This is a genomic window from Enterovibrio norvegicus FF-33, assembly GCF_000286835.2.
Classification (GTDB): domain Bacteria; phylum Pseudomonadota; class Gammaproteobacteria; order Enterobacterales; family Vibrionaceae; genus Enterovibrio; species Enterovibrio norvegicus_A.
Genome location: NZ_AJYD02000013.1, coordinates 1 through 115,343, shown reverse-complemented (window position 1 = coordinate 115,343; position 115,343 = coordinate 1). Strand labels below are relative to the sequence as shown.

Annotated in this window: 85 protein-coding genes and 1 other annotated feature (1 of these 86 running past the window's edge); of the genes, 41 read left to right on the top strand and 44 right to left on the bottom strand. The window is 47.8% G+C overall.

The genetic code is table 11. The annotated features are described in order from the left end of the window. The 9 genes from carB to murJ form a co-directional block, all read right to left on the bottom strand. Positions 1-2,640, bottom strand: the 5' portion of a protein-coding gene (gene carB / locus A1OO_RS02860; protein WP_016961673.1) for a carbamoyl-phosphate synthase large subunit. 597 nt of this gene lie to the left of the window's left edge; only the first 2,640 of its 3,237 coding nucleotides appear in the window; the start codon lies at positions 2,638-2,640; its stop codon lies off the left edge, out of view. 16 nt (positions 2,641-2,656) lie between these two features. After that, positions 2,657-3,796, bottom strand: coding sequence for a glutamine-hydrolyzing carbamoyl-phosphate synthase small subunit (gene carA, locus A1OO_RS02855; protein WP_016961674.1), 1,140 nt, complete (start codon positions 3,794-3,796; stop codon positions 2,657-2,659). A 483-nt stretch (positions 3,797-4,279) separates the two neighbouring features. After that, positions 4,280-5,089, bottom strand: a complete 810-nt coding sequence (gene dapB / locus A1OO_RS02850) for a 4-hydroxy-tetrahydrodipicolinate reductase (RefSeq protein ID WP_016961675.1) — start codon at positions 5,087-5,089, stop codon at positions 4,280-4,282. Positions 5,090-5,242: 153 nt separating this feature from the next. Beyond that, the gene (ispH, locus tag A1OO_RS02845) at positions 5,243-6,187 is read right to left on the bottom strand and encodes a 4-hydroxy-3-methylbut-2-enyl diphosphate reductase (RefSeq protein ID WP_016961676.1); all 945 of its coding nucleotides are present in this window, start codon (positions 6,185-6,187) and stop codon (positions 5,243-5,245) included. Between the two features lie 27 nt (positions 6,188-6,214). Continuing rightward, positions 6,215-6,646 carry an FKBP-type peptidyl-prolyl cis-trans isomerase gene (fkpB, locus tag A1OO_RS02840; RefSeq protein WP_016961677.1) on the bottom strand — a complete coding sequence of 144 codons (432 nt, stop codon included), beginning with the start codon at positions 6,644-6,646 and terminating at the stop codon, positions 6,215-6,217. 155 nt (positions 6,647-6,801) lie between these two features. Next, positions 6,802-7,314, bottom strand: coding sequence for a signal peptidase II (gene lspA, locus A1OO_RS02835; protein ID WP_016961679.1), 513 nt, complete (start codon positions 7,312-7,314; stop codon positions 6,802-6,804). Between the two features lie 90 nt (positions 7,315-7,404). Further along, on the bottom strand, positions 7,405-10,233 hold the full coding sequence (gene ileS / locus A1OO_RS02830; RefSeq protein WP_017004587.1) for an isoleucine--tRNA ligase: 2,829 nt from the start codon (positions 10,231-10,233) through the stop codon (positions 7,405-7,407). A gap of 25 nt (positions 10,234-10,258) precedes the next feature. Then, on the bottom strand, positions 10,259-11,200 hold the full coding sequence (gene ribF, locus A1OO_RS02825) for a bifunctional riboflavin kinase/FAD synthetase (protein WP_016961681.1): 942 nt from the start codon (positions 11,198-11,200) through the stop codon (positions 10,259-10,261). A gap of 62 nt (positions 11,201-11,262) precedes the next feature. After that, a complete protein-coding gene (murJ, locus tag A1OO_RS02820; RefSeq protein WP_026024020.1) occupies positions 11,263-12,822 on the bottom strand; it encodes a murein biosynthesis integral membrane protein MurJ in 1,560 nt (519 codons plus the stop codon). Positions 12,823-13,116: 294 nt separating this feature from the next. Between murJ and rpsT the strand changes: the two genes are divergently transcribed. Then, positions 13,117-13,377, top strand: a complete 261-nt coding sequence (rpsT, locus tag A1OO_RS02815) for a 30S ribosomal protein S20 (protein ID WP_016961683.1) — start codon at positions 13,117-13,119, stop codon at positions 13,375-13,377. Between the two features lie 74 nt (positions 13,378-13,451). On the opposite strand, the gene A1OO_RS02810 is transcribed toward rpsT, so the two are convergent. From A1OO_RS02810 to nhaA, 3 genes are all read right to left on the bottom strand, one after another. Further along, a complete protein-coding gene (locus A1OO_RS02810; protein ID WP_017005838.1) occupies positions 13,452-13,751 on the bottom strand; it encodes an ArsR/SmtB family transcription factor in 300 nt (99 codons plus the stop codon). Between the two features lie 113 nt (positions 13,752-13,864). After that, complete coding sequence (gene nhaR / locus A1OO_RS02805) at positions 13,865-14,752, bottom strand: transcriptional activator NhaR (RefSeq protein WP_016961685.1); 888 nt, start codon at positions 14,750-14,752, stop codon at positions 13,865-13,867. Positions 14,753-14,970: 218 nt separating this feature from the next. Further along, the gene (nhaA, locus tag A1OO_RS02800; RefSeq protein ID WP_016961686.1) at positions 14,971-16,161 is read right to left on the bottom strand and encodes a Na+/H+ antiporter NhaA; all 1,191 of its coding nucleotides are present in this window, start codon (positions 16,159-16,161) and stop codon (positions 14,971-14,973) included. 422 nt (positions 16,162-16,583) lie between these two features. Here nhaA and A1OO_RS02795 point away from each other — a divergent pair, with 422 nt between their 5' ends. Beyond that, a complete protein-coding gene (locus A1OO_RS02795) occupies positions 16,584-17,729 on the top strand; it encodes a Na/Pi symporter (protein ID WP_017004586.1) in 1,146 nt (381 codons plus the stop codon). A 243-nt stretch (positions 17,730-17,972) separates the two neighbouring features. Here A1OO_RS02795 and A1OO_RS02790 read toward each other — a convergent pair whose 3' ends face one another. The 5 genes from A1OO_RS02790 to rppH form a co-directional block, all read right to left on the bottom strand. Beyond that, entirely contained in the window at positions 17,973-18,812 is an 840-nt protein-coding gene (locus A1OO_RS02790) for a thymidylate synthase (RefSeq protein WP_017004585.1), read from the bottom strand. Positions 18,813-18,905: 93 nt separating this feature from the next. After that, positions 18,906-19,706, bottom strand: coding sequence for a prolipoprotein diacylglyceryl transferase (gene lgt, locus A1OO_RS02785; protein WP_017004584.1), 801 nt, complete (start codon positions 19,704-19,706; stop codon positions 18,906-18,908). A 13-nt stretch (positions 19,707-19,719) separates the two neighbouring features. After that, the gene (locus A1OO_RS02780; RefSeq protein ID WP_016961690.1) at positions 19,720-20,526 is read right to left on the bottom strand and encodes a sulfite exporter TauE/SafE family protein; all 807 of its coding nucleotides are present in this window, start codon (positions 20,524-20,526) and stop codon (positions 19,720-19,722) included. Positions 20,527-20,536: 10 nt separating this feature from the next. Beyond that, positions 20,537-22,795 carry a phosphoenolpyruvate--protein phosphotransferase gene (gene ptsP / locus A1OO_RS02775; RefSeq protein ID WP_017004583.1) on the bottom strand — a complete coding sequence of 753 codons (2,259 nt, stop codon included), beginning with the start codon at positions 22,793-22,795 and terminating at the stop codon, positions 20,537-20,539. Positions 22,796-22,816: 21 nt separating this feature from the next. Further along, positions 22,817-23,344 (bottom strand): RNA pyrophosphohydrolase, encoded by a 528-nt coding sequence (gene rppH, locus A1OO_RS02770; RefSeq protein WP_026024019.1) that lies wholly within the window; start codon positions 23,342-23,344, stop codon positions 22,817-22,819. A 630-nt stretch (positions 23,345-23,974) separates the two neighbouring features. Here rppH and mutH point away from each other — a divergent pair. Then, a complete protein-coding gene (mutH, locus tag A1OO_RS02765) occupies positions 23,975-24,655 on the top strand; it encodes a DNA mismatch repair endonuclease MutH (RefSeq protein WP_016961694.1) in 681 nt (226 codons plus the stop codon). Positions 24,656-24,700: 45 nt separating this feature from the next. Here mutH and A1OO_RS02760 read toward each other — a convergent pair whose 3' ends face one another. Beyond that, a complete protein-coding gene (locus tag A1OO_RS02760) occupies positions 24,701-25,000 on the bottom strand; it encodes a DUF6482 family protein (RefSeq protein ID WP_016961695.1) in 300 nt (99 codons plus the stop codon). Between the two features lie 279 nt (positions 25,001-25,279). Here A1OO_RS02760 and A1OO_RS02755 point away from each other — a divergent pair, with 279 nt between their 5' ends. Together A1OO_RS02755 and A1OO_RS02750 are read left to right on the top strand one after the other, a co-directional pair. After that, entirely contained in the window at positions 25,280-26,314 is a 1,035-nt protein-coding gene (locus A1OO_RS02755; RefSeq protein WP_017004581.1) for an NADP(H)-dependent aldo-keto reductase, read from the top strand. Positions 26,315-26,512: 198 nt separating this feature from the next. After that, entirely contained in the window at positions 26,513-26,992 is a 480-nt protein-coding gene (locus A1OO_RS02750) for a glycine zipper 2TM domain-containing protein (protein WP_016961698.1), read from the top strand. An 88-nt stretch (positions 26,993-27,080) separates the two neighbouring features. Here the strand turns inward: A1OO_RS02750 and A1OO_RS02745 are convergent, their stop codons facing one another. Beyond that, complete coding sequence (locus A1OO_RS02745; protein WP_016961699.1) at positions 27,081-27,332, bottom strand: hypothetical protein; 252 nt, start codon at positions 27,330-27,332, stop codon at positions 27,081-27,083. A gap of 597 nt (positions 27,333-27,929) precedes the next feature. Here A1OO_RS02745 and A1OO_RS02740 point away from each other — a divergent pair. Further along, positions 27,930-28,358 (top strand): PACE efflux transporter, encoded by a 429-nt coding sequence (locus tag A1OO_RS02740; RefSeq protein ID WP_026024017.1) that lies wholly within the window; start codon positions 27,930-27,932, stop codon positions 28,356-28,358. 74 nt (positions 28,359-28,432) lie between these two features. On the opposite strand, the gene A1OO_RS02735 is transcribed toward A1OO_RS02740, so the two are convergent. The 7 genes from A1OO_RS02735 to xerD form a co-directional block, all read right to left on the bottom strand. Continuing rightward, on the bottom strand, positions 28,433-29,767 hold the full coding sequence (locus A1OO_RS02735; RefSeq protein ID WP_016961701.1) for a sigma-54-dependent transcriptional regulator: 1,335 nt from the start codon (positions 29,765-29,767) through the stop codon (positions 28,433-28,435). Positions 29,768-30,194: 427 nt separating this feature from the next. Beyond that, entirely contained in the window at positions 30,195-31,604 is a 1,410-nt protein-coding gene (locus A1OO_RS02730; RefSeq protein WP_017004579.1) for an amidohydrolase, read from the bottom strand. Positions 31,605-31,809: 205 nt separating this feature from the next. After that, complete coding sequence (gene lysS, locus A1OO_RS02725) at positions 31,810-33,324, bottom strand: lysine--tRNA ligase (protein WP_017004578.1); 1,515 nt, start codon at positions 33,322-33,324, stop codon at positions 31,810-31,812. A 26-nt stretch (positions 33,325-33,350) separates the two neighbouring features. Then, a protein-coding gene (gene prfB, locus A1OO_RS02720) for a peptide chain release factor 2 (protein WP_139128050.1) occupies positions 33,351-34,449 on the bottom strand; the annotation gives its coding sequence in 2 pieces (ribosomal slippage) (positions 33,351-34,373 and positions 34,375-34,449; 1,098 coding nt in all). 206 nt (positions 34,450-34,655) lie between these two features. After that, positions 34,656-36,383, bottom strand: coding sequence for a single-stranded-DNA-specific exonuclease RecJ (gene recJ, locus A1OO_RS02715; protein WP_016961705.1), 1,728 nt, complete (start codon positions 36,381-36,383; stop codon positions 34,656-34,658). 172 nt (positions 36,384-36,555) lie between these two features. After that, on the bottom strand, positions 36,556-37,290 hold the full coding sequence (gene dsbC, locus A1OO_RS02710; RefSeq protein ID WP_016961706.1) for a bifunctional protein-disulfide isomerase/oxidoreductase DsbC: 735 nt from the start codon (positions 37,288-37,290) through the stop codon (positions 36,556-36,558). Between the two features lie 177 nt (positions 37,291-37,467). Further along, positions 37,468-38,364 (bottom strand): site-specific tyrosine recombinase XerD, encoded by an 897-nt coding sequence (gene xerD, locus A1OO_RS02705; RefSeq protein ID WP_017004577.1) that lies wholly within the window; start codon positions 38,362-38,364, stop codon positions 37,468-37,470. A 194-nt stretch (positions 38,365-38,558) separates the two neighbouring features. Here xerD and fldB point away from each other — a divergent pair, with 194 nt between their 5' ends. Next, on the top strand, positions 38,559-39,077 hold the full coding sequence (fldB, locus tag A1OO_RS02700; RefSeq protein ID WP_016961708.1) for a flavodoxin FldB: 519 nt from the start codon (positions 38,559-38,561) through the stop codon (positions 39,075-39,077). 104 nt (positions 39,078-39,181) lie between these two features. On the opposite strand, the gene brnQ is transcribed toward fldB, so the two are convergent. Further along, positions 39,182-40,486 carry a branched-chain amino acid transport system II carrier protein gene (gene brnQ, locus A1OO_RS02695; protein WP_026024014.1) on the bottom strand — a complete coding sequence of 435 codons (1,305 nt, stop codon included), beginning with the start codon at positions 40,484-40,486 and terminating at the stop codon, positions 39,182-39,184. A 363-nt stretch (positions 40,487-40,849) separates the two neighbouring features. Between brnQ and A1OO_RS02690 the strand changes: the two genes are divergently transcribed. From A1OO_RS02690 to A1OO_RS02680, 3 genes are all read left to right on the top strand, one after another. Further along, positions 40,850-41,500 (top strand): tRNA1(Val) (adenine(37)-N6)-methyltransferase, encoded by a 651-nt coding sequence (locus tag A1OO_RS02690; protein ID WP_241819051.1) that lies wholly within the window; start codon positions 40,850-40,852, stop codon positions 41,498-41,500. A gap of 115 nt (positions 41,501-41,615) precedes the next feature. Beyond that, positions 41,616-42,875 (top strand): ATP-dependent RNA helicase SrmB, encoded by a 1,260-nt coding sequence (gene srmB / locus A1OO_RS02685; protein WP_017004574.1) that lies wholly within the window; start codon positions 41,616-41,618, stop codon positions 42,873-42,875. Between the two features lie 240 nt (positions 42,876-43,115). Then, positions 43,116-44,654 carry an alanine/glycine:cation symporter family protein gene (locus tag A1OO_RS02680; protein ID WP_017004573.1) on the top strand — a complete coding sequence of 513 codons (1,539 nt, stop codon included), beginning with the start codon at positions 43,116-43,118 and terminating at the stop codon, positions 44,652-44,654. A gap of 83 nt (positions 44,655-44,737) precedes the next feature. Here A1OO_RS02680 and yaaA read toward each other — a convergent pair whose 3' ends face one another. Then, positions 44,738-45,511: a peroxide stress protein YaaA gene (gene yaaA, locus A1OO_RS02675; protein ID WP_017004572.1), complete on the bottom strand. Its 774-nt coding sequence runs from the start codon at positions 45,509-45,511 to the stop codon at positions 44,738-44,740. Positions 45,512-45,623: 112 nt separating this feature from the next. Next, positions 45,624-47,081, bottom strand: coding sequence for an alanine/glycine:cation symporter family protein (locus tag A1OO_RS02670; protein ID WP_017004571.1), 1,458 nt, complete (start codon positions 47,079-47,081; stop codon positions 45,624-45,626). A gap of 627 nt (positions 47,082-47,708) precedes the next feature. Between A1OO_RS02670 and A1OO_RS02665 the strand changes: the two genes are divergently transcribed. Continuing rightward, a complete protein-coding gene (locus A1OO_RS02665) occupies positions 47,709-47,891 on the top strand; it encodes a DUF3545 family protein (protein ID WP_016961715.1) in 183 nt (60 codons plus the stop codon). Between the two features lie 122 nt (positions 47,892-48,013). On the opposite strand, the gene A1OO_RS02660 is transcribed toward A1OO_RS02665, so the two are convergent. From A1OO_RS02660 to nfo, 3 genes are all read right to left on the bottom strand, one after another. Beyond that, positions 48,014-48,541 (bottom strand): hemerythrin domain-containing protein, encoded by a 528-nt coding sequence (locus A1OO_RS02660; RefSeq protein ID WP_016961717.1) that lies wholly within the window; start codon positions 48,539-48,541, stop codon positions 48,014-48,016. Between the two features lie 181 nt (positions 48,542-48,722). Then, positions 48,723-49,403 (bottom strand): uracil-DNA glycosylase, encoded by a 681-nt coding sequence (gene ung / locus A1OO_RS02655; protein ID WP_016961719.1) that lies wholly within the window; start codon positions 49,401-49,403, stop codon positions 48,723-48,725. A 49-nt stretch (positions 49,404-49,452) separates the two neighbouring features. After that, positions 49,453-50,319, bottom strand: a complete 867-nt coding sequence (gene nfo, locus A1OO_RS02650; RefSeq protein ID WP_017004570.1) for a deoxyribonuclease IV — start codon at positions 50,317-50,319, stop codon at positions 49,453-49,455. A gap of 368 nt (positions 50,320-50,687) precedes the next feature. Here nfo and grcA point away from each other — a divergent pair, with 368 nt between their 5' ends. Then, entirely contained in the window at positions 50,688-51,065 is a 378-nt protein-coding gene (grcA, locus tag A1OO_RS02645; protein ID WP_017004569.1) for an autonomous glycyl radical cofactor GrcA, read from the top strand. A gap of 78 nt (positions 51,066-51,143) precedes the next feature. Here the strand turns inward: grcA and thrC are convergent, their stop codons facing one another. The 3 genes from thrC to thrA are packed head-to-tail and all read right to left on the bottom strand — an operon-like array spanning position 51,144 to position 55,845. Continuing rightward, positions 51,144-52,427 carry a threonine synthase gene (thrC, locus tag A1OO_RS02640; RefSeq protein ID WP_017004568.1) on the bottom strand — a complete coding sequence of 428 codons (1,284 nt, stop codon included), beginning with the start codon at positions 52,425-52,427 and terminating at the stop codon, positions 51,144-51,146. Continuing rightward, positions 52,424-53,383: a homoserine kinase gene (gene thrB / locus A1OO_RS02635; RefSeq protein ID WP_016961724.1), complete on the bottom strand. Its 960-nt coding sequence runs from the start codon at positions 53,381-53,383 to the stop codon at positions 52,424-52,426. Before thrB ends, thrC begins: the two co-directional genes overlap by 4 nt. A 2-nt stretch (positions 53,384-53,385) precedes the next feature. After that, complete coding sequence (gene thrA, locus A1OO_RS02630) at positions 53,386-55,845, bottom strand: bifunctional aspartate kinase/homoserine dehydrogenase I (RefSeq protein ID WP_017004567.1); 2,460 nt, start codon at positions 55,843-55,845, stop codon at positions 53,386-53,388. A 49-nt stretch (positions 55,846-55,894) separates the two neighbouring features. Further along, positions 55,895-56,013 (bottom strand) — a sequence feature (Thr leader region). 242 nt (positions 56,014-56,255) lie between these two features. On the opposite strand from thrA, the gene aceK reads away from it, so the two are divergent. Both aceK and A1OO_RS02620 read left to right on the top strand, forming a co-directional pair. After that, complete coding sequence (gene aceK, locus A1OO_RS02625; RefSeq protein ID WP_017004566.1) at positions 56,256-57,971, top strand: bifunctional isocitrate dehydrogenase kinase/phosphatase; 1,716 nt, start codon at positions 56,256-56,258, stop codon at positions 57,969-57,971. Between the two features lie 222 nt (positions 57,972-58,193). Beyond that, a complete protein-coding gene (locus tag A1OO_RS02620; protein WP_016961727.1) occupies positions 58,194-58,670 on the top strand; it encodes a hypothetical protein in 477 nt (158 codons plus the stop codon). A 20-nt stretch (positions 58,671-58,690) separates the two neighbouring features. Here A1OO_RS02620 and A1OO_RS02615 read toward each other — a convergent pair whose 3' ends face one another. Further along, a complete protein-coding gene (locus A1OO_RS02615) occupies positions 58,691-59,182 on the bottom strand; it encodes a putative 4-hydroxy-4-methyl-2-oxoglutarate aldolase (RefSeq protein ID WP_016961728.1) in 492 nt (163 codons plus the stop codon). 738 nt (positions 59,183-59,920) lie between these two features. Between A1OO_RS02615 and arcA the strand changes: the two genes are divergently transcribed. Beyond that, positions 59,921-60,640, top strand: a complete 720-nt coding sequence (gene arcA / locus A1OO_RS02610; protein WP_016961729.1) for a two-component system response regulator ArcA — start codon at positions 59,921-59,923, stop codon at positions 60,638-60,640. An 86-nt stretch (positions 60,641-60,726) separates the two neighbouring features. Here the strand turns inward: arcA and arcB are convergent, their stop codons facing one another. From arcB to A1OO_RS02595, 3 genes are all read right to left on the bottom strand, one after another. After that, the gene (arcB, locus tag A1OO_RS02605; RefSeq protein ID WP_016961730.1) at positions 60,727-63,075 is read right to left on the bottom strand and encodes an aerobic respiration two-component sensor histidine kinase ArcB; all 2,349 of its coding nucleotides are present in this window, start codon (positions 63,073-63,075) and stop codon (positions 60,727-60,729) included. Between the two features lie 122 nt (positions 63,076-63,197). After that, a complete protein-coding gene (locus A1OO_RS02600) occupies positions 63,198-64,946 on the bottom strand; it encodes a sensor domain-containing diguanylate cyclase (protein ID WP_017004565.1) in 1,749 nt (582 codons plus the stop codon). Positions 64,947-65,081: 135 nt separating this feature from the next. Further along, the gene (locus tag A1OO_RS02595) at positions 65,082-66,008 is read right to left on the bottom strand and encodes a TIGR01212 family radical SAM protein (RefSeq protein WP_016961733.1); all 927 of its coding nucleotides are present in this window, start codon (positions 66,006-66,008) and stop codon (positions 65,082-65,084) included. A 587-nt stretch (positions 66,009-66,595) separates the two neighbouring features. On the opposite strand from A1OO_RS02595, the gene gltB (A1OO_RS02590) reads away from it, so the two are divergent. The 11 genes from gltB (A1OO_RS02590) to A1OO_RS02540 all read left to right on the top strand — a co-directional run bounded on the left by gltB (A1OO_RS02590) (position 66,596) and on the right by A1OO_RS02540 (position 84,377). Then, positions 66,596-71,143, top strand: a complete 4,548-nt coding sequence (gltB, locus tag A1OO_RS02590) for a glutamate synthase large subunit (protein WP_017004564.1) — start codon at positions 66,596-66,598, stop codon at positions 71,141-71,143. Further along, a complete protein-coding gene (locus A1OO_RS02585) occupies positions 71,136-72,605 on the top strand; it encodes a glutamate synthase subunit beta (RefSeq protein ID WP_016961735.1) in 1,470 nt (489 codons plus the stop codon). Before gltB (A1OO_RS02590) ends, A1OO_RS02585 begins: the two co-directional genes overlap by 8 nt. A gap of 396 nt (positions 72,606-73,001) precedes the next feature. After that, complete coding sequence (gene gltB / locus A1OO_RS02580; protein ID WP_017004563.1) at positions 73,002-77,468, top strand: glutamate synthase large subunit; 4,467 nt, start codon at positions 73,002-73,004, stop codon at positions 77,466-77,468. Between the two features lie 11 nt (positions 77,469-77,479). Next, positions 77,480-78,895 carry an FAD-dependent oxidoreductase gene (locus A1OO_RS02575; RefSeq protein WP_016961738.1) on the top strand — a complete coding sequence of 472 codons (1,416 nt, stop codon included), beginning with the start codon at positions 77,480-77,482 and terminating at the stop codon, positions 78,893-78,895. A gap of 114 nt (positions 78,896-79,009) precedes the next feature. After that, positions 79,010-79,711: a 5'-methylthioadenosine/S-adenosylhomocysteine nucleosidase gene (gene mtnN, locus A1OO_RS02570; protein ID WP_017004562.1), complete on the top strand. Its 702-nt coding sequence runs from the start codon at positions 79,010-79,012 to the stop codon at positions 79,709-79,711. Further along, positions 79,711-80,676 (top strand): cobalamin biosynthesis family protein, encoded by a 966-nt coding sequence (locus A1OO_RS02565; protein ID WP_017004561.1) that lies wholly within the window; start codon positions 79,711-79,713, stop codon positions 80,674-80,676. The genes mtnN and A1OO_RS02565 overlap by 1 nt, the downstream gene beginning before the upstream one ends. Next, on the top strand, positions 80,676-81,497 hold the full coding sequence (gene btuF, locus A1OO_RS02560) for a vitamin B12 ABC transporter substrate-binding protein BtuF (RefSeq protein ID WP_016961742.1): 822 nt from the start codon (positions 80,676-80,678) through the stop codon (positions 81,495-81,497). Before A1OO_RS02565 ends, btuF begins: the two co-directional genes overlap by 1 nt. Positions 81,498-81,648: 151 nt before the next feature. Beyond that, the gene (locus tag A1OO_RS02555) at positions 81,649-82,260 is read left to right on the top strand and encodes a TRIC cation channel family protein (RefSeq protein ID WP_016961744.1); all 612 of its coding nucleotides are present in this window, start codon (positions 81,649-81,651) and stop codon (positions 82,258-82,260) included. Positions 82,261-82,414: 154 nt separating this feature from the next. Then, positions 82,415-82,831, top strand: a complete 417-nt coding sequence (locus A1OO_RS02550; RefSeq protein ID WP_016961746.1) for a VOC family protein — start codon at positions 82,415-82,417, stop codon at positions 82,829-82,831. A gap of 23 nt (positions 82,832-82,854) precedes the next feature. Beyond that, positions 82,855-83,826, top strand: a complete 972-nt coding sequence (locus A1OO_RS02545; RefSeq protein WP_017004560.1) for a questin oxidase family protein — start codon at positions 82,855-82,857, stop codon at positions 83,824-83,826. Next, positions 83,826-84,377 carry a flavodoxin family protein gene (locus tag A1OO_RS02540; protein ID WP_017004559.1) on the top strand — a complete coding sequence of 184 codons (552 nt, stop codon included), beginning with the start codon at positions 83,826-83,828 and terminating at the stop codon, positions 84,375-84,377. Before A1OO_RS02545 ends, A1OO_RS02540 begins: the two co-directional genes overlap by 1 nt. A 79-nt stretch (positions 84,378-84,456) precedes the next feature. On the opposite strand, the gene tyrS is transcribed toward A1OO_RS02540, so the two are convergent. Beyond that, positions 84,457-85,644 carry a tyrosine--tRNA ligase gene (tyrS, locus tag A1OO_RS02535; RefSeq protein WP_017004558.1) on the bottom strand — a complete coding sequence of 396 codons (1,188 nt, stop codon included), beginning with the start codon at positions 85,642-85,644 and terminating at the stop codon, positions 84,457-84,459. A 189-nt stretch (positions 85,645-85,833) separates the two neighbouring features. Between tyrS and A1OO_RS02530 the strand changes: the two genes are divergently transcribed. Then, positions 85,834-87,153, top strand: a complete 1,320-nt coding sequence (locus tag A1OO_RS02530) for a peptidoglycan DD-metalloendopeptidase family protein (protein ID WP_016961751.1) — start codon at positions 85,834-85,836, stop codon at positions 87,151-87,153. Positions 87,154-87,228: 75 nt separating this feature from the next. Here A1OO_RS02530 and A1OO_RS02525 read toward each other — a convergent pair whose 3' ends face one another. The 3 genes from A1OO_RS02525 to erpA form a co-directional block, all read right to left on the bottom strand. Further along, the gene (locus tag A1OO_RS02525; protein ID WP_017004557.1) at positions 87,229-90,414 is read right to left on the bottom strand and encodes an efflux RND transporter permease subunit; all 3,186 of its coding nucleotides are present in this window, start codon (positions 90,412-90,414) and stop codon (positions 87,229-87,231) included. 12 nt (positions 90,415-90,426) lie between these two features. Then, on the bottom strand, positions 90,427-91,521 hold the full coding sequence (locus A1OO_RS02520) for an efflux RND transporter periplasmic adaptor subunit (RefSeq protein WP_017004556.1): 1,095 nt from the start codon (positions 91,519-91,521) through the stop codon (positions 90,427-90,429). A 124-nt stretch (positions 91,522-91,645) separates the two neighbouring features. Beyond that, positions 91,646-91,987: an iron-sulfur cluster insertion protein ErpA gene (gene erpA, locus A1OO_RS02515; RefSeq protein WP_016961754.1), complete on the bottom strand. Its 342-nt coding sequence runs from the start codon at positions 91,985-91,987 to the stop codon at positions 91,646-91,648. Between the two features lie 207 nt (positions 91,988-92,194). Between erpA and hemL the strand changes: the two genes are divergently transcribed. The 14 genes from hemL to A1OO_RS02445 all read left to right on the top strand — a co-directional run bounded on the left by hemL (position 92,195) and on the right by A1OO_RS02445 (position 114,716). Further along, positions 92,195-93,484 carry a glutamate-1-semialdehyde 2,1-aminomutase gene (gene hemL, locus A1OO_RS02510; RefSeq protein WP_016961755.1) on the top strand — a complete coding sequence of 430 codons (1,290 nt, stop codon included), beginning with the start codon at positions 92,195-92,197 and terminating at the stop codon, positions 93,482-93,484. Between the two features lie 338 nt (positions 93,485-93,822). Next, positions 93,823-94,908, top strand: a complete 1,086-nt coding sequence (locus A1OO_RS02505; protein ID WP_017004555.1) for an AI-2E family transporter — start codon at positions 93,823-93,825, stop codon at positions 94,906-94,908. An 85-nt stretch (positions 94,909-94,993) separates the two neighbouring features. Further along, positions 94,994-96,019 (top strand): 16S rRNA (guanine(1207)-N(2))-methyltransferase RsmC, encoded by a 1,026-nt coding sequence (gene rsmC / locus A1OO_RS02500; RefSeq protein WP_017004554.1) that lies wholly within the window; start codon positions 94,994-94,996, stop codon positions 96,017-96,019. Between the two features lie 213 nt (positions 96,020-96,232). Then, positions 96,233-99,610: a hybrid sensor histidine kinase/response regulator gene (locus A1OO_RS02495; RefSeq protein ID WP_016961759.1), complete on the top strand. Its 3,378-nt coding sequence runs from the start codon at positions 96,233-96,235 to the stop codon at positions 99,608-99,610. An 861-nt stretch (positions 99,611-100,471) separates the two neighbouring features. Then, the gene (locus A1OO_RS02490) at positions 100,472-102,154 is read left to right on the top strand and encodes an ABC transporter substrate-binding protein (RefSeq protein WP_016961760.1); all 1,683 of its coding nucleotides are present in this window, start codon (positions 100,472-100,474) and stop codon (positions 102,152-102,154) included. Positions 102,155-102,275: 121 nt separating this feature from the next. After that, complete coding sequence (locus A1OO_RS02485; protein ID WP_016961761.1) at positions 102,276-103,262, top strand: ABC transporter permease; 987 nt, start codon at positions 102,276-102,278, stop codon at positions 103,260-103,262. 2 nt (positions 103,263-103,264) lie between these two features. Then, positions 103,265-104,293, top strand: a complete 1,029-nt coding sequence (locus A1OO_RS02480) for an ABC transporter permease (protein WP_016961762.1) — start codon at positions 103,265-103,267, stop codon at positions 104,291-104,293. Beyond that, complete coding sequence (locus tag A1OO_RS02475) at positions 104,293-105,258, top strand: ABC transporter ATP-binding protein (protein ID WP_016961763.1); 966 nt, start codon at positions 104,293-104,295, stop codon at positions 105,256-105,258. Before A1OO_RS02480 ends, A1OO_RS02475 begins: the two co-directional genes overlap by 1 nt. A gap of 30 nt (positions 105,259-105,288) precedes the next feature. Continuing rightward, positions 105,289-106,278 (top strand): ABC transporter ATP-binding protein, encoded by a 990-nt coding sequence (locus tag A1OO_RS02470; protein WP_016961764.1) that lies wholly within the window; start codon positions 105,289-105,291, stop codon positions 106,276-106,278. A 28-nt stretch (positions 106,279-106,306) separates the two neighbouring features. After that, complete coding sequence (locus tag A1OO_RS02465; protein WP_016961765.1) at positions 106,307-108,010, top strand: glycoside hydrolase family 9 protein; 1,704 nt, start codon at positions 106,307-106,309, stop codon at positions 108,008-108,010. Continuing rightward, positions 108,003-108,881, top strand: coding sequence for a BadF/BadG/BcrA/BcrD ATPase family protein (locus tag A1OO_RS02460; RefSeq protein WP_017004553.1), 879 nt, complete (start codon positions 108,003-108,005; stop codon positions 108,879-108,881). Before A1OO_RS02465 ends, A1OO_RS02460 begins: the two co-directional genes overlap by 8 nt. 3 nt (positions 108,882-108,884) lie before the next feature. Beyond that, positions 108,885-110,801: a beta-N-acetylhexosaminidase gene (locus A1OO_RS02455; protein ID WP_016961767.1), complete on the top strand. Its 1,917-nt coding sequence runs from the start codon at positions 108,885-108,887 to the stop codon at positions 110,799-110,801. Positions 110,802-110,840: 39 nt separating this feature from the next. Further along, positions 110,841-113,246 carry a GH36-type glycosyl hydrolase domain-containing protein gene (locus A1OO_RS02450; protein ID WP_017004552.1) on the top strand — a complete coding sequence of 802 codons (2,406 nt, stop codon included), beginning with the start codon at positions 110,841-110,843 and terminating at the stop codon, positions 113,244-113,246. Between the two features lie 57 nt (positions 113,247-113,303). After that, the gene (locus A1OO_RS02445; protein WP_016961769.1) at positions 113,304-114,716 is read left to right on the top strand and encodes a phosphoglucomutase/phosphomannomutase family protein; all 1,413 of its coding nucleotides are present in this window, start codon (positions 113,304-113,306) and stop codon (positions 114,714-114,716) included. 86 nt (positions 114,717-114,802) lie between these two features. Here the strand turns inward: A1OO_RS02445 and A1OO_RS02440 are convergent, their stop codons facing one another. Next, a complete protein-coding gene (locus A1OO_RS02440; RefSeq protein ID WP_016961770.1) occupies positions 114,803-115,093 on the bottom strand; it encodes an MliC family protein in 291 nt (96 codons plus the stop codon). Positions 115,094-115,343 lie beyond the last annotated feature (250 nt).

The following is a 115,343-nucleotide window of genomic DNA, read 5'->3' as shown; positions in this document are numbered from 1 at the left end:
CTGCGTGAAACCTTGTGATTCTAGTGATTGACCAGCCATTACACGTGCGGCAATTTTCGCCAGTGGTGCGCCAGTGGCTTTAGACACAAACGGGACAGTACGTGCAGCACGTGGGTTCACTTCAATCAGGTAGACTTCACCGTCTTTCACCGCAAACTGTGTGTTCATCAAGCCACGAACGCCCAGCTCAAGTGCTAGCTTCTCAACTTGGCGACGCATTTCGTCCTGAATCTCTTGGCTCAGAGTATATGCAGGTAATGAACATGCAGAGTCACCGGAGTGAACGCCCGCTTGCTCAATGTGCTCCATGATACCGCCGATAACCACACGCTCACCGTCGCAAATTGCATCTACATCGACTTCGGTCGCGTCATCCAAGAAACGGTCCAGCAATACAGGGGATTCGTTAGAAACACTCACTGCCTCAGCAAAGTATCGGCGCAGATCGCTCTCGTCATAAACGATTTCCATCGCACGGCCACCCAGCACGTAAGAAGGACGAACAACCAATGGGAAGCCAATCTCTTTTGACTTCTCAATCGCCAGTTCCATCGTAGTAACAGTGGCATTTTGTGGGGTTTTCAAACCAAGACGGTCAACCGCTGCTTGGAAGCGCTCACGGTCTTCTGCACGGTCAATGGCATCAGGACTTGTACCAATGATTGGTACGCCTGCCGCTTCTAGTGCACGCGCCAGTTTCAGAGGTGTTTGACCACCGTACTGAACAATCACGCCTTTTGGTTTTTCAACACGCGCGATGGCCAGTACGTCTTCCAAGGTTACAGGTTCGAAGTACAAGCGATCAGACGTGTCATAATCGGTTGAAACCGTTTCAGGGTTACAGTTAACCATGATGGTTTCGTAGCCATCTTCACGCAGCGCGAGCGACGCATGAACACAACAATAATCGAATTCAATGCCTTGGCCGATACGGTTTGGACCGCCGCCAAGAACCATGATTTTGTCTTTGTCAGTAGGGTTCGCTTCGCATTCTTCGTCATAAGTGCTGTACATGTACGCGGTATCAGACGAGAACTCTGCCGCACAAGTATCAACACGCTTGTAGACAGGGTGAATGTCGAATTGGTCGCGCAGCTTGCGGATTTCGCTCTCGCTAACACCCAACAGCTTGCTCAGGCGAGCATCAGCAAAACCTTTGCGCTTCAGTTTACGAAGCACTTCTTTGTTCAGACCCGCGAAGCCATTCTCTTTCACTTCAGCTTCGATTTTGACGATGTCTTCGATCTGAACCAAGAACCAGCGGTCAACGTTTGTCAGCTTAAACACGCCGTCTACCGACATGCCTGCACGGAATGCATCTGCGATGTACCAGATGCGCTCAGCGCCCGCATCTTTTAGCTCATGACGAATTTTGGTCATGGCATCGGGTTCGTCCAGATCAACCATTTCATCAAAGCCTGTCGCGCCAACTTCTAGGCCGCGCAATGCTTTATGCAGTGATTCTTGTTGATTACGACCAATAGCCATGACTTCACCCACAGATTTCATCTGTGTGGTCAGACGGTCATTTGCGCCCACAAATTTCTCGAAGTTAAAACGAGGAATTTTAGTCACAACATAGTCAATTGTTGGTTCAAATGATGCTGGAGTTGCACCGCCAGTAATGTCATTCATCAGTTCATCAAGCGTGAAACCAACCGCCAGTTTTGCCGCGATTTTTGCAATCGGGAAACCCGTCGCTTTTGACGCCAACGCAGAAGAGCGAGAAACACGTGGGTTCATCTCGATGATAACCATACGGCCATCTTTCGGGTTGATACCAAACTGAACATTCGAACCGCCTGTTTCTACGCCAATTTCGCGCAGAACAGCCAAGGATGCATTACGCATCAATTGGTATTCTTTGTCCGTCAGTGTTTGTGCTGGGGCAACGGTAATGGAGTCACCCGTGTGGATGCCCATCGCATCGAAGTTTTCAATCGCACATACGATGATACAGTTGTCGTTTTTGTCACGAACAACTTCCATCTCGTATTCTTTCCAACCAATCAGAGATTCATCAATGAGAAGCTCGTTGGTAGGAGAAAGATCCAAACCGCGACGACAGATTTCATCGAACTCTTCTTTGTTGTAAGCGATACCACCACCGGTGCCGCCCATGGTGAAAGAAGGACGGATGATGCAAGGAAAACCAACCATATCCAAAACTTTATAAGCTTCTTCCATCGTTTTCGCTGTATCTGCCGTTGGGCATTCCAAACCGATAGACTTCATCGCTTTGTCGAAACGTGAACGGTCTTCTGCTTTATCAATCGCATCAGCCGTTGCACCAATCATTTCCACGCCGAACTCAGCCAGTACGCCGTGTTTTTCCAAATCTAGTGCACAGTTCAGTGCCGTTTGACCACCCATGGTAGGCAGTACAGCATCTGGGCGCTCTTTGGCGATGATGTTACGTACTACTTCCCATTGAATTGGCTCGATGTAGGTCGCATCAGCCATTTCGGGATCAGTCATGATGGTTGCAGGGTTGGAGTTAACCAGAATAACGCGGTAACCCTCTTCACGCAGCGCTTTACACGCCTGCGCACCTGAATAGTCAAACTCACATGCTTGACCGATAACGATTGGGCCTGCACCCAGAATAAGAATACTTTTAATGTCTGTACGTTTTGGCATTCTCTGCTACTCCGGATTACGCGCTGTGTTGCTTGATAAGTTCAATGAAATGGTCGAACAGTGGGGCCGCATCGTGTGGGCCTGGGCTCGCTTCAGGGTGTCCCTGAAAGCTAAATGCTGGTTTATCTGTGCGATGAATACCTTGCAGTGAGCCATCAAACAGAGACTTGTGAGTAGCACGCAAGTTCTCTGGCAGTGTGTCTTCGTCTGCTGCAAAACCGTGGTTTTGGCTGGTGATCATCACCACATCGCGATCCAAGTCTTTCACAGGGTGGTTGGCGCCGTGGTGACCAAATTTCATCTTCACGGTTTTAGCGCCACTTGCCAGTGCCAGAATTTGGTGCCCCAAACAGATACCAAAAATCGGTAGGCCTTTTTCTAAGAATACTTTTGTTGCTTCAATAGCATAAGTACATGGTTCTGGGTCACCAGGACCGTTCGACAAGAACACGCCATCTGGGTTCATTGCCAGTACGTCTTCTGCAGGCGTCTGCGCTGGCACAACCGTCAAGCGGCAACCGCGGTCAACCAACATACGAAGGATGTTGCGCTTCGCACCAAAGTCATATGCCACTACGTGGTATGGCAATTCGCTATCATCTTTCGCTTCTGGCAGGCCACCTTCTAGTGTCCATGAGCCTTGCTTCCACTCATACGCTTCAGCAGTCGTCACTTCTTTTGCCAGATCCATGCCTTTCAAACCTGGGAAATCTTTTGCTTTGGCGAGCGCCAGCGCTTCATCAATACTGTCGGCGGCAACGATACAACCATTCTGTGTCCCTTTTTCGCGCAGCAGACGGGTCAACTTACGCGTGTCGATTTCAGCGATGCCAACGATGTTTTGAGATTTGAGATAATCAGAAAGGGATTGCTGACTGCGGAAGTTTGAAGCCATAAGCGGGAGGTCGCGGATTACCAAGCCTTGAGCGTGGATTTTGGAGGATTCTTCGTCTTCGGTATTCGTACCGGTATTGCCAATGTGGGGATAAGTGAGAGTAACAATTTGCTGGGAATAGGACGGGTCAGTGAGAATTTCTTGGTACCCCGTCATCGAGGTATTAAAAACAACTTCACCAACAGCAGTTCCATCAGCACCGATGGATTCACCGTGGAATACAGTCCCATCTTCCAGGACTAAGAGCGCAAACTTGCTCAAGACAACCTCCAAATCAATAAAAATGCAAAAAAAATAGATAGTTTTGCATCAAGTCATTCCATAGAAATGCCTAGTTCCGAAAAGCGGAATTTAGACAAATTGCGCGCATTTTAGATATTGCGGTCGAAAGTGTCAACAAGGAGTGAAAAAAGAATATGCTTTATAGCCAATAGATGGCAATTAGTGCATCAAGCAGACAAAAGACAGGCTTAACCTCTATAACTCAGCGGTTTTACATCCACGGAGCTAACACTTTTACCTCTTTGTCGACCACGGCGGTAAAAATACAACCAGCTCACTCCGCAACCGTTTACATGTTACCACTAAAGCCAAACTTTTAGCCATCACGGCGAGGTATTATAGCGTAACCCAATAAATGACAGGTCAATGAGAGTGATATTCAGACTAGCGGCAGTCACATACTTGAAGAGTCGTTAGGGACAGGAATATGCAGCAAGTATTCACTTACTGCATATGTAGGCATTATAGCTGATCGAGTTCCAATACATCTTGCATGGTAAAAAAGCCCGTATCTTTAGCTGCAACCCACTTGCCTGCGCGTACAGCGCCATTGGCAAACGTCATGCGGTTTGAGGCCTTATGGGTAATTTCAACACGCTCGCCGATGTCAGCAAACATGGCAGTGTGCTCACCAACGATGTCTCCCGCGCGAATGGTTGCAAAACCAATTTCGTCGCGAGTACGTTCACCCGTTATCCCTTCACGGGCATAAACAGCAACATCGCTCAGTTTGTTGCCCATCGCTCCGGCAATAGCCTCGCCCATGCCGATTGCAGTACCAGATGGCGCATCAACTTTGTGGCGGTGGTGGGCTTCAATGATTTCAATATCGCAGTAGTCGCCCATTACTTTGGCGGCTTTTTCTAACAGCTTAAAAACCAAGTTAACACCGACACTGTAATTAGGTGCCATCACTAACGCGACATCACTTGCTGCGGCATCAATTTCAGCACGCTGCTCTTCAGAAAAGCCCGTTGTGCCGATCACCAGTTTTTTGCCATGCTCTCTGCACAATGCTAAGTTCGCGAGTGTTGCAACTGGCGCAGTAAAATCAATGATGACATCAAAGTCATCAGCAACTTTCGCGAGATTATCGACAATCGCTATATCGCGTTTGCCTATACCAGCAAGTTCGCCTGCATCCGCACCAATTAGGCTTGATTCAGAGCGCTCGCTGGCCGCAGTAAAGACAACGCCTTCCATTGCGTCCGTGGCTTGAATTAGCTGTCGGCCCATTCGACCTGCAGCGCCCGCAATTGCTATGCGAACCATCATTTTCCCCTTGTTAACGTCCTGTTCATGCCGGATCACCGACACCAAATAATAATTTGTTATTCACTCTACCCTTTTCGCCACACGATGTATATTGGTGACGAAATCAAGAAAAAGGGAGCCATTAGCTCCCTTCAAAATGCGTTGCGATGCTTATTGCACCTGCTTGACTTGCAGTTCACGAGGCACTTCAAAGAACATATTTTCTTCACGTCCTTTTAGCTCTTCAACTGACGTTCCACCCAAAGCTTCAATGCGTGCAATGATCAGATTCACCAGTTCTTCCGGCGCAGATGCCCCAGCGGTCACACCAACTTTAGCTTTGCCATCAAACCATTCCGGTATCACGTCTTCAGCACAATCAATCAAGTAACCCGGCGTACCCAGCTTTTCACTCAGCTCGCGCAAACGATTCGAGTTCGAGCTGTTTTTCGAGCCAACAACGACCAATACATCACACTGGGTCGCGAGATCGCGAACGGCATCTTGTCTGTTTTGAGTTGCATAGCAAATGTCATCTTTACGCGGGCCTTGGATATCAGGGAACACTTGACGCAGGGTATCAATGACATCCGCAGTTTCATCCACAGACAACGTTGTTTGGCTAACATAATGAAGATTGGTTGGGTCTTTGACGACGAGCTTGTAGACATCTTCTGGTCGCTCGACCAAATACATACCGCCAGTATCGCTTGCGTACTGACCCATGGTTCCTTCCACTTCAGGATGACCTGCGTGACCAATCAGAACCACTTCCATATCACGGCGGCTTGCGCGTGCGACTTCCATATGGACTTTGGTCACCAACGGACAGGTAGCATCAAACACGGTCAGGCTGCGTGACTTCGCTTCCTGACGAACGGCTTGAGATACACCATGCGCAGAGAAAATCACGATGCTGTCATCGGGAACTTCACTCAGTTCTTCAACAAACACTGCGCCACGTGATTTCAAGCCCTCCACCACAAAGCGGTTGTGTACCACTTCATGACGCACATAAATTGGCGGTTGATAAAGTTCGAGTGCACGTTCAACAATGCTGATAGCACGGTCTACACCGGCACAAAACCCTCTTGGGTTTGCAAGCATGATTTTCATTGGATTGCCTTTTGACCAACTTGTACTTTAACTGACGCTGATGATTTCAACGTCAAAGATAACACGGTGTCCTGCCAATGGATGGTTGAAATCCACGGTAACTGATTCGCCAGCCACTTCGGTGATCACGCCGGGGATCTCTTGGCCACCAGGGCCAGCAAACGCAATAATGGTGCCTTCTTCTGCAGGCGCGTCACCGACAAATAGCGTGCGATCCATATGCTGAACGTTATCTGGGTTAGGCATGCCGAACGCATCGGCAGGTTCAAGTGTAAAACTTCCCGCTTCGCCTTCGCTCAGACCCAGCAAACATTTCTCAAAATTTTCAGTCAGGCTGCCATCGCCCATCACCATCTTAGCGGGCTTACCTGAGGTTTTCGTGCTGTCTGCGACAGAACCATCTTCCATCTTAATAGTGAAATGCATGATCACTTCACTGTTTGCGATAATTTGCGTCATTCACTCAGATCCTTGAATTAGAAGGTGCGCCAAACAAACGTAGAAACACCCAAAACCACAAAATATATTGGGTTTTAAAACACTCATTATAAGAAAGCGCCGCTCGCAATTGCGAGCAGCGCCATCAATGTATTAACAGTCGAAAAGCACGGTGCTTATTCGGCCTCAGCGTGCGGCTTTTTTGATGCTCTCACGCTATCCAACACGATTAACCCTGCACCTACACAGATTGCTGCGTCGGCAAGATTGAATGCTGGCCAATGGCTGTTGCCGATATAGAAATCAAGAAAATCGACAACATATCCATGAACGAGACGATCAAACAAATTACCAATGGCGCCGCCGATCACGAGGGCATAAGCTACGTTCAAAATTCTGTTACTGGCAGGCGTACAACGCATCCAGTAAATCAATAGTCCCGACACGCCAAGTGCAATCGCGGCAAAGAACCAGCGTTGCCAACCGCCTGCATCACTCAAAAAGCTGAACGCTGCGCCATAGTTATGAACATATAACAGGTTAAAGAAAGGCAAAATCTCAATGCGGTTTGCCCAACCATATCCCATGGTATCCATCACGAACAACTTGGTGCCAATATCGAGAACGAACACCAGAAGCGCTAGCCAAAGCCAACGTACCCCTGATTGTTTCGTTGTCAGATCTTTCATCCAACCTTCCTACTATCGTTGAGCAAAAAGCTGGTGAACCAAGTCAGCCAGCTTTTGTCTTTGCTACTGTGTGATTAAACGAACCCGCAATTACGCGAATTGACGTTTTTCGCCTTCACCATCGATGTTGCTCACGCAACGGCCACAAAGTTCTTCGTGCCCTGCAATCGTGCCCACATCAGGCACATGGTGCCAGCAACGTTCACACTTCGCCGCTTCTGATTTCTCAACGACAACCGCCAGCCCATCAACATCAGTGACAACGGCTGATTCAGGTGCGGCATCCGTCGCAACCACAACGGCTTTCGACGTCAACAGAACAAAACGCAGTTCATCACCCATGGCTTGCAATTTAGCAGCGAACTCAGGGTTTGCATAAAGCGTGATTTCCGCTTCAAGTGAGCCACCAATTTTCTTGTCGTTACGTGCTTGCTCCAACACTTTATTGACCGCACCACGTACGCGAAGCAATTCCGCCCAGAACGCGTTGTTCAGTTGCTCGTCATCGCTCAAACCAAACAGACCGTCGTACCATACTTCTGTGAATACGTACTTAGCACGGTTACCTGGCATCTCGTTCCAGATTTCATCCGCTGTGAACGACATGATAGGTGCCATCCAGCGAACCAGAGCTTCCATGATATGGAACAAGGCTGTTTGACAGCTACGGTGTGCGAGACCACCTGCTTTCGCGGTGTACTGACGGTCTTTGATGATGTCCAAATAGAATGAACCCATCTCAACCGAGCAGAATTGCATCAAACGCTGTGTGACTTGGTGGAAGTTACACTCTTCAAATGCTTTCAGCATTTCTTCTTGCGCTTCTAGTGCTTTACCTACCGCCCAGCGATCTGCAATCACCATATCTTGTGCAGCAACCATGTCCGTTTCTGGGTTGAAACCATTAAGGTTCGCCAGAAGGAAACGCGCCGTGTTACGGATACGACGGTAAGCGTCAGCACTACGCTTTAGGATTTCATCAGACACCGTCATTTCACCGGTGTAGTCTGTTGAAGCAACCCACAAACGCAGAATGTCACCACCCAGTTTGTTCATCACTTCTTGTGGTGAAACCACATTACCGATCGACTTCGACATCTTACGGCCCTGACCATCAACGGTGAAACCGTGGGTCAGCACTTGCTTGTAAGGGGCGTGATTTTTAATCGCCACTGACGTTAGCAGTGATGATTGGAACCAACCACGGTGTTGATCAGAACCTTCCAAGTACATGTCCGCTTCGTGACCGTTAAATTCAGGACGCTGATTCACAACCGCATAGTGCGTTGCGCCTGAATCGAACCATACATCCAGCGTATCCAGCACTTTTTCGTAATGCGCTGCATCGTCGCCAAGCAGCTCGTCGATGTTAAGATCCCACCAAGCTTGAATGCCTGATTGTTCAACTTTTTGAGCCACTTGCTCAATCAATTCAACCGTATTCGGGTGCAGCTCTGATGTTTCTTTATGAACAAACAAAGCAATGGGTACGCCCCAAGTGCGTTGACGAGAGATACACCAATCAGGGCGACCATCTACCATCGATTCAATACGGTTTTGACCCCATTCAGGGATCCACTGTACATTTTTGATTTCTTCCAGCGCTTTCGCACGCAGACCCGCTTTCTCCATTGAGATAAACCACTGCGGGGTTGCACGGAAAATGATCGGCGTTTTATGGCGCCAGCAATGCGGGTAGCTGTGCTCAAACGCATGATGATGCAGCAATGCACCGTGCTCTTTCAGCACGTCAATCACGTTGTTGTTAGCTTTTAAAACGTGTTGACCCGCAAACAGCTCAGTGTCTGGCAGGTAAACGCCGTTGCTGCCAACAGGGTTTGCGACTTCTAGTCCGTATTTTTGACCAACAACAAAGTCTTCTTGACCGTGGCCTGGTGCGGTGTGAACCACGCCTGTACCTGATTCAGTCGTTACGTGTTCACCGCAAACAACTGGCACATCAAAGTTGTAGAACGGGTGGTTGAAGCGCAATAACTCCAACGCATCACCATTACAGAAACCCAGATTATGGAAGTGTTCGATACCGACACGATCCATCACTGACTTCACAAGTTCTGCAGCCATGATCAAACGACGTGGTGTTTCACCTTCTACCTGAACCAGCACATATTCCAGTGCACTAGCGACAGCAACCGCACGGTTAGCTGGCAGCGTCCAAGGTGTTGTGGTCCAGATAACGATAGACACATCGCCGTGACCTTCATGACCTTCCGCCAAGTTAAACTTAGACAGCACAGCCGCTTCGTCCGTGGCACGGAACATCACATCAATCGATGGTGACACTTTGTTCTCGTATTCTACTTCTGCTTCTGCCAATGCGGAGCCACAGTCTGTACACCAGTGAACAGGTTTGAAACCTTTGTGTAAGTGACCATTGCCAGCAATTTTGCCCAGTGCACGAATGATGTTGGCTTCGGTACCGAAGTCCATGGTCAAGTAGGGCTTGTCCCACTCGCCCAATACACCTAGACGTTTGAAGTCAGCTTTCTGGCCTTCAACTTGCTTGGCGGCATACTCACGGCATTTTTGACGAAACTCAGCAGCAGACACTTTTTGGCCTGGCTTACCGATTTTCTTCTCAACCATCAGTTCAATTGGCAAACCATGACAATCCCAACCAGGGATGTAAGGCGCGTCAAAATCAGACAGCGTTTTAGACTTAACAATAATGTCTTTAAGAATTTTGTTTACTGAGTGACCAATGTGAATATTGCCATTCGCATACGGAGGGCCGTCATGCAAAATGAAGGATTTCTTACCCTTCTTCGCTTTACGGATCTCGCCGTAAAGATCTTCCTCATACCAACGCTTAAGCATTTGTGGCTCGCGCTGAGCAAGATTACCTCGCATCGGAAACGCGGTTTCCGGCAGGTTTAAGGTATCTTTAAAGTCACTCATTGATTGTTCATTCCGTATATGGACATTATTTATTAGACGGCTCAGACAACCATGCACGCGCTGTCTGAGCATCAAGTTCAATTTGGGCTTTCAACTCGTCAAGCGAGCCGAATTTCATCTCGTCACGCAGCTTATGAAGAAGCTGGACTTCGATATGTCGACCATAGAGATCTTCCTCAAGGTCGAAAAGATGTACTTCAAGTTGTTGACGCACACCGTTAACTGTTGGCCGAGTGCCGACGTTAGCCACACCGCCTAGCCATTGGTTTGTTTCGATACCGCCAACCTTGACCACATAGACACCGGACACGGGTGTCACTCGGCGTTTCAATGGCACATTGGCGGTCGGGAAGCCAATCGTCCTCCCCAATTTTTTACCGTGTGAGACTCGCCCACTGATGCTGTAGGGTCTGCCGAGCATGTCCTCAGTAGCTAACTGATTACCATCCGCCAATTCATTTCGGATAGCGGTGCTACTCACACGCTGCGTAGAAACGGTAAAACTTTGAGTGCTGACCACTTCAAAACCTACACTTCGCGCTTCATCTTGCAGATAACAAAAATCGCCCTGACGCTCAGCGCCAAAGCGAAAGTCATCGCCGACCACGAGAAACTTAACACCCAATTGTTCAGCCAACAAGCGATGAACAAAGTCATACGGTGTCATGGCTGCAAACTTCGCATTGAAATTCACCACCAATAGACGCTCAACGCCCAATTTGGCTAGCTGGGTGTACTTATCACGCAAACGCGTCAGTCTAGCGGGAGCTTGCTCTTGGGAGAACAGTTCTCTTGGTTGAGGTTCAAATACCATCACGGTTGATGGAAGCCCTAGCCCACGTGCTTTTTCAACCACGCGTTTTAGCACTTTTTGATGCCCCAAATGCACACCATCAAAGTTGCCGATAGTCAGTACACATCCACGGTGCCTGTCTCGGATGTTATGAATACCTCGGATCAATTCCATAGTGCTAAAACTGCTTTCCCCTCAAAAAAACCGACGGATTATATACTAATCGCCTCAATCAATCAGCCTTCTATGCGAAGTTGATGGGGTCTTAGACCCAAAACCAGTAATGATACGAGGTAAGTGACTGCACCTGCGCCAATTATTCCTGACAGCATATAAATTCTCTGCCACAAATCCATTGCCAACCAGCGGTCATTTTCTGGCATCAATCCCAAAATCAGGCCCCCCATCAGCACCACCGCGATCATCAAACGTAACGTAAAGATCACCGTCTCTTTGCTAATGCGATAAACCCCCTGCTTGTGCAGTCCGCGATACAACAAACCTGCATTAATCAGCGCTGAGAGTGCCGTTGCCATTGCCAGCCCCACATAGCCATAGAAGTATGCAAATATTAGGTTAAAGACCATATTACTAACCATAGCAATAATGCCGTATCGAACGGGTGTTTTGGTATCTTGACGTGCGTAATATCCAGGGGCGAGTACCTTGATGAGCATAAAATTCAACAAACCTGATGAATAGGCAACCAGCGACAATGACGCGGCGTTGACATCATCCACACCAAATTCACCACGCATGAACAACACCATTAGCATGGGTTTGGCCAATATCATCATGCCAATCATCGCAGGAGCGCCCAAAAGCAGCACCATGCGAATGCCCCAGTCCATGGTGCTAGCAAACTGCCCCGATGTTTGTTCAACGTGCTTTTTGGATAACGCTGGCAAGATCACCGTTGCGATCGCGATGCCGAACAAACCCAGAGGAAACTCCAACAAACGGTCTGAGTAATACAACCAACTGATGGAGCCTGTTGCTAAGAAGCTGGCAATAAATGTATCCAGCAACAAATTAATCTGACTTACCGACACACCAAACAGCGCAGGGATCATCAAGGTGCGAATTTTCACCACGCCGGGATGTTTCCAGCCCCATTTAGGGCGGACAAGCATGCCTTCGCGATAAAGAAATGGGATCTGAAACGCAAACTGAATCAAACCACCCAGAAAAACGCCAATACCCAATCCGACTTCGGGCTGATCCATGCTGGGTGCTATCCAGATCGCGGCTGAAATCATCGCAATATTGAGAAATACTGGCGTAAAGGACGAAACTGCAAAACGGCCAAGGGTGTTCAAAATTGAACCCGCTAACGCCACAAAACTAATAAACCACAGATAGGGAAACGTGATTTTTAGTACCAGTGATGCCAATTCAAATTTATATGCCGACGGGCCATCATTCCACCAATCAACAAACCACCCCATACCAAAAAGTGCGGTAATCACTGGCGATGCGATGACACCAATCACCGTCACAATAGTGACCAATACACCTAATGTGCCTGAAACATAGGCAATTAATTCACGCGTTTTGTTTTTGTCATCACTGGCCTGGTACTCAGCAAGTACAGGCACAAAAGCTTGCGAAAAAGCACCTTCGGCGAATAACCGACGCAAAAAATTAGGGATTTTATTAGCAAAAAAGAAAACATCTGCGGCGGCGCCAGCGCCCATAATGTTCGCAATAACAACATCACGAACCAAACCCATGACACGCGATACCATGGTCATAAAGCTGACAATCATCCCCGATCGAAGCAATCGCTTTGACACCTGTAACCCCTTAATACGAAAAATAAAGTAAGATGCATTCGACCGCTGATGTTAACACGTCTTTTTTTATTGAGTTTTAGACGTTGTGGCAACTGCGAAAAGACAGATAAAAGGCTTACTTCATACTGAGAATGCTGGTAGAATCTGCCGCCATATTAACCGCGATGTTCGTCACATGCCATTGCAATGGCAATGCGGCGGATTATTGCACAAATGAATTGACAACTAGGGTAAAACGGGGCATATTCCTCGGCCTTAAATTGTCACCGAATATAAGATTTGGGAGTTAGACCCTTGGCGAATATCAAATCTGCTAAGAAGCGTGCAATCCAATCTGAGAAGCGCCGTCAGCACAATGCAAGCCGTCGCTCAATGATGCGCACTTATCTGAAAAAAACCATCACCGCTATTGCAGCTGGTGATAAAGAAGCAGCTACTAAAGCATTTGCTGAAGCTCAACCTATTCTTGACCGTATGGCTACTAAAGGCCTTATCCACAAGAACAAGGCCGCTCGTCATAAAGCTAGCCTAGTTGCTCAAATCAAAGCTCTGTAATAAGCGCTAAGATTTGAAATAAAAAAAACCGGCCTAAAGCCGGTTTTTTTTATTTCTATTTTCTACCGCGTTGCTTATTTGTCTTTGCAATAGAGTTGATGCAAGGTCATCATAATGGTCTGTACCTCAATGCTCTTCAATGAGTAGTAAACCGTCTGTGCCTCTTTACGCGTTGCCACTAAGCCATCACGTCGCAACCATGCCAGATGTTGAGATAGAGCCGACTGACTCAGCTCAAGCTTATCACTGAGCGTTCCCACAGACATTTCCCCTTCCAGCAAATAACAAAGTATGAATAGTCTGCGCTCATTTGCCATTGCTTTAAGCAATTGCACTGCCTTGGGCCCAGTTTCCTGCATTTGTTTTAATTCCATACTTACTGCCTATTCACCTACATCTAAAAGGTTGTTCACGTTGATTTAAGTGTATCATTCAACATATGAGCAACAGTGCCTTGCGTTTAAGAAATCCATTTCATAAGGTAAGACTAATGGAACAGTTTGCTAAAGTCAGCCTCACAGATGCGTTTTACCGCAGGATGTTGGATCATCCTTTCCGCAAATATAACGTAATACTCTTCTTTTAATTCCTCTACTTGGGCAATCTCTTGAATGTCCGGCAAGTCGAGTATGTCAGCCGAGTACAACGTTGGTGCAACAAACATTGCCCGATGATTCGCCCCAAAAGCTTTCATTAATGCGGCATCATCAAACTCACCCAGTATCGTTGGTGTTATACCTTGGCTATCAAACCAGTGCATCAGCTTGCGTCCCATCGCTGTCCGACTGCCAGGAATGAGCAACTTATGTTCTTCAATTATGGCAGGGAATCTTTCTTTTGATACAGCACCTGAGCAAAAGAAGCTCATGATGCTTTCGCCTATCTTTACGCTAAACAATCCAGGGCTTTGACTTGAATCCACTGGACAGTCAGACAAAATCATATCCAGCTTATGCTGCCTCAGTTGCTCAAGAAGCAGTTCATGGGTCGATTCATAGCAACGAAGGTGAATACCATCATCGTCGGGAATCGCTTTTAGCAGTACACGACTCACCAGGCTTTTCGACAATGCATCGGCCACGCCAACATCAAATAGCTCATTCTCTCGCTGACTATAGTTAATGATATCTAACATTTCGTAGCTAATACCGAACATCTTGTCAGCGTACTTGTAAACCAACTGACCGAGCTCAGTTGGTTCGACATGCCTACCTGAACGTTTAGTCAGTTTACCGTTCAGACGGTCTTCTAAGGTACGTATTTGGCCAGTTACTGTCTGCGGTGTCAGGAATAATGCTTCAGCCGCTTTTGAGACTGAGCCTTTTTTGCAGACCATCCAGAAATAATAGAGGTGGTTGTAGTTTAAATGCGACATAGCTTCTCAACGTAAAAAGCGCCTCACCACGAGGACGTAGTGATGGCGCTTTTTGATTAGGTCATGATCTGGTTTTCTTCAGTGAGGTTAGAGCCACAATAATGCTGACCTCACATGCTAATCTGCCTCAATGATCATCTTTACTCGATGCGTTTAACACAGCCAGTTTGAGTCAGCACAACCAGTCCTGCTATCAAAGATGCAGTGAAATACACGCTTTAATAATCAATACTCACTTTTTCCCCATCGCCATCTTCTTCCGCCGCTGGTGATTTAGGCAGTACCGCACTCAATAGTGCGTAGCCAGCAAGCGCGGAAACCGTAGACCCAATCAAAATACCCAATCGAGAGAACGTGATGTAGCTTTGGTCCACACCCACAAACGCGAGCGAAGAGATGAATATCGACATCGTAAAGCCGATACCACATAGCAGTGAAACCGCAAAGATTTGCTTAAAGTTGACGTTTTCAGGTAATCGCGCCACACCTGTTTTTACAGCAATCCAGCTGAAGGTAAAAATACCTAACGGCTTACCAATCAGCAGACCCAACGCAATCCCTAGCGGCAGCATGTTAGTCAGGCTTGCCAGTGACACACCTTCCAACGAGACACCCGCATTAGCAAATGCGAACAAAGGAAGAATCAGAAATGCCGCGTAGGGATGAATGGCATGCTCTAGCGTTTTTAGCGGGGATTTTCCGTCTTTGCCACCCGCCAGAGGGATAGCAAAACCAAGCACCACACCCGCCAACGTCGCATGCACGCCGGATTTCAACACACTGAACCAGAGAATCGCGCCAACCAGCAAGTACCATTTCACGCCAGTGACGTTCTTGGTGTTCATTAAGAACAATACGGCGGTAGAAATAAAGGCAACCACTAACGCAGTAATAGAAAGATCGCTGCTATAAAACAGCGCGATCACGACAATGACGCCTAAATCATCAATAATCGCCAGCGCGAGCAAGAAAACTTTCAGAGACAAAGGCACACGCTTACCGAGCAATGCCATCACGCCGAGTGCGAAAGCGATGTCTGTTGCTGCGGGGATAGCCCAACCATTTATGGTCACAGGATCTGAATAGTTAAATGCCAAATAAACCAAAGCAGGTGCCAGCATGCCACCTACGGCAGCAATAGCAGGAAAAATCGCTTTTTCTTTCGTATTAAGGGCACCCTCAATGAGTTCCCTTTTCACTTCGAGTCCGATCAGCATAAAGAAGATAGCCATCAGACCATCATTGATCCAATGCGCGACCGATAAACCAGCTATGTAGCTATGAAGAGCGCCATCATATAGCGGCTGCAAGGGTGAGTTGGCAATCACAATCGCCAATATTGCAGCAATGATCAGCACCAAACCGCCGGCTGATTCCATCTTCATAAACTGACGAATCGCATCAGTCATTTAAAGCACTCCGTTAAAATTAAGTAATCCCTATTAGTCTAGTCACCAATCATCATTAAAGAAAAATCGGTTCTTTGGAGATTAAACCTCGGAATATCCGAAGTTTCCACCAAAAAGTGACACTTTTTTCGTGGTGTGAAACATGACCCTGCCATAAATGCCCCTCAATGTGACATCTTTTACGATAAATATCGCGCGTTTGGGCGCTTTTTAACCACTTGAAAAATACCACACAAAAACAATTAAATCATTGTTTCCATTAATTAAAACACAGGATGAACATGTAGCTTTACACCTATTCTTATCATTGGTCAGCAGTCTGAATTAAAACTGTAATATTAGTGAAATATTTCCTACCTACTATTCGCTCAGATTAATTCATTGACACAAATCTGACATACAACTGTCTCGGAGATTTCCTTATGACATCCCAAGCTTCTACTGCTGCTCCAATTAACAGCTCTAAGAATTGGGTACGTTGGGCCAACCTGGCACTGATGCTTTATATTCTGCTTGTTGCAGTTTCCATGGTTGGTAGTGGTTTTAAATGGGCGGCAGGTGACGAAGCGAGAACCCTGTTTGAATTCGCCTCTCACCCTGTAGCGGGTCTGATGATCGGTATCGTTGCAACCGCACTGATCCAATCTTCAAGCACAGTCACATCGATTATTGTTGGTCTGGTTGCCGGTGGCCTACCAGTCGAAACAGCTATTCCTATGATTATGGGTGCCAACATTGGTACGACCGTAACCAATACCTTGGTGAGCCTAGGCCACGCGCGCTGTAAAGAAGAATTCCGCCGAGCATTCACCTGCGCAACCGTTCATGATTTCTTTAACTTAATGGCTGTCTCCATTTTCCTTCCTTTGGAAATGATGTTTGGTCTGTTAGACAAAATTTCGAGCTGGTTGGTTGCACCTCTAATGTTTGATGGCAACCTGAGCATGAAAGGTCTGGACTTCATGGGTCCATTGACTAAGCCTTTGGTTAACGGCACGAAAGGTCTGTTCTCTTCACTGCCTGGTGACTGGGGTGGCGTAGCGCTTATCTTCCTAGGTATTGCATTGATCTTTGCTGCTATTACCATGATGGGTAAATTGATGCGCAAACTAATGGTTGGTCGTGCAAAAGAGCTTCTTCACAATGCCATCGGTCGTGGCCCTCTGCACGGCATCGCATCAGGCACCTTAGTGACGATTCTGGTTCAGTCTTCTTCAACAACGACAAGCTTGATGGTTCCTTTGGTTGGCACCAATGTTCTCAAGGTACGTGATGTTTATCCCTTCACCCTTGGTGCAAACATCGGTACCTGTATCACTGCGCTACTTGCCGCGACAGCAGTGACGGGTCCTAACGCGGTATTTGCTCTGCAAATCGCGCTGGTACACCTTGTGTTCAACGTACTTGCTACACTGCTTATCTTTGGTACGCCATTCTTGCGCGAAATCCCATTGAAGTGCGCAGAGAAGCTGGGCGAGGTTGCAGCGAAGAACAAGCTGGCTGTGGTTGCGTACCTTGGTTTGGTATTTGTTGCGATTCCATCAATCGTTATGTTAGCGACACAGTAAGTCAAAACACATTCGATAAAACGCCCGCTGATGCGGGCGTTTTTTTTGGGGAAAATAGAGCAGGTCTTGGGTACTGGGTACTGGGTACTGCGATATGTTGATACCTGCATTTTCTACATTAAGCACTTGCTTGTGCTTTTCCTAGGATCTGAGTCCTGCTCCTCCTAGTCTCTGCGCTTTATTTCCCACAAAAAAACCGGGAAATCCCCGGCTTCTGAATACTTGCTGTTCAAACCTGACTGATTAAATCGCGATCGGCGCCTTAATGCTTGGCTGCGCGTCATATCCTTCGATAACAAAGTCTTCCAACGTGTAATCAAAGATTGAGTCAGGCTTACGTGCGATCGTTAGCGTCGGCTTGTTGCCAGGCACACGCTTGAGCTGCTCATAGACGATATCGTCAGTTAAATGGTTATGATAAAGATGCACATCACCGAAGGTATGCACAAAATCTCCCACTTCCAAATCACATTGCTGCGCAATCATATGCGTGAACAAAGCGTAACTGGCGATATTGAATGGCACACCGAGAAAGTAATCTGCACTGCGCTGATATAGCTGGCATGACAGTTTTCCGTCAGCCACATAGAACTGGAATAAACAGTGGCAAGGAGCCAGCGCCATTTTCCCCTGTTCGACATTGGCTTGAGGGCCTATGCTCTCATCCGGCAAATCTGCTGGATTCCATGCGGTGATAATATGACGACGTGAATTAGGTTTGATTTTAATTTGCTCAATGAGCTCGGCAATTTGATCAACAGTAGAGCCATCAGGACACGCCCACGAACGCCATTGAGCGCCATAGACAGGGCCAAGGTCACCGCTTTCTGTCGCCCACTCATCCCAAATACTGACATTGTTGTCCTGTAAATACTTGATGTTGGTGTCACCGTTTAAGAACCAAAGCAACTCTTGAATAATGGCACGCGTATACAGCTTCTTGGTCGTCAGCATCGGGAAACCTTCGCTGAGATCAAAACGCAACTGTCGACCAAAGACAGAGCGCGTACCCACACCCGTGCGATCGCCACGATCGCTGCCGTTATCAATGATATCCTGCATCAAATCAAGATACTGCTTCATGACTATTCCTTACATTACCCATCCACCAGCAGGCTGAATGGCAGATTAAAGACAAAGAAAACCGCAGACAGGCTGCGGCTTAAGAATGCAAAATTAGGCTGAGCGGGTCGCGTTTTTCGCGCGACGATATGCCCAAACCATCATGAGTGCCCCACCAATGATCATCGGTGTCGACAAAATTTGTCCCATGCTTATCCAATCACCAAATAGGCCGAGGTGCGCATCGGGTTCACGGAAGAATTCGACGATAAAACGGAACGAACCATACCCAATCAAGAACAAGCCTGATATTGCACCAGCAGGACGAGGATGACGCGCAAACCAGTTAAGGATCAGGAACAGCACCACACCTTCAAGCGCGAACTCATACAGCTGCGAAGGGTGACGCGCAATCGGACCACCCGTAGGAAATATTACGCCCCACGGTGCATCAGTAGCGCGTCCCCACAATTCACCATTGATGAAGTTACCCAGTCGTCCGGCGCCCAATCCAAATGGTACCAGCGGCGCAATGAAATCAGACACGGTGAAAAAGGTGCGCTTGGTTTTGCGTGCAAACCAAAACATGGCGGTAATAACACCGAGCAAGCCACCATGGAAAGACATACCGCCCGTCCACACTTTGAACAAAAAAATAGGATCAGCAAGGAAAGCATCAAATTGATAGAAGAGCACATAGCCAATGCGCCCGCCTAGCACAACGCCTAAGAATCCCGCAAACAGTAAGTCACTGACCTCATCACGTGTCCAGCCACTACCAGCCTTGTCAGCACGACGATTAGCTAACCAAAGGGCAAACGCAAAGCCCGCTAGATACATTAAACCGTACCAACGAATCGCAAGCGGGCCAATTTCAATCAGGATGGGATCAATTTGGGGAAATGTCAGAGACATAGAGTTGTCTTCCTTAGCTTAAAAACATACTTGCCCCAACCAAGAGCAAGAACACGGCAAAAACACGTTTAATGATTGGCGTCGGCAACCGTGAAGTCAGCCTCGCTCCATATCGCGTTGTAAAAACAGAGGTGACTACAATACCAATCAACGCAGGTAAGTAAACATATCCCACGCTGAACCTTGGTAAGGTTTCAGTTTGTGTCAGCCCAAAAAAGATAAAACCCGCCATACCTGCTAGCGCGAGAAAAACACCACATAAAGAGGCACTGCCGATCGCTTGGCGCATTTCAACGCCATAGTAATTGAGGTAAGGCACAGTCAGCGACCCACCTCCAATACCCGCAAGGCTAGCAATCATGCCTATCAGACCGCCACTGAACACATTTCTTACAGGCGAAGGGAACGGCTTAGCGGGCTTAACGCGTAATGACAGCGCCATTTGAAGCGCCAACAAAAGCACAATAACGCCAAACACACGAGGCAGGTATTCCGCAGGTAATCGATCGGCGATCGCGCTACCCAATAAACCGCCAAGCAATACGCCGGGCAACAGGCTTCGCACAACAGCAGGCAGTACATTGCCTAAACGGTAATGGGTATAAGCGGAAGAAGAAGAAGTAATAACAATGCTGGCCAGCGATGTGGCAAGTGCCATTGGCATAACCAATGAAGGTGTGATGCCCGCCCACGGCAAAAGTACCGATAGCGCAGGCACAACGATCAAGCCACCACCAATGCCAAGCAAACCTGCTAGCAAACCGACGCAGCTGCCGAGTACAAGGCATGCCCCGAACAGCCACAAGGTGGCATCAACCATGAAAATGTTCCTATTTGCCGACTCGGATGAGGCCACCCAAGCTATAACGTTCTAAAAAGTCTTCTGAGGCTTTTCGTATCTCGCCAGTTAAAGACAACTGCTGCATCGCGAGAACATGTTTCTGCAACGCCTCTGACGGGATATGACGAAGTACATATTTGATCTTGGCAACGCTACGCGTATTCATACTGAGCTGTCGATAACCCATACCCACCAGCAATGCAGCGCCTATGGGATCACCTGCGAATTCACCACACACGCTCACAGGTAACTTCAATCGTTGGCTGCTCATCAAGATCTGGTGAAGCACAGCCAGCACTGAAGGATGAAATGTATCATAGACGTCCGCCACACGGGCATTGTTTCGATCTACAGCTAACAGATACTGAGTCAAATCATTGGTACCGACAGACAGAAAATCGATATGCGGAGCAATTGCATCAAACTGGTAAAGCACCGATGGCACTTCAACCATAATACCAAGACGCGGCTTGTTGAGTTTCTTCCCTTGTGACACGGCTATTTCAGACACTTCATTAAATGCCCGATTCACCAGCGTTTTTGCTTCTAGTAGCTCCGAAAGCCCTGAAATCATCGGCAGAAGAATAGCGAGATTGTCTCGCCCAATACTGGCACGCAGCATGGCTCTGACTTGAATAAGGAAGATATCGGGGTGATCGAGCGTGAAACGAATGCCTCGCCAACCCAAAAACGGATTGTCTTCTTCGATTTTCAGATAAGGAAGCGGCTTGTCTCCGCCAATGTCGAGTGTTCGCATCACGACAGATTGCTTTGGGTAGCAATCCAGTATCGACTGGTACTGCTTTACCTGATCCTCTTCTGAAGGAAAGCTGCGTTGCATCAAGAACGGCACTTCCGTTCGGTATAAACCCACGCCGTCAACACCACGGTTAATCGCAATACTCGTATCGGCACTGAGCCCCGCATTGAGGTGGATCTCCACCCTCACGCCATCTGCAGTTTCTGTGCGCCGAGTAAACGCACTGTCCACCTCTTGTTGCAGCTCCAGTTCTTCATCGCGAAGGCGCTTGTACTCTTTAAGAATGTGCGCAGAGGGCTCAACCAGCACGCGACCTTTAAAGCCATCCAGCACCACTTTTTTCTGGTGAATGATTTGTGGGTTAAATTCCACCCCCATCACGGCAGGAATACCTAATGCTCGCGCTAAAATTGCAGCATGCGCATTCACCGCGCCCTCTTCTGCCACCACACCTGCCAAGCAGTCTCGTGGAATGGCAGCCAACATCGCCGCGGTCAGCTCTCGGGCAAACAAAATGACGGGCTCATCAAGGTTCCACTGCTTGGTTTCCTGATTCTCGAGGAAATACAACAAACGCTGACCAAGCTCTTTTACGTCATTAGCACGATCACGAAGATAGGGATCGGACATGTTTTGGAAACGTTCAGCAAAAGAATCAATCGTTTGCTTAACAGCCCACTCCGCGAGATCGCCCTGCTGAATGTGCTCGTTCATGGCTTTGCGAAGCACAGGATCGTTCAGTAAATGGATAAAAAGATCGAAGATCGCCAGCGTGTCTTGATTCAACTCATTGTCAAAACGCTTTCTCAGGCGACGGAAATCAGAAATCGCAGCACTTAACGCACCCTCTAAGCGATCACGCTCTTTTTGGTTATCCAGACAAGAAGCAGGAGAAACAAGATCGAGGCGAGGCTGGGAAACATCACACCACGCTTTTGCAATTGCGACACCGGGAGACGCTGCGGCACCTTCCAATAGCAAAGAGCCTTTGACATCGCTCGGCCACAAGCCTTGCGCTTTAGCATGGGCAAACACCACAGCCAACTGCGCAGCTAAGGTTACAAGAAAAGACTCTTCGCTTTCGTTGAACTGACGGGAATCTCGTTGCTGCACAACCAGCACACCGAGAACCTGACGACGATAAATGATTGGGGTGCCAAGAAACGCATTAAAAACGTCTTCACCGATATCAGGGAAATGTTTAAAGTCGACATGCCCACTGGCAAAGGCAAGATTGATGGGTTCTGCTCGACGGCCAACAAGGCCGATGAGACCTTCGTTGAAAGACAGCGCCACACGACGCGATTTCGCATTGAGGCCTTGGGTGGCCATCAATTCATAGACTTGGCGATCGTGATCGGCGATGTAAACAGAGCAACACTCTGTATCCATCGCAGAGCAGGTCTCACTCACTAAAGTATTGAGCGCTTGCTTAACGTCACTGGATGACGCCACGTTATTAACGATATCTCGCAGTTTCGTCAGCATCGGCGCCCTCTAAGCCTTCCTTTAGTTTTTAGCTGAGCCTCGTTTACCTTTACTGCGCTTCACTTTTCGCTCACGAAAAGGCATCGCAATCGCTGCAAACTCTTTCATTGCGCGTCGGTAAACATCGCGTTTAAACGACACCACCTGCCTGACCGGATACCAGTAGCTGACCCAACGCCAACCATCAAATTCTGGCGTACCACTCCGTTGCATGTTCACTTTTGACTCGTCACATTCCAGCTTGAGCAAAAACCATTTTTGCTTTTGCCCAATACACACTGGTTTTGAATCCCAACGAACCAGACGTTTTGGCAACTTGTATCGCAACCAATGGCGACTTGTCGCCAGGATCTTTACGTCTTTTTTCGAGAGCCCTACTTCCTCGTATAACTCTCGGTACATGGCTTGTTCCGGCGTTTCACCGTCATCAATACCACCTTGGGGGAATTGCCAGGAATGTTGTCCATATCGACGAGCCCAGAGAACCTGACCGTGGCTGTTGCATATTACTATCCCTACATTAGGACGGTAACCATCGCCATCTATCACTGGACGACCTCAAATATAAATCTCTATTAACAGTGATTTTTTCACACTATGTACACAGTGGTAAACAAACATTGTGAATGAAACGCATTTTTTGGGGAGTTCAACCGCCTTTAGGGATAAAACAAGCCCTCACCATAAGTTATAAACAACTTGATGAGACCAAGCGCACATTTATTCACGCTTTCTGTGGATAGATTTGTGAAGAACACCGTTTAAACTGTAATAAAGCATGATGTGATGGCCATACGTGATTTTACGCCCATTTGAGAAACCAAAAATAAACCATTTAATATCAATGCTTTGAATGAGAAAAAAAACAAACCACATTCTATTTCCTCCTTGGAGAATCAATAAGATCTTAAAGTGCTCAAAGATCCACCAAAATGAGAGTTACCCACACCATTCGTACACTTCCTCATCAATAATGGACGATCGCTCTATAATCAACACATTAAAAGCACTGTATATGCATCCATGACACTAGGGAGTCATGATTATCGCTTGATCCTTGTGGATAACATTGGAAAATACTCATTACTGAGTGATCCCATTGTCAGTCCCATACAAACACTGGTGTTTTCAGTGTTTGGCTGATAGCGTTCTGACGATTAACATTGAATGGATAGCCCCATGATCCCCGCGCCAACAACCGAACAAGAATTGCTCGATCGTGCTTATGCTCTGGCAGGATTTACCCTTGGCGAGCTTGCTTCGCAACGAGACATTGCTTGTCCTGCCGATCTTCGTCGTGAAAAAGGCTGGGTCGGTATGTTGTTGGAAAACTGTCTGGGTGCGACAGCTGGGAGCAAGCCAGAGCAAGATTTTCAGGATCTTGGTATTGAGCTGAAATCGATCCCCATTAGCCACAGTGGTAAACCGCTAGAAACCACCTTTGTATGCGTTGCGCCGCTAACTGGTGTTCATGGACTGACATGGGAAAGTAGCCACATCCGCAATAAGTTGTCCAAAGTGTTGTGGGTGCCTGTTGAAGGCGAACGCGAAATCCCGGTGTCAGAACGCCGCGTTGGAATGCCGCTTATCTGGCAACCATCACAAGAGGAAGAGAAACAACTTAAGGCAGATTGGGAAGAATTAATGGAGTTTATTGTGCTAGGCAAGATCCACGAGATTTCAGCAAAACACGGTGAATTTATGCAGCTACGCCCGAAAGCGGCTAACAGCAAAGTGAAGACAGAAGCTTACGGGGCAAATGGTCAACCTATCAAAACGTTACCTAGAGGCTTTTATTTACGAACCCAATTCACCGCAAGGATACTCGCCCGACATTTCTTATTGTCAGATAGCGAGTAACCGAAAGATACAGAGTCTTTTGCAGTTGGCGTATTCGTTGACCCGCTAGAGCGAGATCTCCATGTCTTCTTTGCACGAGGCATCGGCAGGACCAAATTCATCATAAGGGTCAAGTAAGCGCATCGTTACCTTTCTAATACCGAGCTTTTTCAGCTTGGCACTGACTTGCTCCATGTTGTCAAAGTGCATCACTTCATCGGTTTTATCATCTCTCAAAGGTTCTAGTTGATGCCTAACTTCCACTTCCACAATATGTTGTGCCCCACCAGCATGTGCCACCACATAGCAATGCGGCACATTGTCAGGGTGAGCCTGTATCCAATTTTTCAATTGCTTTAATTTCATCTCGCCTCCCGCATTGTTAACCAAATGTTAATCCTAGTATAAAAATGGGGCTGACTGACAGATTATCTTGATGAAATTTCTGTTTATGCTGTGTGATTTTCACTCTTGGTGCATCTTGCTGACTGTCTTTTACTCAACGAGTTGAAGTCGTACAAGCTTTCACTGTTTTTGAAGCTTGTACCTGAGGCAGAATCTCCTAAGATGGAAGTTCAAACCTCTTCTCTCGACAATGAGCCAAATCAACCTCATTGGGCGATAAGCGAAATCCAAGGAGAACGGATGCAATTTCATACTCTTCCTCATACCAGCTTAGACGTCAGTAAAATATGCCTCGGTACCATGACGTTTGGTCAACAAAACTCAGAAGCTGATGCCCATGAACAACTGTCGTTAGCATTGGATCTTGGTGTGAACTTTATTGATACGGCCGAAATGTATGCCGTTCCCCCCACCCAAGAGACTCAAGGGTTAACAGAGAAATACATCGGTAGCTGGCTGCAAAAATCAGGTAAGCGCGACAAAGTGGTCATTGCAACCAAAGTGGCGGGGCCACGTGGTGTTCCTTACATTCGCGATAACATGTCGCTCGATCGCCGCAATGTACGTCAGGCGGTTGATGACAGTCTTGCTCGCCTACAAACTGACTACATCGACTTGTATCAAGTTCACTGGCCACAACGCCATGTGAATAGCTTCGGCCAACTTAACTATACACATCAAGATGAAAACTCAGGTGTCAGTTTGCTCGATACGCTAGATGCGCTATCGGAACTGGTGCGTGAAGGAAAAATTCGCTATATCGGTGTATCGAATGAAACGCCTTGGGGTGTCATGAGCTATCTGCGATTGGCGGAAAAACACAGCCTAACTCGCATTGTTTCAATCCAAAACCCTTACAACTTGCTCAACCGCAGCTTTGAAGTGGGCCTGTCAGAAATCAGCCATCAAGAAGGTGTTGAGTTGCTGGCTTATTCGCCACTGGCGTTTGGTGTACTCACGGGTAAGTATCTGAATGGCGCTCGTCCAGAAGGGGCTCGTTGTACCCGATGGGAACGGTTTGCACGTTATTTCACAGAGCAAGGACAAGCCGCAACAAAAGCCTACGTTGACCTCGCCAACGAGTTTTCGCTCGACCCCGCGCAAATGGCATTAGCGTTTGTGAACAGTCGTTCTTTCGTTGCCAGTAACATCATTGGTGCGACGACACTCGACCAGTTAAAAACCAATATCGAATCTATCGATATTCAATTGCCAGAAGAGCTGTTAATTCGCATCGATGAAGTGAGCGCGAAATACTCAAACCCTTGCCCTTAGTTCGCATCAGCAAGCGACTGCTTGGCTGAGTCATTCAGCACTGAGTCGCGTGGTGCTAATGAGCACAAGACGAGGCATAACTGGTTTGTCTTTAAGATAAGAAAAGCGCCAATTGGCGCTTTTTCTTTCGTCACACGCACATAGACTCAGCCGTCGAACACTATAATTGATGCCGACTTCACACAGGGTGGACAAGGCATGAAAGCAAATCATATCGGTGTATTTTGTATTTCCATATTGGCACTAGGAACAGCAGGTTGCACATCTCCAAACCCCTACGGCGATTCCTACGGCACAACAGATACACGTACCATTCAAGACGTGTATTACGGCACGGTGATTAAGGCAGAGCCAGTGACTCTCGACAGCTCTAGTCAAACCAATCTCATTGGCACCATCGCAGGGGCAGCCATTGGTGGAATACTAGGCTCCAAAGTTGGAGGCGGCACAGGCTCTGAAATCGCAGCGATTGGTGGGGGGTTGCTTGGCGGTTATGCCGGCAGTGAAGCTGCTGCAAAAGCTGGGGAAAGTAACGGGGTGAACCTCACGATTAAACTCGATGACAGTGGAAAGATCATTTCGATCGTTCAGGCGGTCAACCCAGATATGATTTTCCAAGATGGTCAGCAAGTGCAGGTCAATGTGGATGGCGATACAGCGCGGGTGGTTCCGCGCTAGCTATATATATGACTGGCTGCGACTCAGTGTCATTCATCACAGACTAAAAAGGATAGGGAGCCTTCCCAGCAAAGAAGGCTCCCTTTTGCTACGTGGTAGGGTTCAACCTCAACCGGCGACGCATACGTGCCACTTCGCGTTGTGCTTTAAACTGAGGCGCGACAGTGTGACCAATGGAAAAGCCATCTTTCTCGAAACCGATGTCACGCATTAAATGCTCAGACATAGGATCTCCAACGTAGCGGATACGTCGATGTGCTTTTCGCCATTGTGCTTCTTCATGCTTAATATCTAAACGAACGAACATAACGGCTAGACGAAGGTAAAGTGATTGGTTCATTGTGGACTCCATATTGTGTTTAGGAGGCCTTGGATAATCTGCGGGGAAATGAGAGTTGTTGCTTTCACATTTGGCCGCAGAAATATCCGCGGCCCACTTTCGAGGGGTGCGGAATTACTGTACAGGTTTTCGCATATCTGCGCACAAATTGGAGGCGCAGGTCATAACGGTTGTAAAAGTATGATTTTTCATTCGTTGCCTCCTTAAATTCGTTAACCTGAGTGATAACCGCGTTTGTAAATTCACTGTTAATATTAATGACAGAGATCAATATATCAACAAGTTATTTCATATAACGATCAATTTGAAGTCATTGTCTCCATTCAACATTCTGTACAAACTTTCACCATGCCATTCACTTTATTTTGCCTAATAATTGGTACATTTCACTGTTCGAGATTTATTCACTATCATTAGCTGTCTGCATCGTTTTTATTCGCTTTTTACTTCGAAAACATACGTCGATGATTGAATCGCTCATTTCAATGTCTTACTCATTATACTCCCCCTCTCATCAATCCGAATATCGGATAGGTTTTAACTTTTATCAATCTATTAATTGGATATTATGACACCATCTTTTAGGAGGAACGCTCAATGAGAACAATGACAGACCGTATTCGACATGCCATCGCATTTGAAGTGATTGGCTTGATTCTCATCGTCAGCATCCTGTCCCAATTTGGTTTTGATGCCGCCCACACAGGTGTGATGGGCATTGCGTTTTCAGTCATCGCGACAGGATGGAACTACATCTACAACGTGTGGTTTGACAAAGCGATGATGAAGCGGACAGGAACAACCAAGAAAACACAAAAACAGCGTATCTTACATGCCGTACTATTTGAGTTGGGTTTGCTGTGGATAACGCTTCCTGCAATGGCTTGGTGGCTAAACATTGGCTTGTGGCAGGCATTTGTCATGGATATCGGCCTTGTGGCTTTCTATCTGGTTTACGCTTACGTGTTCAACCTCGCTTATGACAAGTTGTTCCCGGTGCAAACAGAAGAACTGACAAATCACTAACAGCGAGCCCTATACTGAACAATAAAAAAAACCGCCTAGGGCGGTTTTTTTATTGCGGTTGAAACATGGGCTAATTAGCGAAAGCTACGAGGCGCAGGGATCAAGCTATGTTTGTTCAGCAGGCGATACATGGTCGCGCGCGATACTCCCAGCTCTTTAGCTGCTGCAGACACTTGACCATTGTTGCTTTCCAGCACGGCCAGCAAGGCATCACGTTCAGACTCTTCACGGATTTTGCGCAGGCTTTGCTTGTAATCCCCCTGACGTGGAAGATCCAAGTGCTCTGCTTCAATCACCAGATTATCTGCCAGCAACACCGCACGTTTTACCTGATTAATCAGTTCACGTACGTTACCTGGCCAGCTGTAGTTGGTCAGGATCTTATTGCCCTCTTCTGAGAAAGTGCGTGCCTGTGTGTTGTACTGGCGAGCAAATTTCAGCAGGAAGTGTTCAGCAAGGTCTGGAATATCAGCACTGCGTTCTTTCAAGGAAGGCACAGAGATGCGCAATACGTTTAGACGGTAGAATAAGTCTTCACGGAATAGACCTTCAGCAACCGCTTTTTCCAAATCCATATGTGTTGCCGCAATCACACGAACATCGATTTCTTTCGCGTATTTGTCATCATGGGATTCCACCGTGCCGTCTTGCAGCAAGTGAAGTAAGTTTGCCTGAAGGTTAAGCGGTAGGTCGCCAATTTCATCAAGGAACAACGTTCCCTGGTGCGCTTGCTGTACCTTCCCTTCGCTCGTACCATCACCAAATAGCTCTGATGAGATCAGCTTTTCTGGCAATGCACTGCATTTGACTGAAACAAACGGGCCTTTTGCGCGGGTAGAGGCATTATGAATTGCCATACCCACTAACTCTTTACCGGTACCGCTTTCCCCATGAATAAGCACGGAGACATCGGTCGGCGCAACACGACGCACTTGGTCACGCAGCTTCTTCATTACTGAGGTTTTGCCAAGCAAGCCCATGTCACTGTGATCGCCCAACTGCGGCCATACATGGCGCTCCAGTTTCAACATACCCAACTGGTGGCCAATGGTGCTCATCAACTGGCTATCTGGAATAGGAGACGTGAAGTAGTCGATGCAGAAGCTCACAATGAACTGACAAATTGCATCATTGTTGAGTTGATCTTCGCGGATAAGCGCCAGCCAACGCACTTGCTTATTACGGTTGACGAGAGACGCCACACCATTGAGACTAAAGTCATCGTGACTGATATCAACAATACCGATACAAGGACCGATATCTTGTAGAAGAGATTGAGCAGCTCTAAGGTCATAACAACGGTGGCAACGCCAACCCGCTTGCTCCAACGTTGCTAACCATGGTTCGTAGGTTCCCCCCACGACAACGAGAGAACTTGGAACTGCCTCAGATCTGAATTGCATACCCATAACGCCTGCCTTTAGTCATCCATTAACGACATGTGTTCAAAATGTTGTGAGTTCATTATATTTTGTAAGACAACTTAGTCTGTCTCAGTATAGATACAACCTAGCTCTCAATTCAGCTAGCATCCTAAAATAGACATTTCAGCTATCGCTAACCCTGACAAACAGACATCAAAAATCGACAACTAACCTTTTTAAATTCATCAGGTTAATTGATTGCACTGAACAATGGCGACTACATATTGAACATGGGATTTTTTGATGATCTCATTTATAAGAAAAAATATTTTCTCTTTTATTTTTCTTAAATCATAGACGATGACCCGCTTTCGTGAGGGTATCTATTGATAGAGAATCAGTGGAAAATCAAAACCGTGCCCCGATGAGACACGGTCTTTTAGTTAAGGCAGGGGAGTAAAGAGTTAAAGTGCTAGCGCACCTCTTCGCCGCTCGCAATGACAGTTTCACGCACTTTGTCTGCAAACAGCAACGCTTCTTCACGAACGGAATCTTCGTCTACGGTCAGTATGTCTCGGTTCTGCATTAAAACCTTACCATCGACAATGGCGTGTTTTACATTTGTCGCATAGGCCGAATACACCAATGCGGAGTAAGGGTTGTACATTGGCACCATATTTGGTGCTTGAGTATCAATGACGATGATATCCGCTAACTTGCCTATCTCCAGCGAACCGATCGTATCTTCCATATGTAGCGCTCGTGCCGCGCCAATGGTCGCCATTTCAATCACCTTAACGGGCGGCATAGCAGCGCGGTCTTGGTTCACCAACTTATGGACCTTTGCAACCTGATTGAATTCATCGATCGTACTCAAAGTATTGCCAGACATTGGCCCGTCGGTTCCTAACCCAATACGAAGACCATCATCAAACATCTTCAATGCCGGAGACACGCCTTTGGCAGATTTGATGTTGGCACTCATATTGTGCGCAATACCCACATCATATTTTTGCAGCAATGCAATATCAGCGTCGTCCACATTGATCACGTGAGCACCGACCAAGTTTGGCGTTAATGCACCAATGTCTGCCATATAGGCAACTGGCGATTTACCACCACTGCGCTCCGCAATCACTTCATTTTCACGGTCTGATTCAGCAAGATGGATCATCACAGGCACATCATGCTCTAGCGATAGCTTGGTGATTTTCTGCAGCACTTCCGTGGTGTTGGTATAGGGTGCATGCGGTGCAAACGCAGGGGTGATGCGTGGGTGATCTTTGTATTGCTCAATAAAATTAAGCGCGTACTGGATCCCTTCTTCTGCATTCGCAGCATCAGCAACCGGATACTTAATCACGGTTTCACCCAGCACAGCACGCATACCGATTTGATCGACGGTTTTTGCCACTTCATCTTCAAAGTAGTACATGTCTGCGTAAGTGGTCACGCCGCCTTTGAGCATTTCAACATTACCCAGTTGCGCACCAATACGCACCATGTCGCGACTCACCAACTTCTTCTCTAATGGGAAGATGTAACGGTGCAAGCGATCAGGCACATCGTCACCCAGCGAACGAAACACGGTCATCGACGCATGGGTATGAGTATTGATTAGGCCGGGCATCACGATGTCACCGTCGACATCTAATACACGTTTCGCTTTGTAGTCATCGGCAAGAGAGGCCTCCCCGACTGCAACGATCTTATTCCCTTTCACAGCAACAACACCTTGCTGATAAACCGTTTTATCGGCATTCATTGTCAGCACAGTCGCATCAGTGATCAGCAAATCAACATTTTCAGCGGCAAAGGCTGTTGTCGACATCATGGTCGCAAGCGCGACACTGGCAGAAAGTAGCGTTTTTTTAAGCATCATTTTCATCATCATTCAGCGGCAAGGGAAAACGCGAGCATCATGGGGGGCGAGGGACAAAAGCGGAACAAAAACGTTATTTGGATCGCAAAAAGTGTGAGCTATGCCAAACGATTGCTTATGGAATTTAGCGCATAAAAAAACACCGGATAAATCCGGTGTTTTGATGTCTCACAGACGTCTTAAATTCGTCTCACAACCAAGGCAATTACGCTTTGTTGGGGTTCTGTGGACGCATCGCAGGGAACAAAATCACGTCACGAATCGTGTGCGTGTTGGTAAACAGCATCGCCAAACGGTCAATACCAATACCTTGACCCGCCGTTGGTGGCAAGCCGTGTTCCAATGCAGTGATGTAGTCAGCGTCGTAGAACATCGCTTCGTCATCACCCGACTCTTTCGCGTCAACCTGTGCTTTAAAGCGCGCATCTTGATCTTCAGCGTCATTCAGCTCAGAGAAGCCATTTGCCACTTCGCGACCGCCGATGAAGAACTCAAAACGATCAGTGAAGAATGGATTGCTATCGCTACGACGCGCCAGCGGAGAAATGTCTGCTGGGTAGCCAGTGATAAAGGTCGGCTGGATCAACTTAGGTTCTGCGGTTTCACCGAAGATTTCTTCAAGCAGCTGACCACATGTCCAGAACTTCTCAACGTAGATTTCCAATGACGTCGCAATAGAAACCATCAGATCACGATTCTGAACACCTTCTTCATCCAATGCTTGGATAGCTTCATGCTCAGGATTGTATTGCTTGATCGCCTCTAGCATGGTCATACGCGCATACTTACCGCCGAACTCAACGGTATGCTCGCCGTAAGGCATGGCAGAATTACCAAGCACCTCGATGGCTACCGTGCGCAGCATGTCTTCAGTCAGATCTATCAGATCGTTGTAATCCGCGTATGCCATGTAGAATTCGATCATGGTGAATTCTGGATTGTGGCGCGGAGACAAACCTTCGTTACGGAAGTTACGGTTGATTTCGAACACACGCTCAAAACCGCCCACAACCAAACGCTTCAGGTATAGCTCAGGCGCAATACGCAGGTACATTTCCTGATCGAGTGCGTTGTGGTGAGTGATGAATGGACGTGCAGACGCACCGCCAGGGATCACTTGCATCATTGGCGTTTCCACTTCCATAAAGTCTTTTGACTCCATGTAGCGGCGAATCGCTGAAATGAGCTTTGAACGTACTTTAAACGCATTACGTGAATCTTCGTTCACGATAAGGTCAACGTAACGCTGACGGTAACGCGTCTCTTGGTCAGTCAAGCCGTGGAACTTTTCAGGAAGAGGACGCAGCGCTTTCGTCAGCAGCTCGAACTCTTCCATGTTCACGTACAGATCGCCCTTGCCTGATTTGTGCAAGGCACCTTTCACACCGATGATATCGCCGATATCCAGACCTTGGTATTTGTCTTTTAGTTCATTTTGAACGTCTTTTGCTGCGTACGCCTGAATGCGACCGCTTACGTCTTGAATCGCTAGGAATGGTCCACGTTTGGCCATCACTCGGCCAGCAATGCTGACTTTATGATCCAGTGTTTCTAGCTCTTCCTTGCTCTTTTCGCCGAATTCAGCCTGAAGGTCTGCAGCTTTGTGCTCACGACGAAAATCATTCGGGTGGCCGTTAGCGCTGCAGTTTTGACGAATGTGGTTCAGCTTGGCACGACGCTCCGCAATCAGCTTGTTTTCGTCTAGTAATTGGTCAGTCATAGTGAACCTTTAATTAACTTAAAAAATTACAAACCAGATTTCAGGCTGGCTTCAATAAATTTGTCGAGATCACCGTCAAGCACCGCTTGAGTATTGCGGTTTTCAATGCCGGTACGCAGATCTTTAATACGCGCGTCATCCAACACGTATGAGCGGATTTGACTGCCCCACCCGATGTCAGATTTCGAATCTTCGTTGGCTTGCTTCTCTGCGTTCTGTTTGTGCATTTCGAGCTCAAACAGTTTTGCGCGAAGCTGCTTCATCGCCTGATCTTTGTTTTTGTGCTGGCTACGGTCATTCTGGCACTGCACCACGGTATTCGTTGGTATGTGCGTAATACGTACCGCAGATTCAGTGGTGTTGACGTGCTGACCGCCTGCGCCCGAAGCACGGTATACGTCAATACGTAGATCAGAAGGATTGATGTCGATTTCAATGTTGTCATCAACTTCTGGGTAAATAAACGCAGAAGCAAACGAGGTATGACGACGACCGCCTGAGTCAAACGGGGATTTGCGCACCAAACGGTGAACACCTGTTTCAGTGCGCAGCCAGCCGTAAGCGTATTCGCCGCTCACGCGAACCGTCGCTGATTTCAATCCAGCCACATCACCTGCTGACACTTCAATCACTTCAGATTTGAAGCCTTTCGAATCTGCCCAGCGCAAGTACATGCGCAATAGCATCGATGTCCAATCTTGCGCTTCTGTGCCGCCCGATCCTGCTTGCAGGTCGATATAGCAATCAGCACCATCATGGTCGCCTGCAAACATACGACGGAATTCAAGCTTTTCTAGCTTGGCTTCTAAGTCGCTCAGTTCAGGTTCAATTTCATCGAAGGTGTCTTGGTCGCTTTCTTCAACGGCCAATTCCAGCAAATCGTTGATGTACCCACCACCCTGGTCTAGCTGATCGATGGTTTCTACCACCGCCTCAAGCGACGCACGCTCTCGACCTAGCGTTTGAGCACGCTCAGGTTCAGCCCAGACGTCAGGTTGTTCAAGTTCAGCATTAACTTCTTCTAGACGTTCTTTCTTGGCGTCATAGTCAAAGATACCCCCTAAGGACATTTGCGCGTTCGGCAATGTCCGCTAGGCGGTTTTTGATTGGATTGATTTCAAACATGGTCACTTATCTAAGTTCAGAATGAGTTTTAACCGCCGAATTCTACAGAATTGCGGACGGAATATACAGAGTGTGATGAGGATCAAAGGTGAATATTTAGATAAAAAGAAGGAAAGAAACAAAAGCAATGCGCGAAAAAGCATAGAGAGAGCACAGGTAATGGAACGTAGGAGCTGCACTTCCTACGTCCTAGAGCCGCTTTTTTATTACACCGCCACCACATGTTCTACCATAAGCTGCACAGTTCGGTTACCGCGAAACTCATTCACATCAAGCCGATAAGCCAACTCGACCTTCTGAACTGATGGGTCAGGCCAGCGACGTAGATCAACGTTAAATGCGATAGCATCCACCATTTGCCCGCCCAATGCCGGTTCTAACATCATTTTCAGGTGTTTTCCGCCCACCAGCTTTTGATGCAGCAATTTGAACGTACCGTCAAACAATGGCTCAGGGAAGCCTTGTCCCCATGGGCCACCTGCGCGCAGTATTTCGGCTACGTCCATGCTGATTTCTTCTGGCAACAGTTCACCATCAGATAACAACACACCTTTAAGCTGATCTTCGCTAATGATGTTTTGTACCGCTTCATCAAACAAACGTGAGAAGCGCTCGTAGTCTGCTTCTGCGATGGTTAAGCCCGCCGCCATGGCGTGCCCACCGAATTTTTTAATCAACCCTGGGTTTTGCGTATCAATTAAGTCCAAGGTATCGCGCATGTGAAGGCCTTGGATAGAACGAGCTGAACCTTTTACCTCACCTTCATCACCGGCGGCAAATGCAATCACAGGGCGATGGAATTTGTCTTTAATGCGCGAAGCGACAATCCCAATCACGCCTTGGTGCCACTCGCGTTGGAACAGCGCGAGGCCACTCGGTAGACGAGTATCTTCACCAAACTGCAATCGCTCACAGATAGCCATGGCTTCTTCTTTCATGCCTTGTTCAATGTCTTTACGGCTTTGGTTCAGCGCGTCCAACTCGCTCGCCATTTGACGTGCAGCAGGTAAACTTTCACTCAATAAAAGCTCAATACCGAAAGACATATCATCCAAACGCCCTGCCGCGTTAATGCGAGGGCCGAGCGCGAAACCAAAATCGCTCGCCACCAACGTTGCCATGTTGCGATTGGCGACTTCAATCAGCGCTTGAATACCCGGTCGGCATTTTCCTGCGCGTATACGCATTAGCCCTTGGTGCACCAAAATACGGTTGTTGGTGTCCAGCGCGACCACATCCGCCACCGTACCCAGCGCGACCAAATCCAGCAGATCGGCCAAATTAGGCTCAGCCATTTGACGCTCGACAAACCAGCCCGTTTCACGAAGGTGCGCCCGAAGGGCGAGCATAAGATAAAACGCCACGCCAACACCCGCGAGCGATTTGGATGGAAAACCACACTCATCAAGATTTGGGTTCACCATGGCATCGGCATCAGGCAACACATTGCCTGGCAAGTGGTGATCAGTCACGACGACCTGAATGCCACGTTCTTTTGCAGCGGCAACGCCTTCAATCGATGACACACCGTTATCCACGGTCATGATAAGTTCCGCGCCTTTTGCCGCCGCTTGCGCGACCACGTCTGGGCTTAGGCCATATCCATCATCAAATCGGTTCGGCACCAAGTAATCAACGTTGTGACAGCCCATCATACGAAACGCGGTCACTGATAGTGCAGAACTCGTGGCACCATCAGCATCAAAATCCCCCACCACAATAATGCGTCGCCCTTGCGCCATCGCATCTGCCAGCAATTGTACGGCTTTCTCAATGCCATACAATTCGCTGAAGCTGTGAAGCCCTTTTGCGCTGCGTTCTAGCTCGCCTTCACTGGTGATCCCGCGGTTGGCGTAAATACGTTGAAGTAAAGGTGGCATTGAGGCAGGAAATTCTGCATCAGGTGTGGATTGGCGACGTTTGATTTCAATCATGGGAACAAGACCTGTCTGTGGCGGTGTATACACCGACGACTGTAAGAATGCGGATTGAGGAACTCATTGTAACGAGATGGGGGTAAAGCGAAAGCCTCACGGGCAGTTTACTCGGGCTTAGAACGCAAAAAGGCGCAGACTGTCGCCTGCGCCTTTTTGGGGAAACGGAGGTTTAGCCTTTTTGCTGAAGCACTTCTAGCAACTTAGGTGCTGGCAAGTAACCTGATAGCATGGTGCCATCTTGCAGCATAATCGCTGGCGTGCCGCTCACACCCATCGAGGTGCCGAGCGCCATGTGACGACGAACCAAATCATTACATGCATCTGTTTCTTTATTAAAATCGCCTGCTTTCGCTGCATTCATTGCGACAGCTCTGTCATCTGCACACCAAATCGCACTCATTTGTTCCATATTTGGTGAACGCTCACCAGAACGAGGAAACGCCAAGTAACGAACAGTAATGCCGAGATCGTTATAGTCTTGCATCTCACGGTGCAGCTTCATGCAATAGCCGCACGTCGTATCGGTATATACATTCACGATATGCTTTTCATTTTTTGCTGGGTACACGATCAACTCTTTCTCAACGCCTGCGGCATCAAACAGTTTTTTGTTGCGTTTAGCCTGAGCAATCTCGGTGAGGTTGATCGATTCTTTTTCGTTGGTGTGGAACAATTGACCGTAAATAAAGTAAGAACCGTCTTTGTTGGCGTAAACCACACCACCATTCGTGATCACTTCAAAAAGCCCCTCAACAGGCGACGCTTCAATGCTTTCAATATTAAGTCGATATTGTGCTAACACATCAGAAATGGCAGCTTTATCCGCCCCTTCTACTGCCTGAGCACCAAAAGAAAACAAGGCTGAAGAGAGCATGACACCCGCAAGCAGTTGTTTGAAATTCATCGTGTTTTTATCCCATTTATCTACAAAGGCCCACAAGACGCAGGCATACCATTACTCTTTCAGACCGGAAAACCAGAAAAAAATCCCTGAATAGGCAAAAATATTTTTTCCACCCACTGTTTTAAAACCGTCCAAGCCATTTTAACAGCCGCCTTATGACCACGGTTAAATATACTATTATGCCCGAGGATGATGCTCTTGGTGCAATTGTTTTAATCGCTCAGTCGCCACATGCGTATAGATCTGAGTGGTCGACAAGTCGCTATGCCCGAGCAACATCTGCACCACTCGTAAATCAGCACCGTGATTGAGTAAATGCGTCGCAAATGCATGGCGTAATACGTGCGGCGATAGCAGTTCGCTATCAATGCTTGCCAACGCGGCATAAAACTTAATACGGTGCCAGAAAGTCTGTCGGGTCATCATTCGCCCGCGACGACTAGGGAAAAACACATCGGACGTTTTCTCTCCCAGCAATCCTTGTCGGGAATGAGCAAGATAGTGTTCTAGCCAATCAATGGCCGATTCCCCCATTGGCACCATGCGCTCCTTGCCACCTTTACCGATCACTCGCACAACGCCTTGTCGCAAGCTGACGTTTTCCGTGGTCAAACTGATCAATTCAGTGACACGTAGTCCCGTCGCATACAGCAGTTCCATCATGGCTTTGTCGCGCAGTTCCAGCATATCGTCCGTATTAGGCGCATCCAGCAAAGCGTCCACCTGTTCTTCGGAGAGATCTTTTGGTAAGCGTTTCGGCAACTTGGGGCTGATCAAGGTGGCGGAGGGATCGTCTTCACGCTGCTTTTCACGATAAAGATATTGGAACAAGCGACGCATGGCGGACAACATACGAGCGCGGCTCGTCTGCTTAAAATCTTGATCAAATAGCCAGTGCTGATAATCCTGCAAAGTGGGGGTCGTGACCGTTGTTAGCTGCACATTATCTTGCGATAACCAATGGCACAGCTTCATTAAATCATTGCGATAGGAAATCAAGGTGTTTTCTGACAGCCCTCGCTCCATCCACATCGCATCTAAAAACTGCTCAACCAAACTGGTATTTTGTTCCACGATTCACTCACTTAACGACGCAATTTTGCTTTCTTCAAACTACCTCAGTTTACTATGAATGCAAGCGTAGCCCGTGTTTTAAGGTGTTTCACGAGTATTTGTTCAGCAAAGATAGCGCGATGAGTAAACTCTGGGGTAGAGAAGCCGCCCCGTGACAGGTAAAATCGCGCCAAGCGCAACAGCAGGAAATAGGCATGAAGATAGGTTTGTTCTACGGCTCGACGACGTGTTACACCGAAATGGCCGCGGAAAAGATCCGTGATATTTTGGGTGACGAGTTAGTGGACGTTCACAACATCAAAGACGCCCCCGTGAGCGATATGAACCAGTACGATCTCCTGTTACTGGGCATTTCCACGTGGGATTTTGGTGAACTGCAAGAAGACTGGGAAGCGGTTTGGGACCAGCTTGAAGGGCTTAAACTTCAAGGAAAAACCGTGGCACTGTTTGGCTTGGGCGACCAAGAAGGCTACGCAGAATGGTACCTTGACGCCATGGGTTTGCTTCACGATCAATTGCTCCCAACCGGACTGAATTTCGTTGGCTACTGGCCTGTTGAAGGCTACACCTTTGACGCATCCAAAGCCCTGACCGAGGATGGAAAGCACTTTGTCGGCCTAGCGCTAGATGAAGACAGTCAATACGAATTAAGTGATGAGCGCATCGCCACTTGGTGTGAACAAGTGCTCACCGAATACCAAGCCTTGCTTTAATTTTAGCGCCCAATCACCGTCCTCTTTTCGGCATAAAAAAACCACCGCATGCGGTGGTTTTTTTGACGCTGAAAACTAACGCTTCAACGTATACATCACATCACTTAGGCGTGAGACGACTCGCCTTTCGGTGCGGGTGCAAAACGAACAGCCACTGTCGCAATCACGGTTGGCAACAGCCATGCCATACCAAAGTTAAACAATGGTAGCGCTTTAAGCAAAGACATATCCATACCCGCCACTTTCGCCGCATCCAACAATGCAAATACCAGTGACACACCCAATACCACTCGGTAAGCCAGTGCAGGATTAGGCATGAAACGGCGCAGGAAGGTCAGCGCAATCAACGCAATCGCAACAGGGTACAGTGCAAACAATACAGGCACTGAAATCGCAATCAATTGGGTCAAACCAACGTTTGCCACAATGGCACACGCCACTGACAAAATCACAACCCATTGACGATAAGAGACTTTCACTAAAGTGCTGAAGTAATCCGCACATGCTGACACCAAACCAATGACCGTGGTTAAACACGCCAGAATGATAATCGCAGACAAAATGATTTGACCGGCAGGGCCAAACAACGCCATCACATACGCCGACAGAATCGCACCGCCATTCGCCGCTCCTGCTGCCACACCCGTTGCTGTCGCGCCGAGATAGAACAGAGAAACATAAACAAACGCCAAGCCTGTCGCGGCAATCACGCCAGCATAAATCAGGTATTTGCAGGTTTTTGTGTCAGACGTGATGCCTTTCTTACGGATCACATCAACAATCAGCATACCGAACATCAGTGCCGCGAAGGTATCCATGGTGTTGTAGCCTTCGAGGAAACCCGTTGCGAATGCTTGATCAACATACGCGCCTTGCGCTGGTGCTATATCGCCCTGCGGATTAACCACAACAGCAATCGCCAGAACCACCAATGCCGCAAACAATGCCGGTGTCAGTAGTTTACCAATGGTATCAATCAGTTTGCCTTGAGACAGAGAGAAGAACATTGCAACGGCGAAGAACACCACAGAGAACAATGATAGTTCCCACTGACCTGCATCGGTCAAAAACGGCTTAAAGCCCATTTCATAGGCAACGAGGCCCGCACGAGGCGCCGCAAATGCAGGACCAATGATGATGAAAATCAGCACAGCCATCAGTGTTGCTACTGACGTTGGAAGATCACGCGTTAAGCCTTTCCAACCACCACCAGCAACAGCGACGGCAATAATACCGATAAGAGGCAAGCCCACTGCCGTGGTCAAAAAGCCCAGCATGGCAGAAAAAGTATGATCACCAGCAAGAAAGCCTGCTTGCGGTGGGAAAATGATATTGCCTGCCCCGAGGAAAAACGCAAAGGTCATAAAACCTAGCGCGAGTATGTCGCTAACCTTTAAACTCTCTTTCACTATTTACTACCTATGTGTGTTTGCAGATGTGTATTTGCCAATACGTGTAATCAATCGGTTAGCCTTTTGGTTTTTTTTACTGAGCTTTACCGTGTAGACAGGATAATGACGAAGTTTCACCATGCAGACAATAGGGCAGTAAAAATCAGGCTATTAATTCAATTTATAATAAAAATTAAGTATTAAATGCCAATAATTGATAATTAATCAAAACTATCAAAAGAATATGGCACACAAAAAAAGCAACAACACAGCAACATTATCATCTATTTTTTGAGCAATTTAAGATAATCACGTGGCGGAGATAAAGTGAGTAAAGGCTTTCAATTCAAACAGTTTTCGATTGATAACGCCGGCTGTGGCATGCCAGTGAGTACTGATGGCGTGCTGCTTGGCGCCTGGGCTGACGCCGAAAATCGCGACAACGTGTTAGATATTGGGACGGGAACAGGTTTACTGTCTTTGATGATGGCGCAACGATTTCCTCACGCCCACATCACCGCCCTCGACATTGATCAACAAGCCGTAGAGAGCGCGCGTCTCAATGCAGAACAATCTGCTTGGAACAAACGCATCATTGTCATGCACCAAGACATTACGCAATGGCAGGACGCGGTCAAATTCGACACCATTATCTGCAATCCGCCCTACTTCAACTCCGGGGAACAAGCGACAGATTCGAAGCGAGCGATGGCGCGTCATACCGACACGCTTTCTCATGACAGCTTATTAAAAGTGATAAAAACGCACCTTTTCCCGAACGGGCATGCGCATTTGATCTTACCCTCAGTGGAAGCCGAACAATTGATCACGAAAGCGATTCATTACGGTCTGTATTGCCAAAGGGTAACGTCGGTAAAGCCCACATCGACTAAACCAGTGAGCCGAAAACTCATCACCTTTTCGCCTATAGAGCAGGAAAAATGCCTGCAAACCACGCTGGTGATCCAAGAGGATGGCGCGTATTCAGACGACTTTGTGGCACTAACAAAAGATTTTTACCTCAAGATGTGATGGCCGCACTTGAAATTATCTTAACTATCTATGTCAGTTAATCTCGTTGAACGATGCATCTTGAGGATGTTTGGGTATATAATCCGCCCCCTAACTTTGAGTGGAGAAACAACGCGTGCGAACTTTTGCAGAACTAGAACTGGATCCTAAACTGCTAATGGCGCTGGATGACATTGGCTTCGAGCGACCAACCGCTATCCAGGCTGACGTGATCCCTCATGGTATGGATGGCCGTGATGTATTGGCGTCTGCGCCAACCGGAACAGGTAAAACCGCAGCATTTGTGCTGCCTTTGTTGCAGCACTTACTGGACTTCCCGCGCCAAGACCCAGGCCCTGCACGCGCACTGATCCTCACTCCAACTCGTGAGTTGGCGATCCAAGTCGCAGACCAAGCACGTGCGCTGGCGAAAAACACAGATTTAAAAATTATCACCATTACGGGTGGTATTTCTTATCAAGAACACGCCGAAATTCTGGGTAAAACACAAGATATCGTGGTGGCAACACCAGGTCGCTTGATGGAATATGTAGAAGGCGAACGCTTTGATTGCCGCGCCATTGAAAGCTTGGTGCTCGATGAAGCCGACCGCATGCTAGACATGGGCTTTGGCCCTGCCGTTGAGCGTCTGTCAAATGAATGTCGCTGGCGTAAGCAAAGTATGCTGTTCTCAGCAACGCTCGAAGGCAAAGGCATTCAGGGCTTTAAAGAGACGCTGCTGACCGATCCTGTCGAAGTGACCGCAGAGCCGCCTCGCCGCGAACGCAAAAAAATCACCCAGTGGTATTACCGCTGTGATGACATGAACCACAAATACGCATTGTTGAAGTCCATTCTGGCAGATCAAGCCAACCGTGCGATCATCTTTGTGAAAACCCGTGAGCGTCTTGCTGCCCTTCGCGAAGAACTGACCAGACAGAAGATAAGCTGTGCGTGGATCCAAGGTGAAATGGCACAAGCCAAACGCACCAATGCGATTGAGCGATTCTCAAGCGGTGAGATCAACTTCCTGCTCGCAACAGATGTTGCCGCGCGCGGTATCGATGTACCAAACATCAGCCACGTCATTAACTTTGATTTACCACGCAAAGCGGATGTGTACTTGCACCGTATCGGTCGTACTGCGCGCGCGGGTAAAAAAGGGAATGCCGTTTCGCTGGTCGAAGCACACGATCAAGCCATGATGGATCGTATTTGTCGTTACATGAATGAAGACGTCAAAGAGCGCCATATCGAAGGTTTGAAGCCGTCGCATAAAAAGCCTGCCTTCAAGAAGAAAAAAGTCAAAGCACCGAAGAAGGTCTTAAAAGCTAAAGCTAAAAAAGTAGCAAAGAAAGTGGCGAAAAAAGCAGCGAAAACAACGGATAAATCGTAAATAAATAGATTTTACATCCTAATAACGTTAAAAAAGGAGGCTGAAAGCCTCCTTTTTTTGTTCCTTGCGATCACTCGCAGCAAAAAATGCTAATCAGCCAAGGGAATACAGGCTGAAGATCGGGCTCACAAAGCGCCACATTATTAACACAAAATGTTAACAATACAGCTCTTTTTGAGATTATCCTGCCTCTGGATAACAATTAACCTGTTCAATATTTTTCATTAAAGGGATCTTATAATGCAATCTGTTGTTGATTTTTTAAACAGCATCATCTGGAGTCCAGTCCTTATATACCTATGTTTAGGTGCAGGTCTGTTTTACTCCATCGCGACGCGTTTTGTGCAAGTTCGTCAATTCAAAGAAATGACCCGCCTACTGTTTTCTGGCAAAAGTTCTGACAAGGGCATTTCATCATTTCAAGCACTCGCCGTTTCACTGTCGGGTCGAGTCGGTACCGGTAACATTGCAGGTGTGGCCGCAGCTATCGGCTTTGGTGGTCCAGGTGCCATCTTCTGGATGTGGGTCGTCGCGTTCCTAGGCGCTGCAACGGCATACACCGAATCAACACTGGCGCAAATCTACAAAGAAGAAGACAACGGAGAGTTCCGTGGTGGTCCGGCTTACTACATAGAAAAAGCCATGGGTCAGAAGTGGTATGCATGGATCTTTGCTATCGCAACTATCTTCGCATGTGGCGTATTGCTGCCAGGCGTTCAATCAAACAGTATCGGTAACGCAATGGAAGCCGCGTTTGGTCCTGGAGAGATGATTGAAACGGCACTGGGCACATTTAGCACAGCCAAAATCATCACAGGTGCCATCATCTCTATCCTGCTTGGTTTCATCATTTTTGGTGGCGTTAAGCGAATTGCAAACTTTACCCAAGTGGTTGTGCCGTTCATGGCACTGGCTTACATCATCATCGCGTTCGTCATCATTTTGCTGAACATCACTGAAATCCCGGGCATCATTGCGATGATCGTGGGTGATGCCTTCACGCCAATGGCAGGCTTTGGTGCAGCCATCGGTTGGGGTGTTAAGCGCGGGGTTTACTCGAACGAAGCAGGTCAAGGCACGGGTCCTCATGCTGCCGCTGCCGCTAACGTGCAACACCCAGCACAACAAGGTTTGGTGCAATCGTTCTCAATTTACATTGATACCCTGCTGGTATGTTCAGCAACGGCGTTTATGATTTTGATCACTGGCGCATACAACGTGCACGGCGCAGGCGAAGCCTTCATCGTTCAGAACATTGCTGCGGATATTGCCGCGAATGGTCCTGTGTACACGCAAATGGCCATTGAAAGCACCATGCCTGACTGGGGCAAACCCTTCATTGCTGTTGCTTTGTTCTTCTTCGCCTTCACCACCATTTTGGCGTACTACTACATTGCAGAAACTAACATCGCGTACATCCGTCGTACCTTCAACGTATCGGGCATGATGTTTGTGCTGAAGTTGGTTCTGATGTCGGCAGTCTTCTATGGCACCGTCAAAACGGCAAACCTTGCTTGGGCAATGGGTGACGTTGGCGTAGGCTTGATGGCATGGCTGAACATCACAGGTCTATTAATTATCTTCTTCCTAGGCAGACCTGCTCTGGTCGCACTTCGCGATTACGAGCGCCAGCAAAAAGACGGGGTGGAAGAGTACACGTTCGATCCTGTTAAGCTGGGTATCAAAAATGCCGATTACTGGGAACAACGTCTGGCACGTCGAACCCAAGATAACGAAGCGGAAAGTGTTTCAGGTAAACCTGTAAATCCCACGGCGTAATCTAGACGTAAAGACAGCAGACAAAACGAAAAAGGTTAGCGAAAGCTAACCTTTTTTATTGCCTCACATCGACATCAAAAGCGCTACTGCTCTTCGCGTTTGAACACCAACTCTTTGTCGTTAGATTCTTCTGCGCTGAACCAGTAACCCGCTATATCGAACGCCTTCAGGCCTTCAACAGAATCAATACGGTTGTCGATGATATAACGCGCCATCATGCCGCGCGCTTTCTTGGCGTAAAAGCTGATCACTTTGTACTGACCGTTTTTACGATCTTTGAAAACAGGTGTAATGATCTGCCCTTTCAACTTGGCAGGCTTCACCGACTTGAAGTATTCGTTCGATGCCAAGTTTACTAATAGAGTATCGTTTTGTGCTGCCAGAGCCCCGTTAAGCTCACCTGTGATGATGTCACCCCAGAACTGATAGAGGTTACTCCCACGCTCGTTCGCAAGCTTAGTGCCCATTTCAAGGCGATAAGGCTGCATCAAGTCCAATGGTCTCAGCAAACCATACAGGCCCGAAAGCATCCGCAGATGATCTTGCGACCAACTAAAGTCTTCGTCACTCAGGGTTTCGGCTTCAAGGCCGGTATACACATCCCCTTTAAACGCCAAAATGGCAGGACGCGCATTGTCTGGGGTGAATGTCGGTGACCATTCTGAAAAGCGCGCGGCATTGAGGCCTGCAATTTTATCGCTCACCTTCATCAAACTGCCGATATCAGCCGGCGTTAGTTGACGACACACTTCAATCAGTTGTTGTGAATGCTCGATCAACGCGGGCTGCGTGAAACGCTCCGTCGCCAGTGGTGATTGGTAATCCAAGGTTTTGGCTGGAGAGACCACAATCAACATAATGTTATTCCCTTCAAACTGTTATTAACGAAAGAGTACCATTAGGCACAAAAAAAGCCACGCGATGCCGCATGGCTTTTTCCAATCATAGTCATTGGTGAAACCGAATCAATCAGCCCTTAGAGGATAGGCTTTCCGATACGTTCTCGTTCGGTTTACCCCACACGCCCGGCTCAATTTGAGTGAGCATTTCTGGGTGATGCCGGCTATTGAAGGTCGGTACTTTTCCACTATCGAGTTGCTGATTATAATCCTTAGCCAATTTCACGACCGTGCCGGACAGCAGCAAAATCGCCACCATGTTGACAATCGCCATTAGCCCCATGGAGGTGTCGGCCATGATCCACACCACAGGCAATTCAGCCATCGCACCAAACATCACCATGCCAAGCACAATCATGCGGAAGACATTCAAGCCCGCCTTGTGGTTGTGCTCCAGAAAAATCAGGTTCGTTTCTGCGTAAGAGTAATTAGCAATAATCGAGGTAAACGCGAAGAAGAAAATGGCGACGGCCACAAAAATCTCTCCCCACGCGCCCACTTCACTCGACAATGCACGCTGCGTCAGTTCAATACCCGTGATCTCACTGCCCGGCATGTATTCGCCTGACATTAAGATAATGGCGACTGTCGCGGTACAAATCACGATGGTATCGACAAACACGCCCAGCATCTGAACATAGCCCTGTGATGCAGGATGAGGAGGATACGGTGTGGCACTGGCCGCAGCATTCGGCGCTGAGCCCATGCCCGCTTCATTTGAGAACAAACCACGTTTAATGCCCTGCACCATGCCTTGCGCAATGGTGTAACCCAATGCGCCTGATGCCGCTTCTTCTAACCCAAATGCACTGCGGAAAATCAACGCGAACACGTCGGGTACTTTCTCTAGGTTGGTCAGCATGATGTAGAAGGCCAACAGCAAGTAGAGCGTCGCCATCACAGGCACAATCAATTCCGCCGTGCGGGCAATTTTGCGAATGCCACCGAAGATGACAAACGCAGACATCAGAACCAGTGCAATCCCTACATAAAGTGGGTCGAAACCAAAGGCAACGTAGGCGGCTTGCGTGATTGAGTTAGCTTGAACAGAGTTAAATACCAGACCAAAAGCCACGATAAGCAAGATGGAGAAGACGACGCCCATCCAACGCATACCCAGCCCTTTTTCCATATAGTAAGCAGGGCCGCCTCGGAAGTTCCCGTCATCATCACGGGTTTTGTAAAGCTGCGCCAACGTACTCTCAGCAAACGCTGTCGCCATGCCCAATATGGCAATTAGCCACATCCAGAAAATAGCACCAGGGCCACCTAGCGTTAGCGCAACAGCCACACCAGCCATGTTACCCGTACCCACACGGGCTGCGAGGCTAGTACAAAGTGCTTGGAAGGAGGAAATACCTTCGCTATCTGACTTGCGGCTATTCTTCATCACCTTAAACATATGGCCAAAATGACGGATCTGGATGAAGCCAAGACGCAATGTAAAAAAGATCCCGCCACCGATAAGTAGATAGATGAGCACCGATCCCCAGATGAGATCGTTCAAAAAATTAATCAGACTTACCACGCCTACCTCTCTTTACGCATAAACATTCTCGCAGCGACTAAGTCTCCGTATTGGAGCGTGCGATTTGAAACAACCAACAAACACTAGAACATGCTCGCGTCGGTCGAAATAGATGAGGAGCTTTTGAACAAGAAAAGGGTTCAAAACTCCAAAAAAGTGTTGTTTGTGTCTTGGTATTGCGGAGGGTTCCCGCTATTTGAGGCGAGATGATGAAGGTTGCCAACCTAAAAATCAATATGAACTCAAACACACATCAGTGTGATATTTATTGCGTCACAAGATGTTGAGAAGTCAATAAATATGCATTCTATCAACATAAACGAAACATTTCCCCAAGAAAATAACGCCTCTGTTTCTCGTGTTCTCACACTGTGACTGTTTTGTCTGTGGTGCAAGTCTGTTGCTATGACAGGACTTTTCGCGCATTCCTCGCAACCGCTTGCAATAACCGATGCCAAAGCACACTAACGCACTGCAACTGCGCGCATTTTGTACAACGCACTTATAATAGTGATTGACCTCTCATGAAAACTTCACCGAGGTGTAACAAATGAGAAACACTTCAATTTTATTTTATGAAAGGTTTGATACTTAATGAGTAACCGCTAGGGATAACGAGGTGAATTTATGGATAGCTTTGCCTTTGACAACATTTTCGAACAAGAACGACCACAACGTGGTGGACGCACTAAACAAGCTAAACGGAAATGGAGAGAGATTGAAGCGCTGAAAGACCAACAGCGCCTGCGTAGAGAGCTTCAAGATATTGATATGCTCGGCGACTTCAGCAGCAGCGAGTTTGAGCTTTAGGCTGAATACCCATTTGGTTTCTAACCCTCCCACGCACAGGATTGTGCGCTAGACGGAATCGTGAAAAAGGCACCCACTCGGTGCCTTTTTATTGTCTTTGAATAACGGTGTTGATGAGATATTTATAGCGCGGCAGCCAACTCTTTAAAGCGCACCGCCACTTGCTCACCAAACAGCGGATCTTGCTCCTCTTCCTCCCATTGCGATTGCAAAGAGTTCCAGTCATCCGTCGTCAGCGTTTTCTCAATGGCTGGCAACACAGAACTTTCTTCCAACTCCAAATGACTGCGCTGCTGCTCAACAAACTTGTTGAGTCTGTCCGCGAACAGATCGAGCGGGATGACGGCATCCATCAATATCATTTCAACCGTGTCAGCGAATTCCGCTGTGAGTACTGCCAATTCCTCGTGCTCAGCATCCAGCTTTGCAACACCTTCGTGATCGTCATAATGCGAGACATAATAGTGGTAGATCAGATCTTCTTTCGGGTGATGGTATTTTTCCGCATACTCCTGCAAATACATTACCGTGTCGCGGATCTGCCCAAAGTTCACAGGCTTCTCATCACGAATAGCTCCCAAGTTTTGGGTAAGTAATCTAAGCAATCGGCTTATGTTACTGTGATCTCTATGAATGCTTGCTACTAACATAGCGCCTCCTTTCTTCATTCACTCGACCCTTTCAGTCTAAACCTCCCGAGTAATGAGAACTTGCGCATGGTCATTTTTTGTTCAGTTAATGTCTGGCGCGGATTGAGCAAAAAAAATAGCCCGCGATCCGTTTCACGAATGCGGGCAATATTGTTGTGCTTTCGCTATCAGCTATCAGTTATCAGTTATCAAGAGAAGGTTGCCAGTTAATCGGAGATTTACCCATCTCTTCCAGTAAAGTGTTGGTGGCAGAAAAATGCTTACAGCCAAAGAATCCACGATAAGCTGACAGTGGTGACGGGTGAGGCCCTTCAAGCACATGGTGACGAGTGCGATCAATCGCTCTCCCTTTTTTGCGTGCATGTGCTCCCCACAACAAGAAGACCACACCCTCTCGATGCTGATTCACAGCATCAATGATGCGATCCGTGAAGGTCTCCCATCCCAAGTGCGCGTGCGAATTCGCATTACCTTGTTCCACCGTGAGCACGGTATTCAAGAGCAGTACCCCTTGATCCGCCCAACTTTTCAAATAGCCGTGATCAGGGACGGTAAAGCCTTCAATATCTTGTTCTAGCTCTTTATACATATTCACCAAAGACGGCGGTGTTTTAATGCCCGGGAGGACAGAAAAGCACAGGCCATGCGCTTGATTAGGCCCGTGATAAGGGTCTTGCCCCAAAATCACCACACTGACATCAGCAAACTCAGTGAAACGAAAAGCATTGAAGACATCTTCTTGGGGTGGGTAAATCACTTTCCCCTGTGCTCGCGCCTGTGCGACCGTATCCAACGTTTGTTTTAGATACTCTTGTTCTTTTTCCTGACCAATAACGTCATCCCAAGTGACTGACTGCGTCATGCTGACCTCGCGTGTGTGAATTTACGAACCTAAGCGTGCTATACCGTCGCTACATAGCAACAGGCGCTGTTGCCGCAGCCTCAAACTGACGTAACAAGCGTATTTCATCTGCCCAACGCTCTGGCTTTATGGTTTCCAAAATAAGCGGTATCCCGTTGAAGCGCTGATCTTGCATGATCACCTCGAAACACGGTAGGCCAATTTCACCATCTCCCAGCGCCTGATGACGATCCACGCGACCACCAAGCGGCGTTTTCGAATCGTTCAAGTGCATTGCACGCAGATAATCAACCCCCACTAAACGATCGAACTCCGCAAATGTCGCCTCGGCAGCACTGTGTGTTCGCAGATCATACCCTGCAGCAAAGGCATGGCAGGTATCGATGCAGACACCCACTCGAGATTTGTCACTCACCTGCGAGATGATCGAAGCGAGTTGCTCAAACGACCAACCCATGTTGGTTCCCTGCCCTGCGGTGTTTTCAATAACAGCAACCACATTTGGCACCGCGTCATGGGCAAGGTTAATGGATTCAGCAATCAACGATAGGCACGCTTCTTCGCTGATTTTTTTCAGATGACTACCCGGATGAAAATTAAGCAAAGGCAGACCGAGGGTTTGGCAGCGTTCCATTTCGTCGATAAAGGCATCGCGAGATTTAATCAGCTTGTCTTCTTCTGGCGCACCCAGATTAATCAAGTACGAGTCATGGGGAAGAATTGCTTCGGGCACAAAGCCCAATGCTTGGCATTTCGCCTTAAACGCTGCGACGGTCGAGGCCTCTAACGGTTTTGCCTGCCATTGACGTTGATTCTTGGTAAACACCGCGAACGCGTTAGCGCCAATTTCAGCAGCATTCATGGGTGCTTTATCTACCCCTCCTGCAGCCGAAACATGCGCTCCAATAAATTTCATAACATTTCTCACTTTGTTTATACCCAAACAAGCATCTTGCGGTTGCTTGGGTATAGTAACTGACAACAGTTTAAGTTACTTAATCCAAGATAAAAGCAGAACATTTACCGCAAACCGCCCATCAAAATGTAGTAATAAAATTACAAATGTAATTTTTGGCCAATCTTTAGCTTGTTACCGAATTGTTTTAAATACAGATAATTAAGTTTTTATTGATTAAGCGCAAGAAATCAAAGGCGACAATTGGGCATATTTTGATTGTATTTTGACTAAAATCAAAATAACCTTACGGATAGTAAGGTATACAAGTACCCAGCTCATCAAATGATGGAAAATTAAAACCACCAAGCCTATCAAGGGGAAAGAATATGATCACTGGTATTCAAATCACGACAGCCGCTAACGACGACCTACTGAATTCTATCTGGCTGCTGAACAGCGAGACCAATGAAGCACGTTGCATCGCTGCTAAAGCAGGCTTCGAAGCAGACCAAGTTATCCCAGCCGCCGATCTGGGTGAGTACGAAAGCCGCGATATCGCGATTGAAGTACCAGCGAAAATTGAAGGTGGCCAACACCTGAACGTTAACGTCCTGAAGCGTGAAACACTGGAAGATGCTGCTAAGCACCCAGAAAAGTACCCACAGTTGACGATTCGTGTATCAGGTTATGCTGTTCGCTTTAACTCGCTGACCACTGAGCAGCAACGCGACGTTATCGCACGTACTTTCACTAGCTCTCTGTAATAGATACTTCTATATACAAATCGCTAGAATGAAAAAACCGGCCAATTGGCCGGTTTTTTATTTTTCAGCAAAGGCTTATCAGCCAGCTACCTTCATCAGGTATGCGCGAAGCTGTGCAAATTCTGCATCTTGCTCCACTGACAACAAATCCATCACGGCATGTTTCGCCAAAGGACCCGGCAACGGAATGTCTAGCCCCAAGATCTCATCCACCGACTCTTTGAATTTCGCAGGGTGTGCCGTACAAAGGAACAGGCCATGCTCGCCATCTTGCAGTTGCTCGTTCAACGCACGGTATGCGATAGCACCATGTGGCTCACACAGATAACCCGCATCAAACATCGCTTTCAACGTTTCTGCCGTTTCTTCATCGGTTACCGCCGCTGAACCCAACTCATTCAAGCCCCAGCCTTGCAACTGACATAGCTCTTCGATACGCGGCCAGTTGTTTGGCTGGCTCACATCCATGGCGTTAGACAACGTGGCGATAGTTGGTGTTGGCGTCCATTCACCCGTTTTTAGGTAACGTGGCACGGTATCATTTACGTTGGTCGCGGCAATAAAGCGTTTAATTGGCAAGCCAATCGCTTTCGCCAGCAAACCTGCAGTGAGGTTACCGAAGTTACCACTTGGTACGGCAACCACGAGGTTCTCGCGCTGCGCTTTCGTCAGCTGTGATGCCGCTTCGAAGTAGTAACAAATCTGTGCCATCAAACGGCTGATATTGATTGAGTTTGCTGAGTTAAGGCCAATAGCAGCGCGAAGCTCTGCATCGTCAAACGCATCTTTTACCATGGCCTGACAATCATCAAACGTGCCGTTGATTGCCACGGTGTGGATATTACCACCTAGGGTACAGAACAGTTTTTCCTGCAGCGGGCTGATCTTGCCTTTCGGGTACAAGATAACCACTTTGATGTTTTCCATGCCAAAAAATGCATGGGCAACTGCCGCTCCTGTGTCACCGGACGTGGCCGTCAGAATAGTCACTTTGCCACCGTCAGAAACAGCCGCGAGTGATTGCGCCATAAAACGGCCGCCAAAGTCTTTGAACGCCAGCGTAGGGCCATGGAACAGCTCCAACGCGCTAACGGTGTCAGTGACTTTTTCAACGGACGCAGGGAACTGAAACGCGTTTTCGACCATGCTGCGCACAGTGTCTGGCGTTAGTTCATCGCCGATAAGCGCTGACAAGATTTCACTGCTACGTGTGACAAAGTCTTTGTCTAGCAGCGCATCAATGTCATCAAATTTTGGTAATTCACTTGGGAAGAACAAGCCTTGATTACGGCCAAGCCCTTGTTTTACAGCCTGTCCGAATGAGACCTGCTCGTCGTTTTCCTTGATATTGTAAAGCTTCATAGTTCACTTCCTGTCACTGTCGATCCCTTCACATCCAATCGACAGATGTGGACAAATCCTTCTTCATTTTGAACATAGTGGTCTTGCAACCACTTGGCGACACGCTCAGCAACCTCTTTGTCATCGGTAATACTGAACAGCGTCGGGCCAGAACCAGAGATGCCGGTTGCTAGCGCGCCAGCTTCTTGTGCATAACGTCTTGCATCCGCAAAACCCGGCAGCAATTTTTCGCGATACGGTTCAGCCACCACATCTTTGATCATACTCGCTGCCAATTGCGGCTGACCAGAGTAACAGCCATGGATAAAGCCTGCCAGATGACGACCGTGATTAATCACATCCTGGCGACGATATTGCGCGGGTAAAATGGCTCGTGCTTCGGCGGTAGGCACTTTAATGCCGGGATACGCCATCACCCAATACCATTCATCAAAGCAAGGCACTTGCTGACTAATGATGCCCATCTGCTCGACCATCAGTTGCAAGCCACCCAAGTAACACGGCGCGACGTTGTCGTAGTGCAAACTGCCTGAAATTGCCGCTTCCATCTCACCCATCAGAGCAAGAAGCGTGGTTTCATCGAGCGCTTCATCATGGAATTTATTGATCGCATCCAATGCCGCCACAATAGAACATGCACTTGAACCCAAACCGGATCCAATCGGCATATTCTTTTCCAGCGTCATGACGATGTTGCGAACAGGCTCGCCACGCTTTTCCATCTCACGACAGAAAACAAGGTAGCTTTGATAAACGATGTTTTCTTCTTGATCCGCTGGCAGCTTATCAACAAAGCTGCCAACACAATGGAGAGTGAATGGCACATTTCCGCCATCCGCGACCATGACACGATCACCGAGTAGAGAGCCATCAATTGGAGAGACTGCTGCCCCTAAAACATCAAACCCAACACTCACGTTGCCGATAGACGCCGGCGCGTAAACAACAACACTCATGATTACACTCCCAGCTTCCAGCCAAGTGTACGCATCAAGTCAGCGAACACACCCGCCGCAGTCACCTGAGTGCCTGCACCGTAACCACGTAATACCAATGGAATTGGTTGGTAATAACGACTGTAGAAAGCCAGTGCGTTTTCACCCTCTTTGATCTTAAACATTGGGTCATCAGCATCGACGGCTTGAATTTTCACCGAGCAATGACCTTTATCAATACAACCGATGTAGCGCAGCACTTTGCCTTCCGCGCGCGCTTCCGCTGCAATCTTATTGAAGTAAACGTCAGCTTCTGGCAGCTTGGCCATGAAGGCATCAACATCGCCAGATGAGTCAAAACCCGGTGGCAATGCAGGCTCAACGTCAACATCTTCAAGTTCAAGGTTCATGCCTGCTTCACGAGCAAGGATCAATAGCTTACGCGCCACATCCATCCCCGAGAGATCGTCACGTGGATCTGGCTCGGTAAAGCCGCTATCACGCGCAACAGAGGTTGCTTCACTAAAGCTTTGACCTTCATCGAGCTTACCGAAGATATGAGACAGTGAACCGGACAGGATACCCATGAACTTCTCAAGCTCATCTCCCGCAGAGATGAGGTTTTGCAGGTTTTCAATAACAGGCAGGCCAGCACCTACTGTGGTGTCGTACATGAACTTACGACGGCTTGCGCGCGCAGATTTACGCAGCTGTTGGTAATAAGCCATGCTCGCGGTGTTGGCTTTTTTGTTCGGTGTGATCACATGGAAACCTGCCGACAAGAAATCTGCATATTGATCAGCAATTGATTGATCAGAGGTACAGTCGATAAACACGGGGTTGATGATGTGGTTTTGCTCCACCAAACTCACCAAGCGAGACAAGTTAAACGGTTCATTGATGTTTGTCAGTTCGTCGCGCCAGTTGTCAAGATCAATACCTTTGCTGTCTAGCAACATCCCGCGGCTGTTTGCTAACCCGCAAACTCGAATGATAATGCCTTGGCTTGCTAATTTGCTCTGCTGACGCTTCACCTGCTCGACCAGCTCACCGCCCACACCGCCAACGCCAACAATAAATACATCAAGGTAGTGATTACTGTTAAATAGGTTCACGTGACACGCTTTCACGGCTTCCGACACACGGTTGTCCGGAATAACCGCCGAAATAGAGCGCTCAGAAGAACCCTGTGCAATCGCGACGATGTTGACGTTCACTTCCGCTAAAGAGGTAAAGAACTGAGATGCCACGCCTTTCGCAGTGCGCATCGCATCACCCACCAATGAGACAATCGCGACGTCATCGACAAAATCGACAGGCTCAAGCAGACCGTCTTTTAGCTCAAGTTCAAAGTTCTCTTGCAGTGCACGCTGTGCCAGTGGCTTGTCTTGCGCTTCAATACAAAAACTGATGCTGTATTCAGACGATGACTGAGTGATCAAGACAACAGAAACGCCCGCTGCTGACATGGCGCCGAATACACGTGCTGCCATGCCTACCATGCCTTTCATGCCAGGGCCAGACACGTTAACCATGCTCAGCTCACTCAAGGTAGTGATGCCTTTTACTGCAAGGTTGTCTTCACCGTTGTCGAAACCAATCAAGGTGCCTGCACCCTGAGGGTTTGCCGTGTTTTTAATCAGGCATGGGATGTGAAAGCGAGCAATAGGAAGAATGGTTTTCGGGTGCAAGACTTTCGCACCGAAGTAAGACAGTTCCATTGCTTCTTGGTAGCTCAATGATTTCAATAGTTGTGCATCTGGTACTAGGCGGGGGTCACAGCTATAAACACCATCCACATCAGTCCAAATTTCACAGCATTCTGCTCGCACACATGCGGCCAAAACGGCTGCCGAGTAATCCGAGCCGTTACGGCCCAAGGTCACCAATTCGCCTTGCTCATTCGACGCCGTAAAGCCCGGCATCAAGCCAATGTGTTTCGCTGGGATAGGTTCTTTGCTGAAGTTGTCAGAAGAAACTTCGATATCCACCATGGCTTCAAGGTAATCACCTTTAGCCTGAAGGTAGTGAACAGGGTCGATCACGAAGGTGTTGTGACCACGTGCTTGTAGCAACGCTGACATGGTGGCAATAGAGAGACGCTCACCTTTACTGATAATGCGTGCATAAATGTTGTCAGGACACAGTCCCAGCAACGCAATGCCGTGAATATATTGCTTAAGCTGATCAACTGAGCGCGCTAATTCAACATACAGCGCTGCTTTGTCAAAATCCGCTTCCATTTCGGCAAGACCGTCAAACAGTGCCGAGAAAATCGACTCAATCAGTGCAACCTGACTGTCTGCTTCGCCATGTTTCACTGTGTGATCAATCACATCAACTAAGGCATTCGTGATTTTTGCCGGCGCAGATAATACCGCTGACACGTCACCCTGACAGGTATTGCTTGTGATGATTTCTGCTGCGCGGCTAAAACGTTCCGCATTGGCTAATGATGTGCCACCAAACTTTAAAACTCGCATCCTTACCTCCAACTCCTTCCTGAACCCGAAAATTCAATAACAAATAAGCGAAAAAAAAGCCCGCACATCTTTTTAGTGCGGGCTTTTTTTTAAATTTCTGTGCATGTCAGCCCGCACCTTCACCCATGGTGATGGTAATAATGGTGATAATGGTTGTAGTGCCGACTGTATGAAGCATCGCTTTGGACCTTCCGTGCTGCGTTTTTATAACCTTTACTCAATGCAGGGTATCAGGTCAACAAAAATTTAAGTTATCTATCAAAAAAACGCCATAATTCGCAAGATTAAATTAACACAATTAAAAGATGAGAAAGCGCAGCATTCCGCCCCTTGATGCTTGCGATTGTGAAAAGAGCACGACATAGTGAATTAAATTGAGCAGAAAAGCAGCAATAACAAAGGAGGGAACCATGGCGGTTGAAATGGAGGAATTGGTTGCGCAGACTATATTACAGGGCTCAGACGCTATGTATGGTCGATTTTTGGATGTGACTGCAGGCGCACAAGAACGTTTTGAGCAGCGCGACTGGAAAAATGTGCAAAGCGCTTTAAAAACCCGCATCAATTTTTATGACCACCATGTGGCACTGGTTAGCCAGCAATTGAAAACCATGTTGGATAAACAACACGCGACTCGATCTTTCCTTATGGCAGTCAAAGAATCCTACAGCCATCTGCTGGATGACTACCCACGCTATGACATTGCAGAAAGCTTCTTTAACTCTGTGTATTGTCGTATGTTCGACCACCGAAATATTCGCCGTGACAAACTGTTTGTGAATAGCTCGCAGGGAGGACGAATTCCTAAGTACCCCACACCTTTGCTAAAACGCTATCCCTCTCAAAAAAACTTGATCCAAACTGTCGAACGCATTCTCGATGACACCCCCTTCACGCTGCCTTGGGTCAATAAAGCACGCGATGTCCATCGTATTGTTGAGGCCATGCAGCAACGTTTAGGACCCCAACTGACCAATGAAGTCACCATCGACATGATCCGTGAGCCTTTTTTCCGCAACAAGGCCGCGTACTTGATTGGTCGCATTGATATGGCGAATCAGACTCGCCCGTTGGTTTTACCCATTCTTGTCAATTCGCAGGGTGAATTGTATGTCGATGCCTGCATCACCGACTCTGATGATGTCAGCGTGATCTTTGGCTTCGCGCGTTCTTATTTTATGGTTTACGCGCCAGCACCTGCCGCATTAGTCGATTTTCTCAATCAGTTGATGCCACACAAAACACCCGCACAACTCTACACAGCGATAGGTTGTCAGAAACACGGTAAAACTGAACTCTATCGCGAGTTTCTACAACATATTGACAGCTCAGATGATCAGTTTGTTGTCGCGCCCGGCATTAAGGGCATGGTGATGTCCGTGTTCACCCTCCCCTCATATGGCTTCGTATTTAAGATCATTAAAGACAAATTCGCCCCGCAAAAAGACGTCACGCATGCCATTGTAAAAGAAAAATATCAGCTGGTTAAAGAACACGACCGCGTGGGTCGCATGGCAGATACTCTCGACTATCGAAACTTCATCTTCCCTCGAGATAGATTTAGCGATGAACTCATTAAAGAGTTGCTAGAGGTTGCTGAATCCAACATCAAACTCACCAGCAAAGAAGTTCACATTCGTCACCTGTACATGGAACGACGAATGATCCCCCTCAATATTTATCTCGAGCAGGCGGATGACGATGAACTTCGTGAGGCGGTTCAAGGGTATGGCGATGCTATTAAACAATTGGCGGCGGCGAACATTTTTGCAGGCGACATGTTGTTTAAAAACTTTGGGGTATCACGCCATAGCCGTGTCATTTTTTATGATTACGATGAAATCTCCTACCTGACAGAAGTGAACTTCCGACACATTCCGCCACCGCGCTTCCCTGAGGACGAAATGGCCGCTGAACCTTGGTACAGCGTGGGAGAATACGATGTTTTCCCAGAAGAATTTCGCACCTTCTTGTTGATCAACCCCAAGATCCGCGCCTTGTTTGATGAGCTGCATTCAGATTTATTTGATGCGGAATATTGGAAAAGCCTTCAGAGCAATATCCAGCAAGGTCAGTTTAATGATGTGTTCCCATACAGCGAGGAGTCACGTTTCTCTAACCTCTGAAAGTGAGACCAAGAACAGCCACTGACAAAAAATTGTCGCTATATGGGCACAAGATTTGCTTTATTTTTAACCACCTTTTAGTGACAGCAACGCAAGGCCGTTGTCATTTCGAGAGGTGAGTTAACAATGGCGAAAAATTCATGGCAGTCCGGTAACAAAATTAAGACGAGTGGACTAGAATGATTACGCTGTCTAATAAAAACGAATCAGGGAGGGTAGTAAATGAATCGAATCTTGCTCGCCATTACCCTGCAATCAGTGGCTTTTTTCACATTCGCGCAGGGTTCGTTACCGCTGTATGAATACATCGAGGAAGATAACCGTGATCCTTGGTTTTCCCACTCAATCTCAACGGGTGGCCAAAGTTTTGACAGTTGGACGATAAGCTCTGGCTATCACTATCCTGTTCTCAAAAAAATCAATGTCTATCTGGCGACAGAAATGACGACTGAGTCCGACTACAACGCTAGTGCCAAAGGGATACTTAGCGGTCTCGAATACAATTTCAACGATGCTTTGAGCTTTGGCAGTACCGTTCAAGCCGAGCGCGTCAACGAAGAGACCATCGGCAGTGTGGGCATGAGCAGTCAATATAAGCTCACTGACAAGCTAAATCTGCAAGCCAAGTTTGACTACAGTGTAAGCCAACAACCTGCCGCATCAGCTAACTATCAACTCGGTGTTGGATACCGCTTCTAGCGTTATTGTTACTGTTACTGTTACTGTTCACCAAACTCAATGGGGTGTTGGCTGACCATCACCCCGTTTAAATCGGCAAACAAATAATCCCCAGGTGAAATCGGCACATCATGAATGCGCAAAGGAACATCTTCATCACCCGCGCCGCGCTTTTCCGTCTTAATCGGACAAACACCAAGCGCTTTAACACCTAATGGCATCTTGCTCAGCGCACTTGCATCTCGCACTGCACCAAAAACCACAATCCCTTCCCAGCCATTGGTAACCGCTCGCTCAGCTAACAAATCGCCCAACAACGCCTTGTTTAAGTTACCGTGCCCATCCACCACCAGTACTCGTCCTTCTCCAGGCTTGCCCAGTATGTCTCTGACTTTTGAGTTGTCTTCAAAGCATCTCAATGTTTCCACACGACCCGAGAATGCAGAACGTCCGCCGAAATCACGCCATTGAACGGGGATCCAATGAACATCGTCACCGTGCGCATCACTAATATCTGGCAATAAATCTTCCATGCTGTTTCCCTCTTGTTGCAGTCCATACCACACTAAAGGTAGCAACCTCGCAGTGTTATGTAAGGTCATTCACCTCAAAATGGAATTTCTTCTGCAGGTCGCAATGTCAACTCAACGCACCATACCCTTCGTCTAACATCACGCTCTAATGCAATACTTTGTTCAAAATCAAAAGCCAATCCATTGATTTTACTCAGTAGTTCTCAGTGCGTGACGATGCACGTTTTCAGGCAATCTAGATGCCCTCATCTACGCTCTCACAGTGAAATGGTTGACCCCCTATAAACAAAATGGTCTGATACCCTTGAGTTGTTACACAATTTTCACACCTGTTGTAATAGTACGAAATAGATTAAACTCACTAGTAATATTTGAGACATTTTTTGGCGCAATATTCCATGATTTGCGACCACAAAGGCTGAGATTGACGTATATCAATAAAGATTAAAAAAAGTTGCGTTGATTTATTACTAAATATTGTTAGCACGCTGTTAAATGAATACAATCAGCCCTATCCAAAGGATTTGCTGGCCAAAATGATTTGACTAGTAGCATGCAGCGCGTTTAAACGCATCTGCAATCACCTTCTCTAAGGATGGCGTTTGTATCAGGGAAGTATGCCGAATAGGCAAGCAAAGTACTTTTGATATACTTTTCCTGTTTGTAACTTTTATTCATAGAGTCTGAGTACTCTGTGAGTGTTAATACCAGATTCCTTAAAGAAATTAGGTAACGCCAATGCAAACCCCTCATATTCTGATTGTTGAAGACGAACACGTAACTCGTAACACGCTGAAAAGCATCTTTGAAGCGGAAGGTTATACCGTTCTAGAAGCCAATGATGGCGAAGAAATGCATCAAGTGCTGTCGAACAATCAGGTTCACTTGGTCATTATGGACATTAATCTTCCAGGTAAGAATGGCCTGCTGCTTGCACGTGAATTGCGTGAACTTGGCGACATGGCACTGATGTTCTTAACTGGCCGTGACAACGAAGTGGACAAAATCCTGGGTCTGGAAATCGGTGCGGATGATTACATCACCAAACCATTCAACCCACGTGAACTGACTATTCGTGCTCGCAACCTTCTGACACGTGCAATGAGCCAAGGCGCACTGCCAGAAGACAAGCGTTCAGTTGAAAGCTACGCGTTCAACGGCTGGGCACTGGATATCAACAGTCGCTCACTGATAAGCCCAGACAACGAGCAGTTCAAGCTGCCACGTTCTGAGTTCCGTGCACTGCTGCATTTCTGCGAGAATCCGGGAAAAATCCAGACTCGCGCAGATCTGCTGAAGAAAATGACTGGCCGTGAGCTTAAGCCACATGACCGCACCGTTGATGTCACAATCCGTCGTATCCGTAAGCATTTTGAGTCTTTTGGTGACACACCAGAAATCATTGCCACGATTCACGGTGAAGGCTACCGCTTTTGTGGCGAGTTAGAAGATATCTAACTCGCCCTCACATCTAGCGTTATCAACACCGATGAAAAAGGCCTGCATTGCAGGCCTTTTTATTTTATTTCAGTCCCTTGCCTTAATTATTTGGCTTGGTAATTATCCAACCATTGCCTGAGCACGTTGAGATCATGACTGTAGCCTTCTTTGATTTCATCAACCCAATCAGTGATATTCTCCCACCATGCAGGCAGTTCAGGCGATTGCGCTTTCTGTGCCACTTTCTGAATGTGCTTCAACCCAATGGAACCAGCAGCACCCTTGATTTTATGCGCTTCACTGGCGATACCGTCCTGATCTTTCGCCATCATGTTGCTATCAAGGATCTTAAGGTAGTCCGGCATAACCTGCTCAAACATCTCAATGCTTTGGTAAACAGGCGCGGCGCCAACTATGTCAACGTAGGAAGTCAGCATATCGATATCCAACAAGGTATCAAACAGATCGTTTCCTGACACTGTCTGACGTGTCTCAATCATCACTTCTTGATCGACTGAGCATTGCAACGCCAAGCGTTCAATGACACCCGTTACCGCAGCAACACTGATCGGTTTACTGATCGCGTCGTCCATGCCTTTACGGATGTATTCCGTTTTGTCTTTGATCACATTGGCCGTTAGGGCAACCAGTGGCGGAAGCACTGCATCACTGTCTCTGAGCTGTCTGGCAATATCAAAGCCCGTCATGTCAGGCAATTGAATATCCAATAGCAAAAGATCAAAGTGGGCGGTTGGGAAGGCGGTTAATGCCTCGTGACCAGTGCGAGCAACCGTCACCGTATGACCCAAGCTTTCCAGCAGGTTCACTGCCACGGTGATATTAAGTTCAATGTCTTCGACCAAAAGAATATGTAGCGGACTTTGCTCAGCGATCACCACTTCCGTGTTCACTGCAGCTTCGCAAATGGGCACAGCCAAAGAAACAGTAAATGTACTGCCCTCGCCTACTTCAGTATCTACCGTGATATCCCCGCCCATCAAACGTGCCAGCTTGCGTGATACGGCTAATCCGATGCCAGTACCCACGGCATGCAAATTGTCTTCGCCTTGCTGAACTTGGTAGTACATGGCAAAAATCTTCGACACTTCATCTTCAGGGATCCCTATCCCGCTATCTTCAATATCAAATTGCAAATAGGCCGTGTCATCTTCCACATCGCAGCTAACGGTGACATTCACCGCCCCTTGCTTAGTAAACTTCACCGCGTTACCGACTAAATTCCATAAGATTTGGCGTAATCGCGTAGCATCCACTTTTACTGATGCAGGTAACGAGGTGAGCCTATCAAGACTGAATCTCAGCCCTTTTTGCTCAGCCATCAAGGCGCTGATGTTATCAATTTCCGAGACAAAATCAGGCAGGTCGACAGGCTCTGGCATCAGAGAGAGTCGGCTACGATCTGATTTATCCAAATCAATAATGTCGTTAAAGATATTGCCCAGAGTGATCGCGCTGACATGAATGGTACGCAAGTAGCCGAGTTGCTCTTCAGAGAGCTTAGTATCAAGCAGCATACGGCTTAGGCCAACGATGCCATTTAATGGCGTACGCAGTTCATGGCTAATGGTAGAAATAAACGCGGTTTTGTCCTGACTCGCTTTCTCAAGCGCGTCTTGGTAGCGCTTGCGTTCCGTGATCTCTCGACCAAAGCCAACCAATCCCAAGCGACGCCCATCACGTGCATAAAACGGCAGTTTACGCAGCTCAAAATAGGCTTTGCGCCCATCTTTGTATTCCAGCCACTGTTCATAAGTGAGTGATACGCTGTTATCGAACACTTGCTGATCGGTTTCGACGACCTTGCTCGCCACATCTTCGCTATAGACATCCCAAGGTGTTAGCCCGACCAAATCGCTTTCTGTCTTGCCTGTTAATTCTTCCATGGCTTTATTACAGCCAGAGAATTTCCCTTTTTCGTTACGGTAGTAAATCAAGTCAGGGGAGGCATCGATGAAAGAGCGCAAGAGTGCCGTCTGCTCGGCAAGCTCCACCTGTGCTTTCTCACGTTGATAAACCTCATTCTCCAAATCTACCATCGCCTCTTCGCGTGCTTCTTCTGCACGCTTTCGCTCTTCAATTTCAAGATTGAGCTGAGTAATGTTGTCAGTGAGTTGTCGGTTAAGCTCCATATCACGCGAGCGCATTTCTTCAAGTTTGGATACTAGCTTGGTCAATCGCTGACGCGACTCCTCCAACTGATCCACCACGACAGAAAGAAAATAAACCGCCCAAGGTGTAATAAGGAGACCAAAAAAGACCGAGCGGACGATATCGCTATCATGCACCGTCCCATTGAGGAAAAGAGTGATCCCAACTTGAACAATAACGGCAAGCGCCACCAGCGCGAGTGCCAGCAACATGCTGAAGCGAACAATGCCGAGCTTTACCAGCAAATCGACATAATATTGCGCCAAGAGTTTTATTTGCTTCATTGAACTTCCTGATCAACGTGAGTTGCAGCCATGATAGCCTTGAGTGTCAGGAAGAAAAAGGAAAAGGCGCGAGGTATTTTGTTACGCGCATAACAACGATGCACCGAGCTATGCGGGAAGATTTAAACGGTTTCTTTCACCGTCTGAGACGCTGAAGCGATTTGGTCACGTCCTGCGTTTTTAGCGCGATACAGAGCTCTATCAGCCATGGAAACCAAATCACCATAGTCTTGCCCCGCCTGAGGTCGTAATGTCGCCACGCCTTGGCTCAAGGTCAGCGCTTCTGACACTGCAGAAAATGCATGAGGTATACCCGCCAGTGTTAGCTCATGTGAGATATTTTCCGCTACCACAAGCGCTCCTTGCTCGGTGGTACTAGGAAGCAAAATCGCAAACTCTTCACCACCATAGCGAGCCACGGCATCAAGAGGGCGACGGATAACGTTCTGGAAGACTTGAGCGACGCGCCTCAATGCCTCGTCACCTTGTTGGTGACCATAGTTATCATTATAGGGTTTGAAATAATCGATATCACACAGGATCAGAGACAACGGCTCCTGCTCACGAATATGTGATTGCCACATCTTCACTAGCTGCTCATCAAAGCTGCGTCGGTTAGCCACTTTGGTTAATCCATCTACAAAGCTAAGCTCTTCGAGCTCCATGATGGCGTCAGCCAATTCCTGCTGCGTGGCTTTGCGTGCGGTGACATCACGAGCAATGACCAGTACGCCAATCGTCTCGTCCGTTGGGTCACTGAACTGCGTTTTCGTCAGCTCATACCAAACCTGAGAGCCATCACGCTTCATGACCAAGTCTTCGTATTTAATGGTTTCGCCGTTGTCCAATACCGGGTGATCAATTTTTTGGTGTTGAGCCAAAATCTCCGGATCCATCAAATCAGCAGCATGTTCACCTTCAAGATCGTCATGCATTGCCCCCATGGCCTCAGCAAAGGCGGCATTGCCACCGAGAAATTCATAGTCTTTGTTATATATGCCAATCGGATCGACACTGGCTTTGAAGATAGATGTCAGCACATTGCTGTGCTTTTTCAGTTGCTGCTCAACTTCCTGGCGGGCTTCTATCTCCTGCTCCATCACCTGACGCATCATGTGCCAGTTGGTAACATCATGACTGATACTCAAGGTGCCATAGATAACATGGTTGTCGTCGCGTAACACGGTTTGACTGGTTTCAAGTAAACAGCTATCCCCATTCGGATTAGTGGTCCAGCTTTGTTGGGTACGACGACCTTCAATTTCTTCTTGTGTGCTAAAGAACACACCTTCTTCTTCGCGACCTTTCCAAAAGCGATCGAACGCCACATTGGAACCGACAATACGGCCTTGGCGGTCTTGAAAACACACCAGTTCAGCCAGTGAATTAATCACGCTGCGAAAAATTTGGCTATCATTTTCAACAAACGGTTCGCTGTAAACCGAGTCAGATTCAGGCTCCAACGAAACAATCCAAGCGCGCTGACCATTGCACCATACTGGCAGGCCAGAAAAACGCGCATTGCGTCGTGCATGCTTGTCGAACCCAGAACGAAAATCAGGCGTCACTTCGATAAAAGGTAGGGGCCAGCGCCGATTGGCCAGCAAGGTGTCGATAGTCTTTCGTTCGCGATCGCCGTCAATATGAAACGAATTATTGTGCTGAGAGATATTGAACAGGCGCACAAAACTGCGGTTAGCATAGAGAATGCTGCCGTCACTCTCGCTCACCATCGCTTTAGGAGAGTGAAGATTGGCCAGATAGGCTTGCCACGTTTTTGCCGACACCACACGCCGACGGGAAACCCAGAACGATCCCAGGAAAAAAATCACCGATAGCATTAATACCGCTATGGGCATCCACTCACTCATTCATCCATCCTTCGGCCATCATCCTTGAAGCAGCATCATTTTTTTGAATTAACATCACGCTTCATCTTGCCACATGGATATGAAAGAACACGAACAAGGCTTATCTATTTTGCGAACAATTAAGCATTAGTCGCATTAACGCACAAAGTGAAAAGCATCTCCAACCAGACTGCCTTGCGCACCTTTTACTGTCAATGCACGCGCAATATCTGTCATTGCCAGCCAGCGATTTTCACACCACGCCGGCGCCAACAAGGTCGGCTTTCTCGCACTTGCAGATACACGGTGATACACCACGTTAGAGGGCGTACGTAAGATCATCTCGGACGCACTCTCTGCATAATCGTCCAAAGATATCGCCTGCAAGCGACCAGCACGCCACGCCTTCGCCATGATGCTACCTTCAACAATGTGCAAAGGATGAAGCTTTATCCCGTCAGTCCCCGTTTCAATGACGCGGTCCATGGTGCGAATGTGATCGCTTGCCGTGTCGCCCGGCAGGCCAACAATCAGATGCGTACACACATTCAAGCCCAATGCTCGAGCGCGACGAGTGATCTTGTCATAACACGCAAAATCATGACCACGATTGATACGCTGGAGTGTTTTATCATTCGCCGTTTGCAAACCCAGTTCCAGCCAGATTTCATACCCTTGATCTTTGTAGCTAGCGAGAAGATCCAATACTGCATCCGGCACACAATCTGGTCGCGTTCCTACACAGAGGCCAACAATGTCAGCATATTTCAATGCTTCTTCATACATGGCTTTTAGTTTTTCGACTTCTGCGTAAGTGCTGGTATAGGCCTGAAAGTACGCGAGGTAACGTTTCGCACGATCAACGCCAAGAGCGCGCTGAGAAAGCTGCGCTGACACTGAAAGTTGCTGGGCGGTTTCGTCTGCAAATGACGCGACATGACAGAAAGTACAGCCGCCACGACCGATCGTACCATCACGATTAGGACAGCTAAATCCACCATGAAGCGAGAGCTTATGAACTTTTTCGCCATACCTGCGTTGTAAATCCTGACCAAAGGTATTCACCAAATGATGAAGTTCCATCGTCGACCGCCTGTGTTATTGGGTTAAATGAGGAGGGAGGAAAAAAGCGCGCGATGTTATCACCAATGGTTCCGACAAAACCTCGATCAAATCAATATTGGCTCAAACTTTCATCACTCTCATGAAAGTTAATTACATTTCATTTACACATCAAACTTGCCAAATTCTCAGTAAAAATATCGATATTCACTCCTGGCACCCTATAGTGGTTTTCTATTCACTATTTTCGAAAATCTACTCTTGTGGTGACGATTGCAGAGCAATTGATTGGCAACTTTTTATGGTAATTAAATTTCGACATATGTAGGATAGCTACAGCTGCGTCTAAATTGTGAGCAATATAATTCGCGAAATATGGCACTAATCCAGTGGCTTATTTGGCAATTCAAATGAAACGCAGCATAACTGCATAGGATTGCAGAACGGAGAAGGTTACTACTATTGAGTCAGTGACCGGGTTTGGGTACCGCGAATAGACACATTTTGTCTGTTCAAACTTGGCACCCGCTCAGTCTGTGCCCGCAACAGGTACGGCAAGGGAAGACAAATGCTCCCGCTGCATTTGTGTCAACTGGAAGGACGTAAAAATGACAGATTCAGTGCTACGCACAGAGGGGCTCTATGTGCCCGAAATGGAACACGATGCCTGTGGTATTGGCTTCGTAGCCCACTTGAAAAACAGAAAATCCCACGGGATTGTCACTCAAGCACTTGATATGCTCGCCCGCATGGAACACCGTGGCGGTCAAGGCTGTGACCCATGTAGTGGTGATGGTGCAGGTATTCTTTTACAAAAACCTCACGAATTCTTACTCGAAGAAAGCCGTAAGCTTGGCGTTCAATTGCCATCTGCTGACAAATACGGTGTTGGTGTTATGTTGTTCCCAAGGGATGAAAACAAACGTCAACAATGCCGTGAAATCTTCGAGCGCAACGCAGCACGCCTTGATCTAGAAGTTATCGGTTACCGCGAACTGCCAACCGATAATTCAATGATCGGTGCAGACCCGCTCAGCACAGAGCCTCATTTCGAGCATGCATTTGTTACTGGTGGTGATCACCTTTCTCTCGACGCACTCGAACGCAAGCTATTTGTACTGCGTAACTATACTGTCCGCGTTTGCTTGGAAAGCGTCTCTAACATTGGCGACGATTTCTACATTAACTCTTTTTCTGCCAAGACACTGGTTTACAAAGGCCAGTTGACCACAGAGCAGGTGCCACAGTACTTCTTAGACTTACAAAACCCGTCTATGGTCACGGCACTGGCGTTGGTTCACTCTCGCTTTTCAACCAACACCTTCCCAAGATGGCGACTGGCACAGCCTTTCCGTAACATCGCTCACAATGGTGAAATCAACACCGTTCGCGGTAACTTGAACTGGATGAAAGCACGTGAAGCACTGCTGGAATCAAAACTGTTCAGTGACCAAGAGCTCAAAATGTTGCTGCCTATCTGTCAAGAAGGCGCATCAGACTCAGCTAACTTCGACATGGCACTAGAACTGTTAACACTTTCTGGCCGCAGCATGCCGCACGTACTGATGATGATGGTGCCGGAAGCATGGCAAGAGAAGAAAGACATGGACCCGAAACTCCGTGCTTTCTATCAATTCCACGCCAACATCATGGAACCTTGGGATGGCCCAGCCTCACTATGTTTCACTGATGGCGTTAAAGTTGGTGCAACGCTTGACCGTAATGGCCTGCGTCCTAGCCGCTATACCGTGACAAAAGATGATTACCTCATCATGGCCTCTGAATCAGGTGTGGTAGACATCGAACCAGAAAACATTCACTTCCGTGGCCGTCTGCAACCAGGTCGCATCTTCGTTGCTGATTTGGAACAAGGTCGCATCATCTCTGATGAAGAAGTGAAAAATGAAATTGCTTCTGCTCAACCATACCAAGAGTGGGTTGAGAAGAACTTGCTTCATCTGGACAAGCTTCCAGAAGCAGGCACCAAGAACCACCAGCCATCCCCTGAACGCTTGCTACATCATCAACAAGCTTTCGGCGTGACATCAGAAGAAGTAAATGAAATTCTGCTGCCAATGGCCAAAGACGGGAAAGAGCCGTTAGGTGCAATGGGCGCTGACTGGCCGCTAGCGGTTCTGTCGCACCAATCTCAGCATCTGTCTAACTACTTCAAGCAGCTATTTGCGCAGGTGACCAACCCGCCGATCGACCCGATCCGCGAACGTATGGTGATGTCGCTTAAAACCTACTTAGGTCAAGATCAGAACCTGCTGATTGAAACACCAGAACACTGCCGTAAAGTTGAACTGGAAACCCCAGTACTGAGCAATGCAGAACTAGAAAAACTGCGTGCCATTGATAACGATCACCTCCAAGCAAAAACGTTGGATATCGTTTTCCGTGCAAGCGGCGAAACAGGCAAACTTGAGCGTGCGCTGAAGCGTATTTGCCAATACGCTGAAGATGCCGTTAACGACGGTTACTCAATCATTTTGCTGACTGACCGTGCCGTGAACTCAAACCACGCCGCCATCCCAGCGATGCTGGCTGTTGGTGCTGTTCACCACCATCTGATCCGCAAAGGCTTGCGTGCAAAAGCTGACATCGTTATTGAAACCGGTGACGCGCGTGAAACCCATCACTTCGCCACACTTGTTGGCTACGGTGCAAATGCTGTTAACCCGTACCTGGTCTACGAAACTTTGGTCGACTTGCAGCGTACCAAGAAGCTCGATCCTCAAGCTGATGTAGATGTGCTGTTCGAGAACTACCGCAAATCTATCAATGCTGGCCTGCTGAAAATCTTCTCGAAGATGGGGATTTCTACTCTGCAGTCCTACCATGGCGCTCAGATTTTTGAAGCACTAGGCATCAGCAAAGCAGTGGTTGATAAGTACTTCACTGGTACTGTTTCACGCATCCAAGGCTTGAGCATCGACGACATTGCCAAAGAAGTGTTGGTTCGTCACCGTGTCGGTTACCCAACACGTGAAATTCCAGTTCAAATGCTAGATGTAGGTGGTGTTTACCAGTGGAAACAGCGTGGTGAAAAACACCTGTTTAACCCTGAAACGATCCACTTACTGCAAAATTCAACACGCAACAAAGACCTCAAGCAATTTAAAGAGTATTGCCACGCAGTTGATAGCCAAGGTGATGATGCAGCGACACTGCGCAGCCAGTTCGACTTTGTGAAAAACCCTGCAGGAAGCATTCCTCTGGAAGAAGTCGAGTCGATTGAAACCATCTTGAAGCGCTTTGCAACCGGTGCTATGAGCTTTGGTTCTATCTCTCACGAAGCGCACTCAACCCTTGCTGTCGCCATGAACCGCATCGGTGCGAAATCGAACTCCGGTGAAGGTGGTGAAGACCCAATCCGTTTCGATAAGAAAGAAAACGGCGATTGGGAGCGCTCGGCAATCAAACAGGTTGCTTCTGGCCGCTTCGGTGTGACCTCTTACTATCTGACCAACGCCGCTGAAATCCAAATCAAAATGGCACAAGGCGCGAAGCCTGGCGAAGGTGGTCAGCTACCGGGTCATAAAGTTGATGATTGGATTGGTCGTACGCGTCACTCAACCCCAGGGGTTGGTCTGATTTCGCCACCACCACACCATGACATTTACTCCATCGAAGATTTGGCGCAGCTGATCTACGACCTGAAAAATGCCAACCGCGAAGCACGTATTAACGTCAAGTTAGTATCAGAAGCCGGTGTCGGTACGATTGCATCAGGCGTTGCGAAAGCAAAAGCCGATGTCGTACTGATTGCAGGTTTTGATGGCGGTACAGGTGCATCGCCACTGTCGTCGATCAAACACGCAGGTCTGCCTTGGGAACTGGGTCTAGCGGAAACGCACCAAACGCTGCTCAAGAATGGTCTTCGTAACCGTATCGTCGTGCAATCAGATGGCCAGATGAAAACACCTCGTGACCTTGCCGTCGCAACCTTGCTGGGTGCTGAAGAATGGGGCGTCGCGACAGCAGCGCTGGTTGTTGAAGGTTGTATCATGATGCGTAAGTGTCACCTCAACACCTGTCCTGTTGGTATCGCAACCCAAGACAAAACCCTGCGTGAGCGCTTTGACGGCCGCGTAGAAGATATCGTTACCTTCTTCACTTACATGGCCGAAGGCTTGCGTGAAGTGATGGCAGAGCTTGGCTACCGCACTATCAACGAAATGGTCGGTCAATCTCAGCACCTGAAAGTGCGCAGCGATGTGGGCCACTGGAAATACAAAAACCTCGACCTCAATGTTGTTCTTCACAAAGAAGAGCCACGTGAAGGCGACGGCATGTATTGCCAACGCGAACAAAACCACAGCTTGGAAGCCGTTCTAGACCGCCGTCTGATTGAAGCCGCATCTAGCGCGCTTTATGAAGGCCGTAAGGTTGATACAGAATTTGCTATCGTCAACACAGACCGTAGTGCCGGCACCATGCTGTCGAACGAAATTTCGAAGATCTACAAAGACCAAGGCTTGCCACAACAAATGAACGTGAAGTTCAAAGGTTCGGCGGGTCAAAGCTTCGGGGCATTCCTTGCTAAAGGTGTGTCGTTCGAAGTGGAAGGTGATGCGAACGACTACTGGGGTAAAGGCTTATCTGGCGGCACCTTGGTGCTGTACCCAGACGCGAAAAGTGACATCATCGCAGAAGACAATATCATCGTGGGTAACGTCTGTTTCTACGGTGCAACCTCTGGTGAGTCATTCATTCGCGGTGTAGCGGGCGAACGTTTCTGCGTACGTAACTCCGGTGCAAAAGTCGTTGTCGAAGGTATCGGTGACCACGGCTGTGAATACATGACCGGTGGTGTGGCTGTCGTTCTAGGCCAAACGGGTCGTAACTTCGCCGCAGGCATGAGTGGCGGTGTTGCTTATATCTGGGATCAGTTTGAGAACTTTGAGTCCAAACTCAATCCTGAGCTGGTTGATTTGGATCCGCTTGACGCTGAAGACATTGAGTTGCTGAAAGAACTGATTGGTAAACACCAAGCATTCACAGGCAGTTCAGTCGCAGAGACCTTCATGTCTAACGTTGAAGAGAACCTCAAGCGCGTTGTTAAAGTCATGCCGCGTGATTACAAAGCGGTACTGGAACAACGTAAAGCGGAAGCCGAAAACAAGGAAGAAGTGGAGGCTGTAAATGGGTAAGCCAACAGGTTTTATGGAATTTGGCCGTGAATTACCGGCCAAGAAAGATCCGGCTGTTCGTATTCAAGACAACAAGGAATTTGTCCTGAACGAAGAGTTTGGCAAAAAAATTAACGAGCAATCGTCACGCTGTATGGATTGTGGTGTCCCGTTTTGTCATAACGGCTGCCCAATCGGTAACATCATTCCTGAGTTTAATGACGCGGTATATCGTGACAGCTGGGAAGAAGCGTGGAACATCTTGAGCTCAACCAATAACTTCCCAGAGTTCACTGGTCGGGTATGTCCCGCGCCTTGTGAAACCTCGTGTGTGTTGGGCATTAACCAAGATCCGATTACTATCTGTAACATTGAAAAGACCATTGTTGAAACGGCCTACCGTGACGGCTATGCCAAGCCGAAGATCCCAACATCTCGCACAGGCAAGAAAGTCGCCATCATCGGTTCAGGCCCTGCCGGTCTGTCTGCTGCAGAACAGCTAAACAGTGCAGGTCACAACGTGACTGTGTTTGAGCGCGATGAAAAAGTCGGTGGTCTACTTCGTTTCGGTATCCCTGATTTCAAACTGGGCATGGATATTATTGATCGCAAGATCAATCTAATGGCCGAAGCGGGTGTTGAATTTGTGGTTAACGCGCACGTGGGTGTCACTGTTAACGCACAGCAAATTCGTCAAGATTTCGATGTTGTACTGCTAACGGGTGGCTCAACCGTGCCACGCGATTTACCTATTCCAGGTCGCGATTTGAAAGGTGTTCACTTCGCGATGGAATTTCTCGGTCAAAACAACCGCCGTGCAAACGGAATGGATTTGAAAACCGAAGAAATTCACGCCAAAGACAAGCACATTGTCGTCATTGGCGGTGGTGATACCGGTTCTGACTGTGTGGGGACATCAAATCGCCACGGTGCAAAAAGCATTACACAGGTTGAGATCATGCCGATCCCACCTGAAAAACGCCCGGCGAATATGCCTTGGCCGCAATATCCAATGATCATGCGCACATCGACTTCTCATGAAGAAGGTTGTGACCGTCATTGGAATATCTTGACCAAAGAGTTTATCGGTGATGACGCGGGCAATGTAAAAGCCCTGCGCATCTCTGACATTGTTTGGAAAGATGCAGCGCCAGGTGAACGCCCAGGCTTTGAAGAAATAGCAGGGTCAGAGCGCGTCATCCCTTGTGACCACGCATTCCTTGCTATGGGTTTCTTGCACCCAGAGCCACAAGGTGTGCTGGCGCAGCTTGATGTTGCTATCGATGATCGTGGCAATGTCGCGACAACCAGCTACCAGACTAGCCAAAAAGGTGTCTTTGCTGCAGGCGATATGCGTACCGGTCAGTCACTGGTAGTACGTTGTATCAACGAAGGCCGAGAGTGCGCCCGTGCTGTCGATACTTATCTGATGGGAGACACGCATCTTGAAGCCAAAGCGGACTCCTTGATGCTCTCTGCATAATTATAAGTAAGTGTTATCTTCCAGTTTTGCCAGCCCCTGCGGCTGGCTTTTTTCTTTCCGATATTTTTTAGTGATAGTAGCCTCAGACTAATCCAGCCTTTCAGCAAATAAAACTCACTGCTAATACACCAAAAACCATTGACTTTCTTCCTAGCAATCTCTGCGACTTACTTAAAAAAACCGCGATAAAACACTGACTTCAAATGCCATTTTCGATATATATCCCTGTTAATAGGTGAAGTTAATGTCATGTGACGAAATTTGACCTGATCATCAATAATCGATAACGTGCAGGGTTGGAACAACTACTATCCATCTCAGTTATTCGATAAACAATGTCAGGAAGACATTAAGAACTGCAGTCACTGCTTGGAGCAGTCGCAAGGGAGAATTGCAATGTCGCTGTATGATCCGATGCTGGAAAAAGACAACTGTGGCTTTGGTTTGATCGCCCATACCGAGGGCGAAGCTAGCCACAAACTTGTCCGCACAGCCATATCCGCACTAGACCGAATGACCCACCGAGGTGCCATCAATGCAGATGGTAAAACCGGTGATGGTTGTGGATTATTGCTTCAAAAACCCGATGCTTTTTTCCGCATCATTGCCGAAGAGAACGACTGGACGCTCAGTAAGCTCTATGGCGTGGGGATGATATTTCTAAGTAAAGACCCGGAAAAAGCCCAACGAGCAAAAGCGATTTTCGCCCGCGAAATTGAAGCAGAAACCCTGTCCATTGTGGGTTGGCGTGAAGTACCGACCAATCATGATGTGCTGGGCGAAATTGCCCTCACCTCAGTGCCGACCATAGAACAAGTCTTTATTAATGGTCCTGCAGGCTGGCGCGCACGCGATTTAGAACGTCGCTTGTATATTGCCCGCCGCCGCGCTGAAAAAGCGATACAAGACGACAATGATTTTTATATCACAAGCCTTTCGACCCGTACGATCGTCTACAAAGGCCTGTGCATGCCAGCCGATCTACCAAGGTTCTACCTTGATCTTGCGGATCTCCGTTTAGAGTCTTCTATCTGCTTGTTCCACCAGCGTTTCTCAACAAACACGACGCCTCGATGGCCATTGGCTCAACCCTTTCGCTATTTGGCGCACAATGGTGAGATCAACACCATTGAAGGCAACAGACAGTGGGCTCGAGCACGTGCCTACAAATTTAAGTCGCCACTTTTACCCGACCTTTCTGAAGCGGCACCCTTTGTAAACGAAACAGGGTCTGACAGCTCAAGCCTCGATAACATGCTTGAAGTCTTCCTTGCTGGCGGCATGGATCTGTTCCGAGCGATGCGCATGCTCGTGCCGCCTGCTTGGCAAAACCACCCCGACATGCCAGAAGATCTGCGTGCCTTTTATGATTTCAACTCCATGCACATGGAGCCGTGGGATGGCCCAGCGGGTATCGTGATGTCAGATGGGCGCTATGCCGCCTGTAACCTTGATAGAAATGGCCTTCGACCGGCGCGCTATGTGGTGACCAAAGATAAATTGATCACCCTGGCATCAGAAGTCGGAATTTGGGATTATGCGCCTGATGAAGTGGCCGAAAAAGGCCGTGTTGGCCCTGGAGAGCTGCTTGTTATCGACACTTTTGAAGGTGAAGTTTGGCACTCCGCTGACATCGATAACGATCTCAAAAGTCGCCATCCTTACAAGGCTTGGCTAGATAAAAACGTTCGCCGTTTAACCCCATTTGAAGACATGGATCCCGCTGACAGAGCAGGTCAACGCGCCATGGAAGACGACGAATTACATATCTACCAAAAACTCTTTGGCGTTTCAGGCGAAGAACTCGATCAAGTATTGCGCGTTCTAGGTGACATAGGCCAAGAAGCCACAGGATCAATGGGCGATGACACACCAATGGCTGTGTTGTCTTCAAAATCGCGAAATGTGGCAGACTACTTCCGTCAAAAATTCGCCCAAGTAACCAACCCGCCAATCGACCCACTGCGTGAAAATCATGTTATGTCACTCGCGACCTCGATTGGCCGTGAGAAGAATGTGTTCTCAGAGACAGATGGCCACGCACATCGCGTTGCGTTTAAGAGCCCTGTGCTGCTCTATTCTGACATGGTGCAGCTACTTGAATTGGACGATGAATACTACCGCAACAGCATCATCGACATTAACTTCGATCCTGAAGAAAAAGACCTCCAACAAGCCATTGTAGCGATGTGCGATCAGGTTGAACGTGTCGTACAAGACGGTACTGTATTAGTCGTGCTCTCTGACCGAGGCATCGCAAAAAACAAACTGCCTATTCCAGCCGCAATGGCGGTCGGCGCGGCGCAACAACGTTTGGTCAATGCAAACCTGCGTTGCGATGCCAACATCGTGATAGAAACGGCATCGGCGCGTGACCCTCACCAATTCGCGGTATTGCTCGGATTTGGCGCAACGGCGGTTTATCCGTACTTGGCTTACGAATCGATTGGTAAAATGATCGAAAATAAGATCATCGACAAAACCATGGCAGATGCCCTGTTGAATTTCAGAAATGGTATTCAAAAAGGCCTGTTCAAAATCATGTCGAAGATGGGCATTTCCACCATCGCCTCCTACCGTTGCTCGCAGCTTTTCGAAGCCGTTGGTCTAAATGACAACATCGTTAATCTGTGTTTCAAAGGTGTTGCGAGCCGAATTCAGGGCGCTGACTTTGATGATTTCCAGCAAGACTTAGTCAATTTATCGCGCCAAGCATGGCTAAAGCGCAAGCCCATTGATAATGGTGGATTGCTGAAATACATGCATGGCGGCGAATACCATGCTTACAACCCAGACGTGGTCAATAACCTGCAAGCTGCGGTTAAATCTGGCGACAGCATCGATTACAAAACGTATGCCGATACCGTCAATAATCGCCCTGTGTCATCACTGCGCGATCTCATGCGTATCAAACCAGCTGACACGCCGACAGCACTTGACGACGTAGAGCCAGCGAACGAACTGTTTAAACGCTTTGACTCAGCAGCCATGTCTATTGGCGCACTAAGCCCTGAAGCACACGAAGCGCTTGCCATTGCCATGAACCGCCTTGGCGGCAATTCAAACTCTGGCGAAGGTGGTGAAGATCCTCGACGCTTTAACACGGAGCGTAATTCGCGGATCAAGCAAATTGCATCCGGCCGCTTTGGCGTCACACCGCATTACCTAACAAATGCCGATGTGCTTCAAATCAAAGTAGCGCAAGGCGCAAAGCCAGGTGAAGGAGGACAACTCCCCGGACACAAAGTCACCGCAGAAATTGCGCAATTGCGCCACTCGGTGCAAGGCGTGACGCTGATTTCTCCACCGCCACACCATGACATTTACTCAATCGAAGATTTGGCTCAGCTCATCTTCGATCTAAAGCAAGTCAACCCGAGTGCATTGGTTTCGGTGAAACTGGTTTCCGAACCCGGCGTCGGCACGATAGCAGTGGGTGTCGCAAAAGCTTACGCTGATTTGATCACCATCTCCGGCTATGACGGTGGCACAGGGGCAAGCCCACTGACATCGGTAAAATACGCGGGTAGTCCTTGGGAGCTCGGCCTTGCTGAAACGCAACAAGCCTTGGTGGCGAATGGCCTTCGCCATAAAATACGCTTGCAAGTGGATGGCGGTTTAAAAACGGGATTAGACATTATCAAAGGCACCATTTTGGGTGCAGAAAGCTTTGGTTTTGGTACTGCGCCTATGGTCGCCTTAGGGTGTAAATACCTTCGTATTTGTCACCTTAATAATTGCGCGACGGGGGTTGCGACGCAAGATGACACCCTGCGCCGCGAATACTTCAAAGGGCTGCCAGAACAAGTCATGAACTTCTTCAAAGGTCTTGGCGAAGAAGTCCGTGAATTGATGGCGCTGCTTGGGGTTGAAAAACTCACTGACCTTATCGGTCGCACCGATCTTCTTGAGGTGGTCGAAGGCTTTACAGCCAAGCAGCTCAAGCTTGATTTGAGCCATATTCTGGAAAGCCCAACGCCAGTAAAAGGCAAAACGGTGTACTGGAGCGAACCAAACCCACCGTTTGATAAAGCCATCCTCAACAAAACATTGGTTGAAACCTTTGCGGATTCAATCGAACGACGCCGACCTGCTAGCGCGTACCTGAACGTCAAAAACACGGACCGTTCAGTGGGTGCCACTTTGTCAGGAGCCATCGCCAAACGCTATGGCAACCAAGGCATGGCAGCAACACCACTGAACATTCAACTGCAAGGTACCGCAGGACAATCACTTGGCGTATGGAACGCTGGCGGTGTGAACATCACACTCACCGGGGATGCGAACGATTACGTGGGTAAAGGCATGGCTGGCGGCAAGATCGTCATTAAGCCGCCGATTGGATCCGCGTTTAAATCGCATCTATCCACCATCATTGGTAACACCTGTTTGTACGGTGCCACTGGCGGAAAATTGTTTGCCGCGGGAACCGCAGGTGAACGTTTTGCGGTGCGTAATTCTGGGACGCTCGCCGTCGTGGAAGGTGCTGGCGACAATGCGTGTGAATACATGACTGGCGGTATCGTCGCGATTCTCGGCCACACTGGCGTGAACTTCGGTGCAGGCATGACGGGCGGCTTTGCGTATGTGCTAGATGAAACTGGCGATTTCGCAGGTCGCGTTAACCCTGAATTGGTTGAGGCCTTGTCTCTCGATAAATTAACCATTCATCAAGAACACCTCCGTGGTCTGATTGATCAACATCTGGAACTCACTGGCTCGTCTCGTGCTCAGGAAATTCTTGCGGATTTTGAACAATGGATCAGTAAATTTTATCTGGTGAAATCTAAAGCGGCAGACGTTCGTTCCCTGCTCGGTCACCAAAGCCGAAGTGCAGCTGAGCTGCGCGTTCAGGCCCAATAACGGAGGATTTTATGAGCCAGAACGTATACCAATTTATTGATGTTCAGCGTATGGACCCGCGCAAAAAACCAATCAAAGCGCGTAAAACACAGTTTGTCGAAATTTATGAGCCCTTTACAGGCAAGCAAGCATCCGCGCAATCTGACCGCTGCTTAGATTGTGGTAACCCGTATTGCGAATGGAAATGCCCTGTTCACAACTACATTCCTCAATGGCTAAAACTGGCGAATGAAGGCCGTATCATTGAAGCGGTTGAACTGTCGCACCAAACCAACAGTTTGCCTGAGGTGTGTGGGCGAGTTTGCCCACAAGATCGCTTGTGTGAAGGATCTTGTACCCTGAATAATGACTTTGGTGCCGTCACCATCGGAAACGTCGAAAAATACATTACGGACAAAGCCTTCGAAATGGGCTGGAAACCGGACATGTCTGGCGTGGAATGGACAGACAAGAAAGTCGCCATCATTGGTGCCGGCCCTGCGGGTCTTGCCTGCGCAGATGTGCTGGTAAGAAATGGCGTGAAGCCTGTTGTGTTTGATCGCTACCCAGAAATCGGGGGCTTGCTGACGTTCGGTATTCCGTCATTCAAACTAGAAAAAGACATCATGCGAAATCGTCAGCGCATCTTCTCCGACATGGGCGTCGAATTTCAGCTCAATACCGAAGTGGGTTCAGACGTGAGCATGGACACACTGCTGAAAGATTACGATGCCGTCTTCCTTGGCGTCGGCACGTACAAATCTATGCGTGCAGGCCTTGCCAATGAAGATGCGCCAGGTGTCTACGACGCACTGCCGTTTCTGATTGCCAATACCTACCGAGTGATGGAACTTGAAGGCGATGCGCCTGAGTTTATCGACATGGCAGGGAAACAAGTTGTCGTACTGGGTGGCGGTGATACTGCCATGGACTGTGTGCGCACGTCTGTTCGACACGGGGCTAAAAGCGTGGTGTGTGCTTATCGCCGCGATGAGGAAAACATGCCAGGTTCACGTCGAGAAGTGAAGAATGCCAAAGAAGAAGGCGTAAACTTCATGTTCAACCTACAACCTCTGGGCCTTGAGTTGGACAGCAACGGTAAGGTTAACGGCGTCAACGTGGTGAAAACTCAACTCGGCGAACCTGATGCGGCGGGTCGCCGTCGTCCTGAACCGGTTGAAGGTAGCGAACACGTGCTGCCTGCCGATGCCGTCATCATGGCATTTGGCTTCCAGCCTCACCAAATGGCGTGGCTTGAACCGTTCAACGTCGACCTTGACCCATGGGGGCGCATCCAAGCGCCATCACAAAGCGCATTCCCTTACCAAACCACCAACAGCAAGATTTTTGCCGGTGGTGATGCAGTAAGAGGCTCAGATCTTGTAGTGACCGCCATCGATGAAGGACGAAAAGCTGCAGACGGGATTATGGACTTCCTCGAAGTCTAACTTTCAGCGAGTTTGAATCATCACTAAAAAGTGCTCGTAAGAGCACTTTTTTTTCGTCCGAATTTACCGCCATGTTACACTCAGGTCATTCCCAAAAACCGAACGAGAATGAACATGAAAATTGGTATTATCGGTGCCATGGAGCAGGAAGTGACCCTGCTGAAAAACCAAATCAACAACGGCCAACTACAAGAAATTGCGGGCTGCAAATTTTACACGGGTGACATGAACGGTGTTGATGTCGTGCTATTGCAATCAGGTATCGGCAAAGTCGCCGCCGCCGTTGGTACCTCTGTGCTGCTTGATCATTTCAAAGCGACGCTGGTTATCAATACGGGTTCAGCGGGCGGTTTTGATCCGTCGTTGAATTTGGGCGATGTTGTGATTTCTACCGACGTGGCTTACCACGATGCTGACGTGACTGCGTTTGGTTACACCATGGGTCAAATGGCTGGCCAGCCTGCCACGTTTACCTCTGATGCAGCATTGATGGATATAGCAGAACAAGCACTGGCAGCAATGGAGCCAGCGCCCCATGCGGTTCGTGGCCTGATCTGTACTGGTGATGCCTTTGTTTGCACCGCAGAGCGCCAAAACTACATCCGTGAACATTTCCCGAATGTCATTGCGGTAGAAATGGAAGCAGCCGCCATCGCGCAAGCTTGCCACCAGTTCAACGTCCCGTTTGTCGTGGTTCGCGCCATCTCTGATGTCGCAGACAAAGAATCACCAATGACGTTTGACGAATTCCTGCCACTGGCAGCGAAAAGCTCAAGCGCCATGGTTGAAAAAATGGTCGACTTGCTGAAAGCATAATGACCGAGCTCCCTACCCCGCTTGAGGCACTACTGGGATATTCCACGTTGCTTGCGATGTGGGGAGCATTGCTATTGCATTGGTTTTTCCCCATCCCAAGGGAGTTTAATCCCCTTTCTTTGTGGCGACAGGTAGCAACAGCCATTGCCGAAAAGGTAAACCACGCCGACGATCCCCCTTCTCAGCAACGTTTAGCCGGTGGCCTATCGCTTGCCATCATGTGGCTAACACTCGCCACACTGCTTATTGCCTTACAACAAATCGTCTGGGTACCTTGGCTGTTTGATTTGCTTTTGCTGTGGCTCTCTCTCAGTTGGAAACCCCTGACAGATACCGTGCTTGAACTTGAGGCGACCTTACTTCGCCAAGATAAACCCAGCGCGCGAACCTTGCTGGCAAAATCAATCAATCGTGACACGCAATCCCTGTCTCCTGTCGGCATTGCCAAAGCTGGATGTGAGACTTTGCTGATGGGTTATTCTCGCGGTTTGATTGGCATCCTCTTTTGGTACGCCATCGGTGGGGGTATTGCTGCGTTTCTATATACCTTAATTGTTCAACTTGCCCGCTGCTGGCCAACACGGCGTGGCGACTATGCGCAATTTGGTCTCGCAACGTCCGTCTTTCTCAGTGTTGTCGATGCTGTACCAGCAAGGCTATTTGCCCTGCTCATCGCAATGGGTCATCGCTTTGAGCCTTCAGTTACCGCCATTAGGGAGCAAGGAAGAAGTTGGTCCGCAAATGGCGCAGGCTGGATACTGGCCGCATCAGGTGCCAAGTTTCAACTCGCACTCGGTGGCCCTGCCATATACGATGATGAAAAAATCTCGCGCCCGCGTATTGGCGGCGAAATCGCGCCTTCACCTTTGCATTTGGCCCTACTCAATCAACAGTTACGGCAAAAAGCCCTGCTGTGGATCCTGACTCAAAGCTTCCTTATGTGGTTCGCACACGGATTATTATGATGTTTCGCTATTTCGTCTTTTTGTTGTGCTTGCCCACCATAGTGCTAGCAGCTCCCCTTCGCGTTATTAGTTTGTCACCGCACACGACAGAGTTAGCCTTTGAAGCTGGCCTAGGAAAAAATCTTATTGCGGTCAGTGCACACAGCGACTACCCGCCACAAGCGCTAGCGTTGGAACAAGTCGCCAACTTTCGAGGTATTAACATAGAACGTGTGGTCACGCTAAAACCTGATTTAGTATTGGCATGGAAAGGCGGCAATCCAGATCGTGAATTGGCAAAGCTTGAGCGCTTAGGCATCGAGGTGTTCTATTCCAACCCACACTCACTTTATGATGCAGCAGATAACATCGAAAAACTCGGTGAGTGGTCAACCAACCCAAGCCACGCAAAGGCTCGCGCTGACGAGGTTCGCAATGAATTAGTCGCCATAGAAGCCGCGCAAAAAGGTAAACCTCGCATCCCGTACTTTTATCAGCTGAGTGACTCCCCATTGATGACAAACAACGGTGATCATTGGCCTCAACCACTGTTTTCATTGTGTGGCGGCGAAAATATTTTCACCAACAGCGCTGCGCCCTATCCACAAGTGAGCATGGAACAGGTGATTGTCAGAAAGCCTAAAGCCATTTTTTACCCCTCAGCCAAGGCAATGCCATTGGGGGGCTGGGACAAGTGGGCTGATTTCATTCCCGCGGTCAAAAATAACAACATCTTTGCGATAAGTGGTGATTGGTTGAATCGCCCAACCCCACGCGCACTCAAGGCCGTAAAACAAATCTGTACCGCCTTTGATCAGGTAAGAAGCGATCTTGATCACTAATTCAAATTCTGGTTCACGAGCCGCGTAAACATCGGATTGCTCGATAAGGGTTTTCACGTACAATCGCGCGCGATTTACTGGCCTATGGCGATGAATATAAGGCCCTTCGTTTGATGCGATGTGCCTCACTTTGGGAATGGAACTGCGTACCATGCTTTTATATATCTTGGACATATTTGGAACCGCGATATTTGCGATTTCAGGCGTTTTGCTGGCTGGCAAACTTCGGATGGACCCATTCGGCGTGGTTGTGCTCGCGATGGTTACCGCGATTGGCGGTGGCACCATTCGAGACATGGCGCTGGGCGCGACACCCGTATTTTGGGTCAATGCCCCTGAATATCTATGGGTTATTCTCGTGACCTGCATTTTGTCACTGCTGATCATCCGACACCCTCGCCGCTTGCCTTGGTACTTCTTGCCCGTTGCCGATGCCATCGGCCTTGCCGTGTTTGTTGCGATTGGCGTTGATAAGGCGCTGAGCTATGGCGCTTCACCGTTGGTTGCCGTCATTATGGGCGTAATAACTGGCTGCGGTGGCGGCATTATTCGCGATGTCTTAGCAAGAGAAGTCCCCATGGTGTTACGTACTGAAGTTTACGCAACCGCCTGTATTGCAGGAGGCGTGGTGCACACTCTTGCGCTGGCTGCTAACGCTGACGTTGAAGTCGCCTCGATCTCAGGCATGATCACCACCTTGTCGATTCGACTTGCCGCGATTCGCTGGCACCTTTCTCTGCCAACGTTTGCCATCGGCAAGTAACCCTATACGTTCTGTTCAATGAAAAAACGCACGTCTTCCAACGTGCGTTTTTTTTATACTCCTCGCAGTTAAGTAAGCCATTTACTTTACTTAATTACAATGACGACTATTATGTAAACAAATAAGCTTACTTAATATAAAGCAGGAACCGATCATGAATAGCTATGTCGAACATGCCAACATCACCGTCAATAACCTCACCAACACCATCGCTTTTTTACGAACCGCCATGCCTGATTTCAAAGTGCGAGGAGAGGGCAGAGATGAACATTATGGTTGGTGTCACCTAGGTACTGACACCTCTTACATCGCGCTACAAGAGGTCGTCATTGATAAGCCTGTAGATCGAGTACCTTACCGTCAGCTTGGCGTTAATCACATTGGATTCGTCGTCGACGATGTCACGCTCGTCGCGGAAAAGCTAAAGGCGGCAGGCTTTGAAGAGGTGTCGTTTGAAAAAAGTCATCCCAGTCGAAAGCGCGCGTATTTCTTCGATACTGATGGCATTGAATGGGAGTTCATTGAATATCTAACTGATGCAATGGATAGCCGAAACGACTACGTGTTATAACGAAAAAGCAAAGGACTGCCGTTATGTATCAACCTCTCACATCAACAGGGCTTAAACTGATAAAGAAAAGCCATCGGTTTGCGCCCACCTTTGGACCTCGCCTGTCTAACCACCTGCCGATGGCCATCTTGGCAATGCAAAGGCTTGGTGCTTCCACCGACCAACTTAACGCAGAATATCAGCGCGCCTCTGATCATTTAGATCCACTAGGAGATGCTCAAGGGGTTAGCTCTCCAACCTTGGGTAACAAGGAGCACAACGCCAATTTCGTGGAATATTACCACCTCATGCAGCGTGAAATCGGGACAGAGGAAACCCTCAAGAAGACAATACCTTTTCTGCTACCTGGGATCTCTGCTGGCGCGTTTCATGGCGTGATCCGTTTAGCATACGCCGTCGAGTTAGATGATATTGACGAAATCAGTCATGCCCTCGCTTACTGGTCATCAGGATACACGCCTCTAGTCGATCTTTCTTTCCGACAGGGCCTTACTGCAGAAGCAGACTTAAACCATGCACTTTCGCTGTTTCATGATCAAACCTATAAAGAAGGGATCATCATCGATCATGTCGAAGAACTGATCACTTTGCCAACCTATCAGATCATTGCTAGCCAGCCTAATTCATTGTCATTAGAGGAGGTCGCGCGCATCGTGTTATCCCAATTTTCCGCAAGCAATGATTTTACCTTGCTACACGGCGTCACAGGTTTCCAAGCGCTCGTTTCTCTTTTTCCTTTCGTCGAAAATCAAGATCTTGCTCTGCATTATTTCTGGCAAGCCTATGTCGCAGCAGCTTGCACCGCAGCCTATCGAAAGCCCTATCAAGTTCTGCATTCAGAGGTTATTGCCAACTGGCCACATTGGTTCAAACAGGCGCTGGAAACGGACAACGACCACACCATCAAACTCACTTACAGCTGTGCTCGTCTTTATGATCGCTTCAAGCTCCCTGAAGCTTTGTATGCGATCAAATACAGACTGGAGGCCAAATAATGAAAAATATCGCTATCGTCTATTTTTCACAAACAGGTACTACCGACATGATGGCGCAAGCCATTGCAAGTGGCGCTGAGAACAAAGGCGCACGCATTCTCGCTTACCGTATACAAGGGAAGGACATTCAAGAGGGCCGATTTAGAGACGCAGAACTGTTTGCTTCATTGCTCAACATGGATGCGATTATTTTTGGTTCACCGACCTACATGGGCGGTCCGGCAGCTCAATTTAAAGCATTTGCTGATGCCAGCAGTGAAACATGGTCTAAACAAGGATGGCACAACAAATTAGCCGCTGGTTTCACTATTGGTGGTAGCCCGTGTGGTGAGGTCCAGAGCACCGTGGAGTACTTTAATATTCTCGCCACTCAGCACAGCATGCTTTGGGTAGGAATGGATGCCCCTGATGGCTCAACCACTTGCAACTTCAATCGCTTAAACGCATCTATTGGAGCGATTTCTTTGTCTGAGGATAACAATGCATTGCACCCGGTGGACGTAAAAACGGCCATGAGATTAGGAGAGAGAGTGGCGGAGCTTCTCCCATAGAGGATACCCCTGCGGATACCTATCCCTTAGATAGAAAAAAGGCGCCATCAGGCGCCTTCTCAGTATTATCAATGACAACTTAAGCCAAGGTGATGCGGGCAAATTTGCGTTTACCTACTTGGTAAACTGAGGTGCCAGCAGCAGGAACCAGTTTGGTATCCTCAACTTTTTCACCGTCAATTTTCACCGCACCTTGGCGGATCATACGCATTGCATCAGACGTCGAACCCACTAGGTCAGCGTCTTTCAGAAGGTTTGCAATCGCTACGCCTTGCTCGAAAGAGAATTCAGCCATTTCTTCTGGCATCGCACCTTTTTGGAAACGATTGATGAATTCAGCTTCTGCTGCTTCTGCATCGGCTTCAGAGTGGAAGCGCGCAATGATTTCTTTTGCCAGTAAGATCTTCACATCACGTGGATTCTTGCCGCCTTCGATGTCCGCTTTAAATTGTGCAATTTCTTCCAATGGACGGAAAGACAACAATTCGAAGTAGCTCCACATCAAATCGTCAGAGATCGACATGATTTTACCGAACATCTCGTTAGGCACATCGCTGATACCGATATAGTTGTGCGCAGATTTGGACATCTTCTTCACGCCGTCCAGACCCACCAGCAACGGCATGGTGATCACAACTTGCTGCGATTGACCATTTTGCTTTTGTAGCTCACGGCCCATCAGTAAGTTGAACTTCTGATCCGTACCACCCAATTCAACATCCGCTTCAAGCGCTACAGAGTCATAACCCTGCAGAAGCGGGTAAATGAACTCATGGATCGCGATTGGCTGGTTGTTGCTGTAACGTTTTTTAAAGTCATCACGCTCTAGCATACGTGCAACCGTTGAACTAGCTGCCAGACGGATCATACCGTCTGTGCCAAGCTTGCTCAGCCAGCTTGAGTTAAATTCGATGCGCGTCTTAGCAGGATCCAAAATTTTGAAAATCTGCTCTTTATACGTTTCTGCGTTGCTCAGCACTTGCTCACGAGTCAGCGGCGGACGCGTTGCGTTCTTGCCACTTGGATCACCAACCATCGCGGTATAATCACCGATCAGGAAGATAACTTCATGGCCCAGCTCTTGAAAGGCACGCAGTTTATTCATGATCACAGTGTGACCTAAGTGAATATCAGGTGCCGTCGGATCCGCACCCAACTTAATACGAAGAGGACGGTTCTCTTTCAATTTTGCAATTAACTCCCCTTCAGGAATTAATTCCTCAACACCACGCTTAATTTCGGCTAGCGCGGCTTCAATGCTCGCCATATTTTATCGCTCCCACAGAATCGGCATTTTTTCGTAAGCCGACATACTACTTGAATAGCGAAGGTTTTTGAAACCAGTTAAACTTAAAGCAAGCTAAAACGAATTCACCGCCCGCTTTGATTCCACAAGGAAGTTGGCAATAACGATGTGCATTCGATTAAATTCATCTTCCTTAATGATTGTTTCTTAATGCCTGTTAATAAAATTGCTGCGCTACCTCGGCTTCACCAAATGTTGATCATGGCTCTCAGTGCATGTGTTGTACTGCTCATTGCTATTCCTACTGAATCGCCAGCTCAACATCCTGACGCCAAATTTGAAGTCGGAAAACTCTATCCGATCCCACTTGAAACTTCGTCTTTGTTGCCACCTGAAGGTGACACACAACCTAACCTGTCATTTACACCACTTGAATGGCACAAATTTAAAGTGCAGGCAGGTGACAGCCTCGCGGTCATTTTTGATCGTGTGGGTATCAGTCCAACCACGCTTTATCGACTCATCAGCAGTGACAAGGGTACTAAGTCCCTAGCCTCACTGAAAGTTGGCGATGAAATCCACTTAGGCTTTGATGAGAATGGTTTGTTTACTCAGTTAGTCCAGCCTAAGAATGCCAATGAAACATTGATTGTTAACCGCATTGGCAATGACTTTGCCTCCACGGTTGAAGAAAAAAACATTGATACTCAGATTAATTATGCGTCAGCCACCATTACCTCTAGTTTCTGGAATGCAGGGATCAGTGGCGGTTTAAGTGCTAATCAAATTATGGAGCTTGCCGGTCTTTTCGGCTGGGATATCGACTTTGCGCTAGATATTCGCCAAGGGGATCATTTCTCGGTTCTTTACGAAGAGCAATTGGTGGAAGGTGAAATGATTGGGCGTGGGGATATTTTGGCCGCCACCTTCACCAATCAGGGTGAAACCTTCACGGCGATTCGCTCAAAGTCAGGTAAATACTATGACGAGAAAGGCCGAGCGATGCGCAAAGCCTTCCTTCGCTCACCGGTGAACTTTCGCTATGTCAGTTCCAACTTCAATCCCCGTCGACTTCACCCCGTAACAGGGAAAGTGAGATCTCACCGAGGTACAGATTATGTTGCGCCGGTAGGAACACCGATCTGGGCTGCTGGTGATGGCGTGGTGATGAAATCAGCATATAACAAGTTTAACGGTCATTATGTATTCATTCGCCACACTTCCACCTATATCACCAAGTATCTCCACCTTACCAAACGTTCGGTGAAAACGGGACAGCGAGTAAAGCAGGGACAAACCATCGGCACGTTAGGCGGCACAGGACGCGTAACTGGCCCCCATTTGCACTACGAATTTTTGGTTAATGGCGCACATAAAAACCCGCGCACCGTCAAACTGCCGCAGGCGCAGTCATTATCTGGAAAACAAAAGACGGCATTTATTTCTCTGGCGCAAGACCGATTGGCACAGCTAAATAAATTCAGCCAACTGCTGGCCTCTATTGGCACATTAGAACGTAGCTCTTCTTAGTTTTTATCAACAAAAAATAGAGTGACAAAAAAGCAGCGCCATTGCGCTGCTTTTTTTGTCCTACGGTTTCAAACCTTAGTGTTGAGGTTCGACATCATGTTGTGACTTTGGGAGGGAGGACTTGTCCTCCATTTTCTCGACATCAGAGGTATAAGCATCAAAACTAAACACCTCCGGTGAGGCTTTAGGCTCTCGTGCCAGCATGAGTAAGCAAGGTGTTAGAACCAATGTCAGCACGGTTGAGAAAGCAAGGCCACCTGCAACAGCCGTTGCCAGTTGGGACCACCACTGCGTGCTTGGCGCACCAAATTCAACACCGCGATTAACCAAATCAACGTTCATTTCCAACACCATAGGCATCAGCCCTAAAATGGTCGTCACTGTGGTCAATAAGACAGGGCGAAGACGTTGAGCACCAGTTTGCAAGATAGCGTCGATTTTCGCCAATCCTTTGCGGCGAAGAACATTGTAGGTATCAATCAATACAATATTGTTGTTCACGACAATACCCGCCAAAGTGATCACGCCCACTCCCGACATGATAATGCCGAAAGGTCGCTGAAAGATGAGCAACCCGAGGAAAACACCGACCGTCGAGAACAACACCGCACTTAAGATCAAAAAGGCTTGATAGAAACTGTTGAATTGCGTGATGAGGATAATGGCCATTGCGCCAAGAGCCGCCAGAAATGCCATCATCAAAAAGGCCTGACTTTCATTCTGCTCTTCATTTTGGCCGCGCAGTGAAATACTCACACCATCCGGCAATACCATGGCATTAATTTGCTCATTCAGACCAGGCAGTTCCAAGCTTAGGTTGTAACCTTCCGCCATGTCAGCCATCACCTTGATCACTCGCTTACCATCAACACGATCGATATTGCCCTGCTTTTGCTCGGGAGTAATTTTGGCAAAATTAGTCAGCGGCACTAAGCCATACGCTGTTTTCACTCTCAACTCATCAAAACGACCTATGTCTCGCTTATCTTCTGGATAACGAACAAGAATATCCACTTCTTCACTGGAGTCATCCGGCAGGTAATCGCCAATTTTCAGGCCATTTGTCACAAACTGAACCGTATTGCCGACCATCGTTGCATCGGCACCAAAACGCGCAGCATCAGTGCGATTAATATCGATTGACCAGTCGATACCCGGCTTTGTGAGCGTGTCACTAAAGTTTGTGAAAGCAACATTTTGCGCCAACAAGGTACGGACCTGTTTAGCAACCGACTCAATGTTGTCACTGTTGGTCGAGATCACTTCAATCGAGAGATCATGTTCACTTGGCGGCCCTGCATCGGGTTTTTTGAACTCAAGTTCTAAACCGGAAAGATCCTCAGTTTTGACTCGAAGCTCTTCAATGATTTCTTTTACCTTACGGCGGTTCTGCCATTCGATGGGCTTCATCTGAATGATGCCAATCTCATCCTCTCCACCAGTGCGCGTGTACACACTGGCAATTTCGTCCATACCTAACACACGTTGCTCGACCTCTTTCATCAACGCATCTTGTTCATGAATAGATAAATCGCCATAGGAACGGACTTTAATATTGAAGAATGCGGGATCGACATCTGGGAAAAATTCAGTGCCTAATCCTGACTTGTTGTAAGCAAAACCGACCAAAAATGCGACCACAAAGGCGGCACACAATATTTTTATCGGGTGTTGAATTGCGGTCGACAAGGTTGAAATATATGCACGCGTGATCCCGCGAGCTTGCGTAAAGTCTCCATTTTCAAGTGCCTGCATTCTGTCTTGCTGAGGAGAGGTCAATGGCAAAGGTTTACCAACTAAACTCCCTAACACAGGAACAAACAACAAAGCCATAACAAGCGAAGCCGACAACGTGGCAATCAATGTGAGTGGCATATATTTCATGAACTCGCCAGTGATCCCCGGCCAAAACATAAGGGGAGCAAATGCGGCTAAAGTTGTTGCCGTTGATGCGATAATTGGCCACGCCATGCGGTGTGCCGCTTCGCGATAGGCTTGTTTTCTATTAATGCCTTCTCGCATGCGACGATCGGCATACTCGGTGACAACAATGGCACCATCCACCAGCAGACCAACAGCCATAATCAGCGCAAAAAGCACCACGATATTGATCGTAAGACCACTCAAGCCAAGAACGACTAACCCCGTAAGGAATGAACCAGGGATCGAAACGCCGACCAGAAAAGCAGTACGAGAGCCGAGTATGGCGATGATCACCACCACAACCAGCAACACCGCTGACAAAATGTTGTTTTGCAGATCAGTCAGCATCGAGCGAACATCTTCAGATCCGTCCCACGTATATTTCACTTGCAAGGCACCCGGCCATTGCGGTGAAGATTGGGCTTGCTCGAGAACGGTTTTAACGAGTTCAACGGTCTCAATAATATTTTCGCCTGCACGCTTTTTCACGTCCAGCACGACTGCGGGCTTACCATCAAGGCGCGCAAAACTTTCAGGATCTTTAAAGCTACGACGTACTGTCGCCACATCACCCACAGTGACCACTTGGGAGCCGTCAATCTTAATTGGCAGCTGAAGCACATCTTGTACCGTTTCAAAAACAGAAGGGACTTTGACAGAGAAACGACCATAACCTGTATCAACATAACCTGCCGCAACCACACGGTTGCTTCGATTCACCAGATCGTAAATATCCGCTTGGTCGAGGTCATAGCTTTCAAGCAATAAAGGTTCAATAATGATCTCGACAATGTCATCACGATCACCAGCGATATCGACCTCAAGCACTTGCTTGAAGCCTTCCAGCTTTTCTTGTAATTCACGGGCGATTTTGACGATCGCACGTTCAGAAACATCACCATAAAGCGCAACCGACAATACAGGTTGCTGATTAGCGAACGTGACTTCATTCACCGTCGGCTCGTCGCTGTCATCTGGCAAACGCGGTTTCACCAAATCAACCGCTTCACGAACATCGGCCATGGCGAGATCGAGATCGACCCCTACATTGAATTCCAATGTGACAGAAGCATGACCTTCTGAAGCAATGGCAGTCATCTCTTTAATCCCCTCAATAGAACGCAACTCTTGTTCTATCGGGCGAACCAGCAGCCGTTCAGCATCTGACGGTGAAATGCCTTCATGGCTTACAGACACATAAATGACAGGGATAGTGATGTCAGGATCAGATTCTTTGGGTATGGTTTGGTATGTATAGATACCGGCTACCAGTAGAAAAAGCAGCAGGGTAACCATCGTACGAGTACGCGCTAAGGAGGCGTCAATCAGAGTTCTCATGCAAGGCTCTCCTTATTGCGTCTGCGACTGATGCACAGCATCAACCGTATCGCCATCACGCACGAAGCCTTGTCCTTTGGTGATCACATCAACTTGATCACCCAAACCCGATAACCACACACCGTTTTGCTCCGCTTTTACAACACGAGCAGCAACGAATGCGACTTTGTCATCTACCAACGTTTTAACGCCGAGATTACCTTGCTCATCAAGAGCCAATGCGGATGGGCTAAGTTTGACTGCTTGCTGAAGATCCAGCGCCAGATCAACCTCGGCACTGATACCCGCAGGCAGCAATTGCCGTGGGTTAGAAATTTCGAGTTCAATGGCGAAGGTATTGGTCGTTGGAGAAGCGATACTCGATTGATAGCGTAAATGACCTTCTTTCATCTCACCATTAACGAGCTTGATGCTAGCAGGTAATGAGGAATCAATTTGACTGATGTGCTGCTCAGAGACATCCGCCGTCACGATCAAGGGATCAAGGTCAATCAAGGTCGCCATCGGATCGCCGACTCCGAGGTAATCGCCCACTTCAACCATAACGTCATCAACGATGCCATCAAAAGGTGCACGAACCTCTGTGTGTGAAAGCGCCAATTCGATATTTTCGACATTAGCATTCGCTTCGACAAGGTTAGCTTCAGCCAATGAATAGGCCACCTCACCCTGCAAGCCTTTTTTCTTTAGAGACTTTGCAGCATTGAATTCTTTTTGGCGAACTGACAACAAAGCTTTAGATCGCGCGAGCTGGGCGGCACGATCGCCTTTGTCTATAAAAACGAGCAAGTCACCTTGCTTCACTGTCGCACCTTTTCTCACATCCACCTTGATAACACGACCATCTGCTTCAGCTGAAATAGTGGCATCTCTATCAGGCGCAGTTCGGCCATAAAGTGAAATAGAACGCGTAATAGGTTCAGCGTAAAACGTTTCAACAGAGACTTTGGTGAGCGGTGCGCTCTGCACTTCATTTGGTTCAGAAGAAGGCGTCGTCGCGTTACTGGAGCCACTACTGACCCAAAACACGAGAATAATGAGAAGAACCAAGGAAATTATCCAAGGTCGCTGAGATAAATAAGACGCTTTTACGCCTGCATTAGCCATACTAGTTCATCCTGACGTGGTTACTGCAGAAAAAGAAAACGGGCACTGATCCATCCGGCCCGTTACAAGAGAATTTAATTGATACAAATAGTAGCGCTCAACACCTCTTGATGTGTCTTATCATTTATACACTGAATGATGCACCACAACCACAAGTGGTGGTCGCATTTGGATTGTTAATGAAAAAACGTGAGCCCTCTAACCCTTCTGTGTAATCGACTTCTCCGCCAATTAAATACTGTAGGCTCATTGGATCGACCACCAATGTGACGCCACACTTCTCAATGACCATATCTCCGTCATTGACCTTTTCATCAAAGGTGAAACCGTATTGGAAGCCACTACAGCCGCCACCCGTAATATAGACACGCAGCTTCAGGTTTGGGTTTTCCTCTTCCTGGATCAGCGTTTTTACCTTGTTCGCCGCTGTCTCAGAAAATTGCAACGGCAAATTGGTATCGCTCATTTCGACCTCACATAACTTCTTTTATATAAGCGCATTATCTAATACCTGACTAATTCGTTCAAGTATTCGTCTTGGTTAGAAAACATGTTGTTTAATATACGCCAAGTTTAAGATGTATACCGCATCAACCATCTCGCCACATTACACTGTATCTCGTACAATACGTAGCGACAGAAATCCAACGATCATATGGCCTAGGAAAGAACCATGACCAAATCAGCCGAGTTGTTCCAACAAGCACGCAAAACCATTCCTGGTGGCGTCAATTCACCTGTTCGCGCTTTCGCTGGCGTTGGCGGTGACCCGATTTTTATTGAGCGTGCTGACGGCGCATACATTTACGATGCCGATGGTAAAGCTTACATAGACTATGTGGGCTCTTGGGGCCCAATGATCCTTGGTCACAATCACCCTGCGATCCGTGATGCCGTGATTGAAGCCGCGCAAAATGGCTTGAGTTTTGGTGCACCCACTGCACGTGAAATCACACTAGCCGAATTAGTCAGTCAGTTGGTGCCATCAATGGAAATGGTACGTATGGTCAGCTCAGGCACGGAAGCGACCATGAGTGCTATTCGTCTGGCGCGTGGCTTTACCCACCGCGACAAATTCATCAAGTTTGAAGGTTGCTATCACGGTCATGCCGATTGCCTACTCGTGAAAGCGGGCTCTGGTGCGCTGACGCTGGGCGAACCGACTTCTCCAGGCGTTCCGGCCGATTTTGCCAAGCATACTCTGACATGCACCTTTAACGATCTCGATTCTGTTCGTGCTGCCTTCGAGCAATATCCGGATGAGATTTCCAGCATTATTGTTGAGCCTGTAGCTGGCAACATGAACTGTATTTTGCCTCAGCCAGGTTTCCTTGAAGGTCTTCGTGCACTGTGTGACGAATTTGGCGCATTGTTGATTTTTGATGAAGTGATGACCGGGTTCCGTGTCGCGCTGGGTGGAGCTCAAGCACATTACGGCATTAAGCCAGACCTCACTACACTAGGCAAAGTGATCGGTGGCGGAATGCCAGTCGGTGCATTCGGTGGTCGTCGTGACGTGATGGAATACATCGCGCCGACAGGCCCTGTATATCAAGCCGGTACCTTGTCTGGTAACCCAGTGGCGATGGCCGCAGGTGAAGCAGCACTGTCGGCATTGCGCCAAGAAGGCAACGAAGCACAACTGGCTGAGATGACTAAACGCCTGGCAGAAGGCTTCAAAACAGCAGCGCAGAAACACGGTATTGCACTGGCAACCAATCAAGTGGGTGGCATGTTCGGCTTCTTCTTTACGGACAAAGAAAGCATTACCTGTTTCGCCGACGTGCAGCAATGTGACATCGAGAAATTTAAGCGCTTCTTCCACCTGATGCTGGATGAGGGCGTTTATCTTGCACCGTCGGCGTTTGAAGCAGGCTTTACCTCATTAGCGCACGGTGAGAAAGAGCTCGCAGCAACATTAGTAGCAGCCGATCGCGCATTTGCGAAACTCGCTAGCGAGTAATAGAAATACATTAATTGAATACGAAGCGGAGCCAAAAGCGCTCCGCTTTTTATTGCCAGAAAATCAGCACTAAAACGGCAAGTACCGCTATATAGATAAGCGGCAGATTAAGTTTTCGTCTTTTTTTGGACTCACACTGCCCATCACAACACCCCATGCTCACTGACCCCTCATGTATTTTCAGATACTGTCACACCACAAACGTCACTGACTCGCAAAAGTACATTGATAAGAACAAATTGATAATTTGCACTTTTTCCTTAATTTGTCACAACGTATCATACGCTTCACACTACACTGTTCACCAGACTGACTGGCGCGAAATAAGGAACCTACTAGTGGCATCATCTTTCAAGATCGAACCAAGACACTGGACGCTTATCGGTGCATTGGCACTGTCTTCGTACGCGTGTTACGCCCTTATCGCTCCGTATATGGGGTCAATTGTGCTCGCGTTTATCGTGTCACTACTCTTTCTCCCATTACACAGCCGTATAGATCACCGTCTAAAATCGCACCCCAACCTCTCAGCCGCCTTGTCTTGTACACTCCTGACAGTGATGATTATCATCCCGATGATCTTTGTCGCTGCCGCAATTTTACGTCAAGGCATCACCTTTTTTACGGGCTCTTATGAATGGTTAAGTACTGGCGGTGCAAAAGAGATCCTGTCTATGCCTTTAGTAAAAACGGGCCTTGGTGCGCTAAACAAATACCTGCCCTTTGACTCCATTGACCCTCAAGAACTTATCTCTCGTGCGGCATCCACAGTCTCTTCTCTGAGCTCTGAAATGATAGGTATGAGTTCACAGGTCTTAGGGGATGTCACCGGCATGTTTGTCAACTTCTTGTTGATGCTGTTTGTGTTGTTTTTCTTGTTGCGCGACCACGAGAAAATCATTCAATTGCTTCGTCATGTCAGCCCACTGTCGCGGACCCAAGAAGATACCTTGCTCGATGAAGTAGAAAGCGTCGCCAAGTCTGCGGTATTAGGGTCGTTTCTTACGGCATTAGCACAAGGCTTTGTTGGCGGTTTTGCAATGTGGCTAGCTGGCTTCCCTGGGCTATTTTGGGGAACCATGATGGGATTCGCATCATTCATTCCTGTGGTAGGTACAGCGCTGATTTGGCTGCCCGCAGCCGGATATCTCTTGCTCATCGGACAATGGGAATGGGCGGCATTTCTTGTTGGATGGGGCGTCATTGTCGTTGGCTCCGTCGACAATATCTTAAGGCCATTGCTGATGCAGGGTAACTCCGGCATGAATACGTTGCTGATCTTCTTTTCTTTGATCGGCGGCTTGCAGGTTTATGGGTTAATGGGACTCATTTATGGCCCCATTATTTTCTCCGTCACTTTAGTGCTTTTCCGCATGTATGAAGCTGAATTTCATCATTTCCTAGAAAAGCAGGACAACTCTTAATTGCCAGACCATTGCGCGGGTTATTTTCACAAGCCAAGCTTTGTGGGAGAATCCGCGCTCTCATTTGTCACCCCCTGAGGCGTACATGTCATACAGCACCCCAAGCCAAGTAGTGGCTCGTCAACTTGAATACTTTGAAGGCAAACATGTGCTGCTTGCCGGTGAACTGGAAGACACATTTGCCACAGAGTTGGTTAGTTGCGCCGAAAGCGTCAGCATTTTCACAACCAACCTCGCCTACGCCAATCAAATGCGCCGTTACGATTCACTCAATGTGCAATTTGGTGAAGCCTATGAGGCCATGCCCAATGTAGACATGGTGCTACTGTATTGGCCAAAAGCGAAAGCAGAAGCAGAGTTCTTGTTGTCGATGCTGATGGCAGCACTGGGTCAAGATACCGAAATCGTCGTCGTTGGTGAAAACCGCAGTGGCGTACGAAGCATTGAAAAAATGTTCGCCCCTTACGGTAAAGTCACCAAGTTTGATTCAGCAAGACGTTGTGGATTCTACTGGGGCCAGTGCGTTAACGAACCTTCCCCGTTTATTCTCGCTGATTGGTTTAAGAGCTACCCGCTTCACCTTGGTGAGCAAACGCTTACCATCCGCTCGCTACCGGGTGTATTTAGCCATGGAGAGCTCGATGTAGGAAGCCAGTTATTGCTCGATACATTGCCGACACTCAAGGGTGATGTGTTCGATTTTGGCTGCGGTGCAGGAGTGATTGGTGCTGCCATCAAACTACGTTATCCGACGGTCAATATCACGATGGCTGATATCAGCGCATTAGCCGTTGCATCAGCACGAGAAACATTGCGCTTTAACCAACTCGATGGCAACGTACTCGCTTCTGATGTTTACAGCGAAATCTCATCAACATTCGACCATATCGTCAGTAATCCACCGTTTCATGCTGGTCTGAAAACCCATTATGCAGCGACAGAAACATTCTTGCAGCACGCGCCCCAATTTCTAAATCGACAAGGTCAGCTCACCGTTGTCGCCAATAGTTTTCTGCGTTATCCACCGTTTATTGAGGCCGCATTTGGCCATTGCTACACGCCAGCTAAGAACAACAAATTCGCCATCTATCACGCCATCAAAACCGCATAACCCCTACAGGGGCTGGCTTACAGCCCCTCGTCAAAAACGTTAATTTTGCGTCGTCACACGAACTTCACTCACAACTTGCTTGCCAACAATAATTAAGTCCGTATAAGGGCTGAAGATGGATTTTATTGATATGTACCTCACCGAATAGACGTCAATTTCGACAAAACCGGCGGTCATACGACATTTTTTGATTTCACTTTGTCAGGCAGAGACATGCATAAAAAACAGAAGTTCAAGCGGCTTCAGCATACGCTGATGCTCGCTTTTCTTGTGCTGAGTATTACCCCCCTTACCCTGCTGGCTATTTTCTTTCTAGAATCACACAGCAGTGATTTGGAACAGCAAAGCACAACTCACCTCGCGTTCCTCCGAGATAACAAAAAAGAACAAATCATCAGCTACTTTGATGCGCGTTATTCCGAGGTCAATGCTTTCTCACGCTCAGAACTTGCCACTGCTAGTGGTGGTCGCTTCTATGGGTTAGTGGCAGCCTTTCATCAACTAGGGAAAAGCAAAGAAGAAGCACGAGAAGTGGCTCGACTACGCTATGTCGAAAATCCAGATAACCCATTAGTCGCCGGCTCCAACGACAGCAATTTTATCGGTAGCGAGCGCTATAGGTTGCTTCATAAACGCTACGATTGGGCTTATAAAGAACATCTTAAGCGTTCAGATTTCTCTGATATTTTACTGGTTGATATCATGGGGAATGTTGTCTATTCAGCGCTAAAAGATGAAAAATTTGGCGCTAACTTACTTGAAAATAAATGGCAAAATACGCCAGTGGGCAACACTTTTGCCAATATTCAAAGCCAAATAAATACGCCCATTGCCGATACTGACAAAAACCCAATCGCATTTACCGATTTTAGCCAAGAGGCGAACGGTGACATCGTCGCATGGTTTGCTGCGCCAATCACTCAGCAAGGGTATTTGCACAGTTACGCCTTACTAAAACTGCCAAACACAGCGCTGGTTGACATGCTCAACAAGGCGCCCAGTGAAAAGGGATACATCAGTACTCTTGTTGTAGGTTCAGATCAAATCCCTCGTAACATGGAAACCAAGGAGCCGCTAATCGCGGTTAATAGCAGTGCAGTCGCAGCGGCACTAGCAGGTGCGCGTGATGTCGGCAGCTTTTTAGGTTCTGAAAACCAGAGTGTCTTAGGCGCCTACTCACCCGTGCTCATCCATGACAAAATATGGGCAATTATTCTTGAGCTACCAGAAGAAGAGGCGTTTGCGCGTATCTATCAACTCGAGAAAATCTTTATCGTGGTCATGGTTGTTGCCATTTTCTTGGTTGTTCTCGCCTCACACCTTCTTTCAAACTCCATCACAGCACCTCTACTTCGGCTTACATGGGCCGCAGAGCAAGTATCTGCCGGCGATCTCGACCAGAAGATCAGCAGCACCGATCGTGAAGACGAAATAGGTCGCCTGGCAGTCAGTTTTGCGCGGATGCAACGTTCGGTACGCGAAAAATTGGCGCTCATTAGAGAGCAAAATAAAGAACTTGAACAAAATATTCAGTTAATCAAAACCAAAAATGAAGAACTCCAGCAAGCTGACCGCATGAAAGATGACTTTCTGGCGACAACCTCCCATGAACTTCGAACACCGCTTCACGGCATGGTTGGCATTGCTGAATCGATGCTTGCTGGCGCTGAAGGGCCACTGCCTGAGCGTCATAAACATCAACTTCAGATGATCATTAACAGTGGTGATCGTTTATCGAACTTAGTCGACGACCTATTGGATTATCATAAGATGCGTTATGGCAGTCTCGATATCTCACCACAAGCGGTCGATACGGCGAATGCTGTGCGTTTAGTTATTGAACTTTCAAGCCACCTGCTTGGTGGTAAGCCTGTACGAATCATCAATCAAGTACCGATTGACTTACCTCTGGTTCGAGCTGACGAACAGCGCCTCGAACAAGTGCTATACAATTTAATCGGCAATGCTATTAAATACACTGACGAAGGCAAGATTATCATTTCGGCCACGGTCCTCGAAGGACAGCTGCGTATTCAGGTTGTCGATACCGGTCAAGGTATACCATCTGATCAACTTGAATACATCTTCGAGCCTTTAACTCAGGCTAAATCAGGAACAACCGTCTATCGCCAAGGTGCCGGATTGGGACTATCTATTAGTCGACAGCTTATCGAAATAATGGGTGGCCAACTCTATGTCAGCAGCCAGCCTATGGTTGGCGCTACTTTCAGTTTTACGCTCCCTATTGCAACCGAAGAAGACAAAGCAAAGACGCGACTGGCTAACAACGTTCACTTTGCAGCACCAAGAGTAGAGCTAGAACGTCATGAGCTCACCCAATTGCCCGACAACCCAAATGGACCATTGATCCTTGTTGTCGATGACGAACCGGTTAATTTACAAATACTAAATAACTTTCTTCGCCTAGAGGGTTATCGCGTCAAGGCTGTGGAAAATGGCCGTCAAGCAATCGAGTCTGTCACCCAAGAAAAGCCGATGCTTATGCTACTCGATGTCATGATGCCGGAGCTTAGCGGCTATGACGTGTGTGCTCACTTACGCGAGCACTATAGTCGTGCCGACCTTCCCATTATCATGTTATCAGCCCTAGGGCAGGTGCAAGACAAGGTGAAAGGATTTGATGCTGGCGCAAATGACTACCTAACGAAGCCGTTCAATAAAGATGAATTAAGTGCGCGTATTCGTGCTTATATCAACGCTTCATTGACAGAGCAAGAACGTGAGAACAATCGTCAATTAGTCAAGGAGATACACTTCCGAGAGCAAGTCGAAGCGGGGTTGAGAGAAGTACAAAACCGACTTTTAGGACTGTTAGATTCCGCTTCAGAAGCCATTCTATGTGTCCAAGAAAACGGCAGGATAAGTTACGCAAATGACGCATGCAATTCGGTATTCAAACTCAGTGCGGAACAAATTGAGCGTCACAACATTGATGACTTCCTTGCCATGGCACTGCCTGAAACAGAATCAAGTCGCGGACATTATAGTGGCCAACTTCGCTTTAAAGTCGATGGTGATATCATCAATATCGATACTGACGTGATCACCCTGCCGGAAACGTCAGGCCTCCGAATGATGCTGCTGTTAAACACGGGAGAAAAAACCTCATCACATCGAGTTCAACTGCTTGAAAGTGCGGTAGAAGCCCTATCAGAATATGCATTTGATGGGGACCAAAACCAATTGCAGCAACTTAGGGAACTCGGTGGTGAATTCACACGTATGGCAGACAAATTCTCCGGTGACAAACCTGACAAAGGCGACGTATTGCGTGAAACATTGGTAAAAGTCATGCTCATTACGCTCAACTACTGGAATAACGCAACCGGAAAGACGAAATTTGACCTCGCAGAAGAGAGCGGCTTGTGGCGCGTCTATCTCGACAGAAGCACCCTACAAACGCGAACGCTGGACAAATATCTACACACAGAGACGGTACCTAAATCACCCCGTTGGCGCACTGTCATCAATACGATTGATTTTGTCCTCGAGCGCTGCAGTGATGACACCAAAGAGAGGCAAGAAGTCGTGCAACTACGCGATAAACTGCAATCACTCATCACTCGCTAAATTCATCGATACAAGCCCCTTAAACGGGGCTTTTTTCACAAAAACTCAAAGCCCTCCTCAAAACAACTCACCATTTTAAAATCTCATGATGCCTGTGCCTGTGCCTGTGCCTGTGCCTGTGCCTGTGCCTGTGCCTGTGCACAAATGATAAAGCACCAGCGCATCAAACAAGACAATTCTGGCTACGGAAGAACAATACTCCCTACGATAGCGTTTCAAAGGCAGACTTAGACGTACACACCAAACAATACAGATGGGAACACTAAGCTAATGGTGACAGGTGATCATTTAACTTATTTCACGCTGCGAATAGCACCAACTGGCAACACTATTGATGGTTCCACCTGAGCAAGAAAACGCATATATAAGTGGTCAACATTCACTCATAACAAAAAATGAATCAAGACAAGTTCTGTTTCTGAGAAGAAAATCACAACAAAGCAACTCGTGTAATTTTCAGCAAAAAATTAACGAACAAAGTAAATGAAGATCAAGATCACGACAATAGTTAAATACGAATACAGTCAGTAAAATAAGGGACTGAGGGGTTAGCAATCACTAACAAAGATGCAATAGAAACACTGCCAAAGTGCATTAATTGACCTACATCAATAGGATTCCAACACCGTTAAAATCGTCAAAATTAACGTTTTTGACGCGACACCCTCGAGTTTTAACGTTTTTAACGGGCAGGTCAATTGACCCAAAACCGGAACCGGAGTTTCCTAACGTTGCACTGAGCCTGCACGGCCATGTGAGTATCCAAGTTCACTTGTTGGGATATTCATAGCGGGTAACGGCCTGACCAGAGATAAAAAGGTCAGATTGAAGTGAAACAAAAGCAACTAGTAAGGAACAGCTATGCTTGCCAATCTAAAGAAAAAACATCTAGCAGTTGCCATCGTCGCGGCCGCAGCGTCTGTAATGACAGTACCAACTGTTAGCGCTGCTGATAGAACGGAACTGACTGTAGTACCTGACTTCTACCCACAACTTGTTCGTAACTTCAACCCGTTCCTACAGAACAACCTGAAGAGCACATTGGATTTCGTGTACGAGCCATTAGTTATCTTTAACCAACTAGACGGCAACACGCCAACTATGCGTCTGGCGAAGGACTACACGATTTCAGATGACCTAAAAACGGTTACTTTTGAAATCCGTGACGGTGTTCAATGGTCTGACGGTACGCCTTTCACTGCAGAAGATGTTGCATACACTTACAACCTCATCCGCGAAAATGCAGCGATTGACCTTGCAGGTAACGCAGCCCTTATCACTGACGTTTCAGTGAAAGGCAACAGCGTAGCAATCACTCTGAAAGAAGCTAACTCTTCAGCGCCATTCAAACTGGTTCAAACACCAATCGTTCCTAAGCACATCTGGAGCAAGATTGACAAGCCAGAAGCGTTTGCGAATGAAAACCCAGTAGGTACTGGTCCTTTCACTGAAGTTGATACCTTCACTAGCAACTTGTATGTTCAGTGTCAGAACCCGAACTACTGGGATGCAGCAAACCTAGAAATCGACTGTCTGCGTATGCCTCTGATCACTAACAATGACGGCCTTCTGTCTAAAATTGTTGCTTCTGAGCTAGACTGGACTTCTTCGTTCATTCCTGACATTGACGCTGTTTACGCTTCAGTAAACAAGAACCACAAATACTGGCCAGCGCCAGTAGGTAGTTCAGTTAACCTTTTGGTTAACTTCGAACACCCAGATGCAGCGAAAAACGAAGCATTGACTAACGTTGATTTCCGTCGCGCTATGTCTACTGCTATCGACCGTCAGTCAATCATCGATATCGCGTTCTATGGTGCGGGCACGCCGAACCATTCTGCGGCAGGTATTGCAGCGCTTTACCAAAGCTGGTCAGACTCTGACACTTTCAACAGCGCTAAAGTTTACAACACCTACAACGTTGAAAAATCTAAAGCATTGCTGAAAAAAGCGGGCTTTAAAGACATCAACGGCGACGGTTTTGTTGAAACTCCATCAGGTAAGAGTTTTGAGCTTGAAGTTCAAACACCTTCTGGCTGGACTGACTGGAACAACACTTCACAACTAGCAGCAGAGAACTTGGCTGACGCTGGTATCAAAGTGAAAGCAGTTACTCCTGATTTCTCTGTGTACAACGAAAAAATGGCTGGTGGTCTTTTTGACGTAGCTCTAACGAACTACTTCACTGGTCCAGATCCACACCAAACTTGGGATACTGGTTTCCACTCACGTTTCATGGGTAAGCAAGGCAACCCACGTTTCGCGATGCACCGTTTCCAAAACGCAGAGCTTGATCAGTTGCTAGAGAGCTTCTACGCAACGGCAGACAAATCAGAGCAAATGGAAGTTGCACACAAGATTGAGAAAATCCTTTCTGACAATCAAGTAGTCATTCCTGTTCTTTCTGCTGCTTCAATGTATCAGTTCAACGAAACTCGCTTTACTGGCTGGTGGGATGCAGACAACGCAAAAGGTCGTCCAATGATTTGGCAGGGTACTCCAGAACGTCTTCTGCACATTCTAGACCTCAAGCCTAAATCGTAATATCCAAAATCTGGCGGTGCGTTCGCACCGCCTCTTTCCAAAGATAGGCTATCAGTACTTTTGACCTCGGAGTTTCTATTTCTTTGGTTACGGCTTTGCCGTGCCACTTAAGGTGTGAGTTATGGGATTTTTTCTTAATCGATTAGTGTTTTATTTTGGCGCATTGCTTATCGCAATCACGCTGAACTTTATTTTGCCGCGAGCGATGCCTGGTGACCCAGTTACCATGATGTTCGCAAATGCAAGCGTCCAAGTAACACCAGAACGCATTGCTGCTATGCGTGAGCTATTGGGCTTTGTTGATGGTCCAATTCACGTGCAGTTCCTGACTTACTTGCAGAGCATCTTCACATGGGAACTAGGTATTTCGACCTCGTTCTATCCCATGACGGTTAATGAGCTGATTGCCAAATCACTTGGTTGGACACTCTTCTTGGCAGGTAGCTCTGTTGTTCTTGCTTTCTGTATCGGCTCAGTGCTGGGCATATTTGCAGCATGGCGACGTGGCAGCCGATTCGATTCATTCGTATCTCCAGGTTTCATGGCACTCCAAGCCGTTCCCCCTGTAGTTATCGGCATGATGGTGTTGTTTGTATTTGGTATCAGCCTCAAATGGTTCCCGACATCATACGGCATGCCTGAGGGCGCAATACTGGATTGGACCAGTTGGGAAACATACAAAGGCATTCTTTACCATGCTGCGCTACCTCTCGTCTGTGCAACCGTCGCCCAAATCGGTGGCTTCTTGATCAACATGCGTAACAACATGATCAACCTGCTCAGCGAAGACTATATCACTATGGCGAAAGGCAAAGGCCTCTCTGAAAATCGTGTCGTCTTCAATTACGCCGCGCGTAATGCAATGTTGCCAACCGTTACCGCCCTTTCCATGGCACTCGGTATGGCCGTTGGTGGTCAGCTAGTCGTGGAAATGATTTTCCAATATCCAGGCCTTGGCACAACCATGCTGAATGCCGTTAACGGACGTGACTACCAAGTGTTGCAAGGGCTATTGATCATCCTGACACTTGTCATGCTGTTGTTTAACTTCTTGGCTGACATCCTCATTGTTTTGCTTGACCCACGTCTGCGTAAGGGAGGCAAATAATCATGAAAGACTTATTCAAAATTATTCGCGGTAATACGAAAGCCTTCGTTGGTGTCATCTTGATTGTGACATTCGTATTGATAGCACTTTTTGCACCTGTTCTATCAAAATATGACCCGCAAAAACGAACAGGTAACCCTCACGAATATCCATCAGTGCTTGTGAAAATTGCACAAGCAAGCCCTGATGGTTGGGTGGCAGAGAATCTCACTGACAATACACGACGCCTTCGTATCTCTAAAGATGCCGATCATGTCATGGGTACAACACGTTTGGGTCGCGACATCTGGTCTCAAGTTGCGCATGGTGCGCGTACCTCACTAATGGTTGGTTTCACCGCAGGTATTTTCGTCTGTGTCGTCGCCACTATTATGGGTATTTCTGCAGGTTACTTTGGTGGCCGTGTCGACAACATATTGTCCGGCGCGATGAACGTCATGCTGGTTGTTCCGCAACTCCCCGTCATCATGGTTATTGCAGCATTTGTGGGTCAGGCAGGTCCACTAACCATTGCCTTGGTCATAGCCTTCACCTCCTGGGCTTGGGGCGCCAGGGTAATCCGCTCCCAAACGTTAGCTATTCGTGAAAAAGAATTTGTCAAAGCCGCAGAAGTACTCGGCGAGTCAAAACTTCGCATCCTGTTTGTTGAAATTCTGCCAAACCTGCTTCCTCTGGTAGGCGCTAGCTTCATCGGCTCCGTGATGTACGCCATCCTTGCGGAATCTGTACTGTCTTTCATCGGCATGGGCAGTGCAAATACGGTCAGCTGGGGCAGCATGCTTTATAGCGTTCGTACTTCATCAGCCATGCAACTTGGCATCTGGTGGGAAGTTCTCGCGCCTTGTTTAGCCCTGACGCTACTTTCATTGGCACTGGCTCTTGTTAACTTTGCAGTTGATGAAATTGCCAACCCACAGCTACGTGCACAAAAAGGCATGAAACGCTGGAAGAAAGTACAAGAAGAAGAAAAGAAAGCCCGTGAACAGGCTGATGTTGCTACACAAACTCCAGTATTGAGCGGAGAAAAATAATGACTGAAGCACAACTATCAATCCGCAACCTTTGTGTTGACTATATTACCGATGCGGGCGATGTCCGTGCGGTAAACGATGTAAGTTTCGATATTGGTAAGGGCGAAGTATTTGGTCTAGCTGGAGAGTCTGGTTGCGGTAAGTCAACCGTCGCATTCTCCCTAATGCGTCTTCATAAGCCGCCAGCCTATATCAGTGGTGGACAAGTATCCTTCAATGGCGAAGACATCATGAAGTACAGCGACGAGCGTATGAACCGCTTTCGCTGGAAAGAAATGTCCATGGTATTCCAATCTGCCATGAATGCCTTGAACCCTGTTTTAACGATGGAAGAGCAGTTTTGTGACGTAATTATGCGCCACACAAACATGACACGCGATCAAGCAAAAAATCGCGCTGAAGGTCTATTAGAAATCGTCGATATTCACCCAAGTCGTTTAAGCGATTACCCACACCAATTCTCTGGCGGTATGCGTCAACGTTTGGTTATCGCGATTGCATTGGCTCTGAATCCAAAAATGATCATCATGGATGAGCCAACAACCGCTCTAGACGTGGTTGTACAGCGCGAGATCTTGCAAAAGATCCACGCACTGAAAGAAGAATTTGGTTTCTCAATTCTGTTCATCACCCATGACTTATCTCTGATGGTCGAGTTCACGGATCGCATCGGCATTATGTATGCGGGTCAGCTGATCGAAGTGGCACCGTCAAAAGAGATTCTGAAGACGCCATACCATCCTTATACCGAAGGTCTGGCAAGCTCCTTCCCTGCACTTACCGGTCCGAAAACACACCTAAAAGGTATTGCGGGTAATCCACTTAACCTGCTCGAAATACCGCAGGGTTGTCGCTTCCAAGCTCGCTGTAGCAAGGCGACAGACAAGTGTTTCAACGTGGCAAACACCTTGACTCAGATCGAGGCGACCCGTTTCACCAACTGCCACCTGTTTACAGGTAAGTAATTCGGCTATTTGCGACTTGTAGGAGTGAGCATGACTAAAGAATTAGGCCAACCAATTGTTGAAGGGAAAAACCTGGTAAAGGACTTCCCTGTTAGCAGCAACACGCTGAATAAGCCTTTGATGCGCGCACTGAATGATGTGTCATTCAAACTGTATAAAAGCCGCGGTCTATCTGTGGTTGGTGAATCAGGTTCTGGTAAATCAACTACGGCAAAAATGATTGCAAAGATGTATGCGCCAACGTCCGGAAGTATCGAATACAAAGGCCGCGACATCAGCACCATTACCAAGAGCCGCGATCTGATGACCTATCGCGAAGGCATTCAGATGGTATGGCAAGACCCGTTTGGCTCTTTGAACCCAACGCATAATATTTTTCACCATATTGAGCGCCCGCTGCGAATCCACAAAAAAGCGAGCAGCAACCCGAAAGAGCTGGAAGAACAGGTGTATGAATTGCTGAATCAGGTAGGGCTAACCCCACCGAAAGAAACAGCACAGAAATACCCTCACCAGCTATCTGGTGGTCAGCGTCAACGTGTCAATCTTGCACGAAATCTGGCTGTAGGCGCAGAAGTAGTGTTGGCAGACGAACCAACTTCAATGCTCGACGTTTCTATTCGCGCAGGTGTTTTGAACCTGATGGAAGAAATGAAATTCGAGAAAGAAATGGCATTGCTATACATCACGCATGACATCGCGACCGCTCGCTACATCGCTGAAGATCTAGCGGTTATGTACGTGGGACACATGGTGGAATGGGGTGACTGTGAAGAGATCATTCACCAGCCACAACACCCTTACACCAAGCTTCTCGTTTCTGCAGTGCCGGATCCGTCCAAGTCAATCCACCAGCAACTGGAAGGAAACAAAGGCGAAATCCCACTCTGGACACCAGATTCAGTCGGCTGTCCATTTGCTGGCCGATGCCTGCATGTGACAGATAAGTGTCGTGAGAAATTGCCAAGCGTCACCAAGCTGGCTGATAACCACTTCGTTCGCTGCTACCTGTTCGAATAATCTTCGAATACGTGTTTTAGGAGGTAAAATGCAGCTGTTGACCAATCATATCGGGTACGAACGCTTAGGCCACAAATCGGCGCTAATCCTTGCGGATCACGCTTTGTCTGAGACGCTTGCCGATATAGTGGATTGTCAGACTGGTCAATCCGTGATGCAGCTGCCTGTTTATGCTCGTGGTTCAGTAGACCAATGGCATTCCGGCGACGTCTATCAGCTAGACTTCTCCGCTCTGGATCAGAGCGGAGAGTTCTGCATCAAAGTTGGGGACACTACGTCTCCAGCTTTTTCGATCGCTGACGGCATACTGTTTGATCGCACTTTTTCTGATGTGATCCACTACTTCAAATCCCAGCGTTGTACAGGCACTTTTGATCAACACGATCGTCAAGCGCCATTGTTAGGCTCTGAACGTCGCATTGATGTTCGCGGCGGTTGGTATGATGCGTCAGGCGACGTCAGCAAATACTTCAGCCACCTTTCTTATTCTAACTATCTAAACCCACAGCAAATTCCCATGGTTGTTTGGAATATGCTGAACTCTTTAGAAACACTAAATACCGAATTGGTCCCATTTTCTAAAACACGATTGCATGACGAAGCCTTGTTCGGCGCAGATTTTCTCGTTCGCATGCACGACGCCGACGGATATTTTTATCTGACAGTGTTCGATAAATGGAGCAAAGACCCAGCGCAACGTGAAATATGTGCATATGAAACACAGCTGGGTAACAAGACCGACGCGTTTCAGGCAGGTTTCCGCCAAGGCGCAGGTGTGGCTATCGCGGCACTCGCTGCCGCTGCTCGTTTGGGCATCAATGGCGAATATGATGTCGAAACCTACCGGAAGACAGCTGAAACAGGCTACTGGCACCTAAAGGAAAACAATCGCGCTTACCTGGACGATGGTCAGGAAAACACCATCGACTTTTACTGCGCATTATTAGCGACAACCGAGTTATTCAAGCTCACTGCCAGTCAGTCATACCTAGAAGAAACTCGTTACTGGGCTTCGAAACTGGCAGAGCAACAACAGAGTGACGACCAAGTATCACATTTTTGGTCAGCCAACGCCGATGGCTCTCGTCCTTATTTCCATGCCGCAGAGGCCGGGTTACCCGCCATTGCACTGATGCAGTATCTCGCCATTGAAACTGATGCAGCATTGAAAGCGAAGTTTGAAATCATCTTAGTTAATGCGCTCAACTTTGAATTGCAGATTACCAATGAGGTCAACAACCCATTTGGTTACCCGCGCCAGTACATCAAAAACGTTGACGCCGATAAACGCACCAGCTTTTTCATTGCCCAGCGCAATGAAACGGGCTACTGGTGGCAAGGTGAAAACGCACGACTTGGTTCACTAGCAGCCATGGCTTACATGGCAACGAATTACGTATCTGACTCTGAGCTGAAAAAGCAGCTACGCCAATACGGTCAACATGCCTTGAACTGGATTGTGGGTCTCAACCCTTACGATATGTGCATGCTCGACGGTCATGGACGTAATAACCCAGACTATCTGCCAGAGCTTGGTTTTATCAATGCCAAAGGCGGTGTCTGTAACGGCATTACTGCAGGTTTTGATAATGAGCATGACATCGCCTTCAAACCGGAAGGTCAGAAAGACGACATGCTACAAAACTGGCGCTGGGGCGAGCAGTGGATCCCCCACGCAGCTTGGTATCTATTAGCTATCGCCATGCAGAAAAAGGACCTAGTCAATGGTTAAGTATTTCTGTGGTGTGGATGGTGGTGGCACGTCATGCCGTGCGCGAATCGTTGACGAACAAGGCCACTTTCTCGGCGAAGCAAAAACAGGCAGTGCCAACATTTTGCTTGGTGTCGAATTGGCAATGGCCTCAATAGAAGACGCTATTTCCCAAGCTGCTCATCAAGCAGGTATTTCTGATCTATCTGAAATTTCTGTCGGTCTTGCATTGGCTGGCGCAGAGCAAAAATCAGCATGGCTAGATTTCATGTCTCTCCCTCAACCTTATGGACATTTCACGTTGAACACCGACGGTTACGGTGCCTGCATAGGCGCATTCAGCGGTGAAAACGGCGCGATTGTCATTGCCGGAACAGGGTCTGTGGGTATCTACCTGGAAAATGGTAACCAACATGTTGTGGGAGGCCGAGAGTTTCCTATTTCAGATCAAGGCGGCGGCGCAGTCATGGGCTTACGTCTAATTCAACAAACCTTATTGGCGCATGATGATCTGCGCGCCACTTCCTCGCTATCAGAGTATGTACTCACCCACTTTGATCACGATCTCGATGCCATCGTTAGCTGGTCTAAAACGGCCAAACCTCGTGATTATGGGCAGTTCAGTCCAAAAATCTTCGAATTAGCAATGCAACGAGACGAACTTGCCATGGAGTTACTCCAAGGCTCAGCCGACGATGTCGAGCGCCTGATCCTCGGTCTTAACCGAAAAGGTGCTAAACAGATCGCGCTAATGGGCAGCATTGGTGAACGTATTGTTTCCTGGTTATCTCCCGCAGCTCAAGCCTTGTTAGTTCAGCCCAAGGCGGATGCTATGGCCGGCGCCATATTGATGGCAAGCGGCGATCACAACCTTTATCCGTTTCCGAGGTAAGCCATGAATTTTCGCCTAGATCTCAATGTTATCGATGTTAAGCCAAATGAAAGCCGTTTTGCATTGGTGCTGCATAATTTATCTGAATCCAACATTGAAAACTGGCAGCTAACCTTCAGCGTTAGTCGCTATGTCCAACCTGCCAGCGTGTCTCACGGTACGCTCAAGCAGATTGGCAGTTTATGTGTATTTGAAACAGGCGAGCCTCTCAACGCAAACGCGCATCTGTATCTTGAATTTAGCCATACAACAAAGCCTTTCTCGATGCATGATGAGGGCATTGCCGATGCATGCCTGATGGTTACAACAGACAAGGGCGTCACCGCATGCCCAATCGAAACAACGGTTATCAACTTAGGTGCTCAAACACTCGAGCGTATACCGCTTTGTTTGCCTGAGGCAAAAGCCATCAATCTCATCCCTCAGCCTAAAGCGCTGGTGATGACGCAAGGTCAATTTTCGATTGCCGATGATTGTGCTGTCGCAAGTGACAGTGATATCAATAAACCTGCCGCATTATGGCTAGCTCAAGAGTTATCGACACATCTTCGCGGTGATATATCCGTCAAGCAAGAAGGCCAAATTCGCCTCGTGTTTGATAATACTCTACCAGCATCACATTACCGTGTGAGTGTAAAACCACAGGGCGTGACGATTACCGCGTCGAATGAAAGTGGGTTCGCTCATGGTGTTTCCACCGTGCTGCAACTTTTGCCGAACAACGCATCTCATCGTCATTATTCTGCTTACAACCTGCCTTGTGTAGAAATTGAAGATCATCCTCGCTTTGCCTATCGCGGCATGATGTTGGATTGCGCTCGCCATTTCCATCCCTTGCATCGCGTCAAAGATCTTATCAACCAAATGGCACGTTACAAGTTCAACCATTTTCATTGGCACCTAACCGATGATGAAGGCTGGCGTATTCAAATTGATGCTTTCCCTGAGCTCACGGAAATTGGCGCTTGGCGCGGACCTTTCGAAACCATAGAGCCGCAATATACGTCATTGTCGAAAATCCACGGTGGTTTCTACACCAAAGAACAAATTCGAGAAGTGGTTGCATTCGCGGCACAACGAGGCATCACTGTCGTCCCTGAAATTGATATTCCTGGGCACAGTCGCGCCGCCATCAAATCCTTGCCACACATTTTGATGGAAGATGCCGATGCCTCTGTATATCGCAGCATCCAAAACTATTCCGACAATGTGCTAAATCCCGGTCTCAAAGGCACTTACACCTTTATCGAGACCGTGCTAAATGAAGTCTGTGAGCTTTTCCCTGGCGCATTCGTTCACATTGGTGCTGATGAGGTCCCAGACAATGTCTGGAGTGAAAGCCCATCTTGCCAAGCAATGATGAAAACCCATGGCTACAGCAGCAGTAAAGAACTGCAAGGCCACCTTTTGCGCCACGCAGAAAACTTCCTCAGCACCAAAGGTAAACAAATGTTTGGCTGGGAAGAAGCCGTGTTTGGCGACAAAGTCAGCAAAGACACCGTTATCTTCTCTTGGTTGAACGAAAAGTCAGGTCTCGAATGCATTCGCAACGGCTATGACGTTGTATTGCAACCAGGCCAAGAAACCTATCTAGATATGGCTCAGGACTTCTCTGCTGATGAGCCGGGAACAGACTGGGCCTGCAAGATCCCGCTTGAAAAAGCGTACCACTATGAACCCTTTGCCAACTCAAACGTCACCTCAAAAGAGTTTGAGCAAGTCAAAGGCATTCAATGCGCACTCTGGTGCGAAATGACCAACACCCAAAGTCGCTTCGAGTACATGCTCTACCCTCGCCTTTTAGCGATCGCAGAAGTGTGCTGGAGCGCCAAGGAACAACGAGATTGGGCAGATTTTCAAGCCCGCCTAAACGGACAACTGCAGTACCTAGATCGTCTAGGTATTAACTATCGTCGGTAATTACTTCAATTTTTTGAGATTTGTAGAAGGATACACGCCATGAAATACGGCTACTTTGATAACGATAACCGAGAGTATGTCATTACTCGTCCTGACGTACCGGCGCCGTGGACTAACTATTTGGGTACTGAAAAATTCTGTACCGTGATTTCACACAACGCAGGTGGTTATTCTTTTTATCAAAGCCCTGAGCACAACCGTGTCACTAAGTTCCGTCCAAACGGCACGTTTGACCGCCCAGGACACTTTGTTTACTTACGCGATGATGAAACAGCAGATTACTGGTCAATCTCTTGGCAGCCAGTAGCAAAAAGCCTTGAAGAAGCGTCTTATGAGGTTCGTCATGGCCTGTCTTACTCTAAATTCAAGTGTGAATACAAGGGTATTACAGCAACCAAAACACTGTTTGTACCAAAAGGTGAAGACGCGCAACTTTGGGATATCACCATAAAGAACGATGGCGATAAGCCTCGTACTATCAGCGCATTCTCTTTTGTTGAGTTCTCATTCAGTCACATCCAATCTGATAACCAGAACCATCAGATGAGCTTGTACTCTGCTGGTACATCTTATGAAGATGGCGTGATTGAATACGATTTGTATTACAACACCAACGATCACGATGGCTTCTACTACATGGCTTCTAGCTTTGAACCTGATAGCTACGAAGGCCAACGTGACAGCTTCTTGGGCATGTATCGTGACGAAGCGAATCCTATTGCGGTTGAAAAAGGGCGCTGTTCTAACCACGTTCAAACCTGCTACAACCATTGTGGTTCACTGCACAAGCAATTCGTTATCCAACCCGGTGAAGAAGTTCGCTTCGTTTACATCCTAGGTGTTGGTAAAGGCGAAGGCCAACGCCTGCGTAAGAAGTACCAAGATCTTGCTAACGTTGACGCTGCATTTGCTGGCATCAAAGAGCACTGGGATACGCGTTGTAACAAATTCCAAGTATCTTCACCGAACGAAGGTCTAGATACCATGATCAACGCATGGACGCTTTACCAAGCAGAAACATGTGTGGTTTGGTCTCGCTTTGCTTCTTTCATCGAAGTCGGCGGTCGTACTGGCCTCGGTTACCGTGATACCGCACAAGATGCGATCTCGGTCCCTCACTCAAACCCAGAAATGACACGCAAACGCCTTGTGGACCTTCTCCGTGGTCAAGTAAAAGCCGGTTACGGTCTGCACTTGTTCGATCCTGATTGGTTCGATCCTGAAAAAGCAGATGTTCAACCATCCAAATCGCCAACAGTCGTTCCAACGCCTAGCGATGAAGACAAGATCCACGGCATTGATGACACCTGTTCTGATGATCACCTATGGATCGTTCCAACGATCATTAAGTACGTCACCGAGACGGGTGAAGAAAGCTTCCTTGATGAAGTCATTCCCTATGCAGATGGCGGTAACGCTACTGTTTATGAACACATGAAAGCAGCATTGGATTTCTCAGCAGAATACGTGGGTCAAACCGGTATCTGTAAAGGTCTTCGAGCAGACTGGAATGACTGTCTTAACCTAGGCGGCGGCGAATCAGCAATGGTGTCTTTCCTGCACTTCTGGGCACTACAAGAATTCATCACGCTAGCAAAACACAAAGCGCAAGACGCTGACGTTCAAAAATACACAGAAATGGCCGCTAACGTGCGCGAAGCATGTGAAAAACACCTTTGGGACGAAGAGGGTGGTTGGTACATCCGTGGTCTAACCAAAGATGGCGACAAAATCGGTACTGCACAACAAACTGAAGGTCGTATCCACCTAGAGTCAAACACGCTAGCAGTGTTATCTGGAATGGCATCACAAGATCGCGGCGAGCAAGCGATGGACGCTGTCGATGAAAACTTATTCTGTGAGTATGGTCTTCACCTGAACTCACCGTCGTTCTCAACGCCAAATGATGACATTGGTTTTGTTACACGTGTTTACCAAGGCGTAAAAGAAAACGGCGCTATCTTCTCTCACCCAAATCCATGGGCATGGGTTGCTGAAGCGAAACTGGGTCGTGGTGACCGTGCAATGAAGTTCTACGATGCACTAAACCCGTACAACCAGAACGACATGATTGAAAAACGTGTTGCAGAACCGTACTCCTACGTCCAGTTCATCATGGGTCGTGACCACGAAAACCATGGTCGTGCAAACCACCCATGGCTAACGGGTACTTCTGGCTGGGCATACTTTGCCGTTACCAACTTCATTCTTGGTGTACAAGTTGGCTTCGACGGATTGAGCGTTAATCCTTGTATCCCAACTGAATGGCCAGGTTTCGACGTAAGCCGTGAGTGGCGTGGTGCGACTTACCAAATCAAGGTAGAGAACCCGAACGGCGTGAGCAAAGGTGTGAAAACCATTACCTTGAATGGCGACATCGTGACAGGTGCTATCCCAGCACAAGCTGAAGGCTCTGTGAACGTTGTTAACGTTGTCATGGGCTAAATAAAAAAGGAGGGCACTTTGCCCTCCTTTTTTTTCGTTTTAGAAAGGAGTTCTACCATGATTCAATTTGGTACCGGCGGATGGCGAGCCTTCATTGGTGAAGAATTCACCAAAGACAACGTACGTTTAGTTGCACAGTCACTAGCAAACATCATGATCACTGAGAATGCGTGTGAGCCGGGTTTCGTTATCGGATATGATCGCCGTTTTTTATCAGATAAAGCGGCAGCTTGGTTTGCAGAAGTGCTTGCTGCTAATGGCATTACTGTCAGCTTTATCAACAAATACGTTCCTACACCTATCGTGATGTTCAAAGCGAAGGAAATGGAAACGCATTATTCTGCGTGTATTACCGCATCTCACAACCCAGCTGATTACAACGGTATCAAAGTCTTCATTCAAGGCGGTCGCGACGCTGATGAAATTATCACCGCGAAAATCGAAGAACAGGTCAACACACTTCAACTTAGTGACGTGAAATCGATAGATTTTGAAGATGCAGAGACTCAAGGGCTAATCAAAATCATCAACCCGATGAACGAATTCGTTGACTCGATCATCGATTTCATCGATATCGAAGCCATCAAGGCCGCAAACTTACGTGTTTTGATTGACCCAATGTTTGGTGTTGCTAAGAATGCGCTTCAAACTGTACTTATCTCCGGTCGCTGTGACGTTGACGTGATCAACGATGGCGCCAACCCAGGGTTTGGCGGTGTCATGCCATCACCCAATGCCGCTACGCTTTACCGCTTGAAGCACTTGGTTGCTCATGAAGGTTATGACATTGGCATCGGTACAGATGGAGATGCAGACCGTCTCGGCATTATTGATGAGAAAGGCAACTTCATCCATCCAAATGAAGTCCTACTGCTTTTGTATTACTACATGCTGGAGTACAAAGGCTGGAAAGGTTCAGTTGTACGAAATATCGCAACAACACATCTGCTGGACAAAGTTGCTGCCGACCATGATGAAAAGAGTTTTGAAGTGCCTGTTGGCTTCAAGCACATCAGTTCACAAATGGACGCGGATGATTCTCTGATCGGTGGTGAGAGCTCAGGCGGTCTAACTATCCGTGGTCATATCAAAGGTAAAGATGGCGTATTTGCATCAAGCCTACTGGTTGAAATGATCAGTGTGACAGGTAAAAAATTGTCTGAACTGCTTGATGAAATCTACGGTAAGTATGGCTATGCCTACACTGCAGAAGGTGACTGCACCTTTAAGGCATCTCAACGCCAAGAGCTTTACAACAAGATCTACGTTGAAAAAGCGCTGCCAGAATTTGCCTATGAAATAGAAAAAGTTAGCTATGCTGACGGCTTAAAAGTTTACTTCAAAAACGGAGGCTGGGCACTGGCTCGCTTCTCCGGCACTGAGCCTTTACTTCGCATCTTCGTAGAGTGGGAAGATAAAGAATCAGCAGAAGCTTTGGTTAATCAAATTAAAGCCTTTTTGTACGTTTAGTATAAAGAGCGAGCCGTATGACAACGGGTTGGTTTATTTGAACCAAACTGGCTTACAAAAAAGGGGTAGCTTTCGCTACCCCTTATCTATCTCACCAATACACAGTCTCGCAACTGGCTGTCTCCCCAAACCAGCATGGCTTCTTGGCCTTTAGTATACAGCCCAAATTTCTTATCTTCAGACTCCCACTGAGCACCAGATGCAGATCGAATCCTCGGCAATGAACGTTCTTCATTGTTAAATTGCACAATCGCCTTATCAGACATAACCATTGCATCAAACGTTTGATGACTCTCACACGTATACAGATGCGGCAAGGAAGTGCTGCATGCTGATAAGAGCAACGAAACCAGTATAGCGCCAATAAATTTGTTCATTTAACCCCCTCACTGACGAATTCAAATACATCATTTCATGCCACCTTATTGCTAACTGTTTACAGTGTCACAGAGCAAATATCTTATTGGGGAATAAACACGAAATAATTGTCAGGCATTGAAGTGGGGAATAACTGACCACCAAATACATTCAGGTCAGTGGTCTATAACTATGAATTAAAAACGCAAAAAGGCCACCCGATCGGGTGGCCTTTTTGTTTTTCTTTTTGCCTTCATCTTTTTCTTAAAA

What these genes read in the sequence shown, in the direction of transcription:
- dapB (WP_016961675.1), bottom strand. Translation starts at nt 5,089, where the DNA reads ATGGTTCGCATAGCAATTGCGGGCGCTGCAGGTCGAATGGGCCGACAG.
- ispH (WP_016961676.1), bottom strand. Translation starts at nt 6,187, where the DNA reads ATGAAAATCATGCTTGCAAACCCAAGAGGGTTTTGTGCCGGTGTAGAC.
- fkpB (WP_016961677.1), bottom strand. Translation starts at nt 6,646, where the DNA reads ATGACGCAAATTATCGCAAACAGTGAAGTGATCATGCATTTCACTATT.
- lspA (WP_016961679.1), bottom strand. Translation starts at nt 7,314, where the DNA reads ATGAAAGATCTGACAACGAAACAATCAGGGGTACGTTGGCTTTGGCTA.
- ileS (WP_017004587.1), bottom strand. Translation starts at nt 10,233, where the DNA reads ATGAGTGACTTTAAAGATACCTTAAACCTGCCGGAAACCGCGTTTCCG.
- ribF (WP_016961681.1), bottom strand. Translation starts at nt 11,200, where the DNA reads ATGGAATTGATCCGAGGTATTCATAACATCCGAGACAGGCACCGTGGA.
- A1OO_RS02810 (WP_017005838.1), bottom strand. Translation starts at nt 13,751, where the DNA reads ATGGAATTAAAACAAATGCAGGAAACTGGGCCCAAGGCAGTGCAATTG.
- nhaR (WP_016961685.1), bottom strand. Translation starts at nt 14,752, where the DNA reads ATGTCGCATTTAAACTACAACCACCTCTATTATTTCTGGATGGTCTGC.
- nhaA (WP_016961686.1), bottom strand. Translation starts at nt 16,161, where the DNA reads ATGACTGATGCGATTCGTCAGTTTATGAAGATGGAATCAGCCGGCGGT.
- A1OO_RS02795 (WP_017004586.1), top strand. Translation starts at nt 16,584, where the DNA reads ATGACATCCCAAGCTTCTACTGCTGCTCCAATTAACAGCTCTAAGAAT.
- A1OO_RS02790 (WP_017004585.1), bottom strand. Translation starts at nt 18,812, where the DNA reads ATGAAGCAGTATCTTGATTTGATGCAGGATATCATTGATAACGGCAGC.
- lgt (WP_017004584.1), bottom strand. Translation starts at nt 19,706, where the DNA reads ATGTCTCTGACATTTCCCCAAATTGATCCCATCCTGATTGAAATTGGC.
- A1OO_RS02780 (WP_016961690.1), bottom strand. Translation starts at nt 20,526, where the DNA reads ATGGTTGATGCCACCTTGTGGCTGTTCGGGGCATGCCTTGTACTCGGC.
- ptsP (WP_017004583.1), bottom strand. Translation starts at nt 22,795, where the DNA reads ATGCTGACGAAACTGCGAGATATCGTTAATAACGTGGCGTCATCCAGT.
- mutH (WP_016961694.1), top strand. Translation starts at nt 23,975, where the DNA reads ATGATCCCCGCGCCAACAACCGAACAAGAATTGCTCGATCGTGCTTAT.
- A1OO_RS02760 (WP_016961695.1), bottom strand. Translation starts at nt 25,000, where the DNA reads ATGAAATTAAAGCAATTGAAAAATTGGATACAGGCTCACCCTGACAAT.
- A1OO_RS02755 (WP_017004581.1), top strand. Translation starts at nt 25,280, where the DNA reads ATGCAATTTCATACTCTTCCTCATACCAGCTTAGACGTCAGTAAAATA.
- A1OO_RS02750 (WP_016961698.1), top strand. Translation starts at nt 26,513, where the DNA reads ATGAAAGCAAATCATATCGGTGTATTTTGTATTTCCATATTGGCACTA.
- A1OO_RS02745 (WP_016961699.1), bottom strand. Translation starts at nt 27,332, where the DNA reads ATGAACCAATCACTTTACCTTCGTCTAGCCGTTATGTTCGTTCGTTTA.
- A1OO_RS02740 (WP_026024017.1), top strand. Translation starts at nt 27,930, where the DNA reads ATGAGAACAATGACAGACCGTATTCGACATGCCATCGCATTTGAAGTG.
- A1OO_RS02735 (WP_016961701.1), bottom strand. Translation starts at nt 29,767, where the DNA reads ATGGGTATGCAATTCAGATCTGAGGCAGTTCCAAGTTCTCTCGTTGTC.
- A1OO_RS02730 (WP_017004579.1), bottom strand. Translation starts at nt 31,604, where the DNA reads ATGATGCTTAAAAAAACGCTACTTTCTGCCAGTGTCGCGCTTGCGACC.
- lysS (WP_017004578.1), bottom strand. Translation starts at nt 33,324, where the DNA reads ATGACTGACCAATTACTAGACGAAAACAAGCTGATTGCGGAGCGTCGT.
- recJ (WP_016961705.1), bottom strand. Translation starts at nt 36,383, where the DNA reads ATGATTGAAATCAAACGTCGCCAATCCACACCTGATGCAGAATTTCCT.
- dsbC (WP_016961706.1), bottom strand. Translation starts at nt 37,290, where the DNA reads ATGAATTTCAAACAACTGCTTGCGGGTGTCATGCTCTCTTCAGCCTTG.
- fldB (WP_016961708.1), top strand. Translation starts at nt 38,559, where the DNA reads ATGAAGATAGGTTTGTTCTACGGCTCGACGACGTGTTACACCGAAATG.
- A1OO_RS02690 (WP_241819051.1), top strand. Translation starts at nt 40,850, where the DNA reads ATGCCAGTGAGTACTGATGGCGTGCTGCTTGGCGCCTGGGCTGACGCC.
- A1OO_RS02680 (WP_017004573.1), top strand. Translation starts at nt 43,116, where the DNA reads ATGCAATCTGTTGTTGATTTTTTAAACAGCATCATCTGGAGTCCAGTC.
- yaaA (WP_017004572.1), bottom strand. Translation starts at nt 45,511, where the DNA reads ATGTTGATTGTGGTCTCTCCAGCCAAAACCTTGGATTACCAATCACCA.
- A1OO_RS02665 (WP_016961715.1), top strand. Translation starts at nt 47,709, where the DNA reads ATGGATAGCTTTGCCTTTGACAACATTTTCGAACAAGAACGACCACAA.
- A1OO_RS02660 (WP_016961717.1), bottom strand. Translation starts at nt 48,541, where the DNA reads ATGTTAGTAGCAAGCATTCATAGAGATCACAGTAACATAAGCCGATTG.
- ung (WP_016961719.1), bottom strand. Translation starts at nt 49,403, where the DNA reads ATGACGCAGTCAGTCACTTGGGATGACGTTATTGGTCAGGAAAAAGAA.
- nfo (WP_017004570.1), bottom strand. Translation starts at nt 50,319, where the DNA reads ATGAAATTTATTGGAGCGCATGTTTCGGCTGCAGGAGGGGTAGATAAA.
- grcA (WP_017004569.1), top strand. Translation starts at nt 50,688, where the DNA reads ATGATCACTGGTATTCAAATCACGACAGCCGCTAACGACGACCTACTG.
- thrC (WP_017004568.1), bottom strand. Translation starts at nt 52,427, where the DNA reads ATGAAGCTTTACAATATCAAGGAAAACGACGAGCAGGTCTCATTCGGA.
- thrB (WP_016961724.1), bottom strand. Translation starts at nt 53,383, where the DNA reads ATGAGTGTTGTTGTTTACGCGCCGGCGTCTATCGGCAACGTGAGTGTT.
- thrA (WP_017004567.1), bottom strand. Translation starts at nt 55,845, where the DNA reads ATGCGAGTTTTAAAGTTTGGTGGCACATCATTAGCCAATGCGGAACGT.
- aceK (WP_017004566.1), top strand. Translation starts at nt 56,256, where the DNA reads ATGGCGGTTGAAATGGAGGAATTGGTTGCGCAGACTATATTACAGGGC.
- A1OO_RS02620 (WP_016961727.1), top strand. Translation starts at nt 58,194, where the DNA reads ATGAATCGAATCTTGCTCGCCATTACCCTGCAATCAGTGGCTTTTTTC.
- A1OO_RS02615 (WP_016961728.1), bottom strand. Translation starts at nt 59,182, where the DNA reads ATGGAAGATTTATTGCCAGATATTAGTGATGCGCACGGTGACGATGTT.
- arcA (WP_016961729.1), top strand. Translation starts at nt 59,921, where the DNA reads ATGCAAACCCCTCATATTCTGATTGTTGAAGACGAACACGTAACTCGT.
- arcB (WP_016961730.1), bottom strand. Translation starts at nt 63,075, where the DNA reads ATGAAGCAAATAAAACTCTTGGCGCAATATTATGTCGATTTGCTGGTA.
- A1OO_RS02600 (WP_017004565.1), bottom strand. Translation starts at nt 64,946, where the DNA reads ATGAGTGAGTGGATGCCCATAGCGGTATTAATGCTATCGGTGATTTTT.
- A1OO_RS02595 (WP_016961733.1), bottom strand. Translation starts at nt 66,008, where the DNA reads ATGGAACTTCATCATTTGGTGAATACCTTTGGTCAGGATTTACAACGC.
- gltB (WP_017004564.1), top strand. Translation starts at nt 66,596, where the DNA reads ATGACAGATTCAGTGCTACGCACAGAGGGGCTCTATGTGCCCGAAATG.
- A1OO_RS02585 (WP_016961735.1), top strand. Translation starts at nt 71,136, where the DNA reads ATGGGTAAGCCAACAGGTTTTATGGAATTTGGCCGTGAATTACCGGCC.
- gltB (WP_017004563.1), top strand. Translation starts at nt 73,002, where the DNA reads ATGTCGCTGTATGATCCGATGCTGGAAAAAGACAACTGTGGCTTTGGT.
- A1OO_RS02575 (WP_016961738.1), top strand. Translation starts at nt 77,480, where the DNA reads ATGAGCCAGAACGTATACCAATTTATTGATGTTCAGCGTATGGACCCG.
- mtnN (WP_017004562.1), top strand. Translation starts at nt 79,010, where the DNA reads ATGAAAATTGGTATTATCGGTGCCATGGAGCAGGAAGTGACCCTGCTG.
- A1OO_RS02565 (WP_017004561.1), top strand. Translation starts at nt 79,711, where the DNA reads ATGACCGAGCTCCCTACCCCGCTTGAGGCACTACTGGGATATTCCACG.
- btuF (WP_016961742.1), top strand. Translation starts at nt 80,676, where the DNA reads ATGTTTCGCTATTTCGTCTTTTTGTTGTGCTTGCCCACCATAGTGCTA.
- A1OO_RS02555 (WP_016961744.1), top strand. Translation starts at nt 81,649, where the DNA reads ATGCTTTTATATATCTTGGACATATTTGGAACCGCGATATTTGCGATT.
- A1OO_RS02550 (WP_016961746.1), top strand. Translation starts at nt 82,415, where the DNA reads ATGAATAGCTATGTCGAACATGCCAACATCACCGTCAATAACCTCACC.
- A1OO_RS02545 (WP_017004560.1), top strand. Translation starts at nt 82,855, where the DNA reads ATGTATCAACCTCTCACATCAACAGGGCTTAAACTGATAAAGAAAAGC.
- A1OO_RS02540 (WP_017004559.1), top strand. Translation starts at nt 83,826, where the DNA reads ATGAAAAATATCGCTATCGTCTATTTTTCACAAACAGGTACTACCGAC.
- tyrS (WP_017004558.1), bottom strand. Translation starts at nt 85,644, where the DNA reads ATGGCGAGCATTGAAGCCGCGCTAGCCGAAATTAAGCGTGGTGTTGAG.
- A1OO_RS02530 (WP_016961751.1), top strand. Translation starts at nt 85,834, where the DNA reads ATGCCTGTTAATAAAATTGCTGCGCTACCTCGGCTTCACCAAATGTTG.
- A1OO_RS02525 (WP_017004557.1), bottom strand. Translation starts at nt 90,414, where the DNA reads ATGAGAACTCTGATTGACGCCTCCTTAGCGCGTACTCGTACGATGGTT.
- A1OO_RS02520 (WP_017004556.1), bottom strand. Translation starts at nt 91,521, where the DNA reads ATGGCTAATGCAGGCGTAAAAGCGTCTTATTTATCTCAGCGACCTTGG.
- erpA (WP_016961754.1), bottom strand. Translation starts at nt 91,987, where the DNA reads ATGAGCGATACCAATTTGCCGTTGCAATTTTCTGAGACAGCGGCGAAC.
- hemL (WP_016961755.1), top strand. Translation starts at nt 92,195, where the DNA reads ATGACCAAATCAGCCGAGTTGTTCCAACAAGCACGCAAAACCATTCCT.
- rsmC (WP_017004554.1), top strand. Translation starts at nt 94,994, where the DNA reads ATGTCATACAGCACCCCAAGCCAAGTAGTGGCTCGTCAACTTGAATAC.
- A1OO_RS02495 (WP_016961759.1), top strand. Translation starts at nt 96,233, where the DNA reads ATGCATAAAAAACAGAAGTTCAAGCGGCTTCAGCATACGCTGATGCTC.
- A1OO_RS02490 (WP_016961760.1), top strand. Translation starts at nt 100,472, where the DNA reads ATGCTTGCCAATCTAAAGAAAAAACATCTAGCAGTTGCCATCGTCGCG.
- A1OO_RS02485 (WP_016961761.1), top strand. Translation starts at nt 102,276, where the DNA reads ATGGGATTTTTTCTTAATCGATTAGTGTTTTATTTTGGCGCATTGCTT.
- A1OO_RS02480 (WP_016961762.1), top strand. Translation starts at nt 103,265, where the DNA reads ATGAAAGACTTATTCAAAATTATTCGCGGTAATACGAAAGCCTTCGTT.
- A1OO_RS02475 (WP_016961763.1), top strand. Translation starts at nt 104,293, where the DNA reads ATGACTGAAGCACAACTATCAATCCGCAACCTTTGTGTTGACTATATT.
- A1OO_RS02470 (WP_016961764.1), top strand. Translation starts at nt 105,289, where the DNA reads ATGACTAAAGAATTAGGCCAACCAATTGTTGAAGGGAAAAACCTGGTA.
- A1OO_RS02465 (WP_016961765.1), top strand. Translation starts at nt 106,307, where the DNA reads ATGCAGCTGTTGACCAATCATATCGGGTACGAACGCTTAGGCCACAAA.
- A1OO_RS02460 (WP_017004553.1), top strand. Translation starts at nt 108,003, where the DNA reads ATGGTTAAGTATTTCTGTGGTGTGGATGGTGGTGGCACGTCATGCCGT.
- A1OO_RS02455 (WP_016961767.1), top strand. Translation starts at nt 108,885, where the DNA reads ATGAATTTTCGCCTAGATCTCAATGTTATCGATGTTAAGCCAAATGAA.
- A1OO_RS02450 (WP_017004552.1), top strand. Translation starts at nt 110,841, where the DNA reads ATGAAATACGGCTACTTTGATAACGATAACCGAGAGTATGTCATTACT.
- A1OO_RS02445 (WP_016961769.1), top strand. Translation starts at nt 113,304, where the DNA reads ATGATTCAATTTGGTACCGGCGGATGGCGAGCCTTCATTGGTGAAGAA.
- A1OO_RS02440 (WP_016961770.1), bottom strand. Translation starts at nt 115,093, where the DNA reads ATGAACAAATTTATTGGCGCTATACTGGTTTCGTTGCTCTTATCAGCA.